Consider the following 115343-nt stretch of genomic DNA (forward strand, 5'->3'; position numbering starts at 1 on the left):
AGTCTGTGTTGAACTAAACGGAACAGCGGTCCTGAGCAGGTTCGATTATAAGCCCCTGTTATACCAAACTGGAAACCAGGATGCGATGATTCCAGGGGATTGACTCCCGGAATCAGACACACAGCCTGCTATGGGTCGCCACCGATGGCCTGTTATGACGGTCAGGCGGTTTTTCAGGACTGTAGTGGCTGATCGGAACAGGCAAGCAGACAAATTTCCAGAAAAGAAAGCGGGGCCGTTCGGGTTCCCTGAAAATCTTGATTGCCGGCTCAAGAAAAAACTGGAGAGCGCCCGGACGGGCTCTGTATAATTCAGCTGCTATGAGAAACGAACACGCAACAACAATTTGTCTGGAACATCAGTCTGCTGAGACACAGGCGACTCCCCATGGGACGGTCTGCCCGCGATGCAAGCAGAGGCTGTATACGAATCCTCCCCAGGGTAATCTAATGAGCTTCTGGGAAAGTCAGCCAGTGGCTTACACGCTGGAGCGGGAACCCTGCTTCGCGTATTCGCTTCTGTGGGAGAACTTTCGCATCCGATCACTGCATCTGCCGGAAGTCTCTACAGTGGACGAGCCCGCATCACAGCTGAAGTCTCACTCCTGAACCTACTATTTATTGCGTGGCCAGTTGTTCGTCTTTCCAGTCAGTGACGAACATGCAGCCGGGACTGTGCGTGATTGCAAATTCCGGCTTCGCTTCCATCAACACCGTTTGCGGCGTCACACCACAGGCCCAGAAGACGGGTAATTCTCCCTCATGGACCGGAACGGGATCGCCAAAATCGGGCTGGCTCAGATCGGTAATTCCCAGCTGATCAGGAAACCCCAGATGCACAGGCTCCCCATGGACAGCCGGGAAACGCCCGGTGATCTGGATCGCGCGGATCGCATCGGCCGGGAGAAAGGGACGCATGGAAACGACCAGCGGACCAGAAAAGATCCCCGCTGATTCACAAGGAACATTCGTGCGATACATGGGGACGTTAACACCCAGTTCGATGTGTCTGACAGGCAGCCCTGCACGAATCATTTCTGCTTCAAAGGTGAACGAGCAACCAATTAGAAATGCCACCAGGTCGTCTTGCCAGAGGTGGGAGATGCTGGTCGGTTCTTCTACCAGTTCACCCGATTCCCAGACACGGTAGCGGGGCAGGTCAGTCCTGAGATCAGCGTCGGGAGTCGACTGCCGCGGGCAGGGATTGCCGGCCTCCGTCACTTCCAGGACAGGGCAGGGTTTCGGGTTTTTCGCACAGAACTCGCGAAAGTGAGCTGCCTCGGCTTCACGAAGAATCACCAGATTCGCCTGGGCGAACCCGGGAGCCAGTCCCGAGGTCTGCCCGGAGAACTGATCGGTGCGGCAGGCTTCACGCACAGCCGCACCGGTTAACAGTGAAGCACGATCAATGCTCATCGCGGTTATTTTTCCTTGGCGATCACTTCGGATCCCGTGATTTTGACTTCATCCAGCGGGCGATCGCCGTGGTCGGTTTCGACATTACCGATTTCGAGTACGACCGCTTCACTCTCTTTGTCGCTGGTTCTACCAAAGACAGTATAGGAGTTGTCCAGGTGAGGTACGCGGCCCAGGCAGATGAAGAATTGAGAACCAGCGGAATTCGGGTCACTGGTGCGGGCCATCGAGAGCACGCCGGTTTCGTGGGGAATATTGTTGAATTCCGCGTCGATCGTGTAACCCGGACCACCGGTGCCTGTTCCCTGGGGGCAGCCGACCTGGATCACGAAATCGGGAATAACACGGTGGAAGATAATCCCGTCATAGAATCCGATTTTTGTCAGTCCGATCAGGTTCTTGCAGTGCCCGGGAGCCACATCGGGATAGAGGTCCATGCGAATGGTTCCCTTGGTGGTTTCAAAGACGACCTGGTAATCAAACTTGTCGAAATCAACATCAGCCAACGCGGCATCAACTTCGGCGCGACGGTTTTGAGACACGGTACTCTTCCTTCTTAGTTTTGTTCTATAAATAGTGAGTGATACGTTTCAATTGGGTATAGCGCTACCTTACCGACTGCAGGGCGAAATCACAAAGCAGAACTCACGAATATTAAATGAGAGGACCCAATTGGCAGAACCTAATTCATGGCTAAAGTGAGCAAACTGTTGTTCACTTCGCTGGTGTGTTGCCGGGTGACCCGTAACCACCGCCACCTGGCGTTTTGATGGTCAGTGTATCGCCCGCATCTACAGAAATGGAGAGTTTCCCTCCCAGCGATTCCTCGGTCGTCGTGCCTGCTTTCTGCAGCAGATTCTCCCCGATCTGTCCCGGTTCTCCACCATCTAAGCCGAAGGGAGCGTAATCGCCCCGTCGTTCAGACAGCAGTGAGATTCGCAGCGGTTTGAGGAATTCGATCCGTCGGACGATGCCGTCTCCTCCCGGGTGTTGACCTGCCCCTCCAGATCCAGTGCGGATCGAGAATTCATGTAGTCTGACCGGGTAGCGACGTTCGATAATCTCGGCATCAGTCAGTCGGGTATTGGTCATATGCGTGTGGACGGCGTCAGTACCAGCGCTGTCTGCGGTCGCGCCACTACCACCGCAGATGGTTTCGTAGTAGCCGAATGTCTCATCGCCGAAAGTGAGATTATTCATCGTTCCCTGGCTGGCAGCTGCTTTGCCCAGCGCTCCGAGCAGGGTATCGACGGTTCGCTGAGAAGTTTCGACGTTGCCTCCCACCATCGCGGCACATTCGGCGGGAGAATCCCGTTCGGGTGGATTCAGGAAGCATTCAGGCAGTATGATTTCGATCGGAGCCAGTACGCCGCTGTTGAGCGGAATGTCTTCCTGAATCAGGCAGCGAAAGACATAGAGCACTGCCGCGTTCACAATGGCGCGATTCGCATTCAGGTTGGTCTCCAGCACCGGTCCAGTACCTGTGAAGTCGACAACAGCACGACTCCCCTGGATCGAGATTTTCACACAGAGCGGCGCCCCATTATCAAGATGATCCGTAAACGAATAGTCGCCGTCTTCAATCGCAGCGAGTGCAAGCTGCATCTTTTCGGTGGCGGCCTGCTGAATGTGTTTCATGTAAGCCTGGACGACCGGCAGGGAATAGCGACGCACCAGATCATTCAGTAATGTGACACCACAATTATTAGCCGCAACCTGCGCGGAGACATCCGACAGGTTATCAGCCACCGAACGCGAAGGATGTTCGCCAGAAAGCAACAGTTCACGGAGTTCCGCTTCACGGGAGGTGCCATGGTCGACCAGTTTGAAGTTTCGAATCAATACACCTTCATCGGCCAGTGTCTTAGAGAAGGGGGGCATACTGCCGGGAACAATTCCACCGATCTCTGCATGATGTGCACGACTGGCGGTAAAAAATACGAGTTCTCCGCTTTCCGGATGATGCACGGGAGTGATTACCGTTACGTCGGGCAGATGGGAACCGCCTCGGTACGGATCGTTGGTCACGAATACATCTCCCGATCCCAAGTCCGGATTATCGGCGATGATCCGCTTTACCGTTTCACTCATGGCTCCCAGGTGAACGGGGATATGTGGCGCATTTACGACGAGGTCTCCCGTTGCGGAGAAGACCGCGCAGCTGAAGTCCAGTCTCTCTTTGACGTTGGTGGAAATCGATGTTTTCTGCAGGGTGATTCCCATCTGCTCGGCAATGGACGCGAACAGGTTGTTGAAGATTTCCAGCATGACCGGATCGGCTTCGGTGCTGATATCGGCATGGCCGCCTGACTGCGGTGAGGTCTCCCGCATCAACGTTTCTCCACGAGACAGAATCTCTGCGGTGAAGCCGGGATCGATAATTACTGTCGAGATCGCTTCACAGATGATCGCGGGGCCTGCGAGCTGATCGCCGGGCTGCAGGTCCTCCCTTAGATAAACGGCGGCCTCCTGAGCCTGTCCCTGAAAGTAGGCTGTTGTCGTTTCAACAGGTTGAGGGGTACGCGAGACCGGCTCCTTTGCGGGTAAATGGGGTTCTTCCATCAGTCCGACTATTTCCGTACGGATTGCAGTAACCTCAATGTCGCGGGCCGTGTGTTTGTAGCCATAGAGTCGCTGATGTTCCTGTTCGAACTGCGTACGCTCATCCAGTCCCTGCTGGCAACGAACCTGTATCGTGGCGTCGGTGCCAAGGTAACGCATCTCAAGGGAATGTTCGGGGGCTTTGATCCGTTCCGGAGGGATGCCTTCCGCGCAGACTTCGTCGTAAACGCTCTGGTCGAGCGTTGCAAAGCGGTTCTGCAGTTCCTGCTGTAATTCGTCTGACCAGATCTCAAGAACCGACTGCTGACCAAAACGGCGTACATCGGCCTGACCGATACCAAAGGCACTGAGAATACCGGAGTATGGATGGATCAGTACTTCATGAATTCCCAGAGAACGGGCGATGGCACACGCATGTTGAGAACCGGCGCCGCCAAAACTGACCAGCACGTAGTCTGCAGGATCGTAACCACGGGCTACGGAAATGTTACGGATCGCACGTACCATGTTGGCATTCGCGATCTGCAGGAAACCCTCAGCCAGTTCGAGGGGAGTGTATGTTTTTCCCATCGGGGAGGCAGCGATTTCCTCGCAGATCGCCGTTAGACGCTGTTCGACAGCACTATGATCGAGAGTAAACGGAAATCGGCTCGGGAGAATCTTTCCGAGGAAAAGGTTCAGGTCAGTCACCGTCAGGGGGCCGCCTCGTCCATAGCAGGCAGGGCCCGGATCTGCGCCTGCACTGGCGGGACCGACGTGCAGCTTGATGCCATCAAATCCGCAGATACTTCCACCACCGGCTGCGACAGTTTCGATACTCAGCATCGGGGCAACAATCCGCACGCCTGCTTTACGGGTTTCGAATTCCCGCTCATAAACGCCATCAAAGCGGGAGACATCGGTGCTGGTGCCTCCCATATCGAAGCCGATCGAACGGGGGAAACCTGCGATTCCAGCGACGCGGGAATAACCAATCACACCTCCAGCGGGGCCCGAGAGGATACTGTCCTTGCCGACGAAATGCGAAGCGTCAACCAGACCACCGGCGGAGGTCATCAGTTTAAGTTCGCAATTTTCCAGGGGAGTGCGGAGCTTCTTGATGTAGTCTTTGAGGATCGGATTCAGGTAGGCGTCCATGACTGTCGTGTCACCGCGGGAGACGATTTTGATCAGTGGCGAAAGTCGGCTGGAAACGCTGATTTCATCAAAGCCTGCTTCTTCTGCGAGTCGGGCGACGAGTTCTTCATGCTCCGGGTTGGCAAAAGAATGCAGCAGGCAGATCGCCAGTGATTCGACACCGGTTGCTTTGAGTTCTGCTAACTGCTGGCGGATGATTTGCGGGTCAGGGGGCTGGAGAACATGCCCCTCTGAGTCGATTCGCTCATTGATTTCGACCGTGCTTTCGAACAGGGGTTCCGGTTTCTGGATCACGAGATCAAACAGCCGGGGGCGATCCTGGTTACCGATCAGGAGCACATCTGCGAAGCCTTTGGTGGTGATGAAAGCGGTGCGGGCACCGTTACGGGTGAGCAGAGCATTGGTGCCGCGTGTCGTGCCGAGTTTCACAATGACATTAGAAATCGGTTCGGATTTCTTGAGGCCGAGGATCCAGCGGATAGCGAGAACCGGTGCTTCTTCACCGGATGAAAGTTCATAACCGGAAGAGACAGAAACAGACTCAGGCAGACCGGGTGTGATTTGCAGGGAATTGGTGGCGGTGTCAAAGGAAGTTACTTGTGCCGAATGCACAGTCTGTCCCGCTTCATTCAGAAATACGATCTGGTATTCCTGCCAGAAGTCTGCCGGATCACCTTGCCGGGAAGGGTCGATAATGATCGTGGGATCAGGGATTTCCTGTATACGACCTTTGGTGATACCCGAACTAAGAGTCTTAAAGGGGATGAACTCATTCTGGGGAGAGCGGGCAATACAGTCTGTGAAGGTGCCGCCTACATCGATCCAGAATTCCCACTTTTTTTCGATCTGATCCATTTTTGTGCCATTCATATCAGCAAAAATTTCGTAGCGATTCCCCGGATTTTGGTGGAATTTTTTGAATTCCCTGACGTAGACTTACGTATGAAATAACAGAACCGGCGGACGGACACAACGAACCCGCCGGGAAGTCGGACCCGGGGATCCGAATGTGGTAAATTATGAAAAATAAAAGAGTTTCTGCTGGTACTTGAATTATGTGCAGTGTGGTTTATAATTGTCCCGCCCGCCTGCCCTTCCTCAAAACCGCAGTGCCGGCGGAACCGATGTTTAAAACGATGACCCATTCCGTGTTCGTCTGGAACATCATTTCTCAATCACATGGAGAATTCAGTCAATGAACAACTACAGTCCTGACTACTATGACCAGGATACGACGGCCGGCCGCGGTATGTTTGCAATCGATGCGATTGCAGAAGAGCGCGCTGCTTTCATCCGCAAAACGTACATGCACCTGACCGGTGCGATCTTTGTGTTTATGGGACTGGAATTTATCATTTTCAGTACTCCCACCTTAAGGAATGGTGTGTTGAGCCTGTTCACCGCCAGTCCCTGGATTATTCTGATTGCCTTCCTGGGTGCCAGCTGGTTAGCCAGTTCACTGGCATCAAGTGCCAAGTCTCTGGGGACACAGTATCTGGGACTGGGGTTATATACCCTGGCGGAAGCGATTATCTTTGTGCCGATCCTGTTTTTTGCCAGTCAGATGTCGAATCAGACCGTGATTCCGATTGCGGCGGTGATTACCCTCTGTATCTTCGGGGGCTTGACTGCTTACGTGCTCGTGACGGGCGCAGACTTCTCCTTCCTGGGCGGAGGACTGACGATTGCCCTGCTGGCAGCAATCGGGATTGCCATCGGTGCCGCGATCTTTGGAGTCTCCCTGGGACTCTGGTTTGCTGCTGCAATGGTAGTGCTGATGAGTGGTTTCATTCTGTATGAAACTTCAAATGTCCTGCATCAGTACTCGACCGATCAGTACGTTTCGGCTTCACTGGCGCTGTTCGCTTCCGTCGCCACTCTGTTCTGGTACGTGCTGCGGATCGTAATGATGTTTGCTTCGGAAGACTAGGCGATACGCTGGTTGAACGAATCAACAATCGAATATACAGACCGGGTAGAATGTTTCTACCCGGTCTTTTTTTGCGCATTTAACCTGATGAATGAAGGCTTCCAGTTCGAAAGCCGGGCTCAAATCAGCCTGTGTAGAGGCCGCCAACATATTCCCCGTAACCATTGTAAATCTTGGTGTCGTAGCGTTTCTCGGTGCCCAGCATCCATTCCGTGCGTTGGCTCCAGCGGGGATGAGGCTGATCCGGATTCACATTGGCGACGAACCCGTATTCCCCCGGATTTACCGTGTTCCAGAAGGTCGCGGGTTGCTCTGCGGTGAGTTTGATCTTCACGATCGATTTACCTGATTTGAATCCATATTTCCAGGGAACGACCAGACGGATCGGCGCTCCATTCTGTTTCAACAGCGGCTTCCCATACAGGCCGGTGGCGATGAAGGCGAGCTCGTTCATCGCTTCCTCAATGGTCAGGCCTTCGGTATAAGGCCAGGGCCAGGTGCCAGCTCCACTTCTCTCCATATAAGGCGCCTCCTGGGGTTTGTTGAACGTTTCAAAGGCGACGTACTTGGCTGAAGGTTTCGGTTCAACCAGCTTGAGCAGACTTGCCAGCGGGAAACCGGTCCAGGGAACACACATGGCCCAGGTTTCGACGCAACGATGGCGGTAGGCCCGCTCTTCGAACTGCATTTCCCTGTAGAGGTCATCGAGGTCAAACGTGCGAGGTTTGGCACATTCCCCTTCGACGGAGACCGCCCAGGGTGTGGTCTGGAATTTTCCGACGTACTTCCAGGCCTCTTTACTGGTGGGGCCGGTGAATTCGTAGAAGTTTGTGAACTCTTCTGCCTCGATTTCTGCTGTTTCAGGGCGGCCGTATTTAAATGCTTCATTCCGCTTAGCCGGATAGACGGATTGCAGGGCTTCCGGCAGAGGTTCCACTGCTCCCGCCTGTTCGATCTCTTCCTTGGTTGCCTGTTCACAGCCAGAGAGTAGATCAGCAAACCCGGCGACACCCAGACCGTAGCCCATCATTTTGAGGAATTCACGGCGATGCGATTTACGATTCTGATAAACGGATTCTGGGGTGTGGGTGTGTTCCGGGACATGCCAGATTTTTCGGAGCAGGTGATTCATCAGAGTTCCTTTGATCTGAGATCAGAGCTTGAAGCAATGTGGGGCGAGACAGACACTTCCGTGGTCTTGATCAGGAGGAGTTTCCCCCCGAAGAGTTTTAAAGTTGAGCTATACAATCAGTATAACCGTCAGTCTGGGCGCAAAATAGCCTGTTTCAGAGATCAGATCAATCTTTCTATCTTTTCCATTCCAACTCATGACCGAAGTTAGAGGTGGTTGTTTACGCTGTAAAGTTTAACCAGGTTTCTCAATTTGACATATGGGGCTGGAAAGCCGTGTCTGAGAAGACTGGTCTGAGTATTGAGAATAGATCCATGAAATTCGACATTGTAATTATCGGAAGCGGTCCCGCTGGTCAGAAGGCGGCGATAGCAGCTTCGAAACTGGGGAAGCGGGTTGCGATCATTGAACGTAACTTTCGCGGCATGGGGGGCGTCTGTCTGCATAAGGGGACGATTCCTTCCAAGACGATGCGCGAAGCAATCTTATATTTAACCGGATATCGGCATCGGGACGTCTACAGCAAATGGTATCGTCGGAAGCGGCGAGTCACGATGCAGGACCTGCGGCTGAAGCTGGCAGACGTAGCAGAGCATGAACTGGAAATCATCCATGATCAGCTTGAGCGAAACGGCGTCGACATCTTTATTGGAGAAGCTCAGTTTGTCAGCCCGCATGAAGTGGCTGTCGACTGTGAGACCGGACGCAAGATTTTGCACGGGGATTACATTCTGGTCGCTACCGGCACCAAGCCTTCGCGGCCGCCTCATATCCCCTTTGATGGCGAAACAATTTTTGATTCCGATGAAATTATCGACCTGAAACAGATTCCCCGTTCGATGATCGTGGTGGGCGGCGGTGTAATTGGCATCGAATACGCGATCATGTTCGCCACTTTGGGTGTTGAAGTTACCGTACTCGATGGTCGGGAGCACCTGCTCGAGTTCTGTGATCGTGAAATTATTGACGCTCTGATTCATCATGCCCGTTCACTGGGAATGGTTTTCCGGATGGGCGAAGAAGTTGTTGGGATTGAGCGGTTTTCCGATTCAATGGCCGCAGTGCAGACCGAGAGTGGCAAACGACTGGTGGCCGATTCGGTATTGTATACCGTGGGACGTGTGGGAGATGCGGACGAACTGAATTTCCAGGCTGCGGGGCTTGAACCGGATGAACGCGGTCGTTTGTGGTGCAACGAAGATCATCAGACCTGGGTACCTCATATTTACGGTGCGGGCGATATTGTAGGTTTTCCTGCTCTGGCCAGTGTGTCTATGGAGCAGGGACGCCGTGTAATCTGTAATGCCTTTAATGAGCCATTTGAAGCGTTTGATCTGATGCCTTACGGGCTGTTTACGATCCCGGAAATTTCGATGGTGGGTAAAACCGAACAGCAGCTGACTGAAGCGCACATTCCTTATGAAGTCGGCGCGGCACGCTATCGTGAAATTGCCCGCGGGCAGATCTCGGGTGACCGGGACGGGATGCTGAAGATTCTGTTTCACCGTGAGACACTCAAGATTCTAGGGATCCACGCGATTGGGGAAGCGGCAACCGAAATCGTACACATCGGACAGACGGTGATGTCGTTTGGCGGCACGATTGAATATTTCCGCAACGCTGTATTCAATTATCCGACAATGGCAGAATGCTATAAAGTCGCGGCTTTCGATGCACTGGAAAAAATGAGTCTGGATCGACTCTTCGAAGCATCTAAGACATCCAAAGCGGCAGCTCCGTTGAATAAAGAGCTGCAGGAGACACAGGACGAAGCGTCCTCAGTGGAAGTCCTCACTCAGACGAAGTGAGGCAGTAAAAAGGAAAAACCGAGAACAGCTTTAGGCGCTCCGTAACCGCTCGAGCGCCTGGTGGAAATCATCAGGCGCTCCCGCGGAGAGCTTCATTTTCAATCCCGTCACCGGATGTGCAAACTCGATCTGTTCAGCGTGTAATGCCTGTCGCGAAATCAGACAGCGATCTGTTTCCAGTCGTTCATCGTTGCCATAGAAAGCGTCGGCGATAATGGGAAAACCAAGATCGGCCAGATGCACGCGGATCTGATGCAGGCGTCCCGTCTGTGGAAAAGCACGGACCAGCGAGTATCCGGTATACCGTTCAAGGACTTCGAAACGCGTGTAAGCGGATTTAGCCTTTTTCGCCTGCGGGTGTGTCGACATACAGACCCCGGCCTGGGTGGGATGCTCACCGATGGCAGCATCGTTCTCAAAGTGATCGCCCGGAGGCTGGTCGCGAATGATTGCCAGATATGCTTTACTGATCCGGTTCTGCTGGAACTGAATCGAGAGACTGCGGTGTCCCAGATGCTCTTTGGCGACAATCAGAATGCCGCTGGTAAACTGGTCGAGCCGATGCACGATTCCTGGACGCAGTAGACTGCGGATTCCCGTCTGCTGATCGAGGTAATGCTGTAACGCGTTAGCCACAGTACCCGAGTGGATATTCCCCGCGGGATGGGCGATCATCGCCGGCGGTTTGTTGACAATAACCAGCCATGCATCCTCGTAGAGGATCTCCAGCGGTAATGCCTCAGGCTGATAGGTTTTGTCCGGCGGTTCAGGCAGGAGAATGCTGATCTGCTGACCGCGGAAGACTCGTTGCAACGGTTCGGCAGGGATGCCATTGACTTTGGCAAACCCTGCCTGAACGATGCGTTGCAGACGGTGCGTCGAATAGTTTCTGAAATGACGGCTGAGAAACCGATCGATGCGGGAACCATCAAGGTAATCCTCGACAATCAGATCGGTTTCGTAGGCTGGTTTCATCAATTCAGGAATCAGGCTTTGGCCAGATCGCGGAGAACTTTGTGCAGAATTCCGCCGTTGCGATAGTATTCGACTTCAACGGGGGTATCGACACGACACTGAACGGTAAACAGGACCTGTGTGCCGTCTTCTTTGGTAGCGGTCACGCGGATCGCCTGACCTGGCTTCAGGTTGTCATCCAGTTCAATGTCATAAGTTTCAGTACCATCGAGGCCCAGTTCTTCGCGGCTTTCACCTTCGCGGAACTGCAGCGGCAGCACACCCATGCCGACCAGGTTGGAACGGTGAATCCGCTCAAAGGAAGTCGCAATGACAGCCTTGACGCCCAGCAGGAAGGTTCCCTTGGCGGCCCAGTCACGAGACGATCCCATTCCGTAGTCACCACCAGCGAGAACAACCAGCGGCGTGCCGGCGTCTTTGTACTGCAGTGAGGCTTCATAGATCGAAGTCTGTTCGCCGGTGGGCAGGTAGGTGGTAACGCCACCACTGGTTCCGGGGGCGAGCAGGTTGCTCAGGCGAATGTTCGCGAAGGTACCGCGGGTCATAACCCGGTCGTTTCCGCGACGGCTACCGTAGCTGTTAAATTCAGCAGGAGTCACTCCATTTTCCTGCAGGTATTTACCCGCAGGGGAATCTGCTTTGATGGCTCCAGCAGGAGAGATGTGGTCGGTGGTGACGGAATCGCCTACAGAGACCAGGACGCGGGCTCCAGTGATGGAGCTGATCGGGGCCGGCTCTGCGGGCATGTCGACGAAGAACGGAGGTTCCTGAACGTAGGTGCTTTTTTCATCCCATTCAAAGATGTCACCGTCGCCACCATCAATGGCCTGCCATTCAGGAGAACCCTGGGTGGCTTTGCCGTACTCGTCACGGAACATTTCCGGGTTGATGGACGATTCGAGAGCCGCGTTGACTTCAGCCTGTGAAGGCCAGATATCTTTCAGGAAGACATCATTCCCGTCTTTGTCCTGACCGAGAGGCTCGGTGCTGAGGTCGATATCGGTGGTACCTGCCAGGGCGTAAGCCACGACCAGCGGCGGGCTGGCGAGGTAGTTTGCCCGAACATCGGGGCTGATACGTCCTTCGAAGTTCCGGTTTCCGGAGAGGACAGCAGCGGCGACGATGTCGTTGTCGTTGATCGCTTTGGAGATTGGTGCGGGCAGTGGGCCACTGTTACCAATACAGGTCGTACAGCCGTAGCCAACCAGGTTGAAACCGAGTTCATCGAGGTAGGGAGTCACGCCGGCTTTTTCAAGGTAGTCGGTTACAACGCGGCTTCCGGGGGCCAGACTTGTTTTTACCCAGGGCTTGCGGGTCAGGCCTTTTTCAGCAGCTTTCTTTGCCAGCAGGCCGGCACCGAGCATAACTGACGGGTTACTGGTGTTGGTACAACTGGTGATCGCGGCGATGACGACTGAACCATCTTTGAGTTCAAAATCCTGACCAGCGTAGTTCACGGGAGCGTGAGTGGGTGAAGGATCCTGTTTGCCGAAGGTGGAGCTGAGATCGCTGTGCCAGTGTGATTTCATGTCGGTCAATGCGATTCGGTCCTGTGGACGTTTGGGACCGGCCAGCGAGACTTCAATCGTGGAAATATCCAGACTCAGCTTGCTGGTGAAGGACGGCTCGGGCGAGCTTTCCGTGCGGAACATACCCTGTTCTTTGTAGTAACGCTCGACCAGATCAACTTCAGCGTCAGTACGTCCGGTGCGACGCATGTAGTTCAGAGTTTCATCGTCGACGGGGAAGAAGCCGATAGTGGCCCCGTATTCGGGAGCCATGTTGGCAATAGTAGCCCGGTCGGCGAGGCTCATGTTGGACAGGCCAGGACCATAGAATTCGACGAACTTGCCAACGACACCGTGTTCGCGGAGCATCTGGACGATGCGGAGTACGAGGTCAGTCGCAGTTGCGCCTTCAGGTAGCTTGCCTTCCAGACGGAAACCGACGACTTCGGGGGTCAGCATGTAAATGGGCTGACCGAGCATCACGGCTTCTGCTTCGATACCACCCACGCCCCAGCCGACGACGCCCAGGCCGTTGATCATGGTGGTGTGACTGTCGGTACCAACGAGACTGTCCGGGTAAGCGACACCGTCTTTGGTCAGAACGGCTTTGGCCAGGTATTCGAGGTTTACCTGGTGCACGATCCCGGTTGCTGGTGGGACAACGCCGAAGTTATCGAATGCCTGCTGTCCCCAGCGGAGAAACTGGTAACGTTCCTGGTTCCGTTCAAATTCTTTTTCGACGTTGTGCTGCAGCGAGAGTTTAGTTGCGAATTCGTCGACCTGCACACTGTGGTCGATGACGAGGTCACAGCGAACCAGTGGATTGATTTTCTGAGGATCGCCGCCCAGTCGAACCATGGCACTTCGCAGCGCTGCCAGGTCAACCACAGCGGGAACGCCGGTAAAGTCCTGCAAGACCACGCGACCGGGTTTGAAAGGGATTTCCACCGGGTTAGGAGATTCTGCACTCCAGTTGGCGAGATTGTGCACGTCGGACTCGTTGACGACGAACCCATCTACGTTACGCAGGCAGGATTCCAGCAGCACACGAATCGAGTAAGGCAGCGACTCAATATTTCCAATGCCATCATCGATGAGTTTCTGTAAACGGTAGTATTTAAACTCACCACCGGCTGCTGTTAATTGACCTTCCGCGCCAAAAGGATTTCCGGAAGCCATTTATCTCTCCTCAGTGCTACATTAAAAATCAGGTAAATTATTAAATACAGGCTGCTTCGGCGAACCTGTCATAGATTGATTGCTGTTCAGATCGGAATATGCTGCATTCTAGGATTTCGCTTCCCGCGCGACAAACGGCAGGGGGGCGAAAAACGCAAAACATCCCCAGAAGCTGGAGTTTAGCGGCAGATTCGGGTCAGAAAGGGCAAAATTTAACGCTGGCGAGGCCTATTTTCCATTGCGGACCTTCTCGACCTGTCGCTGGGCACTCTCGACGATTTTGTCTTCAATTTCGTCGGACCAGCGGTTGGCGGGCATTCCATAGACGGCCATCGATGTGTTGCCTTCGTAGCCCCAGCGGGATGACTTGCGGGGAGGCACGTCTTCTTCCAGAACACGGAGAGAAGGAGTATAGGCCATCACATCGTTACAGTAGCCTGCGATCCAGGTACTGTCGCCAAACATCTTTTTCATTCCCAGGGCGTAGTCGACGACAACCTCACCACCGATGGTGATCCAGAGCTGTCGCTTGCCCATCAGCCAGACCTGAACCGGGAAGGGATAGGAGGTCCGGAACGGTTTACCCGAGTTGAGTTGCTTGAGCAGGCGGGCGCCCCAGCGGTTACGATAGTTATTCTGATTTCCGGCAGCGAGTGTTTCGAGTTCTTCTTTTGTGGGAGCGTCACCCAGTTTGATGTCGACAATTTCGATTTCGGTTTTCAGTATGGGATCGAGTTCGACCATCGGCAGTCGGACGGTATCGGCGACGGCATGAGCCAGCCGGGAACCATAAGACTGAGCCAACTCCATTGTTCGGCGGGGCAGTGGGTTCTGGTCAGCACCACAGCCCATATAGAACATGGCGGTCACACCAGGGAACATGGCTTCGAGGTCGTACTGAGCGAAGCCTGCGTAGTCACCACACCACTGCTGAATTCCCAGAGTGGTGTTGTGACAGGCGTAGCCGAACACGATGGTTTTCAGCTTACCGTTTTTATCTTTCACGGCCAGAATCGGGACGCTGTGATCGATGGGGCCTTTCAGTTTTCCTTCTTTTCGCAGTTTGGGAACATCGGCTTCCATATTGTTGCGGCGGTTCACTGCGAAACTGGTATGGCCTTCGCCGGTCCAGAGGCTTGCGGGCTCCAGATTCTTGATTGCGGTGGTGACGGCATCGACGAGTTTCTGTTCCAACTGCGTGGAATACTTGTTGACCTTTGCGATCTGTTCTTTATTCAAAGGGTAGATGTCATGCAGAGCGCCGCGTAAGACAGGGCCACAGTGGGTGTGGGATGCATTGAGCATGATCTGGCTGCGATCGAGATCGAATTTTTTCTTTAGTGCAGCACAGACATTGTTGTAGATCGACTGGGGGATTCCCAGGGTGTCGGTCGACACGATCACGCCACGATGTCCGTCGTGTGCTTCAATCACCAGTACTTTGAGCCAGAGGTCATGGATCTTTCCATCAGCCGGTTTGGTGCGACCACCATAGCCAGCCATCCAGAGATCTTCCTGCGGGGTGATCACAGCACTGGCAGAACCGGCTTTCCAGAGTGCCTCGTCAGCGTAACTCTTTGGAGTTTGTGAAAGACAGACACAGGAAATCAACAAAAGTAGAATGCCGGCGCGAAACTGCGTTAGATAATGCATGGAGAATCCCTCTTAACTCTGGGAGGTCGAAACAGAAGAAACTAAACCTTCTTTATAAACGGTTTTCCCTCAGAGTAAAGGGGGTGGGGCCACATATCAAGCGATTGGGATGTGTTATCCCTCTTTTAGCAATGTAAATTGTTTCAGGTCGAATACGTGTTAGAATGGTATGAACACATCATAAAACTCTGTTGTGTGGTGAAGAAATCAGTTGAATTGTCGGAGCTGAGATCAGAGGGAGGAAGATTGTCTGTGTCAGGACTTTTGCATATCTGTAAGCCACTTATCGTCTGTTTGACTCTCTGCTGTTCCTGCCTGTGGCTCGGCGGTGGAACACAGCTGGCAGCCCAGGGAACTCAGGTTCGAAGTGGATCGACTACCACAGAGCCCCGCGATTACCGCTCGAAAAATTTCCTGATTCATACCGACCTCTCTCCGGATGAAGCCCAGGATTTACTGGCACGGCTGGAAAAAATGCTCGTGATTATTTCGGCGTACTGGGCCAGTCCGAATCGCAGCGTGATTGAGTGCTATGTAGTGAAAGATCTGGCAAACTGGCCGTCAGGGAGTCTGCACCCGGTCGGATTGCAATCGATTTCAGGAGGTGGAGGTGTCACTATCAGTCATGCGCGCTATCGGGGAGGGCGTCTGGTTCAGTCGAAATCTGTCGTCTATGCCGTCGCTGAACGGGGGACGCCCCAGCACGAGGCCGTGCACGCGTATTGTGCTCAGAACTTTGGGCATACCGGGCCTGTGTGGTACAGCGAGGGAATGGCAGAGATGGGCAATAACTGGAAAGAAGTGCCTAAGAAGGGACAGCCTCTATCGGTGAACTGCGAGCGCTATGTCGTGGATTACATCAAGAACAGTGAGCCCAAAAGTCTGAACGAGATTGTCAATTCGAAAGAGACCACCGGTGATTCCTGGGAGAATTACTGCTGGCGGTGGGCGTTGTGTCATCTGCTGGCCACGAACCCGAATTATGCGAATCGTTTTCGTCCCCTGGGGCTGGGGTTGTTAATGAAGAAGCCGGTTTCATTCAACCAGACCTACGGATCGATGGCACGCGAAATCTCGTTTGAGTATCTGTTTTTCCTGGAGCATTTCGATCAGGGATATCGTTGTGACCTGTGCCAGTGGGACTGGAAAACGAAATTCCGCAAACCCAATTCGGTTCGCCCGCAGACTTCAAAGATCGAAGCCCGACAGGGCTGGCAAGCGTCGCATGTGCTGGTGGAGGAAGGGCAGGAGTATGAAGTCTCAACCGAGGGAGACTGGAAGGTCCGCGAGGAAGACGAACCTGTGACCGCGAAAGGGAATGCAGACGGACGGGGTATGCTGGTCGGAGCCGTGCTGCTGGAAAATGACAGTGATGAATATGAACTCAGTGAAGAATTCGAACTGGGTGAAGCGGGGCGATTTCAGGCCCCGGCCAGTGGCAAGCTGTACCTCCGCTGTCGCGATGCCTGGCATGAACTGGCAGATAACAGCGGTAAGGTCATTGTGAAGATCGGCGAGTGATAGCGGAATAGACTTTAAACTTCAGTCTTCATTCTCCCGTAACTGATTGATGACCCGCTCTTCAAATTCAAGTCCCTTCCGCATTGCTTCTGCAGGATCCGTTGAAAGAGGGAGACCATATCTACGAGCAATGGGCACAAACGTAAATGGGTCGGCAAAGATAAAAGAGGCGATCTGGCCCCCACTTTGCTCAGTGATAAAGCGTTCTGGTCGTCCGGTGGTTTCCAATGCGAAGTTGATCAGCCGCACGATTGCCTCGACATCGTACCAGTCTCCATAATTTTCAGCCCCCGTGCGATAAAGTCGATTCTCCAGCACAAATTGAACTGTATACGGGGCGTCGAAATCCTCTTCATTTTTGCTATGCCAGTACTCAACGGGCCATTGGGGGGTAAATTTTCCTTTAGAAGCATTGGCAAAATCCAGAATCAAACGATCGTGACGACAGGGGATCTTACTGGTTTCGGCGTCGAACATCACCACGATGCCTTCCAGGACTAGAGCAGAGTAGAGTGAGTCTGGATTGGATGGATCGAACAGATCAGTATCCTCGCTTCGGTTTCCAGCTTCATTTATTTTTTTAATCAGTTCATCCGGGCTGGTCTTTATAACGCCAGAGATATGTAATTCTTTGAGCGCTGAGTGCAGGTTTAATCCTTCAAGTTTCCATCTGGCTCTCATGCGGGCCTGATCTGTAAGTTGATCCAGATGTTCCCGGACAAATTGCTCTCCCCGGTTGCCGAATTTGAGGAGACAAAGGCGCAGGACCTCGGTGTCTAAAACATCTTCTGATTTTTGCGTCCATTCCTCGATGATCGGGATGATCTGATCATAATCCTGCTCAGTAGCATAAGTCTGAAGCAGACGCATTGTACTGTATCCGGGGCCTTCCTGTTTGATGTGACTGGTCAATAAGTCCAGTGCCTGATCGGGTTGCAGTCTGGCAAGTGCACCGATTGCATAGGTACGACTGACAGGGTCTTTTGCATTGTTCAGAATCTCTTTCAGTACCGGGATCGCTGCCTTGTTTGCAGATTTTGCCAGGCACTCAACAAGTATCTGGTCATTTCGCTGTTCGGGAAACTGCAGAGTGTAGTCATACAGGGCCTGTTTAACAGGACCCGATATTTCTGGATCAGGATTTTCAATTAACTGTTCGAAAGCGTAACCTGTCCATTGTGAGAATTCCTCTGGCTTGTCCTGAAGCACATGTGGCAACAATGCCTTGACGGCCTGCTGTGTGGTGGCAATTTCGGCCAGTTCCATAGCAACCGGTTCCGGATCTGTCAGTTTCCCGGCTTCCAGAAGAGCGGTCAGCCTGTCTTCTGTTCCTGGAATTTTGCGATAGATACAAAGTTCCGCCGCTGCCAGGATGATCTCCTGGTCTGCGGTATCCAGTTGAGCAAGCAGTATGCTGGTACGTTCTGGAGAAGAAAAATCCAGGTTCAGATTCCATTCACGCAGGCTTTTCAAAGCAGCCAGCCGTAATTCTTTCGAATCCGAATTCAGAGAATTAAACAGGAACTTTTCACCTCTGGTATCCCCCAGAAGGATCAGTTGTTCTGCAGCTTTTGTTCGTCCTTTGGCGGTCAGTGATTCATTATCGAGGAGAGCGCTTAGATCGGCAATCGCCTGTTGTTTGCGTTGTTGCAGGGCAAACTCGTGTTCTGAAAAGATCCATTCACCCTGGGAGATGTTATTAATCGCCTGTCGATAAAGTTCTGCGAGTTCATTCTCGAAGATTTCCCTGCATCGCTGGATTTCATCAGAATCATCCAAGACCACAGGAGTACGACTAACCCGGGCTGGGGCATCGGGAGAGCGGGATTGATAATAGATCAAGTTGTCATCTCTGTTACATCCGCAGAGAGAGGTGACGAGAAGAATTGGGAAAAATACTGAGACCATTTTTGGCTTCATATGCAGGTCCATCCCCACAGAAGTGTTTTTGTACGCAACCAGAATTGAAGATAAAAGTGCCTGCTGGGCAATTGTACCCGACGGGGTTGTTCAAAGGAAACCACTGTAAGGTAGAGGCTGTGTCCTGTCGGAAAAATACCCTGTGGCACGTATTCGGATCGAGTTATGATCTGAGTGTCACTCAGATTGATTCAACCGTCTGGCTGGCCTGCTCTTCTTCGAGTTCAGGCAGTGGCCAGAGCATGACGATGCTGAGCAGCAGGGCGTAACACTGGTAGGAGAGCGCCGTGAGTGATTGCCAGGGTTGGGCGACCATGCCTCCCTGTTCCCAGGGCGTGGCACCGGATCCCGGCGCTGTCTGTTGTTGCGAGATCAACAGTGCCCAGGTAAGACGGGGGCTGATTGCCAGAGCGATGATCAGCAGGTTGACCAGCCAGCGTTTTCCCGAATAAGGGGTATACATGGTGAGCAACAGCCCAATCGGCAGGAGCAGAATGATGAAGTAGTGATGCCAGGTGGTGGGTGTCATCAGCAGCATTGCGACGATTGTAATCCCGAAGGCCTGGTCGTCGAAATTCGCGTTGCGCGTCCTCCAGGCAGCCAGTCCGGCGATGGATGTCACAGCGATCCAGGAAGACCAGACCGCGAATTTCAACAGTGCGGGGGAATCGACAACCGGTAGTACGCTGTCAGACGACTGTTCGAACAGTCGTTCCCAGAATGCCAGCAGCGAAGCATTGCCCCAGTTGTTCGTTACATCAGAGAGAGAAGGCAATACGACCGAGAGATAATCGCGATAGGCGTCGATTCCGATCAGTCCGATGGTGAGAAGAGTAACCAGCCCCAGAGAGAGTGTTCCCCCCAACAGGGCGCGGAAGTCGCGACGGACCAGAAAATAGAGAAACAGGTACGCCGGATAGATTTTGACTGCTGTTGCCAGACCAAGACAGCTGCCGGCCAGGAGTGATTTGCCGCTACGACCGGTTTTCCAGGCACCGACGATGAGCAATCCCAGTAGAAGATTGGGCTGTCCCTGGATCAGGGTCTGCTGCAGGGGATCGGTGGCGAGCAGGAGTGTGAGCAGGGCCAGAGTCGTCCAGAAGGTCATCTGAATCTTCAATCCCTCTACAATCCAGTAGAGCGAGAGAGCAAGCAGACCCAGGGCGGTCAGGTTCCAGGCCAGCTGTGCTTCCTGGTAACTGAGCCAGGCAAAAGGGACCGCGATCAGGTTGGCAGACGGGGGGTGTGTATTGTAGTGGTCAAAAAAGGCACCCGGAGTTGAGAGCTTAAGATTCAGATGTTTTTCCAGTGCCAGTTCCTGATCCAGATAAACGGGCTGACCAGTCAGGCGGTTCTGGACCGACGCCCATTCCTTGAAGAAATCGAAGACCTGGCCATCGGCGGGTCTCAGAGCGGCGATATATCCGGGCGCAAAGACCAACAGGGCACACAGGAAAAGAATGACCCACAATATTTTTCTTGCAGCTGGCCAGTGATTCTGTTGAGCGACGACTGTTTCAGACACGAGGGACTCCACAAACAGGGACATAATACGGTGCGCATCAAGATCCTGTTGTTATGGGGTTTGGCGGGTTCTCAGTCCGGAGACTGACTGCCGGTCATTAAACTATGTGTCGCCCCCTGATGTCCAGTGCAGGTCGGGATTTCGTAGAGATTTCCCGATTGGATGTGAAGTGAAGTAGATGAGTGCCGTGTCCGTATCAGGTCTTAATCCGATTTGACTGCTTCAAGCGGAGAGATCAGGCTGTCATGATCCTGATCGAGACGGTCGAAGGCGGCTGGGGGACCGGTGAATTCACGGCGTGAAACGTCTCCGTCCCGGTTGCGGTCCATCAGGTTGAACCATTCCACATCGGAAGTCGTCGTCTTTCCCAGTTGATCCGGGTAACCCTGGCTGACCACGAATAGTACGACATGCGGGACCAACTGAAGATCAACGTGACTGCCGGTAGTACATCCCGCCGCTTTCAGATTCTGCCAGATGTTCCTCAGTTCGCGAATGGAAAGTCCCGCATCGTGGTTCGTATCCAGCAGTTCAAATAACCCTCCGCCAGAGTAAATGCTGATCAGCAGCTGGCCGTGAATCAGTCGCTGTTGTAGTTGTAGCCATTGATCAATTTCATCCTGCGAGAGCACGCCGTTCCCGTTCCGGTCTCCCAGGGGAGTCAGCCAGGCGCGAGAGGGACGCCGATTTCGTGAGCGTTGTTCTTGTTCGGCTTGTGGTGGATCGGGATCTGCGTTAGCAATTTCCTCACGCAATTGAGAAAAAAGTTCGTTGAGGGGGCCGGGGATGCTCCAGCTTTCAAAACGTATTTTGGGAGTTGTGAAGTTTAGTCGCTGGTCGGAGATGTGGTCGGTCACAGAGAGCTGCCAGACCGAATGATTCTCCGATTTGACTTCAACTTGTGAGTTCTGTCGGCTCAGGGTGAGATCGGATTTACCTGTTGGTGTCAGGGAGACTTCGTGTCCTGCCTTGAGAGCATGTGCGGCCCAGCTGCCGGGATAGGTTGCATTCGGGATCAGTTCACCGACGCCGATGAGCTCATCATCGTTCGTATCAAGTCTGCGGAGAACCGTTTCTGCCCGTTGGAGTTCCACTTCGGAAAGCTGGTGGTCTTGATCTGTGTCGAGAGTCTGAAGCAGGGCCTGCGTCAAAGCTGAGGTATGTGGCAGAGTACCTGTGCCGATCTGAAGTTGCCCCGCACCATGGCGTAGATAATAGTTTCGAAGTTGTGTCTTCGTACATTTCTGAGAAGAATTTTTTACGATTTCACTCAGCGATGTAATCGCGGCGACGGGGGGCGTGAATGCATTTCCCAGTGAAAGACGGACGGCGCGGGCGGAGGGGACCAGTTTGATTTCGTTTTCAGTGAGCACTCCATCCTGGTTGGTGTCAGCAAAATCAAAAATGGCATCGAAGGTTCCGGACCAGTAGACATCGAAAGGTTGTCCATCGATGGTGACTGGAATCTCAATCGTACTAGTATGACCAGCTCCCTGCAATTTCAGAACAGTGGTGGCCTGTCCCGGCTGCGTCTGTCCCGCCTGAAGTTCAATTCCGGCTGACCAGAGAGCGAATGTGAGGATCAATGCGGTTCTCATAGTAATTCCTCAAGGGGAGTGCCATCTGGATCTGCCAGTCGGATCGGGCGTCCGACGTTGGACATATTCTGTTTACGGGGATCGAGACCTACGCCTCGGAAAATGGTGGCCATGAGGTCTGCGGTGCGAGTGGGTTTCGACTTGATTTCAGCGCCATCAGCGCTGGTCTCTCCAATTACCTGACCACCTCGAATGCCGGCGCCGGCCAGCATCATGGCCCAGGAAGCTGGCCAGTGGTCCCGCCCATCCTGTCCGTTGATGCGCGGGGTGCGACCAAATTCACCCTGACAGACAACCAGCGTATCTTTCAAAAGCCCCCGCTCGCGGAGATCGTTGAGGAGTGAGGTACAGCCACGATCCAGTTGTTGCGACAGTTCCTTGACGCGTTCAAAGTTATTCGAATGCGTGTCCCAGCCGTTAAGGGATACTTCCACAAAGCTGACGCCCCGTTCCACGAGCCTGCGCGCCATCAGACAGCCCTGTCCAAATGAGCCGGAGCCGTAGGCTTCACGGACTGACGCCTGTTCTTCTTCCAGGTTGAAGACAGAAGCAGCCTGGGGATTCATGAGTCGCAGGGCTCTGTCGCGGGCAGAGTTGAGTGCATCTGTGACTACGGAAGTGGGCATGGTAGACAGAGACGCCAGTTCGGATTGCAGTTGCAGACGTTCTGCCTGCTGGTCTGGAGAGACCGGGGCGAGGTCCGCAACCTTCAGATCTGCATTGTCGGGGCCTCTGCGGCGACTGCGTCCACCGACGACAAAGGGGGCGAACTGCGGACCAAGAAATCCGCCGCCACTGATGGCCGGTCGTCCTCCAATATGTACGTAAGCGGGAATATCGTTTTCGACATTAAACTCATGAGCCACCAGAGAGCCGAACGCTGGAAACTTGATCGCGCCCTGAGGTGTGTAACCCGTCATCGAGACGAAGCGGGCACGGGAGTGATCCCCTTCACGTGTTGACATGGAACGAATCAGGGAGAAGTCCGCTGCCTGGGCAGCCAGTCCGGGGAGATGCTCACTGATCTGCATTCCGGGAACTTTCGTATCAATTTTCCGGAAGGGGCCGCCGTTCTGGTTTCCGGGTTTGAGGTCCCAGAGGTCGATCGTGGAAGGGCCTCCGTTGAGCCAGATCAGAATTACTGATTTGGGTTTTTTCCCTGTGGCAGACGCGACATCGGCCAGAGCGGGGAGCCAGCTGGAAGTCGACCAGGCGGTGACTCCGAGGGCCATGTTTTTTAAAGCGGTCCGTCGTGAAAATGAATGGTTGACCATAGGAAACTTCGCTTGTCTTAATGGTTGGTGTTGAACTCAGACGAATTAATGAGAGCCCAGAACAGGTTTCCCAGGTGCTGTAAGTGGGAAGTGTCTGGATGAGATTTGAAACTGCGTTGCACAGCCTGCAGTTCGGCTGGTTGTGCATGTCGTCCCAGCACGGCAATAAATACGGTGTCGATCTGCTCAGCAGGAGCCATAAAGGGGGAGCTCGCCAGAGAAGCGAGTACCCGATTCCCCTCGGGAGCAGTCAGTTCGTTGATGAATCCGCCATTCATGAGGGTCAGTGACTGTGCAATCGAACGTTCGGCACTGTGTGCACGTTCGATGTAAAATTGTGTTGAAAATTCTTCTCGCTGACTTCGATCGTTACTGCCTCGAACATCCTTCCTTTCCGGTGCAAGGCCGGCTGCGGTCTGCAGGCTATCGTAGATCTGCTCTCCGGTAAGACCACGTACGGTTGCTTTTGTGATTTGGAAGGTTGCGACGCTGTCTGCTTTGGAGTCGTTGTCCGTGGCGGGATTCTGTTTCTGAGTACTGCCCTTAGCGTCAGTGATACTTTGTGATGAGGATGACAACCGATACGCATTGGAGCCGACGATACCTTCCACCAGCGTCTGCAGATCGTAGCCACTGTCGATGAAGGTCTGAGAGAGTTCATTCAACAGTTGAGCATGGGGGCCTGACTGGAATTCATCACGACTGAGGTCATCCATCGGTTCAATGATGGCTTCACCGAAGAAGTGAGCCCAGAGCCGATTGACGGCATTTTTCGCCAGCAACTGTTCCTGGTTGGTTTTCATCCAGTCAACCAGCACCAGTCTCAGGGAAACGGAGTCGAGCTGCTGAGGCCATTGAATTTTCGTTTTGGAGAGCAGGGCTGGTTTATAGGCGAGTTTGGTATCTGGTATCTGGACTTCAGGGGGCTGTGGCCGATCCCCTTTGCCCATTACCGGTGGCGCGAAGAATGCAGCCGTCTGCCAGAACTGCTCGCGAGTCCAGCGGGAAAAGGGATGGTCGTGACACTGTGCACAGTCCAGATTAATACCCAGGAATGCGCGAGTGGAGCTGGCAGCGAGATTTTCCGGTTTTGAAAGATTGGCATCGTAAAATCCGACGGGAGTGGTGCTCTCGGGGACAATAGCGGCCTGGTCTAAGATCAGGATTTCCGTGACGAGTTCATCATAAGGCGTCTTTTGTTGCAACCGGTGCATGAGCCAGCGTTCAAAATTACCGGTGACGGAATCAAATTCAGGGGTATCAGCCTGAGGCACCCAGGAACGGCGCCAGAAAGTCGCCATGTTACGGTAATAGACGCCCGAGTTCATCAGCCGCGTAATTGCTTCACTGCGACGTGATTCAGAGGTGTTTTCCAGGAAATCATAGACCTCAACAATCGTGGGGATTCGCCCACCCAGATCGAGGGAGACCCGCCGCAGAAACTCAGCATCCGAGGCGAACTGAAGTTGGGTCTGGTTATCGGTTCCCAGGCGTTCGTCGATCAGACGGGAAATTGATCTCGGTGTGATCTCTGTGGCGAAGCCGGTGGGAGCAAACGAGAGCGTGGCGACCAGGAGAAACAGGCTGGTCCCTATTATTCTTTTCACTGAAAACACCGTGCGTGGACACTGAATCCCCGGTGAATGAGTAAGTGGCTTGAATTTAGAAGTCGTCATGTTGAATCAGGTGCCCGTCATCTCGAATGGTGAGGTAAGCGAAGGTGAGTGGATCGAGTTTTTTTCCGATGAGTCGCACGCTGCCGTCGCAAAATAAAACGTTACCGCCTTCTTTGTGAAAACCATAGATCCCCAGCCAGTTGTTGCAGTTAACGCTGCAGTCGGTGCTGTCACCTCGGGGGGGGCGTTGTCCGGTTTCCGGGTTGACTGCACCAAAGGAAATCGATCCCCAGCCGGCCCAGGTGCCGCGAGCATTAGGGCTCATGCCGAACTGTCCATCGCCGGGCTGTTTTTCCCGGTTGTACCAGGCCGCAGGACGTCCCGCCTGTTCGATCAACAGGAGTGTGTTCGAAAGCCCGTCAGTTACTTTTGAAAGGGGAAGATCCTGGTTGTCGGTCATGGGCTGACGCTGGTTGCCGATACGCCCGTCTTTGCCCATCGCGTTGATGCCGTAACCGCTACGGGTCATTTGCACGCCATTCGACGTGATGAAATCGATGGCTGCGGCTTTGCAGGAAAAGACGGTTTCCTTGTTTGGGTTGAGCGACTTGGTTGAAGCCTGTGACTGAATCTGTATGAATCGCTCTGCGGGACTGGCGGGGCAGAGGAAGACCGGGAGTTGCGTTTCAACAATTTGTTTGTTGCGTGGATCAAAGAAATCAAATCGCGTGTCGTAGGCGGTCGCCTGGTCGTCTGTCAAGAGGTGCGGCAAGATGAAACCGCCCCAGCCGCCGTAAGCATTGCCGTCATTGAATCCGGAACGACGGGGAGGCAGACCGCCGTGGACTTTTTCGTACTCGAGGAAAGCCGTTCCCAATTGACGCAGGCTGTCCTGGCAGGATTGTTCCCGTGCGGTATCCCGGGCGACGAGCATGCCGGGCAGTAGAATGACCGTCAGGAGTGCGACACAAAGGGTCGTGATGATGACTTCCAGAGGGGTAAACCACTCTCGCATAGTCGTTCTCTCTTCATTAAAAGGAGCGTAAAAGTCTGTCTCAGAATTCTCCAATGACTTCCCCGCCATTGATCGTGATGAGGGCAAAGAGGATGTTGGCATCAATCGATTCCGAGAGCATGTGAACCGAACCATCTGCAAAAGAAGCCTGTGCGCCGCCTGTATGAAAACTGTAGATTCCCTGACTGTTATTACAGTTGATGGAACAGGTGCCTCCGGGGCCATCGCGGGTAACAGCATCGCTGCCGAACACCTGGACCTGAAACACCTGATAGGACGGCCAGGATCCCCAGCTGGTTGCCTGACTCAAACCAGCGTTCGATGGTTGTTTAATTCCACGAATGTAATAGTCGGGACGGCCCGCCTGTTCGGTAATCAACATGGTATTCGTCGTTCCATCTGTGATATCCCGGAACTTGCGCGTGCGGGGCAGATCGTCCATGGCTGTGATCTGGTTGTTTCCGCTCAAGCTTGAGACTCCATACAGATTGGAGCGAAAGCTGTTTGGACCGAAGTAGTCTCCTGCAATGCCCTCCGATGAAACACCACTGACGAGAACGGTGATTGGTCGCGGTCCGGGAGCAGAAGGGCACATGAAAACTTTGAGGGGGACTTTAATATTATCTGCGTTTTCGGGGTCGTAAAAATTCTTGTTGAAATCATATCGTCCCTGCAGATTTGCCTGATCGAGATAAGGGAGGATTGAAGGACCCCATCCGCGGCGGTTTCCTGATGAAAGAATTCTGCGCGGGGGAAGAACTCTGAATGCGGATTCGTAGTTGTGCGCCGCGAGTGCAATCTGTTTGAGATTATTCTTACAACTCATCCGTCGCGCGGCTTCACGAGCCTGTTGTACGGCTGGAAGTAAAAGTGCGATCAGAATCGCGATGATGGCGATGACAACTAGCAGTTCAATCAGCGTAAAGCCGAAACGCGGTTTTCTGGTGGACAATCGGGCCACGAAATCTGTTCCCCCCTCATTTGAATAGTCATCAGGCAGCTTGAGGGATTTAACTGTTGCAACAGTTGTGCCAAACCAACTTGTTGTTGGTTCTGGTATATTTCGCAGCTTTAAAAGGGCGGGCTGCAGGTGATGTGTCGGTATGGTCGACCTGGGTGGCGATTTATTCGACGGCTGTCAGGAGATGAGGGTGATGACTTCTGGGGCGGTTTCCGTCTTTTTTATTTCCCGTTTCAGCTTACTGGTCAGCCCAGCCAGAGCAATCTGTGCCTGGGTGTGTTCCACCGGATGGGTGATCTCAACTTGTTCCTGATCAGCACGATAGCAGAACTCTCCTGAGAGTTCCCCTGCGTTAATAATATCCGGAAAAAACTGGTACCAGAAATGGTGGTTTGACTGTCGGATCAGAATTGCCTTGAAGTGTGAAATTGTCATCGGTGACCCACTTCAGGAGCAGGTGTGGTGGAACCGGAGCAGGGGGCTGTCATCTCGACGAGCAGAAGGGTGATGTCATCCTGTTGAGCGCCACCTGCCCGAAACTGGGAAAGCGTTGAGCGGATCTGCTCGGCCGTTTCGCTGACTGACAGGTGCTGGCATTCCTGCAGCAAGGCGGTCAAACGTTTGCGACCAAACATTTCCCCTGCGGGGCTGTGGGTTTCGGAGACGCCGTCAGTGAGCATCAGCAGGCGGTCTCCCTGATTCAGTTGGAGACAGATTGTATTCCAGGAAGTCTCCTGCTCAATCCCGACCAGCAGCCCGGTTGTTTCAGACTCGGAAATGTCTCCTGTTGAGCTGAGTATGCAGGCCGGTTCATGCCCTGCACTGGCATATTCAATGGCATGAGTCTCAGGATGGATTGAAATCAACTGCATGGAAACGAATTCGCCCACTGGACTGATGACAGTAAAGCGACGGTTTATGAATTCCATGATTTCTGCCGGGCAACTGGAATGTTCACAGGCCTGGATGAGCAGGGTCTTCAGCACAGCAGCGCTCATGGCGGCTGAGATTCCATGACCGGTAATATCTGCGACACAGAACAGCCAGGCACCATCTTCGAGTTGCAGAACATCATAATAGTCACCGCCAACTTCGTCAGCGGGGTGGTAGATGGTTGCAACATCCAGGCCTGGTACATCGATTTTTCGGGGATGCAGATTCTCCTGAATCATACGGGCTTTGTTCATCTGACGTTGGCGCACTTTCTCGACTGCAGCGAGCGAGGTGCTCATCGCATTGATTTCATGCGTCAGATAATTGAGCTCCATGCTGTGGAAGGTTTCCGACTGTGTTCCGAGTTCGCCCTGTCCAATGAGCTGGACGGTTTGCATTAACTGATCGAGGGGACGGGTGACAATGTAGGTCAGGGCCAGGTTGATCATGATCCCTGTGATGAAGGCGAGCACGATGAAGCCGGTGAGGCGGTTCAGCACTTCCGATAAGACATCACCGTACAGATTGTCTACGGTTTCAGAGACGGAGACCGTGATGCCTCCCTCACGGAATGTTCCGACCACAATCTCGGAATTATGGAAGTGGGTTAGTTTGCCTGGAGAACGGGCTGCCTGACGGATGGCTGTGATCAGTTCCTCTGATTGACCTGCGTCGGAGATGGCAGGGCGTTCCGGTTTTTCAAATGTAATTAAGATGTGATGTTCCGGAGCATGGATCTCCTGCATCTGGCGATGGATGGTATTGATATATTTCTGAATTTCGGTTCGTTCTTCCTGCTGCATTTCCAGAATGGTGGGGAGGATGGTGGCAGCTTCTTCTTCGAGAGCGATGCGTTTGTCATTCAGACGGGCTGCGAGATCGCGCTGGTAGGAGAAGAGTAGAAAAACGACCACAAATATCCCCAGAACCATATTCACGACCAGTAGAAGCTGGAAACGAATTGTTCGTTTTACGGGGGGCATTGGTGGGGGATTCATGTCGATCGCAGGTATTGACCTTGAGGCGGGCTGGGGTGAAGAAGTTATGAAAACCTACTCACTCTTTTAGTGTTGCGAGGAGTAAAACACAACAGTCTGTCTGGTTGAAGGTGCTGCTGTTGAGCTGTGATATAAGGTGGAATGAATATCTGAACAAATTCTCAATTTTATCGATAGTCATCTTTACAGTTCAAATTATTAAGGTATTTTCTTAATGAGATCTTAATATTCAGGCTGCGCTCTGCACCTGCATGGATTCCAAATCATTTCCCCCATTTTCCATGTTCAATGTCAGCATACATTGTTTTCCATCCGGATACGCGTCTGCGCGCTGGAAAGGACTTGTGTAATGCGTCTATCGTTTCTTCTGGTGTTTATGTTACTGATTTCCGTTTCGTCTGGTTGCAGCAGTCACGGTGCCGATATGCCCGAACTGGGGCAGGTGCATGGAAAGGTTACGCTGGATGGTCAGCCACTCTCTGGTGTGGATCTGCTGTTCGAGCCGGAAACGGGGCGCACTTCCCGGGCTACAACGAAAGAGGATGGAAGCTACTCAGCCCAATATCTGATTGATGAAGCCGGTGTCAAAGTGGGGCCCACTTTGGTGCGACTGGAGTGGGGTATTGACGCCAGCGGCCCTAAGATCCCGGCGAAATACGGGACAAAGAGTGAATTAAAACTGGATGTGCAACCGGGAGACAACGTGTTCGATATCGAAATGAAATCAAAGTAATGTTCGCGAAGAGACTGCTGCGTTCTCAATGAGTGGTATGCTTCGTTTCAGTGTTTTGAGATAAAGAGGAGCGTCGTCATGAGTCAGTCTGGAAGCTTGAGAAAACGTGGATTCACATTGATTGAACTGCTGGTGGTGATTGCCATTATAGCAATCCTGATCGCGCTGTTGCTGCCTGCGGTTCAGCAGGCACGTGAGGCAGCACGACGTTCGACCTGCAAAAACAGTATGAAGCAGATCGGACTGGCGATGCAGAACTATCACGATGTGCACAACACTTTTCCTCCGGGATATGTTACTAAAACGCACTGCAGTTCTGCTTCGGTCTGGTCTGGCTGCAATCAGGGAGAACTGGGTGTTTACGGCTGGGGGGCGTTTATACTGCCTTTTATCGATCAGGCTCCCTTGTACAATCTGCTCAATATTGGTGGTGTGACGCTGGATCAGAATCTGGCGAATGCCAGTACTCGACAGGCATTGCAGCAACCATTGGCTATTTTTCTCTGTCCCTCAGATCCGGGGCCGAGTCTTAACGACTACGTTTCCGGTACGAACAATTATAATTTTACGGTCACAGATGGAACGACACCCTATCAGATTGCCCGGTCCGATTACGTGATGGTGGCCAATGCCTGGGACAGTACGACGCCTCCCGTATATTCCGTTTCCTATGGCGCGGCGCATGGAATTGGATACGCGAATTCCCGGGTTCGTTTTCGGGATATCATTGATGGTAGCAGCAACACGATCCTGGTTGGCGAACGAGCTTACATTTATAAGAGTGCTAACAAGGTCGGCGGCGCCAATGTGATTGGCTTTTCCGGTTCGAATAATACTCAGAGCAGCAGTTATGCCCGCAAGGGAAATGGAATGGCGGTGCTGGGGCTGACGTATAACGGAATCAATGCGTTGGCGGGAGCCGAGCATGATGTGCGAGGATTCAGCAGTAATCATGTTGGTGGGGCGCATTTTGTTTTCTGCGATGGATCGGTGCATTTCCTGAGTGAGAACATCGATTACAAGAAGGGATCGGTGTCCACGGCCAATTATCTGCAGAACATCAATTCCACGTTTCAAAGGCTGGCGGTTCGAGATGATGGCCAGGTGGTTGGTGAATTCTAATTTCTGATTGCTCGATTACAGCGTGACTTGTGCTCTATTGAATTGACGGCAGGATCGCCAGGAAAACGACAAGGTAGAGCAGTATTCCTGCGATGATAGACCAGGTGATCTCGAAGTCAGTCAGTTCATCTGGTTTGCGATAGAGTAATCGAAGTATCGCAATTATGGGGAACAGGTAGAGCGAGTAGAAGGCCAGACTCGCAAAGATGAAGAGGTTCAAGTAGTTGGGGGTTGAGGTATTGTCCACATTCCCGAAGCGGATCAGCAGAACCATTGCGAGGGCAATCAGGGCCTGTAACCACAAGATACGCTGTAGAGTCATCACGCCTGTCCTTGACTCGGTGTTGCGAAGGGGAGGGGCGGTATAAACGATATCAAACTTCTGGTTTATACAGGTAATTCCAGGGTACGCGAAAGCCTGATCTGGAATCAGAGAGTGAAGCGGCTCTGGATTCGTGCTTGATAAAACGAAATCACCAGCAGGGGAATGGTTTCCCGCTGCTGGTGAGTGAATTGTGATCGTCTCTGGTTGAGATTAGTTTACCGAACCCTCTTTAGGCTGAGCGGCAACTTTCTTGACCGACTGCCACTGTTTGAACTGAGGGGAAGCAGTAAACTTATCAAAGTTGTCCAGTTCGCTCAGGTCGAGGTCTTCGTAGGCAAAACCGAATTTGCTGTTGAGAACATCAAGGTATTTGATGCTCGCATCGAACTGTCCCTGCATGACCGAAAGATTGATCAGGTGCAGGTAAGGCTGCAGCAGGTCTGGTTCGAGCTCAGACGCTTTACTGGCGTATTTTCCTGCGAGGTTGTGATCTCCCATTTCAATCAGCACTCCGGACCGTACTGAATAGAGGTAAGGATCGGTGGTTTTGATGGCAGCCGTCAGGCGATCGATGCTTTCGAGGGCCTGTTTGTATTGTTTGGTCATTGAGAAATAATCGATGCTGAGCAGTTCTGCAGCCGGGTCCTGTGGGTGATATTTCCGATAGGCGCCCAGTACAGACTGGTATTTTTTGTCGTTCTCAGTTTCGATCGTGTTCTGAGCCAGGAAGAGCAGGACGATTTTCTCGTTTTTGTACTCGTTCGGGAGTTGTGTGTATGTCTGGAATGGATCTGTTTTATCAGTTGCTGCTGTCAGGAAGTCATACCGCTTTTTCTGGTTAATGATCCGGCTCTTTTCCTGATCGCTGAGCTTATCTTTGACGTCCAGATGAGCTTTATAGATTTCGGGCAGGTAAAGTCGCTGCAGGGACTGGGAAATGAGTTCGCCTGTTGACAGGCTGTCGATGTCGACAATTTTCAGCTCACCGGAGGCCTGCTTTTCGATGATCAGGGCCTGGTAGTTCAATGTCCAGTCAGGACGCAGGAAGCGGAAAATGACTTTGAACTGGTTGTCTTCCTTACGCATCGCGAGGAAGCGGTAATCTGCTCCGCTGCCGACTTCGGCCAGAATCTCTGAATCAATCCCCTGATTATTTTCGGAGTAAGCGGTTTCCAGCTGCTTGCGGACCGGCTGAATGGCCTCTTTCACGGCTGGATTCTGTTCGTAGCCCCCCAACACCCGATTGATGAAGGTGGTCCAGTCAAACAGGGCGCGGAATTTGGCAGCGTCCTGCGAATAGGCGGTCTGCTGAATCTCCTTACCGAAAGCCTGCAATTCCTGAGGTGTCATGGGACCTGGGGCTGCTGACAGGTGTTCATGTGAGGCAAGGCTGGTTGCCAGGACGGTGATGGCGACGAGCAGGGACTGGAAAAAGGGGCGATTGATACGATGATCCGTCATGTCAATTCTCGATCTTCCTGATCTTATGGCTGATGTTGATGTATACTGATGTCTTGTCAGGTGTCACAAACAAAAAATATCATTTTTGATATCGTCTGATGTGTGCCCTGTAGCTTGACAGTTGTTTTAAAAATTGCGTAGTATGTGCGATTCCTGTCAGAAAGGTGGGTGGGAGTGATCCCGGTGCGCTCACTGAATGATATAAATGCTGTCAATATGCAGTAAGTTGTTTTACTAATACAGTTTAAGTTAAGTCAGGTGTTTTAAGGCGGTCTGATTCATGGCAGTTCCAAAAAGACGGATGTCAAAATCCAACTCTCGTAAGAGACGCAGTCACAATGGTGTAAAGGCTAGCAAGCCTACCTATTGTCCCCAATGTGGTACCGCGTCCCCTTCTCATGCCATTTGCCCTCACTGTGGTTTCTATCAGGGGCGAACCATCGTTGATACTGAGGACTAAGCACCCATGCGGATTGCACTGGATGCAATGGGGGGAGATTTTGCCCCTGAACCGAACATAAAGGGAGCGATCGACGCATTGCAGGCGGAACCCGCTCTGGAAGTGGTGCTGGTGGGTCCGCAGGATCTTCTTGAATCACAGATTGAGGCTTCCGGTTACAGCGGAGATCGTCTGTCGATCGTGCATGCCAGTCAGGTGGTGGGGATGGAAGAAAAACCCACCGAAGCCATGCGGCAAAAGCCTGACAGCTCTATCTCGGTCTGCTGGAAACTGATGGCGGCGCACGAAGTGGATGCGGTTGTCAGTGCAGGCAATACCGGTGCGGTAGTCGCATCCGGTTTGAAGACGCGGCTCTTTCTCAAAGAAGTCAAGCGTCCCGGGATTGCCGTCACGCTGCCAACTGTTGCTGGTCACGCTGTTCTGATGGACGTTGGGGCAAACCCTTCTGCTCGTCCGGCGCACCTGTATCAGTATGCAGTCATGGGCGAGATCTATGCACGCGAAGTGCTGGGCGTCGCATCACCCAAAGTTGGTCTGATCAATATCGGCAGTGAAGACGTTAAGGGGAACGATCTTTATCGTGATACCTATCGTCTGCTGAACGACAGCCCGCTTAAAGAGAGCTTCGTGGGTAACGTCGAAGGACGGGGCTTGTACCAGGGCGAGGCCGATGTTCTGATCTGTGAAGGTTTTGTCGGAAATGTTGTGCTCAAGGTCAGTGAAGGTATGGCCGAGTTTCTGATGAAGGAAGCGTCGCAGCAGATTCTGGGGAGCCTCGACAAGGAGAAAGGGCAGGCATTGCAGGCGTTTCAGGAGATGGCCAAGCGATTCCGCTATCATGAGACTGGCGGAGCTCCGCTGCTGGGAATTGACGGGATCTGCATTATCTGTCATGGTTCCAGCGACGCCCACTCTATCACGAATGCCTTGAAAGGAAGTATCATGTTCAAGGATCGTGGCATCAATTCCCAGATCGCCGAACACCTGGCTCAAAAGCCGGTAGCTTAATATAGCGGCGTCATAACTAGATCAGCGCAAGTTCAATTTAGAGGGATCGACCCGTGAGCAGAATCGCCTTTTTGTTTCCCGGACAGGGTGCTCAACATGTAGGTATGGGTAAGACCATCGTCGAGAAATATCCGGCGGCGAAAGAGCTGTTTGATCGCGCTGCAGATATTCTTCAGTATGATCTGGCAAAGCTCTGCTTCGAAGGGCCAAGCGAGGAACTGGACTCTACGGTCATCAGTCAGCCTGCTCTGTTTGTGACCAGTCTGGCGGCTCTGGAAATGCTGCGGGCAGATTCTCCCGATAAGGTTCTGGCGTGCGAAATGACAGCCGGATTGAGCCTGGGGGAATATACGGCTCTGGTGTTTGCCGGTGCGATGAGTTTCGAGGATGGCCTGCGGGTCGTTCAGCGTCGCGGTGAAGCCATGCAGGCTGCTGCGGATGCCAACCCTTCCGGTATGGTCAGCATTCTGTTGCTGGACCGGGATAAGGTGGCAGAAATCTGTGAGGCGGCGTCTTCCGCTGGAAGGATCTGGATCGCCAATTACCTGTGTCCGGGTAATATTGTCTTGTCAGGTGAAAACAGCGCCTGCGAGCGGGCGGCGGAACTGGCTGAACAGGAAGGTGGGCGTGCGATTCCCCTGGCGGTGGCTGGTGCGTTTCATACAGAAATCATGAAGCCGGCTGACAGTAAGCTGTCTGAAGCACTGGCAGGGGTCGGGCTGAAAAAGCCGGAAATTCCCGTGATTTCCAACGTGGACGCTAAAACTCATGAAGATCCGGATGAGATTCGCGAATTACTGATTCGTCAGGTTCTCAGTCCTGTGCTTTGGGAGGATTCAATCCGCGCCATGCTGGATGCGGGGTTTGATGAGTTCTATGAAATCGGTCCTGGGAAAGTTCTCAAGGGGCTGATGAAGCGTATTGATCGCAAGATTTCCTGTGAGACGGTTAACGATTCATAGGAAATCCGGGGCGAAAGTGCCTCAGATGCGAAAGTGCATGCAAAAGGGCAGTAGTGAGTTCCGGTTCATCTGTCTGAAAAATTCAGAGCTTGATCTATTCTATCGATCTGTGCTACAACAACTTACGAGGCTCCGACAGGGAAATTCTATCAGAAGGCAAAATCAGCAGTTCTCGGGCTGGTAAAGTTGGTCGAGGCTGATTATGAGAGAACTCTGGTGGAGTAGACAAGACTCATAATTCTTGTCGCATTTTAAGGTTTACATAAATCGGGAAACTGGATATATCATCGCTACAACTGTTGGTGAATCCATACAAGTTGATATGGTAAAGATGTTTCCAGCCATACAAAAAGTAAAAACTATCACTAAGACGGTGAAGGAGAAGAAGCGTGTCAATTGAAGAAAAAGTGGTTGGTATCGTAAGCGAGCAGTTAGGCCATCCTAAAGAAGACATCACTCTGGACAGCAAATTTATCGACGACCTGAAGGCTGATTCGCTCGACATTGTCGAACTGGTAATGGAATTCGAAGATGAATTCGATGTCACCATTCCTGACGATGATTATGACAAAATCAAAACCGTTGGTGATGTGGTTGGCTATATCACTGAAAAAGCCAGCTGATTAAATACGCGTTAATCAGACAAAAACCACAAGCGTTTTGAATCTACAGGGTCCTGTCTTTTCATTGTAGGAAGTGTTCTCGGATGCGCAGGAGAGTCGTCGTTACCGGAGTTTCTGTCGTAACGGCTCTGGGTTTAGATGTCTCAGAGTTTTGGGACAAGTTGTGCGCTGGTAAAAGCGGTATCGGTCCCCTCGAACGTTTTGACTGCTCCGACTACAAAGTCCGTTTTGGCGGCGAAATCAAGGATTTCAACGCAGCCGATTATACGAATCTTTCTTCAAAAGATCTGAAGCGAGTTGATCGCTTCGTCCAGTTTGGTCTGGTTGGGGCGCATATTGCCTACCGCCAGGCACAGCTGGAAGGATTTGAGGGAGATCCTTATCGCAGAGGCGTCCTGATTGGCAGTGGTATCGGCGGTTTGAATGAAATTGAAAACCAGCACGATAAGCTCTACAACCAGGGGCCGGCGCGAGTATCGCCTTTCATGATCCCCAAGCTGATGGTCAACGCTGCCAGCGGGAATATTTCAGTTGCATATGAGCTGAAAGGTCCCAACAGTGCTGTGGCGACTGCTTGTGCTTCGGCGACGAATGCGATCGGCGATGCCTATAAGCTGATTCAAAATGATGTGGCTGATATCATGGTGACTGGCGGCAGCGAAGCGGCAGTTACCCCGATGGGGCTTTCCGGCTTTGCCCGGATGAACGCTCTGTCCACACGGAATGATGATCCCCAGGCAGCCAGTCGTCCTTTCGATCGTGATCGCGACGGGTTCGTGATGGCGGAAGGTGCCGGCATCGTCGTTCTGGAAGAGTATGAACACGCTAAGAAACGGGGTGTACCGATTCTGGCTGAGGTGGTCGGTTATGGTATGTCTGCTGATGGCACGCACATGACGGCTCCCGATCCGGAAGGTCGTGGTGCAGCCCGTGCCATGCTGCATGCAATCAAGGACGCAGGGCTCAACCCGGAGGACATTGATTACATCAATACGCATGGTACAAGTACTCCGCTGGGTGATGTTGCAGAAACCGTGGCCATCAACACCGTTTTCGGTTCGCACGTCAAGTCGATGCCCGTTTCCAGTACGAAGGGGCATCTGGGGCACCTGCTGGGGGCTTCTGGTGGTGTCGAGTTCGTGGTGGGTGTCAAGGCCCTGATGGAGCAGGTTGCACCACCTACGATCAACCTGGACAATCCAGACGAGCAGTGCAATCTCGATTATGTTCCCAATGAGCCGCGCGAAATGAAACTCGAACGGGTCATGAAGAACAGCTTCGGCTTCGGTGGGCACAACGCCTGTCTGATTATGCAGAAAGCCCCATAATTCCGGGGTTTGTTCTGCTGCCGGGTGTGTGCTCGTGTGTATATCTCCCTGGTGCTCGATGGGCATCCTGCTGCTCCCGGGGAGATTTCCCGGATAATTATTGATCTGGCAGTCGCGTCAGGCTTGAAAATCGCGCCTTGATTGTCTTGACTATCTCCTGTTGCCGGTACATTACTGGGTCAGAATAGTGTATGAATGTCTGCTTTCGTGGTTGAGCTGGGTTCAAGTCCAAAGCAGTCGCTCATCAGTTGGTCTCGGCGTCCTGAAAATCAGCAGTATCAATCCCGGTATGAGGGTTTTTAGTGCTGAGGCAGGCAAAAGTCTTGTCTGGACCGGATTATCCTCTACGATGAAGTTACATTATTCACAAGCAGCCGGCATATTCGATTAGCGGGACTTTCAAAAGAGATTCAAATGAATACAGAATCACGACGTCGAATTCTGATTACCGGGATGGGGATTCTCAGCCCGATCGGAATTGGAACAGAAGCGTTTCAGGCCAGCCTGATGTCGGGGACTTCGGGCATTAAAAAATCAGAGCTGTATGAGTTTCTGGCAGCGCCAGACTGCTGCGTGGCTGAAGTCGCCGATTTCAATGACAGTACAATCAAAAAAGAGTATCTGAAGCAGCAGCGCAGAAGCCTCAAAGTGATGTGCCGCGAAATCCAGCTGGGAGTTGCTTCTGCGAATCTGGCGATGGATGATTCAGGGATTGACCTGGAAGCCGTCGACAGTGAACGTTTCGGGATTGAGTTTGGTGCGAACCTGATGCTCAGCCCTCCTGAAGTGCTTTACTCGGCCTGTATGGCCAGCACCGAAGGCACTGAGTTCCAGTACGAAAGATGGGGGTCAGACGGGCTTCCCAAGATGGAGCCGCTCTGGCTGTTGAAATATCTGCCGAACATGCCGGCCTGTCACATCGGAATCGTGATGGATGCCCGCGGTCCCAGTAACTCGATCACACAGGCTGAAGCGTCTGGGAATCTGGTGCTGGGTGAAGCTCAGCGGATCATCGAGCGTGACTGGGCAGATGTCATGGTCGCTGGTGTGACTGGGACCCGGATACATGAAGTCAAATCGATCCACGCGAAGATGTGGGATGAACTGGCTGACTCTCCAGCAGATTTTTCTAAGCGTTCTCGTCCTTTTGATAAGGCACGCAATGGTCAGGTCGTGGGTGAAGCAGCCTGCTCCCTGTTGCTGGAAGAGAAGTCTCATGCTGAGAGGCGTGGGGCCAAGGTCTGGGGTGAACTGCTGGGGACTGGTGCTTCCTGTGTTGTTGGCCGGGATGGTATTCCCGATACCCGGACTTCGATTGCCAATGCCATTAAACTCGCGTTTAAGCGAGCTGGTGTCGAAGCAGGAGATATTGGTCATATCAATGCCCACGGTTTGGGTGATACCAAGCTGGATGTCGAAGAGTACCAGGCGATCTGTGACATCTTTGGTGACAAGGCGACAGAAATTCCGGTTACTGCCCTAAAGAGTTACTTCGGAAATTCCGGTTCTGCTTGTGGAATCGTGGAAGCCAGTGGTTCACTTGTGGGGCTGAAGCAGGGAGTGATTCCAGCGACATTAAACTACGAAACTCAGGATGCAGATTGTCCGTTGAATGTCGTTCGAAATGAACCGCAGCCGACCGACAATAAGCTGTTCCTGAAGATCAGTACCACGACTTTCGGCCAGGCCAGTGCCTCGGTTGTCTGTGGTGTCTGAACTTGAATCAATCATTGAAAAAGCCCCGCCAGGATGATCCTGGCGGGGCTTTTTTTATTGTCTTCTCAGGGGAAATCAGAATTTCTTGAGTGCGTACTGTGCACCGCGGTAGGCGGACAGGTTGCGCATGCCGGTATTCAGTGACTGCTGGAAGTTCTGGGTGGCGGTTGCTGTGTCGCCGGCCAGCAGGGCTTTTTGTCCGATGAAGTAGTGTGCTTCACAGGTTTGTGCTTTAGCGCGTTGCGGGTCCTTCTGGTCAATAGATTTGAGCAGGTCTGCTTCGGTCACGCCGCCCATCAGATATGCGGTGAGCATGTCGACCGAGTCGCGCGCTTCGGGTTTCTCGGCGAGGACTGTCTGGAATTTTGCGTCCGCTTCTGCTTTCTGGTTGTTGCGGACCATGGCCAGGTAGACCCAGGGGTTGAGGACCTTCATCTGATCCTGTGCCAGTTGAGTGGCCTGGTTGAACTGGGTCAGGGCTTCGTTGTAATTCTGGTTGAAGAAGTAGGAGAAGCCCAGGTCGGAGTGCAGGGCGGGGTTCTGTGGGTCGAGTTGCACAGCGCGGGTCTGGTCCTGTATGGCTTCGGCGATTTTCCCTTGCAGCAGGCGGGCTTCCCCACGCATTCCCAGTACAAAAGGCTGTTCAGGGGCGATCGAGAGGGACTTGCTCAGGTCTGCTTCTGCAGTGTCGGGTTTGCCCCCTTCCAGGTAGGCGAAGCCGCGGTTGGTGATGGCGTGGTGATAGTTGGGGTCGAGCTGAATTGCCCGGGAGAAGTCATTGATTGCTTCCTGGAGCTTTCCCTGCTGCTGGTAGAACATCGCCCGGTTATTGTAGACCACGGGGGAATTGGGTTGTTTTTCGATGACCTGATTGAAGCTGGCCAGTGCCTGATCGTTTTCACCTGCCAGGGCGTAAGCGTCGGGCAGCGCGAGCAGGGCGGCGAAATGGTTTGGTGAGAGTTTGATGGTTTCTGAGAAGTCCTGTGCCGCTTCGCGGGGCTTGTTCAGAGGAAGATAAATCATGCCTCGCTGATAATGGAAGTTGGCGCGTTCCTCGGTGCTCAGGTTGGGGCGAGCCAGGACCTGGTTGGCCACATTCAGTGCTGTCTCGGCATGGCTTTTCTTGTTTTCCATGACGGCCAGGTTCATCATGCCGTACAGGTAGGGCAGGTAGTAATTGATGTTCTGGTTCTGGCTGTAGCGAATGGCTTCACGGGCATCACTGACACCTTCCCGGATCGTCTGGGTGTTTCCCTGTTCCCGACCTGATTCCACGCGGGCGCTGGCACGCAGGTAGTAGGCCACATGGTCGTCAGGCTTCTGCTGCAGCACCTGTGAGGCGAGTTGGACGGACTTGTTGTAGTCGCCCTGCTGCTGGGCCTGATCGGCCTGCATTTTCAGTTGAGCGAGTGGGTCGTTGGTGGTGGCGGTTGGTTGGGCTGCCGCGGCGAGGGGAAGCCCCAGGCAGAGGATCAGTGCAGGCAGTAAGCGAGCCATGGATGAGTTGTCCTTATTGAATTTCAGGCTTGATATTCAGATACTACAAACCCGGATCCGCAGAAAAAGGGTCGACGAATCCGGGAGTTCTCCTATGATACTATGATAGTTTGACGTTTTGATGGAGATCAATTTCCGGCCATCCCCGGGATTTCGGAAAAATGGACGTATGACGTCCCTGATCCAGGATTTGGAAATTGTATCTGTGTGGTCTGGCCGATTGAACACTGATTCGCTGACTTTCTGGTAAGCGGAAGCGCTGAAGTTAAGTCGTTGTGAAATAGTTGCCTGCGGTGCTTGACATCTGAACGCGCGAAGATTAATTTCTCAGAGTAGAGCATTAACCATGGTGCTCTATGCGCAATGGTTTTGCATACTGATGTTCAGTAGGCATTGTGTTTGCAAGGGGTGACATGCCAGTTTGGCTGTTTGTTTCTTTGTGATGAATCGGCATTCGTAAACTCGAATGGAGTCCTCTCATATGTAGGCTGGTTGGAACTCGAGCATTTGCTCACCAATCCGATTGTCGCGTTTGCTGCATTGAAAAATGCCAATCGCGGCTATGCCTGACTACCGTTTCTGCGGTGGTACGGGTAGTCATAAAGTGGGCATGTTCCCGCTTTTTTTTGTTAATGGCCTGGCCATAAACCAGTTGAGTCCTCAGGGCTCAGTTGATAACAGATAGAAATATGACCGACAGCGGTCTTGTTTGAGTAGTTTTCGAGTCAGTTGAATTATCAACTGTCGAATGAAGGAAACACATTATGGACGGTAAGGAAGTTCTCCGAATTGTTGATGCGATTCAACGCGATAAGAGCATCGATAAAGAGATCGTGTTCAGCGGGATTGAGCAGGCGATCCTGTCAGCGGCCCGCCGACACTTTGGGGATGATCAGGAATTGACGGTCGACATCGATCGTGAATCAGGCGAGCCAACCGTCTATTGTAATCAGGAACAGCTGGCACAGGACATCCTGGGAGAAATCCTGGGACGTGTGGCAGCCCAGACGGCTAAGCAGGTGATGATTCAGAAGATCCGTGAAGCAGAACGCGATACGGTATTTGATGAATACATGGAGATGCAGTACCAGTCCGTTTCCGGGACAGTGTCCCGGGTGGAAGGTGGCGCGGTACTGATTAACCTGGGGAAAATCGAAGGTATTCTGCCGCGTGGCGAGCAGATTCCCGGCGAATCATTCCGTGTAAATGACCGTGTGCGGGCGATCGTTCTGGATGTCCGTAAGGCGGGCAGCCGGGTGAAAGTGATTCTTTCGCGAACTCATCCTGACATGGTGCGTCGTCTGTTTGAACTGGAAATTCCGGAAGTGGCCGATCGGATTATTGATGTTCGGTCGCTGGCACGCGAAGCGGGTTATCGCTCGAAGGTCGCCGTCTCCTGTATCGACAGCAGCATTGACTGTGTCGGTGCTTGTGTGGGGATGCGTGGTGCCCGGATTAAAAATATTGTTGATGAACTGGCGGGCGAACGAATTGATATCGTCCGCTGGAACGATTCGCTGCAGGTACTGGTGCCTAATTCACTGCAACCTGCAGAGGTAGAAGATGTGATCCTCTGTCCGATGCTGGGCCGGGTGATCGTGCTGGTGCGAGATGATCAGTTGCCTCTGGCTATTGGCCGCAAGGGGCAAAATGTGCGTCTGGCATCGAAGCTGGTTGGCTGGGACATTGAAGTCATGACTCAGACCGAACTGGACGAGCAGCTTGATAAAACCGTGGAAGCCTTTTCCTCGATTCCGGGAGTCTCTGAAGAGCTGGCTGAAAGCCTGGTCTCTCAGGGCTTCTTCAGTTACTACGATCTGTCAGTGATTGAGCCGGATCAGCTGGCCGAACTGGGCGGTCTGACCGCCGAGCAGTGCGAGCAGATTGTCGAGGTTGCCGATCGTGAAAGCGAGCGGGTGGAAGCGGAAGAAGAAGCAATGAAACACGCGCAGCAGAATCAGCCGGCGGCAAAGGCACCGGCTGCACCTGCTCCGGGACTGTCCGATGTGGCAGCTACCTCGGAGTCGGAAGAAGCAGCTGCGCCTGTTGTTGAAGAGAGTGCAGCAGAGACTGAAACTGCTGAGTCTGAAGAAACTGCAACCGAGTCGGAACCAGTAGAGGAGCCGTCGGTTGCAGAAACTCAGACAGAAGAAACGACCGATTCTGAAGATGTGTCGAGTTCCACGGAAGAGCCTTTGCAGGTGGAAAGCGAAGCGGAAGAGTCGACAGAAAAGCAGGAATAAATCGTTTTATTACGAGTAAGTGTCAAGAGGCGCATGCCTCAACTGGCAGGGTGCCGGGGCTGAGAAAGCCTGCAGGCAAGTTGCCGATTTGTTCACGGGAGAAGGGCTGTTGAAGATTCGTATTTTTGCTCTTGCAAAAGAGTTGGGAATGGACAGCAAGGTGCTGATCGATGAATGTAACAAGGCGGGGGTGAAGCTCAAAAACTCCGCTTTGGCCAGCATCACGCCCGAGGAGCGCGATATCGTGATTGATTACCTCCAGAAGCAGGATCAGCCTGCTGAAGGAGCCAGTGATCAGACCGAACAGGCTGCGATGGCCCCCCAAAGGGAGCCTCAGAAGATGCGGACGATCAAAGCGATGACCTCGCGTCCTCAGCCATCCCGATCCTCTCAGAAAGCACGCACCGAAGAAGAGAAGCCGGAACTAGAAGAGGAAGTGTCTTCCGCTGATGTTGAGCAGACGGAAGACGCGACTGAAGCAGCAGTTGCTGAGCAGGCTGCTTCGGAAACAGATATTCCTTCTCAAGAGGTTTCAGAGCCTGTAGCTACCGAAGAACAGGTGGAAGAAGCTCCGAAATCCAAAGACGAAACTAAACCTGAAACCGATCAGGGAATGAGCCGTGATGATTATGTTCCGGCAGGGGGCGCGCCGACCTCCAGTATCCGCGAGATGAAACCGATTGGTTCTCCGCGGTCTTCCAAACCCCAGTCCAAATCGAAGAAAAATACTGCATTACCTTCCGTTGCTGCTCCACCGGCCTACAAACAGCCCGTGATTCCCAAGCAGAAGAAAAAAGAAGAGAAGGCGCAGAAGCCTGAGGTGCGTTTGACAGCAGATATCCTGGAACAAAAAAGTCCTCTGGCAGCACATCTGGCTCAGCATTCAGAGCAGAAGAAACGCGACAAAGATCGCGACGTGCAGGACGATGATTCGAAACAGCGTCGGGGCAGCCTGAGCCTGGTTGAGGCTCGAAAACAGCGTCGCGAGCAGCGTAAAGAAGGTCGCAGAGGTTTTAATACCGAAGGTGGCGAACAGCAGGACGTCGTCGGTCGTCGGCCTCGCCGGTCCAGGCGTAAGCATGATTCTTCCAATATCGTTCACAAGACAGAGGCTGAAGTGGAACTGCCAATGACAGTGCGGAGTCTCTCGGAAGCGATGGGACGTCCGGCAAAAACAATCATGTCGATCATGTTCAAAGAATTCGGTGAGATGGTCACCATCAATCAGATAATCGAAGAGGACACTGCTCTGGCCGTCGCCATGGAACTGGGCGTGGATCTGACATTCAAGAAGCAGAAAGGTGCTCTGGAACTGGTTGAGGAGATCGTGGAGCAGGAAGATGCTGCCGAAGATCTCGTCACACGTCCTCCGATCATCACCGTACTCGGTCACGTGGACCATGGTAAGACGACTCTGGTTGATACCTTGCGTAATTCCAAGGTTGTGGAAGGTGAAGCCGGTGGGATTACCCAGCACATCGCCGCTTACCAGGTTGAATATAATGGCCATAAACTGACGTTTGTTGATACTCCTGGTCACGCGGCATTCAGTGAAATGCGATCCCGTGGGGCTAACGTAACCGATATGGTTGTCCTGGTTGTTGCTGCAGACGACGGTGTGATGCCTCAGACTGCAGAAAGTATCAGTCATGTGAAAGCCTCGGAAGTTCCGATGGTCGTGGCGATGAATAAAATCGACCTGCCTGACATTAACGAACAGAAAGTGCTGCAGGAACTGACAGCACAGAATGTATTGCCCGCAGAGTGGGGTGGTGAAACAGAAGTCGTGCGTGTTTCCGCACTCAAGGGGACCGGCCTGGATAACCTGCTCGAAACCCTGCTATTGACCGCTGAACTGCATGAACTCAAAGCCAATCCCAATCGACCGGCTGTCGGGGTCTGTCTGGAAGGTTTCCGCGACGAAGGTCGTGGTTCAGTCGCCTGGTTGATCGTTCAGAAGGGTACCCTGCGGATCGGCGATGCCGTGATCTGCGGTAAATCCTATGGTTATATCCGTGCGATGTATGATGACCAGGATCAGCAGATTGAAGAGGCTCCACCATCCACTCCAATCAAGGTGACAGGTCTGGATTCAGTGCCTGGTGCTGGTGACCACTTTGTGGTTGTGGGCGATATCGAACAGGCCCGTGAACTGGCTGAAGAGCGTCGCCACGAAGGTCGAACCGATGTTCTGTCGCGTCATAGCGGTGGACCTCGAACGCTGGATGACATTCTGGGGTCGGCCCGTGAAGGTGCGATCCAGGATCTGCCGCTGATTATCAAAGCAGATACGCCTGGTTCACTGGAAGCAATTCGCAGCGAAATCAACAAGTTTGAGCATCCGGAAGTCCGGGTGAAAATCCTGCACGAAGGTATTGGCGGTGTGAACGAGAGTGATGTCTATCTCGCAACCGCTTCCAATGCGATTATCATCGCCTTCCATGTGGTTGCTGAAGACCGGGCGATGAGCCTGGCAACTCAGGAAGATGTCGAGATCCGTCGCTACAGCATCATCTATGAAGTTGTGGATGATATCCGGGCTGCACTGGAAGGCCTGCTGCGACCTGAACTGGTGCAGGAACAGACGGGGCGGGCACTCGTACTGCAGACATTCTCGATCAGCCGCTTTGGAAAGATCGCCGGTTGCCGGATTCTCAATGGAACCATCAACCGCAATGACCGGGTGCATTTGATCCGGGATCAGAAAATTCTGAATCAGTATCCGATTGCGTCGCTGAAGCGTGAGAAAGATGATGTCAAGGAGGTTCGGGAAGGCATGGAGTGCGGTATTCTCTTGTCCGGTTTCAATGACATTAAAGAGGGAGACCTGCTGGAAGCATTCCGGATTAACGAAGTCAAACGAACTCTGGATTCGAGCTCATAAGCAGCTGCGATCAGACAGGGAATGCAGGCGAGAACTGAATGACATCACGTCGACTAGCAAAAATCGCTCAGGCGATAAAAGAAACGGTAAGTACAACGGTCCTGTTTCAGCTGCGCGATCCTCGGATCAGCAATGTGACAGTATTACACGTTGAAGTTGCACCTGATGTGCAGTCAGCCAAGGTCTATATTTCGATCATGGGAGATGAGCGGACAAAAGCACTCTGTATGCATGGACTGGAGTCGGCCCGCGGGTTCATCCAGTCCAAAATTGCAGATCGCATTCAGACCCGCTACACGCCGGTGATCAAGTTTGTCCAGGACACTGCCGTCAAAGATACCATGGATACGCTTCGTATTCTGGATGAGTTACAACACGAGAGAGAACAGGAAGAGGCCACACAGCATCTTTCTTCTGAAGAAGATGGTCCTCTTGAAGAGGCGCCACCGGAAGATTGAGGGACAGCGTTGATGTGAGTAAGCACAGACGCTGTTTTCATATTCATTCCTTTTGAAATAACTCAAATATTACGCAGACAGATATGGTTGCTAAAAAAATATCGACGTCGGATAAACAGGCGATTTGCAAAAAGTTGATGACGCTCCTGAAGAAGCGGTATTCAGCAACATTACCCAAATACGACCGTCCTGTCCTGGAAACGATCCTGCACGGCATCTGTCTTGAGAATACAACGAACGAGCTGGCAGATCAGGTGCTGGAAGATCTGCTCGACGGGTTCCATGATCTGAACGAGATTCGGGTCAGCACCATTTCCGAACTGGAACCGGTCTTTGCTTCTGTGGGTGATGCGGAGTGGCGTTCGTATCGAATCCGCTCGGTACTGCAGTATGTCTTCGATAAGGAATTCTGTTTTGACCTGGAAGGGATGCGTAAGAAGACCCTGGAACAGGCTCAGAAACAGTTGACCCGCATGAAGGCTCTGACGCCATTTGTGCTGAATCATACGTTACAGGTGGTGCTGGGCAGTCACCTGGTCCCGGCAGATGAGAAGATCCTGAATGCCAGCAAATGGCTGGGCCTGCTGCCTGCGGATGAGAGTATTGAGACTGCCAGTGACAGCCTGAAATCAACCGCGCGGAAATCGGATGCTCCTCTGTTGAGTCACCTGCTGCGTTGTCTGGCCACCGATGAAGAACTGCAGGCTGATTTTAATCTGGATAAGAATCCGCTGCCCGAGGATGGCGTGGATCTGATGGATGCTCCCAGTCGGCTGGAAGATCTGTTTGCCAATCCGCTGTCGAAGCAGAAAAAGAAGACAGTGAAGAAAAAGAAGGCTGCTGTCAAAGGCAAGAAGGCGGTCACCAAAGTCAAAAAGAAGGTTCCAGCCAAAAAGACCAAGTCAGTTAAAAAGGCTGTGAAGAAAACGGCTGCCAAGACCTCAGCGACAAAAAAGACCACCAAAAAGAAGGTGCCGAAGAAGTCTTCGTCGACTAAAAAATAGAGCTGCTTTACTCTGACGCTTTTGAGTTTCTGCTGTTTTGTACCGCTACCGCTTCCCCTCTTCACATGGACGGTATGCGTATTCTTTTAGAGTCCCAGCTGAAAAAACGGGATTCCGGCAAAAGCAGGCTTGGAGAAGATAGTGAAAACGCGTTACAATGGATGCACGCATTGATTGTATCTGCTGATGCTGTCACTGTTTTCCACAGCCCGAATCAGGGCTGTCTGTGGCGTTTCCTGTAGCTGATCCGCTCGGGCTGACTGATGTCCGACGAATACCGGTTGGGGAATGCACTCGAGAGTAAATGAAATCTCTGTTTTTAATGGAGTTCAAATTATGAGTCGGTCTATCAAAATGCCAGTCTGTGGCTGGCTGTTCCTGCCCGCCGTTTTGCTTCTTCTCATTCCAGCGGCGCTTACGGCAGAGATGCCCGGGAAGAAGGGAGATGAACCAGCTCAAAAGCAGGCCTCGCCTAAAGTGATCACTCTGGAAGAGGGCATTGCGGATGATGTGACGCTCCCCTTTGTGCCTGCCAAGCCTCGTTCGAAAACCGAGCAGAAAAAGATTGATTCCGCCGCCTGGTATATGACAGGGCGGATGCGCGAAGCACGCAACGATTTCGTCGGAGCGTATGAAGCGTATAAGCTGGCGATGGAAGACAATCCGAATTCACTCGAAATTTACCGGGTACTGATTCGTCTGGCCTCCGGACTGGATAAAACAGACGAAGCCATTCAATATGCCCAGAAAGCCGTCGAGCTCGATCCGGGTGATTATGAGCTGATGCGGAAACTGGGGCTGCATATGGCTGGTCAGGGCCGTTTTGAAGAAGCGGTCAACTTTCTGGAGAAGGCTTCCGAGTCTCCCGCGATCGATAAGAAGTCTGGTGTCTACGTCATAATCAAACACGATCAGGCCAATCTGTATGAACGTCTGGGGAAAAAGGAAGAAGCGGCCCAGTGCTGGGAAGTCGTATTTAAGGCGCTGACCAAGCCGGATGATTATACGTTCGAATTCAATACCCGGGCTCAACTTGAAGCCAAGCAGGGCAAGCTTTTCGAGCGGATTGGTCAGTCATTTCTGGAGACCGATCGTCTGAAACTGGCTGTGGAAGCTTTTAACAAAGCAGCAGAATCACAGAAGGGGCGTCCCGGGATTCTCAAGTATCACCTGGCGCAGGTCTACTATCGTTCGAAACAGTATCAGCAGGCACTCGACTCACTGCAGTCTTATTTCGATGAACAGCTGCAATCGAAAGGACGCAAGGCTTATGAGTTCCTCGGAGAAATTCTGGTGGCTTTGAATCAGTCAGACGAACTGATTCCCCGTCTGGAAAAACTGGCTGAAAAAGACAAGTATAACCGGACCCTGCACTATTACCTGGCTGAGCAGTATGGAGAGGCCGGACGATTCGATGACGCCGAAAAGACTTACAAGGCATCAATCGGAGAATCATCAGACATCGAGGGGCTGGCAGGTCTCTTGAGGCTTTATGAAAAGAATCAGAAATACGAACAACTGATTACAACCCTCTCTGAAATCGTGCAGTCCGGTGAAGGAATCCGCAAAATTCAGCCGGACCTGCAGCGGATGTCTGAGGACAAGAAGCTGGTAAATGCCCTGGTCGCAGAAGCACAAAAACAAAAAAAGAAAGATCCGCCGGGAGTCGATGTCTTTTCGGCATTCATCATTGCCAAACTGGCGGCCGAAGCGGGTGACAACAAGGCTGCTGGAGAATTTTACGAGTACGCCATTGATGCAGCAGGGAAACACGCTAAACCCCAGATCCGTGGTAACTGGACGCTGTTGATTCTGCAGGAGTACAGCACTTTACTGCGCGAGGAAGGGAAGTACGGCGAACTGTCTGACCTGTTGCGGAAAGCGGTTGAGAATCCTTTGCTGGCACCGCAGCGAATTAACCTGATGTCGTTTCTGGCTGACGCACTGGAGCGGAATGGAGAGACTGAAGCGGCCCTCAAAGTCAACGAGGAAGCACGCCAGGCTGCTCCGCGATTTCCGATGCTCGACTATCAGCATGCCTGGATCTACTACCATGCACATGACTGGGATAATGCAATCGAGCAGATTCAGAGCTTCATGAAAAAATATCCTCAGCAGCAAGACCGGATCTATGAGGTCAAGATGATGCTCTCAAACAGTTATGTTCAGAAGGGGGACATCGCCAAAGGTGAGAAAGTGCTTGAGGAGATGCTCGCAGAAGATCCGAGCAGTCCCTCGATCAACAACGATCTGGGATATCTCTATGCAGACCAGGGAAAGAACCTGGAGAAGGCGGAAAAGATGATCCGGATTGCTCTGAAGTCGGAACCAGACAACATGGCTTACCTCGACAGTATGGGCTGGGTGCTGTTCAAGCTGAAGAAGTACGAAGAGGCCGTGGGATATCTGGAAAAGGCCAGCAAACTTCCCGGAGGGGGAGACAGTACGATCCTGGACCATTTGGCAGATTGCTACCATAAGTTGAATAAGAACGAGCAGGCTGCTGAACTCTGGAAAAAAGCTCTGGAAGCAGCCCGGAAAGCAACTCCTCCTGACACCAAACTGATTGATCAGATCCAGCAAAAACTGAGTCAGTGATCGATTTCAATCCCCTGTGAGTTTTTGTACTATTGGCACAAATCCATTCCATGCTGCGTGATTTCCGCGCAGACATCTTCCACCTATATTGAGTTAAGCGAAATACATCCATGGCAGGTCATTCACACTGGGCTAATATCGCCGCCAAGAAAGGGGTGGTAGATAAAAAGCGAGGGAAACTCTTTGGCAAATTAAGTCGCGCTATCATCGTGGCTGCTCAGCATGGGGGTGGGGATCCGGTAATGAACCTGGCCCTGCGTTATGCGATCGATAAAGCCCGCAAGGCCAGTATGCCTAAGGAGAACATCGACCGGGCTGTCAAAAAAGGCTGCGGCGAACTCTCCGGAGAGAATTTTGAAGAACTGGTTTATGAAGGCTATGGTTCAGCCGGTGTCGCCGTGCTGTGTGATATTCTGACTGAAAACCGCAACCGGACGGCAGGGGAAGTTCGAAAAATCTTCGAAGTACACGGCGGTAATCTGGGCAGCACTGGTTGTGTTGCCTGGATGTTTGAGCGGAAGGGACTGTTTCTGGTTCCCTGTGAAAACGTGGAAGAGGATGAGTTGTTCGAAATCGCCCTGGAAGCGGGCGCCGATGACGTTAAAGCAAATGGCGATGTCTACGAGGTGACCTGCAGTGTGGAAGCATTCCAGCAGGTGGCAGATGAATTCGAACAGAAACAGATTCCCACCAATCTGGCAGAAATTTCACGGATTCCCGAGACAACTGTAGACTTGGACGTGGAAGATGGTAAAAAAGTGCTCAAACTGATGGAAGCACTGGAAGACCATGATGATGTGCAGAGCGTCACAGCGAACTTCAACATTCCAGACGAAATCATGGCCGAGGTCATGGCCGAATAGCTAACAACATTGACAACCTGATTTTGAGGGGGACAGCGGCTTGACGATTGAATTTAGTTGCTCACACTGTGACAAAGTTCTCAAAACTTCAGACGACAAAGCCGGCCGCAGAGCAAAATGTCCCCAGTGCGGCGAAGCGGTGACCGTACCGGCGCCGACAGCAGATGTCAGTGCTGACGATGGCTTTGGTGAATTTGACGCCCCCGTCCCGGAGGAGTCCAGCTTTCTGGGAGAGCAGACGGTCAGCGAGGAACAGAGTTTTCTCGCCGGTGGTCAGCAGGTTTGCCCGATGTGTGGTGAATCGGTCCCTGCAGGCGCTGCGAAATGTGACTACTGCGGTGAGACCCTGAAAGCAACGACTGGCTCTGGTCGAGGTGGATGGGAACCCCGGATCTTCAGCATCAATGACACATTCTCCCGTGCCTGGGAGCTTTATAAAGCCAATCTCGGAATGGTCATTGCCATTCCTCTGGTCGCCGGCAGTATTTATTTTGTGGCTTCCATGGTCATCGGAATTTTCATGCAGATCGTCCAGAATGCGGTCCTGCAGGGAGGAGGACGCGGAGAAGGGACCCTGGTGGCAATTGCAGTCCTGGCGCTCATGCAGAATTTCATGACCTACTGTGTCATGTTTTATTTTCAGCTGGGAGGGCAGAGGGTCTTCCTGCAACTGGCCCGCGGAGAGAACCCTGAATTCAATGAACTCTTCAGTGGAGGTCCGTTTCTGGGGCGGATGATTCTTTGCAGTATCATTTACGGACTGGTAGTCACGCTGGGATTCATCGCTTTGATCATTCCCGGAATCATTCTGTTGCTGATGTTCTGGCCTTACTCTTTTATCCTGATCGATCGGGATCTGCCGGGGATTGAGTCATTTAAAAAGGCAAAAGAAGTCATGGCCGGCAACAAGTTGAATTTCCTCGGGCTGTCCATTTTAAGCTTCCTGATCACGGTGGTCGGGGGGATTGTGACTTTGTTCGTCGGTTTGATCTTGATTGTCCCCTTTACTTACATGCTTCAAACGGTTGCCTACGCCGAAATGACTAACCAGTAATTGATGGTTGCTGAAACGCCGCGAAATCATCTGAGAAAGTCCTGATTCGTTGACGATTGAGTTTGAGTGCCCGTTTTGCCAGAAAGTATTGTCTGCTCCTGACGATAAGGCGGGAAGCCTGGCACGATGCCCTCAGTGCACTGAAACAATTTCCGTTCCGCGTCCCGATGACTCTTTGGCTGCTGACGTCTACGACGATTTCTTCGAGGAACCACCCCTCCGGCAGCCTGCCACTGAGACTGTGGAATGCCCCATGTGCGGGGCTGTGAACCTCAAATCCGATGACGCGTGTACCGATTGTGGAGAGATCCTTAGCCGGAAATCAGTAACAACAGACGAGTATCAGTCAATCAAAGTCGGGCAGGTCCTGGACCGTTCCTGGCAGCTGTTCTGGGAATACCCGGGGCTTTGTCTACTCGGTCCGCTGCTGGCCAATATTCTGTTTGCCTGCTTCGCAGGACTACTGTTGGGTGGCTTTATTCTGTTCTGCATGGGGCTGGATTCGGTGATGCCGGAAGGTCCTCTGATGGTATTGAGTGTGGCATTTCTGGGGCTGATCCTGGTCATTGTGACGCTCTATGGTGCCGCTTACTGTGAGCTGGGAAAAGTGCTCCTGTTTCTGAAAGTGGCGCGAGACCATCAGCCCGTCATGGGGGACTTGTTCGCGGGCAGACCTTTTATAGGCCGGATGGTTCTCTGCACAATCCTGTTTCAGGGACTCATCTTCTTTGCCAATCTGATTTTTGCGTTGCTGGGATATGTACTGGCCCTGATGTTCTGGCCTTATCCCTATCTGCTGGTAGACCGAAACCTGCCCGGGGTCGATGCTTTCGGCAAGTCGGTTGATGTCACCAAGGGAAATCTGCTGACATTGTTTCTGATATTTCTTTCGCTGTTTGGGCTGGTTCTGCTGGGAGTCGCAGCATTATTTGGGATCTCGTTTCTGCTGGTGTATTCTCTGGAACTACCATTTGAGGCAGTGCTGGGAGGAGCCATTCTGCTGAGCCTTCCGGCGACGGTCTTCTTTTACTCTTATGTATTACTGGTCAAAGCGGTAGCCTACGCGCAGATTACGCACTCACCGTGAACTTTTTCGACTTTCGAGCTGTCAGAATTCTCCAGAGCCTGCCTGTCTGGGTTTTACGTCAGGGGAGTCTGTCTGCTATGATACCAGCCGATTCGCAGAGGCCGTGGGGTCTCCGGGTGATATACATAAGGTCCTGGTCGAAACTATGGTTCGTGAGCCTGTAATTAGAGGGGAAGACGAGCCGGAAGATGATTTTTCCGGTGGTGGCGGGGGCTGGAATTCCGGCTATCTGGCTGATGATCCTGAATACGATGACGAACTCAGGCCCCAACGCTTAAGTGAAGTGGTCGGTCAGCGACAGGTCGTGGAACGTCTGGAGGTCTTCCTGGATGCGACCCGAAAGCGGAATGAGCCGCTGGGGCACCTGCTGCTGGATGGTCCGCCTGGTCTGGGAAAGACGACCCTGGCGTCCGTATTGCCTCGCGAACTGGGAACCGAACTGCAGATCACGTCTGGTCCTGCACTCAGTGCCCCAAAAGACCTGCTGCCTTACCTGACCAATGCCAGCCACGGCTCGTTCCTGTTTATTGATGAAATTCACCGAATGCCGGCGACCGTGGAAGAATTTATTTATCCGGCCATGGAAGATTTTCGAGTCGATATCACCCTGGGTGAAGGATTGAATGCCCGGACGGTGAATATGAAACTGCAGAAATTCACCGTTATTGGTGCGACGACACGCAGCGGGATGCTGACCGCGCCGCTGCGGGATCGCTTTGTTCGTCGCGAGCACCTCGATTTTTATGAAGACCAGGATCTGATCGAAATTGTGCGGCGGAATGCCCGCAAACTCAGAACACCGATCACTGACGATGCTGCTTTTGAAATTGCCCGCCGCAGCCGAGGCACCCCACGTAAGGCAAATAACCTGTTACGCTGGGCGCGGGACTTTGCGACGAGCAAGGCAGATGGTAATATTACCGATGAAGTCGTCAAGCGGGCATTTGACATGCTGGAAATCGATCAGATTGGTCTGGAACGCCAGGACCGCCGGTACCTGGAGACTCTGATCAAGACATTTTCCGGCGGGCCTGCAGGAGTCCAGGCGCTGGGACACAGTCTGAATATCCCGGCTGATACGCTGGAAGATGAAGTCGAGCCGTTTCTACTGCGTTCCGGTTTCATTCAGCGTTCTCCCCGCGGGCGAATCGTCACGATGGCGGCATTGGAGCATTTGAAGCTCAATCCCCCCGATGCGGGTCCCCTGTTTCGATAAGTTAGCACGCCAGGCGTCTCTGAACTGCAAAGAAGAACCATGAGTTACTCTGTCACGTATGATTATGATGTCGTTGTTGTCGGTGCCGGCCACGCCGGTTGCGAAGCCGCTCTGGCTGCGGCCCGGTTGGGAGCGAAAACGGCCCTGTTAACCATGAACTGCGACACCGTCGGTCAGATGAGCTGCAATCCCGCCATTGGTGGAGTCGCCAAGGGGCAGATCGTGCGTGAGATCGATGCGCTGGGGGGCGAAATGGGTCGGGTGATTGACGAGACCGGGATCCAGTTTCGGATGCTGAATCGTTCCAAAGGGCCGGCGATGCACAGTCCCCGGGCCCAGGCAGACAAAAAAGCGTACCAGTTCTGCATGAAGTGGAAAGTCGAGCAGCAGGACAATCTGGCGCTACGCCAGGAGATGGTCAAAAGTCTGATTGTGGAGCAGGATCAGGTCACTGGAGTGCTGGTACACGGCGATGCCTGTTATCGAGCGCAAGCCGTAATCCTGACGACGGGAACCTTTCTGCAGGCGATTATGCATACCGGTGAAGCTAAAACCAAAGGGGGCCGCGCCGGAGAAGGGACCACGGGAACCCTGTCTGACAGCCTGGCCCAGCTTGGCTTTGAACTGCAGCGATTCAAAACAGGAACTCCCGCCCGTCTGAATGGAAGGACCATTGATTTCTCTGTACTGGAAGAACAGCCCGGTGATGAAGCACCGCAGCCGTTCTCTTATCTGACAGAGAAGCTGACACAGCCGCAGATGCCCTGCTATCTGACAGAAACCAACGACTATGTGCATCAGTTGATCAACGAGAATCTGCACCGCGCACCCATGTATTCGGGGCAGATTAATTCGACTGGTCCGCGTTATTGTCCGTCGATCGAAGATAAGGTCGTCCGGTTCGCGGAACGGAATTCTCATCAGATCTTTCTGGAGCCGGAAGGACGTTACACCAACGAATATTACTGTAATGGGATCTCCACCAGTCTGCCTCGTGATGTGCAGGATAAGATGATTCATTCGATTCGGGGACTGGAGCAGACCGAGATTATGCGGTACGGCTACGCAGTCGAATATGACTTCGCAACCCCGACGCAGCTCAAGCCGACGCTGGAGACGAAACGGGTTTCCGGTCTCTACTTCGCTGGTCAGTTGAATGGAACGACGGGCTATGAAGAGGCAGCCGGGCAGGGGCTGCTGGCCGGTTTGAATGCAGCTTTGAAGCTGGCTGGTAAAGAAGACCTGATTCTGGATCGGAATCAGGCCTACCTGGGGGTGCTGATTGATGATCTGGTGACGAAAGGCGTCGATGAGCCTTACAGAATGTTTACTTCACGGGCCGAGTTTCGACTGCTGCTCCGACAGGATAACGCAGACCGCCGGATGACACCGCTGGGGCGTAAAGTAGGCTCGGTCGATGATGAACGCTGGCAGAAGTACCAGGCGTATGAAGCCGAGATTGACCAGGTCAAACAGTTCATTCAGGGAACCCGTTACCAGGGGAACACGCTGGAAGAATGGTTGCGTCGACAGGACACAGGCTGGGAAGAAATCTGTGAAATTGCTCCGGCCCTCAAGGAGATGCCGCTTTCGGAGAGAGCCATCGAACAGACGCTGATTGAGGTCCAATACGCTGGTTATATCCGTCGTCAGACTGCAGAGATCGAAAAGCAGAAGAACGTAGAGACACTGCACATACCTGACCATATTGACTATCAGCTGGTCCCCAATCTGAGAAATGAAGCCAAAGAGAAGCTCGGACGTGTCAAACCACGCAACATTGGACAGGCAGGAAGGATCAGTGGAGTGACTCCCGCAGATCTGACCGTCCTGGTGCTGTATCTCAATAGCAGCAGCCGCATGGCGACCTGAAATTTTCCGTTCTGGAAGAATTTTTCTCATAACTCATTGTGAATGTGTCAGTTCTGTGCTGCGCGCTGCGTAACTGTCTGACTTACTCTTCGTTAAAATAGTACGATTTCAGCCTGCTCGACTTTCTCTAAGTTCATGTTTTGTACATGTTTATTTCAATAAATTGGTCAACCGCGCGAATGCGTGTTGACCAAATCGTCAGAATAGATACAATCGGAATTATTGATAATACTGGTAAAGTCAAGCGGTATTGAAAGTTTTGGCGTTTGGATCCATGTGGGATACCTGTGACGTCTGGCCAATCAGTAGCGTTTGGCAAGTGACGGGCCACAGAACTGCACCTTGGAGGATGCGGTTTTTTATCGCTTTACCTGAATTCAATTGACTGGATTCAAGTGAATAGATAAGAGGCTGATTATGGAGATGTCAGTTTCAGGCAGGTTGATCAGTGAACGGGTCACTGGGGCACCTGCGCAGGGGCTCGGTTATTGCATGTCGTAATAACCTTACAGCGCTTGGTCTTTCCCGCTCAACAGGGTCGGGTCTTCAAAGGATGGATGAGCAATATGAAAACGGTCTTTACCACAGGCGAAGCCGCAAAGATTTGCAAAGTGAGTCAACAAACGATTATTCGCTGTTTTGATTCTGGCCAATTAAAGGGATTTCGGGTACCCGGTTCTCGTTTTCGACGTATTCCGCGCGATGTTCTGTTCAAGTTCATGAAGGACAACGGAATTCCCACTGATGCCCTGGAAAGTGGGAAGCGCAAAGCTTTAATTGTGGACGACGACGAAGAGTTGGTAGAGTTGATTCGCGACGTTCTGGAAGCCGATTCACGCTTCGAAATTCGTGTTGCGAACAACGGCTTCGATGCAGGGATGATGGTCAAAGAATATCATCCGGACATCATTATTCTGGACGTGATGCTGCCTGATATTAACGGTAAAGAAGTCTGTCAGCGGGTCCGCAGTGATTCATCCATGGACGATGTGAAAATCATCTGTATCAGTGGTATGGTCGAGGCAGACAAAATTGATGATCTGAAAGCAGCCGGCGCGAACGACTTTATGCAGAAGCCGTTTGAAGTTGAGCAACTGGCAGATCGGGTCTGCACACTGTTGAACCTGGAGTCTGTTCACACTGCCTGAACCAGGGCAGTCATCGGTTTCATGACGATCGGAAAACGTCCGGTCGTCGTGGAGACTGCTGCAGGGAGTGTCAGATGTCGAGCGAGACCGGTAGCGTAGAGACTCACTTACCGGCTGTCATCTATCGACGTCTCTGGTCATTGATCCCCACGCGCTCACTGGGATCGACCATTTGTGAACTCGCTTCAGTCTGGTGTGAAGTAACAGGTTCTGCTGCCGTTTATCTGGGGGTTCTGAAATCAGAGCCTTCTCAGTTTTCGGCTGCTATGCTGTATGCTTCGGAGCAGGAAGCCTCTTCTGTGCATCGTGAGATTGTTCCCGAACTTCCCGGGACTTCCCGCGAAGAACGGCTGCACGCCTTAATGAATGAGGCTCATTCTTTTGCCGAAATATCGGATCAACCTGCACGCGCTTATTATCAGGCCTGTCATCGGGAAACGATGCTGGGCCTGTTTCTATTTACTCCCAGTGTGAGAGACGGGTTTGATCTTCTGGTTTCTGAATTGCTGGATGTGAGTCAGCGTGTATTGAATCAAGCCTTGCTACAGGCAGAATCGGGGTCAGGGCAGGTGGCATCCACAGCGGAATGGATTATCCCTGATGTCGATAAGCTGGAAGCGATGGCGGAATTTGCCGCCGGGGCCGGACATGAAATCAATAACCCCGTAGCGACCATCGTCGGGCGGGTGCAGATGCTGCTCAAATCAGAGACTGACCCCGAACGTCGGCAGGCCCTGTCGACAATTGGCGGACAGGCTTACCGGGTCAGGGATATGATCGGTGATGCGATGTTGTTCGCCCGCCCGCCTGCTCCCCGACCTGAAACATTGTCGCTCTCACAAACCATTGATGACGTGCTCGTAAGCTTACAGGAAGAAATCAATCAAGGGAAAGTACAGCTAGAGGTCAACATTGCTGAGTCGCTGTCCCTGTACGCAGATGAAACACAGTGGAAAGTCGTGTTGAGTAATCTGCTGTTGAACAGTCTGCAGGCGATGGAAGCAGGTGGCCAGATTAAGATCAGCGCCTCCCCGCTTGAGACGGAGTCAGGGCCTTTCATTCACCTTAGGGTCATTGATGAGGGGGTGGGTCTGACAGAGGAAGAGCGCATCCACCTGTTTGATCCGTTTTACTCGGCACGACAGGCGGGACGAGGGCTCGGATTTGGTTTGTCCAAGTGCTGGCGGATTGCCACGCAGCACGGTGCTACGATTGCTGCAGAAACTAACTCCGATCGCGGGGTCACCTTCCATCTTTACTGGCCCGCTGAGAAGCCAGATAACTCGGTAGCTTAGCCAGTTTCACATCTGTCGGCGGTGATTGCGCAGCGAACATGTGTTTCTGGAAATCATCGCTTGCGGTTCGGATCATGATCCGTTTCAATATGTTTGCACGAGAAATGGAACGTCTGATCTGACGCGGACAGGCTCTGTCCCAATCCTAGAATCACTCAGCAGCCTGAGGGACGATGGCGGCGACTCATTCACTTCTGATTATTATCACCAGCCTGCTGGGGCAGACCGCGCCGATTGCGGAGGTGCCACTCAAACAGGAGCCGGCACGCTACCAGATTGAAGCGCCCAATGTGGCTGTGATCGATATTCCCGTGAGTCAGGTCACAATCCGGGCGCTTAATCTGGATGGTAGCCTGGATACCGATTTTTCTGAGCATCCTCAAAAAGTTGTCGGTCTTGAGCTCTGGGTCCATGAAGTCGACACGGCACTGCCGCCTTTTAAAAATGGAGTGCTGGAGCTTAAAACGGATCTCGCGGAGAATCGAAAGGTCTACATTACCAGCGATGTCATCCGTGTGGATCCTGACCAGCGTCGGTCAGGCGCTGTGGAAGTTTATCGAATTTCCAAATGGCTGAGCCTGTTACCTCCTTTGATTGCGGTGATACTGGCGATCTGGTTTCGGAATATTATCCTCGCTTTGCTGGTCAGTATCTGGGTGGGGGCTGTCATCTTATCGCATGGAAACCTGTTTCTGGGATTCGTGCATACGCTGGATACGTTCGTGATCCATGAGATTGTCGAACCAGGCAGTACCAGTTATTCCCACATGATGATCATCATGTTTACGATGTTCCTGGGAGCGATGGTCGGTGTGATGTCCGCAGGGGGAGGTACGGCTGCTCTGGTCAATCGTCTCTCCCGCTATGCATCAAAGCGAGAGCACAGCCAGGTCATGACCTGGTTTCTGGGGTTGATTATCTTTTTTGATGACTACGCGAATTCGTTGCTGGTCGGCAGTTCAATGCGACCATTTACCGATCGGATGAAAGTCTCGCGGGAAAAGCTCGCTTTCCTGGTCGACTCAACCGCGGCCCCCGTTTCGGGAATTGCGATTATTTCCACCTGGGTTGGTGTCGAGATCGGATATATCGCGGATACCTACGCAAGTCTGGGGATGACCGGGGACTACTATACGACCTTCTTATACAGTCTGCCTTACCGGTTCTATCCGTTACAGTTGCTGGCGTTTGTCTGGCTGGTGGCTTACATCGGAAATGATTTTGGACCGATGTTAAAAGCAGAGACACGGGCCATCGCTTATGGGCAACTGGTTCGTCCCGGGCGGTTTAATGTGACGGAAGTAGAGGGGCATGCCGAAAGTGGTGAGCTCGCGCGACGCCAGTTGTTGCGGAATGCACTGGTCCCCCTGGTGGTATTACTGGGGCTGGCTATGATCGGACTCTGGTGGACGGGGACGATCGAGATTAACCGACTCAATCTGGAACGGGAACAGATGGGGCAAGCAGAACTCAAAGTCAATTTTCAAAATGTGCTTGAGCATTCTTCTCCCAACCGTGTGCTGTTGATTACCTCTTTTCTGGCTTCCATTGCAGCGGTCGTGAGTTGCAGCCTTTCCAAATCGCTTCCGTTGAGTGAATGCGTAGAGGCATGGGCAAACGGGGCCAAGAGTATGTTCCTGGCGATCCTGATTCTGGTACTGGCCTGGGCGGTGGCAACCGTCTGTGATCAGGAGCACTTGAATACCGCCGGTGTGCTGGTGGAACTGCTTTCTGAAAAACTGTCCCCTAACTGGATGCCTACGATTACGTTTCTGCTGGCAGCCGTCGTCAGTTTTGCAACCGGCAGTTCCTGGTCGACCATGGGCCTGTTAATGCCCTTGTCGATCTCACTAACGTACAGTCTGCTGGTGCCACTGAATGAAGCCGATCCGAATCATCACTTGATGCTGGGAACCATCGGTGGTGTGCTGGCTGGCGCTATTTTTGGCGATCACTGTTCTCCCATCTCCGATACGACGGTTCTGTCGTCGGCTGCATCAGGTTCTGACCATCTGGATCACGTGCTGACCCAGATCCCTTACGCCTTGACAGTCGCGGGAGTCTCGGTGCTCTTCGGGTATCTGCCGGTGGGCTTCGGATTTCAGCCTTATATTCTGTTACCGGTCGGTCTGGTGGTGCTGTTCCTGATTCTGTTCTTCTATGGCCGATCCGCGGAGACCGAGGCGAAGGCCCTGCTGGAAGCGGGGGTGACGGCTGAGGAGTTTAACAGCAGGGATAACGGATCTGAGGAAGAAACGGAGAGCGCAGGTGAATCGGATCAGACGGATTCCGATTCTGAGGACCCCTCCGAGTCGCCGGAAGAGTCACGAGAAGAGGTCTGAATCCGTGTCCCCGGGCTGATTTATATGTTATACTTCACCTAAATTCTTCAAACTCCCAGTCCTGTTTGATTTTCAGTATAGGTGTCCCCCAACATGCAGTCCGAGACCAAGCTCCGTGGTATCTTCACTCCCAACCTGGTTCCCTACGATTCTCGTGGCGAGATTAATGAGCCGGAATTACGTCGTTATATTGACTGGCTGATCGAAAAGGGAGTTCATGGGCTGTATCCCAACGGTTCTACGGGGGAATTCACTCGTTTTACTCCTGAAGAACGCAAACGAATTGTAGCCATCATTGCGGATCAGACACGCGGTCGTGTGCCGATTCTGGCCGGTGCTGCGGAAGCCAATGTGCGGGAGACAATCAAGGCCTGCGAGTACTACTACGAACTAGGTATTCGGGCAGTCGCCATTGTGGCTCCTTTTTATTACAAGTTGAGCCCGGCTTCTGTTTATGCCTATTTTAAGGAAATTGGGGATAATACTCCCATCGATGTGACACTGTATAACATTCCGATGTTTGCGAGTCCGATCGATGTGCCAACGATCCAGCGTCTTTCAGAAGAATGTGAAAAGATCGTGGCGATCAAAGATTCCTCGGGCGATCTGCCCAACATGATTCGTATGATTCAGGCCGTGCGGCCCAACCGTCCGGAATTCTCATTTCTGACAGGCTGGGATGCGGCACTCATGCCGTTGATGCTGATTGGTGCAGACGGGGGAACCAATGCGAGTTCTGGTGTCGTGCCGGAGCTGACACGCAAGCTGTATGACCTGACCACTTCCGGTCAGCTCGATGAAGCCCGTCGTGTGCAATACGATCTGCTGACACTGTTCGATACGATGATCTATTCCGCTGAGTTTCCGGAAGGGTTCCGGGCCGCGGTGGAACTGCGTGGATTCAATATGGGGCAGGGACGTCAGCCGATTACCTCGGAGCAGAAAACGGACATCGTGACTTTAAGACGTACTCTGCAGTGCATGCTGTCTGAGCATGGCTTCACCAATGAGCCCATTGGTGGCTGTGCGACAGGAGTCAGCGAGGATCTCAGCGCCAGCGACGTGTCGCAGATTGTGCAACATGTCGTCGCTGAGCTGAATCGTCGTAAGCTGCTCTAGGCGTTCAACGCGTCAAAGTTAACCTTCGAGCTGACTGCGGTAGTAGTCTGCGCCGGTTTTCAGAGCGGCGTCGAGCTGTTCCGGATCCTTACCGCCGGCTTCGGCCATATCGGGACGACCACCGCCGCCTCCGCCGACCACTTTGGCAGCCGCTTTCACGCAGTCACCGGCTTTGAGTCCCTGTTTTACCAGTTCCTGGTTAACGGCGGCCATCAAAGCGACTTTGCCGTCAATCTCGGTACCCAGAATAAGTGCGACCTGTTTGCCTTTCTTCCGCAGGTGATCTGCCAGTTCTCGCAACTGATCGCGTGAGACATCTTTCGCATGGTAGGCCACGATTTTGACATCATTCACGACAGGGGCTTCATCCAGCAGTTCATCGGCGGTTCCCGCCAGGGATTTACTGGAGAACTTAAGCAGCTGTTTTTTCATTTCCCGGATTTCGTCCTGCAGATGGGCGATCTTCTGGGGAAGTTCATCGAGTCGCGGCGCTTTGAGCTGACCGGCGATTTCCTGCAGCAGCTTTTCGCTGTTGCGCGTCTTTTCCAGGGCTTTCGGGCCGGTTAAAGCGTGGATACGACGAACGCCTTTGGCAACCGGTTCTTCATTGACGATCTTGCAGAGCCCGACCTGTCCCGTGTTGGTGAGGTGGGTTCCCCCGCAGAGTTCAATACTGAAGTCACCCATCTGGACCACGCGGACATTGTCAGGATATTTCTCACCGAAGAGAGCCATGGCTCCCAGGTTGCGGGCATCCTGCAGTTTCATCAACTGGGTGGTGACAGAGGCGCCTTCGGAAATCCGCTGGTTGATGATGTCTTCGACCTGGCTGATTTCTTCGGGTGTGAGTGCCTTGCTGTGTGAGAAGTCAAAGCGAAGTGTGTCCTGTTCGACTTTCGACCCCCGCTGCATGGCGCTGTCGCCGATGACGGTGTGCAGGGCGTGATGGAGCAGGTGAGTGGCGGAGTGAGCACGCTGGATGCCGGACCGGCGCGGTTCGATTACTGTTGCTTTGAGGGTTTGTCCCTGTTCCAGTTTGCCTTCCAGCAGATGGCCGATGTGCAGAATCAATCCGCCGTTACGCTGGGTATTCACGACTTCAAATTTCAGGCCTTCTCCTTCGAGGTAACCCGTGTCTCCCACCTGACCACCGGCTTCGGCGTAGAAGGGGGTCTGATCGAGTACGACTACGACGGGATGGGCATGGCCCTTTTCCACGACGGATTCCACCAGGCGATCTTCAGCGATAATGCCGACGACAGTGCCTTCATCAACGGTGGTTTCATAGCCTTTGAATTGCGTGTCGCTGGTGGTTTTGTGCAGAGCTGTCAGCGGACCTTCTGACATAACCGAATCGAGGAATGCCCCACTGCCGCTGCCTTCCTTGTGCTGCTGCATCAGGTTGTTGAATTCCGTGCGATTCACGCTGATATTGTTTTTAGCAGCGAGAGCTTCGGTGAGTTCGATCAGGAAGCCGTCTGTCTGGTGCAGGTCGAAAGCGTCTTCACCGGCGATTTCCGATTTGCCTTCCTGTTCGGCTTTTTTCAGGAAGCCTTCGAAGCGAGTGAGACCTTTTTCGATGACGCCCAGGAACTGTTCTTCCTCTTCCTTGATGGTGTGCTGTACGTGTTCGACAGTCTTGGCGATTTCCGGGTAGGGAGTCTGCATGATGTCGACGACAGCCGGCACCAGTTGATACAGGAACGGTTCCTGTTTGCCGAGCAGATAGCCTTCGAGCAGGGCGCGACGGAGGAGCTGCCGAACGACGTAGCTTTCCTTATCGCGACCGGGGTTAACTCCTTCGTGGATACTGAAGGTGATGGCGCGAACGTGATCGGAGATACGGCGGAGCGGACGGCCCGTTGGTTTGTCGAATCCATAGCCGGTGCCGACAACATCGCCGGCTGCCAGACAGAGTTGCTTCAGCGTATCGATTTCGAAGTTGCTGCGTACGCCCTGCAGAACGGAGGCGGTACGTTCCAGCCCCATGCCAGTGTCGATGTTTTTCTTAGGCAGCGGTTTGAGATTGTTGGGCGGATCGCCAACGCGGTTGAACTGGGTGAAGACCAGGTTCCAGATTTCAACGTTGTCTTTACCGCCGTTGGGGTGGTAGAAGATTTCGCTACAGGGGCCGCAGACTCCATCGGGGCCATCCGAAGGAGCACCGGCGGGCCAGAAGTTTTCGTGTTCGTTTTCGCGGCTGATGCGGTTGGCGGGAAGCTTGATTTCATCGTGCCAGATGTTGTAGGCCTCATCGTCATCCAGGTAGACGGTGACGGAGAGCAGGTTGGGATCGAGGCCCAGGTATTTCTTCGAGGTCAGGTATTCCCAGGCCCAGTGAATGGCTTCGCGTTTGAAGTAATCGCCGAAGGAGAAATTCCCCAGCATTTCAAAGAAGGTATGGTGGTAAGCGGTGACGCCGACGTTCTGAATATCGCCGGTGCGGAGGCACATCTGACAGGTGGTGGCTTTCGTGAACTCCAGCTTGCCTACGCCCAGAAACTGATCTTTGAACTGGTTCATCCCGGCGGGAGTAAACAGAACCGTAGGGTCATCCCGGGGGACCAGAACGTCGGATGGTCTTCTGACACAGCCTTTTTCTTCAAAGAAGGAAAGATAACTCTCGCGAAGTTCGTCTGTTTTCATTGTTTCTTATTGCTTACTGTTTGGAAGAACGACCTTGCGGTCATCCAGAAGTTGTAATGTTACCGGTGAAGTGCTGGCCCGTTGTGCTTCCTGATAGAACGCGTCAGGGGTTTGTACCGGCTGATCATTGACCAGGCGGATGAACGTTCCTTCTGTCAGCCCGGCCTGTTGTGCGGGACTGTCGGGAGCGACATGTGTCACAACCACAGCGGGCGGGTAAGTGAACGGACTAAACGTATATTTTGCACGGGCAGTGGGATAATCGACTCTTAAACCGCGCCAGAGGGGATGCCGATAGCGGGTTTGTACAATCCCTTCATCATCCGCCACGGGCCATTTTCCCAGTTTCACTGTCAGAGTCAACTCACGCGGATTTTTTCCTCTCAAGATTTGCAGCTTTGCCTCGGTCCCCGCGCCTGCTTTCCCTACTTCACGCATCAGGTCAAGTTCGTTACGTAGCGGCTTACCGTTGATTGAAAGGATCAGATCGCCGGTGCGCAATCCTGCCTGTTGGGCCGGTGAATGCTGTTTGACGCCGCTTGTCTGAACGTAGCTCGACTCTGTAAGATTGACAGCACCGGCGAGATTTCGGTTCGCTTCACTGCGATCAAGGGTGCCGGGGGTGATCCCCAGAAAACCGTATTCCGGTTCGAGCCCGTTTGCCAGGCTGTCGATGATCCGCCGCGTATCCGGGTCGATGGGAATCGCGTAGCCTGCCGATTTTTCATAACCTTCCAGAGCGGCCAGGGACGTTGTGACTCCGATCAGATTACCATCCAGATCGAGAAGAGCCCCGCCACTGGTTCCCAGGTCGAGGTGTGTGTCCACCTGTAACAGGGTTCCGAAGTGGTGGATGGTTTCTTTCTTGGACAGCTCCTGATTCAGGAAGTTTTTAAATATGGGGACGGGGTAGCGGTGGAAGTTACTTACAATGCCCCAGCTGGCACTCGGTGAACCATCACGGGCAATGGCGTAAGGGTTCCCCAGTGCGATCACAAACTGTCCCTTACGGACTGATTCCGTGTTTCCATACTGGACCGGTTTGAGAGGGCGGGAAGCATCTGTCGCAACTCGTCCTGCGGGAACCAGAACCGCGAGATCACTTCTCGGATCGGCAGCGAGGAGCGTGGCATAGAATCCGCGGCGGTCCTCAGTGTGGACGTACAGGCGGTACTCGGGAACTTTTTTCTGCCCCGTGATCGGCCCTCCCTGAGTGAGGTGGAAATTCGTCAGCACCAATACCCTTTGCTGATTGGTGGGATCCGGAATGATCACACCTGAACCGAATTCGGTGGGAATAAAATTCAGATCCTGCGGGTCATGGCTCAGATTCAGATCCTGATTGGGATCGAGTCCGAACGGAGCGGGGATGCGCGACTGGAACTGCTGTTTGCGGGTTTTGATTTTGGAGATCGCGACGACGGAGTGTTCTGCTTTCTCAATTGCCTTGACCAGCTGCTGCTGGACAGCAAAGGCGACAGCGCGGGCATCGGGCGATTGAGCGTGCAGATGTCGCGACGGCAAAGAGAACCAGCAGACACTGATGGTAATGAGGCAAATCAGCGTGTGATGAAAGCGAATCAGATTTTTCAGAGCTGCAGACATACTTTGCCTCAGAGTAGAGCGTCGGGAACAGAAATCATGCGGAAAGCGAAATCGCTGATATTCGAATAGTCCTTATTTTACAGTGTTTTCGTACAGAACCCAATGCAAAACGACCTTGAATACCCATAGGGCATCAAGGTCGTTTCATCATTAGCAGGTGTTTTTATCTGGCTGTGCCAGCCGAGAGGATCAGGCCTCGACAGCTTCTGGTTCTGTTTCCGGTTCCAGTTCTTCTTCAGTGGAGGCAACCAGTCCCTGGGCTTCCAGGACCTTCTGTTTAATCTCCAGGCAGAGTTCGGGGTTTTCCTCGAGCACTGCCTTGGAACGGTCCCGTCCCTGGCCCAGTCGCGTTTCACCATAGCTGAACCAGCTGCCGCTCTTCTTGACGATTTTGTTTTCCACGGCAAGGTCCAGCAGGTCGAGTTCGAAATTGATGCCTCCGGTGGAGAGCATGTCAAACTCAGCAATACGGAAGGGAGGTGCAATTTTGTTCTTGACGATCTTGGCTTTCATGCGAATGCCTGTCACGGTGTCACCGTCTTTGAGCGTCGCGATACGACGGACGTCAACGCGGACCGAACTGTAGAACTTGAGTGCGCGACCGCCGGGAGTCGTTTCGGGGCTGCCGAACATGACGCCGATCTTTTCACGGATCTGGTTAATGAAGATCACAGTCGTTTTGGATTTGGAAATGGCACCAGTCAGTTTTCGCATGGCCTGGCTCATCATACGTGCCTGCAGGCCGACGTGTGAGTCACCGATTTCGCCATCCAGTTCCGCTTTGGGGACCAGGGCGGCGACCGAGTCGACAACGATGACATCGACCGAATTGGATTTGATCAGCATTTCAGCAATCTGCAGGCCTTCTTCGCCGTAGGTCGGCTGACTGACCAGCAGTTCGGAGATGTTGACGCCCAGTTTTTTGGCCCAGACGGGATCGAGAGCATGCTCGGCGTCGATAAACGCGGCGATGCCGCCCTCTTTCTGGGCGTTAGCGATGACGTGCAGGGCCAGGGTAGTTTTACCGCTGGATTCCGGTCCGTAGAGTTCGATAATACGACCACGGGGAAATCCATGGCCTCCGAGGGCCAGGTCAAGGGACAGGGCACCACTGGCGATCGAGGGGACTGCGCGGGCGTTTTCCCCGGTGAGTTTCATGATGGAGCCTTTACCGAACGCCTGTTCGATTTGTCCCAAGGCGTTTTTGAGCATCCCTTCGGAATCTTTGGTTCCGTTGTTGCTGGGAGCGGGAGGGGTAGTAGCCCGTTTTGATCTTGCTTTAGCGGCCATTGAGGTCTTCCTTCAATAATATGCAATTGCCCCGCAAGTGAGTTCGAGTCGTCAGGCGAAGCAAGTGCCTAATTTATCGAGAATTGCGGGGACGCCTATTATTGAACGCCGTCTCGACCCATGGTTTTCAAAGAAGTGCCTGTTGTGGACAAAGATATATTATCTTGAATTAACTCCTGTCACAACGGCAAACATGAGACATTTATAGCTGTCGGCAATTATTTCAGATTTTCCGCAGTCTGAAAAGTACTAATTGGCCGGAAAACGATGAAAAAATGGAGAAGACCGCTTCCGTTCAGGAGTCCTCAGCCTGTTGCATCAACATTCCCAGGTATGAGGTGCGGATGGGGGATGAGAGCCCCAGTTGTTCTGCCAGCTGGATGACTGCAGCTTCGGCCTGTTCCAGTTCCGCTTCTTCTGCCAGAGTTTCTACCTCGGCAAAGGTGCCGAGCCCTTCGACTTCGTCAATGGTGATCTCGAAGTGCCGCTGCTCATGATGAAAAGAGTAGGGGGTCCGCTGTTTTTTTACGTTTCGCACGGGCTGGAAGCCGAGGAGTTCGAGCATCTCTTTCAACTGGGCCAGAGCCTCGGGACCCGTTTCGAACGCCAGTTCGATCTCTTTGCGGATCTTGCTGACCGTGGCACGCTTCGGGCCTTTGTAGGTAATGTGATTCTCTGTGCCAATCCGGCGGATGCGGAGAGCTTCATCGGTTTCGACAAAGTTCCGACTGGGATGAGCGAAGTAGTAATCTTCCTGATCCAGCGTCGCACCCTGCTCAGCGCCAATCTGTTCGAGTTGCGCAAGCAGCTGCGATTGATCGGGGATTCGAAATTTCTGTTCGATTTCCAGCATGGGGGAACGTCTCTAATGAAAGTAGAAGTCTGTAGTGTTGGGCAACTGGTACCGAATTAATCCCGCCAGGGGTGTTTGATCTTTTCCCAGTAAGAATCGAATTCAAACTTGGGGCTGTTATCCAGATCGTGACACTGATAACAGGTCGTTTTCTTTGCTTCGGCAAGCGTAACCCGCATGACCTTTTTGGCCTCTTCGACTTTGTCCATATCGATGAGTTCAATGTGTCCGCTTCCCGGGCCATGACAGTTTTCACATTGCTGTCCGAGCAGATGCGGTGACTGTTGTTTGTTGACGAAGCCGCTTTTGTAGCGGATGACTTCCTGTGGATGCCAGCCGGTGACGTGGCAGGAGAGACACTCGGGATCATAGATGCGGGAGATGATTTTATCTCCCCGTTCGATCTGGTCTTTTCGGCCGTTGATCAGGCTCTCGTAGGCATGGGCGTGGGCGGTCGTTAACCATTTTTCATAGGCTTTGGTGTGACATTCACCACACTTTTCCGCTCCGACGAAGGTCGCACCGCGGGGGTGGTCAATCGGCAGTTCTTTGGCGGCAAGATCTTCCTGCTTGAGGCGATCCTGATAGAACTGCATGTGTTCGGCCATTTTCGGTGTTTCTTTAAACCGCTGTCGGTCGAGAGAGATGACCGTGAAGCGGAAACGTTTCCTGGGATCGCCTTTGGCATCGGCATCGGGATAGTAACCGACCACGCCAGCACTTTTCCCTTTGTGTCCCACATCGACCATCATCGTTTTGCCAATATACTCGGGATCTCCCAGTGGGTCTTCGACTCCGCCGGCGGTGAGCAGAATGTCGAAGTCGGGGAACTGTTTTGCGAGTTCCTTGGATTCATCCTTGCTGGATTGCGACAGCAGTAACATCAGGTCTGGTTTGGTGGCCTGCATTTCTTTGATGACTTCGGGCAAAACTTTGGCGGGTTCCTGCCAGGTAATGTCCGGAAACTGTCCTTTGCGACTTTTCCCCAGAATGGATGTGACGGCGATCTTCACGCCATTCGTCTCAACAACTTTGAATTTGGTTTTGCCCAGTTCGGGTGTCTCCAGGACCAGGAGATTTGCCGCGAGGAAGGTTGGTGTGGTATCAGGCTGTGGGGGATCCGGATTGTGCAACTGCAGAAAGATGTCGGCTCCAAAACGAAGTTCTTCCGGTCCGAGGGCCACTCCGCCATACTTCATGTCTTTCATGGCAGCCAGAATGGTTTCGTATTTGATCTGACTCTGTCGACGGTTGCGTTTGACCAGACCGCCCAGATCAAAGGCAGTGACGGGCCACTTACGGTCTTCAATCTGCTTGAAGAGATTAGCGAGGAGCGAGACGCCGCCTGTCTGGTTTTGTGTGCAACCACAGGGTTCAAGGTATCCATGGCGTTCGCCGGTCAGGACGATAGCCAGTTTAGGAGTGGGCCAGCCTTCGAATATTGGTTTGGGCGGAGGTGTATCAGATGATTTCGGGGGTGTTTTATCCGATTTGGCGGGCGTGTGACCCGCAGCGACTGGAGTCTGTTTTTCCTCAGATTTAACGGTTGGCTGCTTGGGACTGGTTGTTTCCGCCGGGGTTTTCTCTGCTGACGGTTCTGGTTCTGTCTGAGCAGTGCTCTGCGGAGTCGTGTCGGTGGCTGTTTCCGTGGTGGCGGGCGGTGTTGATTGCCCTTCGCATCCCAGCAGTAGAGTCAGTAAGAGTGCCAGCAGGCAGGTGAAAGAGGATTGTGGCAGGTAAGACATTCAGTGCGGCCTTCCATGGAATTGATTGAGTAACATAACGATGCAGAAGGAACTCCGCATGGTTTATCTTAGTTCAAAACATGGTTTTGCGTCAAAGTCGATCTGCCTCTGGCCCGGGAGGTTGATCTGACAATTCAGATCCATCCCAGACAGGTGAACGCCTGGGTGTTCTGAATTGGTAACGTATTGAAATTTATACTGCTTACAGTGAAATGAACTGAACCTTGAACTCGATGTTTTTGGCGCGGGGGTGGTTGGTACTTAATTTCACCTTTGCCAGATTCCCACGGCCGAATGAGACAGGAGGTTGCCCTTCAGGAATGATAAATTTCAGTAAGTAGCGCTGTTTGTTTTTGGAATCAAAGGATTCGTCTTTTTCAATTTCAAATTTCAGGGAGCCGGGCTCGATCTGCTGGTCGAGGATTTTCAGCGGTTCGTCAAGCCCTTCCACAAACATGGAGAGGACCGCTGTTTTGCCTTTTTCTGCTGAAAACTCACCCAGATTCAGGTGCATACTGGCCGGATCCCAGCGGACGCCGAAGGTGGGGACGATGCGGATGGGGCCGGTGTGATTTCCCGAAACCTGGATGATGAAATCTCTCGTTCCCGGATCAGCGTCATGTTTATGATCATGTCCTTCGCCCTCCGGGTGGTCGTGTGGCTCGTTCGGGATGTCGGTTTTGAGCAGCATGCGTTCGTTGAAACCACCCAGGGGGAATTTATCTGGATCTGCGGTGACTTCGACCGCGTAGCCGGTCTTGGCATCCACTTCTTTGAGTTCCTGTTTGGTGAGCGGTCGGAAGGTGGAAGTGAGGCCGGGATGATCGGCTTCGATTTCCAGAATTTTGAATTCATCCAGATATTTCGTATGAATCTTTCCGGTGTATTTAACCGGTTCCGTGCTGCTCATGACGGGTAAGGCCCAGTTGGCAGAGCCCTGATAATCGCCGGTAAAGGAGATCAGGCTGTTTGCGGCTCCTTCGATCTGGAGTTTGATTTCTTTTTTCTCTGGATCATTGGTGTAAATCGTCGCGGTCTGACCGAAGCGTTCCTGAGCTGCTTTGGGGGTCCAGGTGAGTTCGACTTCAATGTATTTACCGGGCGGGACCAGATTGTCCTGCATCTCACTCAGAGTACATTTACAGGTGGTGGCCCCTTTCTGGACTTCGAGTGGAACTTCGCCTTCATTTTTGATAACAAATTTGTGGGACATGGACTGCCCGACTGCCATACTGCCGAAGAAGTAGATCGGCTGTGGTACGACTGCTTTGGGATACGGTCCGTTAGGTGCGATTTTAGGACGCTTCTCATCCGGCTCGGTGGCAGGTTTGACGGGGGCAACTGTCTTGAGTTCACTATTGGTCCGGCCCAGCCAGACGGTTCCCGCGAGAGCGATAAACAGAACAACCACAGTTGTAACAGTTCGAAAATTCATTGTGACACCAACGAAGAAAGAATTAAAATACCAGCAATAAAAACAAGTCTGTAATCAAACCTTATGTCATTATGAGCCCAAGCATGGTTGAGTTCAATTCTGATTCGTTTGTCTCTCGTTAATTATTTGTTTCATGCGACTTACCGTTTCGTCTGTCAGATATTTGTCCACGTGTTGTGCACTGCGGTTGGCCTGATCGAGCTTGAGTGCCTGTTCGGCCTGTTCCCGGCTTTCGCTGATTTGTCCCGCTGCGTGGAAGACCTCCGCCAGCAGAGCGCGGTAGCGGGCATTATGCGGGTAACCGGAGACGGCCCGATTGAGATTTTCGATCGCGTCGGTCAGATCCTCCTGCTGATGTGATGCTTCGAACTGTTCATAGTACCGACGTCCCAGCTCAAAATAGTTGAGCGGACTCAATGGATTTCGCTGAATGGCTGCCTGTTTAAAGGAAACAGCCTCCTCGAAAGCCTGTCGATTCTGGACTCCCTCTCTGAATTTCAGCTCAGCCAGGGCCTGCCAGGGTTCGGGGGAGAACGGGTCCGCCTGACCGGCCTGACTGAATAGCTGTTGCGCAATCCGAGCCGACTGCCCACGCATGAGCGTCTGCTCTGCCCTCTTTACGAGCGATTGACGCTGAAATGTTGGCGCAAAGTCGCTCATCACGAATAAAATCAGTAACAGACTACATAAAGCGAGAGCCAGGGTTTTCTTATGTACACTTTGGGGAGGACGCTGTTGTGCTTGATCTGCGTCGACCTGTTCTGAATTTTCGGGAGACGGAGCGGGTGTAACCGGGAAAGCCAGTGCGAGCAGGAGCAGCCAGGTTTGGGTGATGGCGGGCATCGCGATGCCTCCGGCCACCAGTAGATGCACAGAGAGAGCGACAAAGCCGGCAGCCAATGAGAGCGGGATTAATGATGTAGGAGACAGATCCAGTGCAGCTTGGGCGGCGGTCTGTTTCCTTCCGCCTCGCAGCAGGACATAAATGACAACCCAGCAGGGAAGAAACAGCCACAACACAGATTCATCAATGCCCGACAGAAAGAGCTGTAGAATCCAGAGCAGGGGAAATGTGAAAGCGAAACCCAGAACCAGCGCCATTCGCAGGAAGGAATCAGCTTCATCATTCACGAGGGATCTTGAGTCTGCCGGCTGCTTTTGGAGCAGCGGCTTCAGGAACCACTGATAGCCTGCCAGCGCAATGATTAATAAAAGACCGCCCAGGGCAATCAAGCCGGCATTCGCCCAGACGTCGAGAAACAGATTGTGTGGATCGGCGATTTCCTCACTCGAACCGGGGAGCTTATATTTCAGATAGTGTTCGCGAAAATTGCCCGGACCGGTGCCCCACATCAGGTTTTCTTTAATGACGTCCCAGGTACCGGTCCAGTATTCGATGCGGTACTGGAGTGACTTGGGGGCTTCGGAAAGAACGGCGCGGTCGAAGCCGCCGCTGAGTGTGGCGAGCAGGAAAAATCCGACCAGCACACAGACAACCAGGGTGACGCCTGTGATCAGTTGTTTGCGGGAAAGCCGCTGCGTGGTCTGACGGAGGCGTTGACGTTGCAGCAGTTTCAGCAGACCCAGGCAGACCAGGCCCGCCAGAGCCCCGCCCCAGGCACTGCGACTTTTCGTCAGAATCAGGCAGTAGCTTATGAGCATGGTCGAGATCAGGTAGACCGCGATCTGGAGCCTGTTACGATCCACTGGCGGACTACCTTCGGTTCTGGGAGGCAGGAGACTGTGGACACTCAGTCCTACGGCGATCAGGAACCCGACAGCGAGCAGGCCGGCAAAGGTGTTGGCCAGGGCAAACATGCCCAGCGGTTCGCTGCTGTCCAAGAGGCGCGCTTCGAACTGCTTTCGGCTGCTGCCACTGAGGGCATTCGCGGGGACCCCCATCGAGATGAGTTCGTGTTGGAATTTTGCCTGCGTTTCTGGAGTGACGGCGGCATCGTACTGCTGCCTCACCGACTGATATTCCCGGGCGAGCTGCTTGTACATCCAGTGATGTTGCCAGATTCCGTAGAGGGAGAGCAGGACGATGGTGGCCATGAAACAATGCAGAAAGGTCATCCGTTGAGAGGGGAACCTTACGATGCGTCGGAATAGAGAAAATGTCAATCCGAGGGCCATCCACTCCCAGAGCATGTGGAGCGCCGCCCGTTGTTGACCTTCGTAGAAGAGGATCATTACCAGGACTGACAGTGCCTGTCCCAGTACCAGCAACCAGACAGCTGCGTCAAACCGGTCGAGTCGGAGCGAACGGGCGCAGTCGGTAAATTGAGACGTGAAGAACAGGATTACGACCAGAAACCAGGCCAGCACGAGCGGGAGTGTCTCTCCCTGGGGGGCCGATTCCGCCGGCAGGAAATAGCGGGCAGTGATCAGTAATCCGGTCAGGAAGAGTAGCTTGGCGTCACAGAAAAGTCCCAGCGAAATCGGTGCTGCATCCGGTAGTGCAGGGCTGGACGCCTCTGGTTGTGATCGGTTTTGTTTTCGGCGTTTACTCATTCCGATTTTTCCGACCTACGTTCTCCAGAATCGTAACGATGGACAGCACGCAGAGAATCATCAGGATAATCAGCAGTGCCGCGTTCCAGGAGGAAACCTCATACAGGATCAGGCCTCCGACACCGGTGGTGAGTGTCGCCAGGTGGATGGTCAGCACGGTGTCCCGTTTGCTGAGTCCCAGTTCAACCAGACGATGTGAAAAGTGACTTTTATCTGCATGGAACGGGCTGCGTCCTTCCTTCAGGCGAATGATCATCACCGTACAGAAATCATACAGGGGAATCGCCAGAATACAAAGGGGGGCCAGAATCACGTGGCGGGCACCTTCGGACGCACCTGCAGAAGAGTTCCCCGAATAGAAGGTTCCCAGAACCGTCATGGTGGAGAGCAGTAACCCGATGAAATAGCTGCCGGAGTCTCCCATAAAGATTTTTGCCGGGGGCCAGTTGTGACAGAGGAAGCCAGCGATTGCTCCCGCCAGAACGAGCAGGACACCTGCTACCAGCCAGCGTGGTTCTCCGGTGTAACGCAGCATGATCCAGGCGAAGAGTACTGCAGCGATCAGGCCGATGCCCGAAGTGAGTCCGTCCATGTTGTCCAGGAAGTTCAGAGAGTTGACGAGGACGATAATCCAGGCCACGGTGAGTACCATACCCACCCAGGGTTGTTCGACAAACAGGGTTCCCCGTACGCCGCCCAGCACCAGGCCGATGGCGACGAGCAGTTGAATGATCAACCGTGGTTTCCACGAAATATTAAGTTTGTCATCGAGCAGTCCCATGACAGCGAGGATGGTGCCTCCGCCCAGAACCATCCAGAGTTGCTGGGAGCGATAGAGGACTCCCTCCAGATGCGGAGCCAGTTCGCGGGGAATCCACGCGGGGGTGCTGCCTGACTTCAAAATGATCCAGGCAATCAGTTGAGCAGAAGCGATGGGAATGATCACCCCCATCCAGATGCCGACTCCCCCTCCGAGCGGGGTGGGGGTGACATGAACTTTCCGCTGGGCAGGTTGATCGATGAGTCCCCAGCGTGGGGCCAGTTTGCGCATGAGTGCCGTTGCCAGAAAGGAAATGACAAAGGCCGGAACCAGGCAGGCAAATACGAAAAATAACATGTCTATTGGATTATCAGCTTGGGTAAGAGAGTTCTTGCGAAGTTACGTTCAGAGTGCTTTATCAGGCCGGGAACGACACACTGAATCAAGTGATCCACATGCCAACCGGCATGCGTTCGCTATCGATTACCAGTCCCTTCCAGGTTGATGGACCCCTAGTTTGGCTGAATCCACGCGGTAGTGGTAGCGAAAAATGCATTTCTACTCCGTTTTCGATTGATATATCTGGTGCAGGAATTACAGTTGAACTGACTCCTATAATCCGAGAACTCACTCAGCATTTCAAAGTGTTCAGACCAGATAAATGAATCCACTATTCGAGGAAGAATTTCGATTTAATCAAGCCAGCCGTCCCAGCTGGGAGTCGAGCCAGCAGCATCGAAATACCGTAACCCGTTACCTGAAACAACTGTCCTCTGTACAGGGGGATCGGCTGTGTGTGCTGGGGGCGGGGAACTGCAATGATCTCGATCTTAACCAGTTGTTGCAGGTCTACGACGAAATTCATCTGGTCGACCTGGATCAGAGTGCACTGGAGTATGCACTGGAAGCCCAGAACCTCTCAGAAGAGTCAGCGGTTTTCTGTCATACAGGTGATCTGACCGGAGTCGGTGAGCAACTTGCGGAATTGTCCCGGAAAGAGGACACGTCACAATCTCTGCTGGATGAAGTCCTGAAAGAACTGTCGGGATCGAATCCGCTGGAATTGCCCGGTCCGTTTGATGTGGTCTGTTCCACCTGCATTTTGAGCCAACTGGTGCTGCAGGTCATTCATGCGGTCGGGGAGACCGATCCCCGGTTCGAGGAATTAATGCAGGCTGTCCGCGCACAGCATTATCGCACGATAGTGGATCTGATTACTCCGGGGGGCAGCGGCTTGATCGTGAGTGATTTTGTTTCATCAGAGTCGGCTGCTGATCTGAAACAGGTTCCCGACTTTCAGTTTACGCAGTACCTTTCGCAGCTGCTTTCGTCGCGTAATTTTTTCCACGGTGTGCATCCCGGAATCCTGCTCGCACAATTGCAGGGTAAGTCGCCCCTGGCGAGACAGGTCTGCAACCTGGAAATGTTGCCACCCTGGCGCTGGGATCTGGGCATGCGACAATACGCGGTGGCCGGGATCCGCTTTGAGCGGATTCCCTAAGCCTGACCGCTGTTGGGGTAATGCCGCTTACTGCTTCTGCTTCTTCGGTGCCCGTTTCTTCTGAGGCGTGCCGCTGTTCCGCGGTTTCTGATACAGAGACGGGGGATCCTTCTGGACCGAACCGGTGTCATCGGGAACCTGATACTGCTGCTGGAGACTTTTGAGTTCAGCTTTCAGCTCTTTAACAATGGGGGCATAGGCGGGATCATCGTAAACGCTGTGCATTTCCTGGGGATCCTTTTCCAGGTCATAGAGTTCCCATTCACCCAGGTTATAGAAGTGAATCAGCTTGTAGCGTTTTGTACGGACCCCGTTGTGCCGACGAACCATGTGGGCGGAACGGCGGTCGTTGTAGAACTCGTAGTAGTGGTAATACAGGCTTTTGCGCCATGCAGTTTCTTCGCCTTTGAAGAGGGGGACCAGACTGACTCCCTGCATGTCGGAGGGGATGGGGGCTCCGGCGATATTCAGGAAGGTTTCTGCAAAGTCGAGGTTGGAGACGAGGTCTGTGTTGACACTACCCGGTTTGATGACGCCCGGCCAGCGGGCCAGTAATGGCATACGGTAGGATTCTTCATACATGAACCGCTTGTCGAACCAGCCGTGATCGCCGAGATAGAACCCCTGGTCTGAGGAATACATGACGACGGTGTTTTCAGCCAGTCCGGACTTTTCCAGATAGTCGAGCATGCGGCCCACGTTATCATCGACGGAGGCGACGCAGCGAAGATAGTCTTTCATATAACGCTGATATTTCCAGCGGACCAGATCTTTGCCTTTAAGTCTGGCTTTGCGAAAGGCCTCGTTTTTCGGTTCATAAGCGGCGTTCCAGACCTTCAGTTGTTCTGGGGTCAGATTTTTGGGAGGGGTGAGTTTCAGGTCGAAATCGGTCATCGTCTTAGCGATGGTCATGTCCTGTTGTCTGGCTGCGGTACCGCGACCTTCGTAGTTGTCAAACAGATTTTCCGGTTCGGGAATGGTGACGTCGTCGTACATGTGCAGGTGTTTGGGACCGGGCTGCCAGTTGCGGTGCGGAGCCTTGTGCTGGAACATCAGCATGAAAGGCTTGTTGGGATCTCGCTGGTTCTTGAGGTAGTCGAGTGCCAGGTCCGTGATGATGTCAGTGGTGTAGCCTTCGTGTTTAACACGCTCCCCATTGCGAATCATGGGAGGATTGTAGTAGGGCCCCTGGCCGATCAGGATCTCGGAGTAATCGAAGCCGGTGGGATCGGAGGCGAGGTGCCATTTCCCGACGATGGCGGTCTGGTAACCCTGCTTGCGGAGCAGCTTCGGGAAGGTCTGTTGCGAACCGTCGAATTTGTTGCCGTTCTGTTTGAACCCGTTGAGATGGCTATGTTTTCCGGTGAGGATCACAGCACGGCTGGGACCACAGATACTGTTGGTGCAGAAGCAGTTATCAAACCGCATGCCTTCGCGGGCAATCCGGTCGAGGTTGGGAGTGTCGTTGACCTTGGAGCCGTAGCAGCTCATCGCGTGTGAGGCGTGATCGTCAGTAAAAATGAACAGAATGTTGGGGCGCTGTTTGGAAGCTGCAGCGAGTTTCTGCAGACCGTGCCCCGTGAGCAGTAACTGGCTCAAACAGAAAGCGGCGAGCAGAGTGAATGAGAAACGGAAAGGGTGTTCTAAGCTCGGCTGCATCGGGTTCGTCCTCAAGCTGGTGTAGGAATGATTGTGCATGCAAATCGTATCTGAGTTTCTGGATTGATTTCTATCATGCAGTTTAGGGAGAGGAAGTGCAAGTTTTCACATCTTCTGAGGGAGCATCGAATACGAGATATCAATTTCTGATGATGTATAAATTACAGTGTTTTTCAGAGTAGAAAGTGCAGAAACATCGGTCCTTCGTATACGAAGTGAAAAATCTTCAGCCTGAAAACTGTTGTCTGAGCGGGAGATAGGAGAATTGCAATCCTAAGGGATCGTCTTTGGTATGGGGCTTGCATTTGAACTTTCTCATCGTGATTTGTGTCTCAGAGGATTGAGGCCTGTTAAGAAACTGACTGCAGCCGGGCAATGGATTGCTTGCCCCACCGGTTAAAAAAGGAATTGATCATGTTAGAAAACGTTTCTCCCAAAGTTGTACACAAACTGATGGCCGCTGAAGGATACCTGGAACTGGGAATGCCGATTCAGGCTCTGGAAGCACTCTCGACGGTTGAAGAGGCCGGCCCCCTGGAAGCGATGCGACTGTTTCTGATTGGCGAATCGTATCTGCGTCAGGAACGCTACCACGAAGCGATCGAGCCACTGCATCAGGCTGCCCGCCTGTTTCCCGTAATGGAAAGTCGAAAGGCCTGGAGTTCCCTGAGTGAATGCTTTCGACTGGGGGGCTATCACGAGCTGGCGGAAGTCGCACTGCTGACTGCTGAGGCGGTCGAGGAAATCGAATCCTCGTGCGAAGTCCTGCGGGCTCCGCGCGAAGAATTTCCGCGTTGGGAATGGATGCAGGTCTCTTCCCGGATGAGCGGATCGGTGGGGAGTAACTGGCGTGATCTGCCCCGAATTCCCCGCTGATTTGCTGAGAAAAACTCAGAAAATATTTCTGAGTGTCAGATTTAGAATCTTTGTAAGTGATTGTGTTAGAATGAATTATGTGATTTGAACGAATTGCAGAATCATATTTGAGTTTCGCGATGTGTCAGCTATACTGCCGCTCCCAGGCGGGTTTCTTAATCACTCTCAATTAAGGTCGCCCGCTGACTGATACCGGGCTTTTGGTCGGTTCTACAACCGATGGGCTCTGTATCTCCTCCTGGTCTTGATTCCGTCCTGGAATTGGCCTGCATTTCCCACATTACAATTTAGTATACCTGACTTTGTTTTTTCATGTGCGCATGAAGGAACAGAGATTGCGTACTGATGTGCCTTTCACACAGTCTTCCGGGCTACTGTCTCTCGGTGTTGACCGAACTGCCAGTGGAAACCGTGTGGATCTACTCTGTGCTGAACTCACGATCGCTGAAACTCATGTTTGATAAAATTCGGTTCTTCAACAACAGGATTTCGATCTGGTTGCTGGTGCTGCTGCTCCCGTGTTTATGTGGGTGCGGTAAGATGATCAGCAACAGCGCGACCGAACAGCTGCTGACATCTGATGCAGTTGATCAGACGATTTCACATCTCGACTTCAGCACGCTTTCGAACAAAAAAGTCTTCTTTGATACCTCTTATATCAAGAATATCAAAGGGGTTGGGTTCGTGAATGGCGACTATATCATCAGCTCTCTCAGACAGCAGATTGTGGCTGCGAACTGTCTGATTCAGGAAAAGAAGGAAGACGCGGATTACATTATTGAAGCCCGCGTGGGAACCCTGGCCACGAACGGCCATGAAGTGAATTATGGGATTCCAGCCAGTAACATGCTTTCCTCAGCTGCTTCTCTGGTCCCGACGGCTCCTGCGATTCCGACGATACCGGAAATCTCGCTGGCAAAAAAGAACAATCAGATCGCGGCTGCGAAAATCAGTGTGTTTGCCTATAACCAGAAGACGAAGGAGCGTGTCTGGCAGTCTGGTGTGCTGCAGGCGAAGAGCACGGCCCGTGATACCTGGATTCTGGGAGCAGGACCATTCCAACGAGGATCGATCTATAAAGATGGAGCTCAGTTTGCGGGGGCCAGGATTGAAATCCCCATTGGCTCGGGTGATGAGTTCAGTAATGATAGCACGGTGGATTATCTGGAGCCTGCGAAGTTCGTTGAGACTTCAGAAACCGCTAACGAAATTCCTGCTGAAATCAAGGACCGTAAAGTAAAGACGCTGGCCGAGTGGATCCAGGAAGAGTCGACGGAAAAAAACAAGCCGAAAGAAAAGCCACAGAGCAAACAGGACGCGACAGCCAAGCCGAAGCAAGAGGCCCCTGCAGAGGCAGAGAAACAGGGCGGGAAGCAGGTCACCAAGGCTGAGCCTGCACCAACGGTCAGTGAGAAACAACAAGTCGCGCTGGAGCCGGAAAAGTTTAAAACCGTGCTCTTCCTGAAACCAGAAGAAGCAAACGGCCATAAAGACTGGTTGCAGGGCGACACCTCACGCCTCTCCACTGTCTGGCCGAACAGCCCTCAGGCAGAGTCCGATGCTGCCTCTCCGAAAACGGAAGCTGAAGAAAAACAGGATTTAGAACAAATGTTTCGGAAAATTCCTGCTGAATAGTTATCCGTTTTTACGTAGTAGGTACATAAGCCTGGCAAAGGGCAGCAGAGGGGACTGATTTCGATTCCCATCCCGGAAGTGAACCGGTTTCGTTTCTCGCTTGTCTTAAGAAAAGCCTTGTGGTTGTGCAGTTTTGATTCGATCTGCCACCAGATTGATACCTGAGCGACCGCCAAATTGGCACTGTCCATGCCGATTGCAAGGCTGCCATGTTGTGTTAAGTGACAGTTATTTATGAGTTTAGGGATTGCTTTTGTTGCAGGGAGGCAGATTTGGCACATTCTATGCAATAAAATTAAACCAACAGACTCGTCGAGACGTTTCAAAATGATGGGAGACGGTAAGCGGGTCGAGAGGTTTTAATTTCCCCTGAAATTCAACCAGCGTCTTCACCTGCTGATGGTGATATGGGAGGTAATGATGATGATTCCTCGAATTCCTCAAAAAACAGTTCGCAGACTGATTGCTGCAGAGGGGTACCTGGAACTGGGCATGCCCCATCAGGCACTCAGAGAATTGGATAAAGTGACTGATCCAGGATCCCTGACGGCGTCCTTCTCTTTCCTGCGAGGGGAATCTTTAAAACGGATCGGTCGTTTCTCGGAGGCGATCAAACCGTTACAGTACGCGGCAGATTTGCTGCCGATCCCGCACAGTCAACTTCCCTGGAAATCACTGGGAGCCTGTTATCGGGAAAGTGGCCAGAGTGATCTGGCGGAAACAGCCGAGCAGACGGCGGATGAAATCGCCTCGGAAGCGAATATCCATCTGCGTTTTGAACCACTGGGATCGCAATACAATCCCGTCGTCCACCATGAAGTGCATCTCACCATCAACTTTGAACCGATGCCTGACGAAGAACAGGCCCAGTCAGACGAAGATATTCTGCTCGAAAATGAAGAGACTGAAGACTTCGGAATTGACCCTGAAATCGAATGAAGCTGATTTACTAACCTTTGTTTATGAAATGACTTGCTGAGAATCTTCTCCGTAGAATTACCACCTCAAGATTGTGAAGTCCGACCTGTTGTAGTACCGTAGAGTCTGCGGTCTGGTGACAGGTCGTTTTTTATTGATCCTGCAATCTTTCTCAACGAGGTGACGTGCCCGATGCATGTTCTGATACGTTCTCGAAACGGGCTGCTCTGCCTGTTTACATTCTGTCAGCTCTCCCTGCTGTGTGTCTCTGTTTCCCCGGCTGCTGAGACGCGTCCGAATATCGTGATGATCCTGGCAGACGATGTCTCCTGGAATGATCTGGGCTGTTATGGTCATCCCTCGATCCGTACTCCTAATCTAGATCGGCTGGCCAAAGAAGGTCTGCGTTTTGATAACGCTTATCTCACCATCAGCAGTTGCAGCCCCAGTCGCTGCAGTGTGATCACCAGTCGTTATCCACATAATACAGGTGCCCCGGAACTGCATACGCCACTGCCGGAAGGACAGGTATTATTTCCCCAGTTACTGCGCGATGCCGGCTATTACACGGTGATCTCCGGCAAACAGCATATGGGCCCGTACGCGTTGACCTCCTTTGATCATGTCTCCAAGGGAAAAGGACCGGGACGCGAAGAAGACTGGGTACCGATTCTCAAAAAACGGCCTAAGGATCAGCCCTTCTTCTGCTGGTTCTCTTCCACCGATGCACACCGTGCCTGGCAGAAATCCAAACAGACTCAGCCGCATCAGCCTGAGGATGTAGTTGTGCCTCCGTATCTGATTGACAGTCCGGAAACGCGGAAAGACCTCGCCCAGTATTACGATGAGATCAGCCGTTTGGATTACTTCACCGGTCAGATTCTGGATGAACTGGATGCCCAGGGAATCGCGGACAATACGCTGGTGTTGTTCTTCGCTGATAACGGACGTCCCTTTCCCCGTTGTAAAACCAGACTCTACGATAGTGGTATCAAAACGCCGATGATGGTTCGCTGGCCCAAAGTCATTTCGCCGGGAACCGTGACGAACAGCCTGGTCAGTACAATTGACCTCGGGCCGACTTTTCTGCAGGTTGCGGGCGTCAAAGCGGATCCACGGATGCAGGGTGTCAGCTTTGAGAATCTGTTTACCGATCCGAAGGCGAAGGTCCGTGACTACGCATTTGCCGAACACAACTGGCACGTTTTCAAAGCCCACGAACGTATGGTTCGTACCGGCGACTGGCTCTATATCAGAAACGCGTTGCCGGGGCAGCGCAATCTGTGCGTGGAATCAATCGACTTCCCCTCGGGCGAAGCATTATGGGAACGTTATGAAGCTGGCAAGTTGAACAAACATCAGAAGGATGTGTTTCTCAAGCCTCGTCCACGGGAAGAGTTATACAAGGTCAGCAAAGACCCTCACCAGTTTGAGAATCTGGCAGACAAGCCTGAATATGCGAGCGAACTGGCTCGTCTCCGCACAGTGCTGGATCAGTGGGCTGAGCAGACCGGGGATACGATTCCCGACAATCCGACTCCAGACCGGAACCAGCGCCCCGGGGAACCGAAGCCGGGTGAGTTTGAACATCGTGAGATGCCCGGCGATGCCCGTGACGCGCAAAAGGTCAATCAGCCCGGTCCTGTATTGGCAGACTGATCTCAGACGCGATGATGATTTCAATCCTGTCGGCACGGCTGGTGCCGACGATTAAATAACCCGCTATTAATCAATTGACAACTTTGAGACTTTATTTTGGAGAGAAAGTATGAAACGCAATCAAGTATGGGGCTTAACCCTGGCGTTCCTGGCAAGCCTCTGTCTGGCAGGTTCTGTGCAGGCTGGAGAAACTGGCTGGGTCGAGCTGTTCAACGGCAAGAATCTCGAAGGCTGGACACAGCATAACGGAACGGCGACCTATAAGGTTGAAGATGGGACGATCGTAGGAACGACCTCTGAAGGCAGCCCCAACTCGTTCATGTGCACCAAAAAGAACTACGGCGATTTCGAACTGGAGTTCGAAGTCAAGGTGGCAGATGAACTGAACTCGGGTTGTCAGATTCGCAGCCAGCAGAAGGACGGTGATGGTCGCGTGAATGGTCCCCAGGTTGAGATCGAAGCCAGCGGTAAGAACGGAGCCGAAGCCGGTTATGTGTATGGTGAAGCTACCGGTCGGGGCTGGTTAACTCCCGAGGATCGTCTGAAGCCACATAAAAACATGAAAGATGGCGAGTGGAACAAGTTTCGGATCGTTGCCAAAGGTCCTCGGATCCAGACCTGGATCAATGGTAAGCAGATCGAAGATCTGACGGACGAAGCGATCTATAAGACGCATCCCACAGGCTTCATCGGCCTGCAGGTACACGGCATCAAGAAGGGGACCGGTCCTTATTCGGTTGCCTGGAAAAACATTCGGATCAAAGAACTCGACTAGTTCTGAAGACCGAAACTGAAATAAAAACAGGCCGGCAGGATAGATCTCCTGTCGGCCTGTTTTGTTTTGCGAGTACTGAATTCGTTCTATTCAGGTACGTTTGCGGCTTTATATTCTTCCGCTTTGCGGGCAGCGAGAGCATCCAGAATGGGGGTGATGCCCGCATCGAGGGCGATCATTTCTGCATCATCTGCGGTCCGCCATTTGGTTTCGATTTCGCCGTTCTTGAGTCCCTTGCCGCCGATGACGACGCGATAAGGAATCCCAATCAGGTCGGCGTCATTGAATTTGACACCTGGCCGGGCGTTACGGTCGTCAAAGAGGACGTCGACGCCGGCTGCTTTGAGCTCTTCATAGTAGCGCTCCGCGGTCTGCATGACTTCGTCATCCTTGATATTCAACGGAATGACAAGCACCTCGTAGGGAGCAATTGAAAGCGGCCAGATCAGGCCTTTGTCATCATGCTTTGTCTCAGCGAGGCCGGCGATGATGCGGTTTATCCCGATGCCGTAGCAACCCATAATAATCGGATGCCGTTTCTCTTTCTCATCCAGAAAGTCGGCGTCGAGGGCTTCCGTGTATTTGGTGCCCAGTTTGAAGACGTGACCGACTTCGATGCCATGCACGATCGCCAGAGGTTCCCCACTTTTGGGGCAGGGATCGCCGGCGGCAGCGTTACGCAGGTCGTAGGTGGTTTCCAGTTCGTAATCCCGGCCCACGTTCACATTCACCAAATGGGCGTCGGCTTCGTTCGCACCAGTGATGGCATTCGCGATCAGGGGGATGTCATGGTCGGCGATGATCTTGCATTTGATTCCCACAGGACCGGCGAAACCGGTGGGGGCACCTGTGACTTCCCGGATGGTCTTGTCATCAGCCAGTTCGACAGTGGTCGCACCCAGGGCACGGCGAATCTTGCCTTCGTTGGCTTCATGGTCGCCGCGAATCAGGACAGCCACTGGTTCGTCATCAGCCTGGTAGATCAGCGTTTTGATCATCTGTGAGGGTTCACAGCTCAGCATCTGGCTGACCTGCTCAATGCTGGTTGCCCCAGGAGTGGCCTGTTTTTCCATAGTCCCGGCATCAGCGGAGGTTTTGATTTCAGGGGTGGGACGACCGGTGTCGGCCCGTTCCATGTTGGCTGCGTATCCAGAGGCTTCGCAGTAAACGATCGAGTCCTCGCCGTTTTCGGCGGGGATCATGAATTCGTGCGAGGCATCGCCGCCGATGGGGCCACTTTCTGCTTCTACGGGCAGATACTTCAGACCACAGCGGGCAAAGATGCGGCAGTAAGCGCGGTACATGCGGTCGTAGATTTCATCCAGCTGCTCTACGGAAGAGCTGAAGCTGTAGGCGTCTTTCATCAGGAACTCACTGGTTCGCAGCACGCCGAAGCGGGGGCGTTCTTCGTTGCGGAACTTGGTTTGAATCTGATAAACGGTCAGCGGCAGCTGTTTGTAACTGCTGATACAGTGGCTGATCAGGTCGGTGACGACCTCTTCGTGTGTGGGCCCAAGTGCCATGGGGATCTGACGGTTTCCACGAGGGACGTTGAACTGGATCAGTACGGAGCCAAATGCGTCTTTCCGCTGAGTGCGTTCAAACAGACCCAGGGGTTGCAGAGCGGGCATGTGGAGTTCTGCCGCGCCGGCGGCGTCCATCTCTTCTCGCACAATCTGAGCTGCTTTCTGGATCGATTTCCAGCCCAGGGGGAGGTAGGTATAAGCGCCTGCCATCAACTGTCGGATCAGTCCGGCGCGAAGCATCAGCTGATGGCTGGGAATTTCCGCATCGGAGGGGACTTCTTTAATCGTGGGGATCAGCGTATTTGACCAGCGCACTTGAATTCCTTAAGTGATTGAGGAGTAGGTGTTTATGTTACTAGTGGATCGGCCGGAAGGAGTCTCGCTTTTTCAGCCGACTGATGGCCGCGTATTCTAGCAGAACGGGTTCAACTCCAAAAGGTTCGCCTTGGTGGGGGACAAAAATATTCGGGTGAGATAAATGCCTGTCGGACAATGGCTTGTCGAAACAGGGAATTCAGATCGGGCTGACTGGGGCTGTTCTTAACAATCGGAGAGCAAATAGGAGAGAGTTTCAGATCAGACAGGTGTCGGACTTGTTGAGCAGGATGGATCGGCTTAAGATCGTTCTATTGTGTTTCTTAGCGAAACTGAAGATCGACCGCTGCGTTTGAATTGAGATTCTGAAAGCCGATTCGAGATGTCTCGACAAAATATAAATCAACTGAAGGACGGGGATACTGTAAACGAGGTTTATCTGTTAGTTGACAAGCAGTTACGAGCGAATCGGAATGCAAGTCTGTTTCTGTCTGCTGATCTGAGAGATGCGTCGGGTGTCGTCAATGCGCGGATGTGGAATGTAGTCGAAGATCGGATGCTGCATTTTCAATCGGGCAACTACGTTCAGGTGAAAGGCAAAGTGCATCTCTTTCAGGGCGCATTGCAGATCATTCTGACCTACATCGAACCGGTCTCCGCGGAGAATCTGGACCCGGCTGAGTTTCAACCCCAGGCGTCACATGATGTGCAGGCACTGCTGGCGCGGTTACGTGAGATGCTGCTGGGAATTGAAAATAACGAGGTCCGCACTCTGATGGAGTGCTTCCTGGTTGATGAATCGCTGATGGAAGAGTTCTGTCGGGCTCCGGCCGGTGTGAAGACGCATCATGCCTACCATGGCGGGTTGATCGAGCATGTGGTCAACCTGATGGAGACCGCGCATCGGATCGCGGATCTGTATCCCAAAGCGGATATGAGTCTACTGCTGGCTGGTGTGTTCCTGCACGATATCGGCAAGGTCCGCGAACTGGGCTACGAGAACGAATTTATCTATACCGACGAAGGCCAACTGCTGGGGCACCTGATTATTGGCGTAGAAATGCTGACAGAGAAGATTCGCGCTTACCAGGAAATGACGGGAGAATCCTTCCCCAAGGAAGCGGAATTACGGCTGAAACACATGATTGTAAGCCATCATGGCACGTATGAATTTGGCAGCCCCCGCCTGCCGATGACTCCGGAAGCAGTCGCCCTGCATCATCTGGATAACCTGGATGCGAAAGTCAATGAGTTCGCGCGGTTCATTGACGATGATCTTAATTCGACATCCAGCTGGACTCCCTATTCGCCTCGCCTGCAGCGAAAGCTGTTTAAGGGAATGACTGAGGACTGAGTGAATGCCCGATTTTGAGAAGAAGATTCTCGAGTACGTAGCCCGCCCCGGTTACACACCGATTCGGGAAAAAGCGCTGCTGAAAAAAGTGGGAGGCTCCAAGTCAACTTCTTCTGAATTCGAGCAGGCCATGCAGAGTCTCCAGTCCCGCAAAGAGATTCTCGTGTCCGATTCGGGGCTGATTCGCCCCGTGAAAAAAGAGGGTTGGATTGCCGGGATTATCAAGAAAATCAATTCCGGGGCCGGGTATCTGATTCCCCATCACAAGCCGGATGACATTGCCCACGACCAGCGTCATGCCGGCGATCTGTATATTTCCGAGCGGGATATGGGGGATGCCCAGACCGGCGATGAAGTTTATGCCACCGTGATCAATCGCCGCCGCAGCGGAGGCCAGATCTGCGGTCGCGTCGTGGAGATCATCGAGCGGGCTTCGACGACATTTGTCGGCACTTACTTCGAAACACAGGGTGAAGGTTATGTGCATGTGGACGGCAAGATATTCAACTCGCCGATTCATGTGGGCGATCCGGGGGCGAAAGGTGTCGAACCCGAAGATAAGGTCGTCATCGACATTCTGCATTTCCCTTCAAAGAGCTACCTGGGACAGGGAGTGATTTCCAAAGTCCTGGGGCCACACGGGAAGCCAGGCGTTGATCTGCTGTCCATAGTCTACGAGTTCGGTATCCCGATGGACTTTCCGGAGGAGGTCCTGGAAGCAGCTCGAGAGCAGGCGAGCCTGTTTGATGAGACAAAACTGGGGAATCGCCGCGACCTGACCAACGAGACGATCGTGACGATTGACCCTGCGGATGCCCGGGACTTCGATGATGCAATTTCGCTGACTCAGAACGAGCGCGGGCACTGGGTGCTGGGCGTGCATATTGCCGATGTGGCGCACTTTGTTAAAGAGGGTTCTGTACTGGACCGTGAGGCCCGACGGCGGGGGACCAGTGTGTATCTGCCCGGCCAGGTGATTCCGATGCTGCCTGAGATCATTTCAAATGGTCTGGCCAGTCTGCAGCAGGATCAGGTGCGTTTCACCAAATCTGCGTTTATCGAATTTACGTCGGATGGCGTGCCGGTCCATACCGAGTTCGTCAATTCCGCGATTCGGGTCAAGAAGCGGTTCGCCTACGAGCAGGTGCTGCCCATCATTCAGGAACGTGACGAGGAAGGGGACCGGATACCCCGGGACGTCCGCGAGCTGCTGAAAAACATGCATCATCTGGCAATGATGCTGCGAAAACGTCGCTTTGCTGCCGGTGCACTGGAGTTGCACCTCTCCGAAGTGCGGCTCACCTTTGACGACAAACATCGTGTGAGTGGTGCCGTTGAACGCGAGCATGACGAAAGCCACCAGATCATCGAAGAATTCATGCTGGCAGCGAATATTGCGGTCGCGGAAGGACTCAATGACCGGGGACTGCGGTTTCTGCGTCGCGTGCATCCGTCGCCTGACTACCAGCGGCAAGTGGAATTCGCCGAGTTTGTCAGCGCACTGGGTTATACGCTCAAAAAGGCCCAGAGTCGTAAGGATCTGCAGCGTCTGATCGAGCAGGTGCATGGAACCGCTGTCGAACAGGCCATCAATTATTCCATGTTACGCAGTCTCAAGCAGGCAGAATATACGGATGAAGAGCTTGGGCACTACGCTCTGGCCGTTGAGCATTACTGCCACTTCACCAGCCCGATTCGGCGGTACCCTGACCTGACAATTCATCGCATGATCGATGAAATTCTGGAGCGTCCCGACAAAGGGAAAGGGCAGAGCCCCCAGGGGCTGCGTCAACTGGGCCACGACCTCTCCTTACGTGAGCGTCGTGCCGAGTCGGCAGAACGGGAGCTGACTAAAGTCAAACTGCTGACCTGGATGGTTGAAAATAAAATCAACACGCTGAAAACCATGATCACGGGAGTGGAATCGTTCGGGTTGTTCTGCCGGGGTGTGGATGTGCCTGTGGAAGGACTGTTACACATCAGCCGACTGGGCAAAAACGATTACTTTCACCAGGATCCAGCCAAATTCAGTATCGTCGGGGAGCGGACAGGTCAGGAGTTCCGTATTGGTGATTTCCTGGAGGTGGAAGTCGAAAAGATCGATCTGGATCGTCGAGAGCTGGATTTTCGAATGCCCCGAGCGGAGAAGTCAGGTAAATCGAAGTCAAAATCAGATAATGGTAATTCGAAGCAGTCAGGTAAAAAGCCGACTCGGGCCTCTTCCAAGGGGAAGGGGGCTGTGAAAAAGAAGAAGAACCGGCCGGGGAAGTCACCGCGGAGCAAAAAGAAGAAACGCAAGTAAGCTGAGTGCCTTTGGGAAGTGTCTGCAGGGTACGGATGTTTTACTTGAAACCGGGTAAGCTGGAGCTAAAAACAATTATGCAGAGCGGAAATTTGCAAAAGGACTTCAGTTTATAATTCTGTGAAGATTGATGTACGAAGGCGAAGAAATATAATAACTTAAGCTCTATAACGAATATGCATCTTTCAGCATCGGCAGATTCAATCAGGTCAGACTGAGTGACCGCCACGCTGGCTGCTTTGTTTATAGATTTCACTATCACAATATTATTCACGGGATCTCAAGCAGATCACCGGGTGAGTGCTTGATTATGGTGACGAAATTGGCTGAGAAACAGCAATCCTCTCCGTCAGCAGGCGGAAAATCAGCGACGAAGTGGATTATGACCCTGCTTTCCTCTTCCATTGGCCAGAAGTTCGTGATGGGCATCACGGGCCTTCTCTTGTGCGGCTTCCTGGTTGTGCATCTGGCGGGGAACCTGCTCGTGTATGTCGGCGCAGACGCCTACAACAACTACGCAAAAGAGCTGCACAGCATGATGCTGCTGCCTGTAGCGGAGACGGGACTGTTCCTGCTGCTGTTCGCTCACATTGCACTGGCATTCAAGCTGACCAGCGATAACCGCAAGGCACGCCAGATCACTTATCATGAGAAGCAGAGCAAGATTCAGGAGCCACCTTCCATTTTCGGACGTACTCCGATGGGGCGGACCAGTTCCTGGATGTTCATTTCGGGATCCATAATTCTGATCTTCCTGATCATGCATATGATCGACATGAAACTGCATCTGAACCCAACGGTCGACTACAAAGACCAGTCACCCTTTGGCATCATCGTGCAGGTTCTGGGCAGTGGTTTGAGTGCCCCGATTTACATTGTGGGAACGCTTGTCCTCGGATTTCACCTGTCCCATGGTTTCTGGAGTGCGTTCCAGTCCCTGGGACTGAATCATCCCAAATACACGCCCCTGATCAAGAAACTGGCAATTCTATTTGCGATCGTCATTGCAGCTGGTTTTGTCAGTCTGCCACTCTGGGGCTTTTTTATCCGCTAACCTTCCGCCAGTCATTTGCGTCGGTTTAGCACCATCCTATAGATAGTTTCACACGTTCCGTTTTGAAGGTAGATATCATGGCCGAGTCGGCTACGACGGTTTTGAATTCTCGAGTTCCTGAAGGTCCCATGGCCGAAAAATGGGATCGTTGTAAACAGGAGATGAAGCTGGTTAACCCGGCGAATAAACGGAAGAAAAAGATCATTGTGGTGGGAACCGGTCTGGCAGGGGCCTCTGCTGCTGCCTCGCTGGCTGAACTGGGCTACCAGGTACAATCCTTCTGTTTTCAGGACTCTCCCCGTCGGGCTCACAGTATTGCCGCCCAGGGGGGGATTAACGCTGCCAAGAACTATCCGAATGACGGCGACAGCGTCTGGCGTCTGTTCTACGATACCGTGAAGGGGGGCGACTTCCGGAGCCGTGAAGCGAACGTGCATCGTCTGGCCCAGGTTAGTAACAACATTATCGACCAGTGTGCTGCCCAGGGCGTGCCTTTCGCCCGTGATTACGGCGGGTTGCTGGCCAACCGGTCCTTCGGTGGGGCCCAGGTATCCCGTACTTTTTATGCCCGCGGGCAGACCGGACAGCAGTTGCTGCTGGGGGCTTACAGCGCTTTGATGCGGCAGGTGGGGACCGGACGTGTCAAGCTGTTCCCGCGGCGTGAAATGCTGGACCTGGTTGTGGTCGACGGCGTGGCCCGGGGGATTATCGTTCGTAATCTGATTACCGGTGAGTTCGAAACCTATTCCGCCGATTGTGTGCTGCTGGCAACCGGCGGTTACGGAAATGCCTTCTACCTTTCGACCAACGCGAAGGGGTCGAATGTGACCGCCGCCTGGCGGTGTCATAAACGGGGAGCGTTCTTTGCGAATCCCTGTTACACACAGATCCACCCGACATGTATCCCCGTGAGTGGCGATTACCAGTCTAAGCTGACTTTGATGAGTGAAAGTCTGCGAAACGACGGCCGGGTCTGGGTTCCCAAATCAGCCGATGATAAACGTCGCGGTAATGAAATTCCTGATGAAGAACGGGACTATTACCTGGAACGACGTTATCCCGCCTTCGGTAACCTGGTGCCTCGTGACGTGGCATCTCGTGCGGCTAAGGAACGCTGCGATGCCGGTTACGGTGTCGGTTCGACCGGTCAGGCAGTCTTCCTGGATTTCCGGGATGCGATTATCCGCGATGGAAGACACGTCATCGAAACGAAGTACGGCAACCTGTTCCATATGTATCAGAAGATTACCGGCGAAAACCCTTACGAAGTGCCGATGCGGATTTATCCCGCTGTGCACTATACGATGGGGGGGCTGTGGGTGGACTATCATCTGCAGAGTACGATTCCCGGTCTGTTCGTGCTGGGCGAAGCAAACTTCTCGGACCATGGTGCCAACCGGCTGGGGGCGTCCGCTTTGATGCAGGGACTGGCAGACGGTTACTTCGTCGCTCCTTACACAACGGGTCACTTCCTGGCTTCGAACAGTCTGCCTGAGGTTTCAACCGAGGATGAGGCGTTCAAGGCTGCATTGGCCAATGCCCAGGACAGAAACTCAAAGATTCTGGGAGTCAACGGAACGCGTTCGTCCGACAGCATCCATCGCGAACTGGGGCACATCCTCTGGGAATACTGTGGTATGTCCCGCGAACGCCAGGGGCTGGAAACAGCCATGGGCAAGATTCGCGATCTGCGGGATGAGTTCTGGTCGAGCGTGAAAGTGCTGGGCGAAGGCGAGCAGTTGAATCAGAACCTGGAACACGCTGGTCGTCTGGCAGACTTCCTGGAATTTGGTGAGTTGATGGTGCGAGATGCCCTCGTGCGGGAAGAATCCTGCGGTGGTCACTTCCGCGAAGAACATCAGACTCCCGAAAACGAAGCGTTACGTGACGATGAGAATTTCTGTCACGTGGCTGCCTGGGAATTCACCGGGGTCGGCAATGAGCCGGTCGAACACCGAGAACAATTAGAATTTACTGAAGTACCTCTGGCTACGAGGAGTTATAAATAATGAGCGAGACTCTGGATCTGACGCTCAGAATCTGGCGCCAGCCTGGCCCCGATGCCGTCGGGCGTTACGTCGATTACAAACTTACCGACATCTCCACGCATATGTCCTTCCTGGAAATGCTGGACGTGTTGAATGAGCAATTGCTGCAGCAGGGCGAAGAGATGGTTGCCTTTGACCATGACTGTCGCGAAGGGATCTGCGGGATGTGTAGCCTGATGATCAACGGACAGGCACATGGTCCGGATTCAGGCACAACTACCTGTCAGTTGCATATGCGGCGGTTCAAGAATGGCGACACGATCGTGATTGAACCCTGGCGATCGCAGGCGTTTCCTGTGATTCGCGACCTGGTCGTCGATCGCAGTGCTTTTGACCGGATCATCGAAAAGGGGGGCTTTATCTCGGTCAATACCGGGAATGCTCCCGATGCGAACAATATTCCCGTTCCCCTGCCGGTCCAGGAGACAGCCATGGATGCGGCAGCCTGTATTGGCTGTGGTGCCTGTGTGGCCGCCTGTAAGAATGCTTCAGCCATGCTGTTTGTTTCTGCGAAGGTGTCACATCTGTCGACACTGCCTCAGGGGGCTCCCGAGCGTGCGAGTCGTGTGCAGAACATGGTCGCCCAGATGGACGAAGAAGGCTTTGGAAACTGTACGAATACGGAAGAGTGTTCGGCTGCGTGTCCCGCAGAGATTTCGGTCTCTAACATTGCCCGTCTGAACCGCGAATACCTGCGTGCAAAGCTGTGTGCGAAAGACTAAGCACACGACGTAATGATCTTTTACAGAGCGAGGGGACCTGCGGGACCCTCGCTTTTTTTATAGGGGTTCGGCAGTTGGTTTTGATTAAATTAGGATTTTTAAGATTCGCGGAGTCTGTTGATTGCGAGATAGTCCGGGAAGTTCCACAATAGTCGACAGCGCCTGAATTCCCCTTTATCAGTCCTCATTTTAAAGTCAGAAGAGAGAGCTGTGTCTGAATCTTTACTCACTACTGCCTGCCACCAGTGGCACGTTGATCATGGCGGCCGAATGGTCGATTTCGCCGGCTGGGAAATGCCTCTGCTGTATACGAATATCACCGATGAGCATCACGCGGTACGCCAGGCGGCAGGTTTGTTTGACATCGCCCACATGGGGCGGCTCTTTTTCAGTGGTCCGGATGCATGCCGCTTCCTGGATCATCTGCTGACGAATAACGTCGAATCACTCAAGCCGGGACAGATCCGCTACTCACTGGTGACTAATGAATCCGGGGGGATCCTGGATGACGTACTGGTCTATCGATTTTCCGATTTCTATCTGCTGGTGGTGAATGCATCCAATCGCCTGAAAATCGTTGACTGGATCGAACAGCAGCGGGAAGGCTTCGATGTGCAGATCGATGACATGACCTGCGAGAAGTTCATGCTGGCCCTGCAGGGACCTGCTTCACTGGGAATTCTGAATCCACTGGCTGAGGCAGAGCTGAGCGAAATCAAATATTATTACGGCGTGGAAACCAAAGTGCTGGGCGTGGATGCTCTCGTGAGTCGGACCGGATATACCGGGGAAGACGGCTTCGAGGTCGTCGTTGATCAGGCTGAAGGTCTGGCACTCTGGGAGCGACTGATGGCCGACGGTCAGAGTGCAGGACTGGTTCCTGCCGGGCTGGGATGCCGCGATACGCTCCGTCTGGAAGCCGCTATGCCCCTGTATGGGCACGAACTGGACGAAGAGACCGATCCCTTTACAGCGGGACTCAACTTCGCTGTGAAGCTGCAGGCGGCTGATTTCGTAGGTAAAGAGGCATTGATCGCCGCCAAGGCTCGTGAAGATCGTAAAGTACGCATTGGTTTCACCCTGGAGGGGAAACGGGCGGCACGCGAAGGTGCAGAGCTGTACGATGGCGATCAGAAGGTGGGCGTCGTGACGTCTGGGTCCTTCTCACCGACGCTGGATCTGCCGCTGGGCATGGCATATGTCGAAGCCGCTTATGCAGAGCCGGGGCAGGTGCTGGAAGCGGATATTCGCGGTAAGCGATTTCCGGTAAAAGTGACCGCTTTGCCATTCTACAAACGCGACACTTAGAGAATCACAGGTCACGCGTAGCCGGCAAGTGGTAGCGGCTACGCTTAAAGCTGGGGCTTCCCTTCGAGCTTCTGCACGGCGATTTATATCGTCGACAACAGAGAAGGAGCGTAAGACAGTGAGCGTTTCAGGCAAGCTTAAGAACCGGAAGCGTTGGTCTTCTGTTCTTTTTTGGAAACATAGTCGGTGTCTGCCAGAACTTCCTGAGCAACGTCGCCGACGAAGTTGTCGATCTGTTTCTTTTCCTTGCCTGGCGCTGGTGCTCCCGCATTCATACCGACACCCGGTTGTTTGAAGAAGGAGGGGGCCATGTCGATGATGGCGCTCCAGTAGGTCGTGAAGACCGGGTATTTGACATCGGGGTTCTGTTCTTTGTAGTCATCCATTTTCTGCAGGAGCAGGTTGTGGGCGATTTTCGGATGGCGATGATGCGGTCCGTGTACAAAGATGTCAAAGTTGAAGTAGGTGCAGAGCTTCGTGATGATATTATTTCCCACGACCGTACGGGTTCCCAGCATGGGATCGTAACTGCTCATTCCGAGATGTTCTGTGAACTTACGAGTGTTCTGGTAGATCCCTGCGAGATAGTGGGGCAGAACCCATACACGCAGCAGACCGATGAGTGCACCGTAGTAGCCGCAGAGAGCGATCACGGAACCCCAGAAGATTACAATCGCCGCATATTCGTAGCGAATGGTTCTACGGAGTTTAGGGTCGGTCAGGGGAGAATCTTTGTGCCAGAAGATGCGACCGTAAATGAACGGGGCCATGAACAGACCCAGAGCCAGGTCGAACCAGACAAACACTCTGCGAAAGCGGAGTGATGTGTTCGGGTCAGAATAGGGCCAGAGTTCCCAGTCGCTGGGTTTATTCAGGTAGGCGTGGTGGCGAATATGGCTCTCACGGTAAACCGTGTAGGGTACAAACATCGCCGTTCCCAGGATTCGCCCCAGCCAGATGCTCGCATTCTTGGAGCCGGAGAGCGTATGGTGAGAACATTCGTGGAAGCAACTGGTCCAGCAGAACAGACAGTAAGAAATAAACAGTGTCAGAAAGATCTGCCAACTGATGGCATCAGTGGGCCAGTAAACGGCAAGACACCAGATTGCGACCAATCCGACAGGCAGGAACAAAAAACGAGGGATGGTCGTTTTTTCTTCTAGTGCTTTTAATTCCTGTTCGGTGAATTGTGTTACGGACACGTTGAGCTCCGGTCTAATAAACTACCAGCACGTTTCTAATATTTTATTTAACCAGTTGTGAGTAACGGCGCTGCGTTACAATGAAATCAAGTTAAACCAGTTAAAATGTTACTCACAGCAAAACTGTGAGTCAACTTATCAGAAATTTCGGCCATTCTCTTTATTTACTACATCATGTCTTGTGATCTCGCGCTCATGATGCAATTATTTTTTTTAAGTCGGACTATTCGGGAGTAATATTTATAATGGGAGTGTTAAGACAGTTAGGTTGATTTTGGGGAAATGCGGGTTCTACCGCAAATCTCTCGCCCCTAATGTCGGAAATTCATTATTATAACTGGTTTATGGAACTTGCACTTGAAAAAAGTGCGGAAATCCCAATTTTTCAAAACCTGCAGGCTGAGTAGAAATTGTAGTCAGACCTGCGATAATTCAAACCGATATAAGTCTTCAATCACCCCGCCCGGGACAGGGGCCCTTCCCGTTTTGCGTTAATTTATTTGGGAAAAAGATCTCAGGAGTTAAGTCTTTCCGATGCCAGAATATTCAAATTATCAAAAGGATGTGATCAAACGTTACTATGACAATCGGGAATCGATTGATCAGCAACGATTGTCTGAGCTCTGTACCAATCTGTTTTTGACGGAAGGTAAAAAGAAACAGAAGCTGTGGGAGAAAGCTCAGGAGATCATGGAACGCCTGAATGTCCCGCCGACCCGCATTGATCATGTTCTGAAGTCCGCTGATCCGGCCATCCTGGCAGAAGTCGTCAAGGATCTGGAATCCGGGGCGATTCGCTAACGAACTCCGGCAGGAGCTCAATCGCCGGAATCGTCCATTACGGTGCAGAGTTCCTGCTTCGGCGCGGGGACGGCGCTGTCCTTGCTGATGCTGTGATTCGTCGTCAGCGTGTAGACCAGGGCCGTACACGTCATGACTGAGGCAGACGTGTAGAACATGGGGTAGAAGCCCCAGTTATCGATGATGCCCCCCAGGATAGGAGCGAAGATAATTGCACCTGCGTCGAAAAAGCCCAGCACAATCGTCGTTCCTGTCCCACGATACTGAGGCGGAAACGATTCAGTTCCGAGGGAGACCACGGCCGGGAAGAGCAGGGCGTGTCCGAAGCCACAAAGGATCGCGGGGCCAATCAGCATCCATTCCTGAGTGATGGAGGGCAGGATCGTATGCCCGATCGCGTGCCCCATCAGGCCCATGGTGATCATTTTGGTCCGACCTACCGTCGTTCCCCAGCGGCGGGTGTAGATGCGAATGAAGAAGGCTGAAATCGCATATCCCAGGAAGAATGTCCCGATCCCGCCCAGGCCACGTTGAGAGACGAAGCGGGTTAAAAAGACGCTGATCACGGTAAAACTGAGGCCCATCATGATTGCGACCACCATGACCTGGCCCGGCCAGTAGCGGAACAGGAGCTGGTGTGCAGCAGGGGTGACCTGTGGTCTGCGGTGGACATCGTTATGGGTGACGTACAGGACGATCAGGAAGTAGCTGAAGCCCAGGATTGCAGGGATACCGAACAGGGCGTAAAACTGGGCATTGCCGGCGGGAAGCCAGCGCATCATGAGGTCACTGACCTGGGTTCCCAGGATCATACCGACGAATCCGCTGCTACCCAGGCTGCCAATGACTTCGGTCCGCCTGTGATGTGGGACTTTCTGCTGGATATGTACGACGGAGCAGGTAAACATGCCTGCGATACCGGTCGCAAAGCACATTCGCAAGGCGAAGATTTCCCAGCCCAGACTACGACAAAGTGTCATGCCGCCGGTTCCGACGACGAAAATTGCTGCAGACAGGGCCCAGAGTTTTCTCACACCATAGCGGTCGATACCCTGACCGAGGAAGAAGCGGCCGATTAAGGCGACGAAGACGCCGCAACTGACAATATCACCGACAAGCTCTTCGGTTCCGCCCAGGTAGGTAACCAGATCCGCGAAGCGGAAGGTGATTGCATTTGCGGTCACCAGCAGCACATTGGCCAGGTAACAGAACCAGAACAGCCGGTTGTATATAGGTTCCTCTTCATCTGAGGGAATTACAGGTGTGATAGACATTCGTTTTAATTCAGGTTAGGACAGATTGCCGGACGTTGTACCAGTCTTTCGTTCGGAAACAGAAACAGTTTCCGCTCACAATTCAGGATCAGCATGTCTGATTCGGCGGGATCAGTCCGAGTCCTGCAAGCGTCTTGTGAGGCTCTCTGGCGGGTTCACAACGGGGAGACACAGCGGGGTGTCTTCGAGTTCGTGATTTCGAGGGATGTCGCGACTCACTTTCTGGCGAGGTGTCGCAGATGTCGGAAGTACACCACATCCATGCCAGTATTCTAGCAGAGTGAGGCCGATCCGTCTAAGGGGGAAATGTTAAAGTTTCGCTCAGACGGCGTGGAAACTGGTGATTCCATAGTGCAGAACAGGGCTGCGGGGTGGGTTCAGGGCGTCACTCGGGGCGGTGATTGCTGAGTTTAACCACCGAAGGCACTGTAACGGCGGATGCCCCGCTGGAAGGCGATCCGATTCAGAGAAAACAGCACGACAATCCAGACCACTTCAATGGACAATTCGATGATCAGTTCCTGATGGGTATATTTCCCCAGAATGACAGTTCCGGGAAAGTAAGCCAGGTATTTGAATGGCAGCAGCTGCATCCACTGACTCAGCGGTTCCGGAAATAGGTCCAAGGGGATCATGTGGCCTGAAAGGAAGTAGTTGAGCATCATATAGATAAAGATCAACGAGCTGACTTCCAGGAACCAGAACGCAATCAGGCCGATCAGTGATTCAATCAGGAAACCGACGAGAAAGGCCATCAGCAGGGAGAGGATCCAGGCGAAAATCGTAAAGGCATCCGGCCAGCCCGAGAAGTAATCCCGACAGAGGTAGAAGAGCAGGATAAACGGACCGAGGGCGACCATGTAGTACACCAGCTTGTGAGCCATGCGGGCCCAGAAGAGATAGCCCAGCATATCGATCGGCTGAATCAGATATTTTTTAATCGTGCCGTCCCGCACATCGTTGGCGATGCCATTGGCCAGACCGGGCATGCTGGAAAAGGCACGTCCGATCATTACCAGCAGGTAATAGGCGACCATTTCCTTGTAGTTGTAGCCTTTAATATTGCTGATCGGCTTAGACGTGTGGATACCGTAAATGGCGCCCCACAGGAAGATCTGAGTGACGATCGGCAGGAAGCGGACGAAGGTTGCGAAGACGAAATCTCCCCGGTACACCAGTCGTTCTTCGATTGATGTTTTGAGGATGATCCAGTTGGTCCGCAGGCTGGCGATCATGGTTCTTTATGTAAATGCTTAGAATACGTTTACTGGTGGCAGACGGAGTTACTTGGTTGTTGTCGGCTCCAGGCTCTGGGCCTGCTGGTAGTCCGACGTCTCTTTGTGTTCGGTAAAGACTTCTGCGATGACCTCTTCGAGGGGGCGTTCCTGGACGCCGACATCGAGTATCCGGTATTTCGCGAGCAGGCTGGAGAGGATCTCCGGAATTTTATTCCGGGGGACTTTGAGTTTCACGCGTGGCGCTTCATTTTCGAGGACTTCTCCCCATTGGGAGAAGTCGCGGGGCATGTCATCACCGTCAAACTGGACGTCCATGATTTTATAATTGCTGAAGCGGTCGAGAATGTCGCTTAAGGGGCCGTCATGCTTGATGCTTCCCTGGTTGATGATGATGGCCCGTTTACAGAGGGCTTCCACATCTTTCATATAATGACTGGTGAGTACGACCGTCGTCTTCTGCTCGTTCTGGTAGTATTTCAGAAATTCCTGCACGCGGCGTTGAGAAACGACGTCCAGGCCGATCGTGGGTTCGTCGAGCAGCAGAACATCAGGGCGGTGCAGCAGGGCGGCGATGAGTTCCATGCGCATCCGCTCCCCGAGGGAAAGTTCGCGGACCGGCTGGCCAATCAGATGTTTGACTTCGAGCAGGCTGGTGAGTTCATCGATCCGGCGATCATACTGCTGTGGGTCGATGCGGTAGATCTCTTTGTGCAGCCGGAAAGATTCCTGTGCCGGAAGGTCCCACCAGAGCTGATTCTTCTGTCCCATGACCAGCGAAAAGCGACGACGGTATTCGTTCTCGCGTTTCCAGGGAACATGTCCCAACACGGTTGCTTCGCCTGCTGAGGGGAAAATCAGGCCTGAAAGGAGTTTCAGGGTTGTGGTTTTGCCTGCGCCATTCGGACCGAGGAAAGCGACGATTTCCCCCTGTTCAATGGTGAAACTGACATCGGTCACCGCGTGAACGGTTTTATGATCGCGCTTCCAGAGGCCTTTCAAAGAGGCAAAAACCCCTTCGTTTTTCTGGTAGACTTTGTACGTTTTCTCGAGATTTCGGACGACAATGGCATTCATGCCATCATCTTACGGTACCTGCTGCGATGGGTCGAGCGACAAAACCAGCGATTCAGAAAAAACAGACAGGCGGGGGCCTTTGCTCTAACCCGGGGCTCTCAAGACGCTTTTTGTGCGAGTTCTGTACGGATCTGCCGGGCAATCAGCGGGTCGATCATGGCCGCCGTCGCCAGATGGGTGGCCTGGGCACCGGCGTTCAGGAACTCTCTCACATCCTCTGCTGTACTGATGCCGCCACAGGAGACCAGCTCCGGACGCTTTACATTTTGAGGTAAATCTGCGATCAGCCGGGCAAAGCATTTTAACTGATGCAGAGAGGCTTCACGGGTCGCGACACCGCAGATTCCCCGCTGCTCCCCGTTGAATAAGGGAGTGCCCCGGGCATCGGTGACTGTCGTGGCGACACTGTTGGTCATCACGATTGCTGTTGCAAAGGGAGCGACCGCCTGCAGGAATTCACGGGCGGTCTCTTCCTGATTTAGATGTCCAATTTTGATCAGGTAAGGAGTGTCGCCGATCGCCTCTCGGACGTGGCTGGCGACCAGAGTGGCAGCCTCTGGTTGCTGGTATAACTGTCCGTCACGGGTGCAGACATTGGGGCAGGAGAAGTTCGTTTCAATACAGTCGGCACCGCTCTCACAGGCCCAGCGAGCACAGAGCGCGTAATCCTCGGCGAGGTCTTCCAGGGACCAGCCGGGCTGCAGGCTGCCGACCACGGAAACGGACAGGATTTTTTCTTTAGCTAGTAACTCGCGGGTGCGGGTGACATCGTCGCGCCAGATTTCCGGAGCAGCGGAAGGCATACCGAAAGAGACGGCCCAGCTTCCCTGCATCTGATCGGTGAGGGTGACCTGCGATTCCTGTCCAGTCATGGAGGAGGCAGTCACCGGCTGCAGGTTGGGAAGCGGGTAGCATTCCCGTGCGGACGAGCGAACTGTTTTGTAGGTCAACACATCGAAGCCCAGACTGGCGTAATACAGGACCCATTTTCCATTGAGCAGCGGACCGGCGGGGATGCCTAGTGGGGAAGGGACCGGGAGACCGCAGAAGCTCCAGTTGCCCGGAACAGCTGGGATATCAAGTTCGCACGGTTCGGGCGCATGCTCGTAGTTCCACTGGTAAGTCTGCAGGCGATCGTAGCGGGGCAGGGAGGCAGGGTACTGCATCTGGTATCCTGAAGAAATCTAGCAGCGAATGAAAAAAGCTCCGACCCTCAATTGAGAGTCGGAGCTACCGGGGGGAATCATATCCAGTGAGACTAGCGTTGGACTGTGTTCATGTTTTTGAGCACGTTCATGTAGTCGACAGTGATATTCAGAATCTCATCGTTGTAGTGATCCTTCTTGAAGATATCTTTGTCGGCTGCTTCGTCCTTCTTCTCGTCTTCTTTTTTCTTTTCCTCTTTGTCGTTCGACAGTTCTTTACGCCGTTCAGCTTCGACCAGAGAAATGGTTTTCTGATTTTTCTTTTTCAGATACTTGTTGATTTCATCCTGGGTTTCTTTGAAATCTTTGTCAGCCACAACACGTTTGGTGCTGGCCTGCTTCAGATAATCCAGGATTTTTGGACTGACCATTCCCAGCGATTCGTGTGGAGCGATTTCGGTTTTGTCGAACTCCATCGCATCATCCAGGAAGGATTCACCCAGGTCCATATTGTCGATCAGCGAAGGCAGAACGATGTCGGAACGGACGCCCCGGTTCTGAGTACTGTCGCCGTTGACGCGGTAGAACTGGTTGATGGTCAGTTTCAGAGCACCCAGGTCCTGGCCTTTGAGGAAGGAGAACATCTGGTTGCTGACCGGCATTACGTTCTGTACCGTTCCTTTACCGTGAGTGGTGGTATCACCGATGATGATGCCACGCTTGTAGTCTTTGATGACGCCGGCAAAGATCTCGGAAGCAGAAGCGGAGAGGCGGTTGCAGACCACAACCAGCGGACCGGTGTAAACTGCACCCGGTTCAACGTCGCTGTGGATTTTGCGTTCGCCGTCCATCTGCTTGACCTGCACGACAGGACCTTCGTCAACAAACAGACCGGAGACTTCGATGGCTTCGCTGAGTGCACCACCGCCGTTGAATCGCAGATCGATGACAACACTATCGACGCCACCCTGGTCACGGAAGTCGTAGAGCACCTGGCGGACATCGCGGGCGGTACTCTTGAAGTTCTCATCACCCCGCTGTGCTCCACGGAAATCCCGATAGAACGAAGGGATGCTGATCACGCCGATGCGTCCGGTCTTACCGGGGAGACGTTCTCCGGTATCGATGATTTTTCCTTTGACTTCGGAAGTGCTCAGTTCGATCTTCTTGCGGGTCAGTTTGTAAACTTCCATGGCATTGTTTTTCTCTTTTTTGACCCGCAGTTGAACTACGGTGCCCCGTTTGCCACGGATGTAACGCACAACTTTACTGAGTTTCATTTCGACAACGTCGACGAACTCGCCGTCTTCCTGGGCGACGCCAACGATTTTGTCACCTGCTTTAAGGCGACCGTCTGCATCGGCTGCACCACCGGGGACGATTTCAGCAACGACGGTGTAACCTTCTTCGGAACGCAGAGCAGCACCGATACCATCGAGACTGAGTTCCATGCTGATCCGGAAATCTTCCAGTGTCTGGGGAGACATGTAGCTGGAGTGGGGATCGAAGCAGTGAGTCAGGGCGCTGAGGTACATCTCCAGTTTCTCAGGCTTTTCAGTCTGAGCCATGGTGCGGAGATTGTTGCGATAACGTTTGTGTAACTGCTCGCGGGCTTTTGCGAGTTCGGTGTCATCCAGAATCAGGTTGAGCAGATCGTATTTGACCCGTTTTCTCCAGCGTTCGTTCATCTCGTTCTGATCTTTGGCAAAATCGAGATCTTTGGCATCGACGATGATCGATTCATCGACGGTGAAGTCATGATCGACATCGACGAGCTGCTGTGCATAGTCCATCCGCTCCTGCAGACGCTGGAGGTAGAGGTCAAAAGCATTGTACGCAAAGCTGACATCGCCAACGGCCAGTTTATCGTCCAGCTGGTCTTTTTCCGCCTCAAATTGCTCGATGTCGGATTTGTAGAAGTAGAGCTTCTGTGGATCGAGCTGCTTGATGAAACGTTTCATCAGTTTCGCCGAGATCTCGTCATTGATGGGTTTGCCGCTGATATGGAACCGACTGACCATGGCACAGACGCGTTTGGCTGTGACAGAGTCATTGGAAGAGTCAGAGACAGAGGCCTGCTGAGCGAAGATTGCGGTTCCCAGCAGGAGAACCATGCAGAGACTGAGAGCAGAGGCTGCTTTTGAGGGAGGATTTAACTTCATAAGTTTCGTCCGTTATCTGAATTTCATGTGAAAGAGAAAGCATCAGTGAAGCCGACGTGACACCGGGAATTCACTTATGTAAGCCATTCGATATTATAGGATCTCGGAAAAGAGGACAAGATGACATTTTCCAGTTAGGCGTCTCCGATCTGCCTGACAGCGGCGGATTTAATGAATTGCTGCTGTCAGAACGAAGGTCCTTTTCAGGCAGCAGTCCCGTAGGCCTTCTTACGCATTTGGGTGAAGATCTGTTGGTCAAACCTGAGGAAATTCTATCGCTCTGTGTTCTCAGATGGCGCAGCAGGTTTTCTCCGGTTCCGGTCGGCTCGATCTGATGAGATATTTAAGGCCGCGCAATATTCCTAAGTGTATTAAAGGAAACAGATTGCGTTATTGTTTGTCGTCGGGTGGCTGTGGTTGAAACAGCTTTCCGAAGATTGACAGGCAGTTCTTCCAGTGTTCCTGAAATTCTGGGGAATCAACCGGGTGTCCGGAAATCAGCTGCGCCAGCTGGGGCAGCGTGGCTGGAAAAAAGACCAGGGCAGTAAAAATCAACATCAGGCAGACCGGATCGAACTCGTCAGAGACGATGCCCGCTTCCTGCGATTTTTTTAGACGGTTGATGTGATTCTGGTAGTATTCGCGTCGCCAGGGCTCATCGATCAGGGGAGCCCCCGCATTCTGCTGGGCTTCATTGAGTAGAACGCGAACATAGTTCTGATCGCGTAGATTCTCTTCAAAGTAGTACTGCAGAATCTCGGTGATATCGATGGGGATCTTTTCGACAGTGTCGCTGCGTTCCTGGAGTTTGTTTTGCAGGGCGGCTTCAAAGAGGCCCTGTTTATCAGTGAAATAGCGATAGATTAGCGATTTGTTGAAGTTGGCCTGTCGGGCGACCGCTTCGATTCGGGCTCCGTCGACCCCCCGTTCGGCGAACTCTTCAATCGCCGCCTTCAGGATGGCTTCCTGGGAAGAGACTTCTTTTTTGGGGGAGATTGCACTGGTATCAGTTGACGACATATTCGCTCCATTCCTGGCGGTTTGAAAGAGTATACCTGTCACGCCTGTGGTTGTGAAGATTCCCAGAAGGGGGGAACGGATCAGCGGTTGGTTCCATCGAGAAATTCCTGAAGAATTATATTGAAATCGAAAAACCGAGTCGCTAGCATGTGTATTGTAACGGTAACGTTACCGGTGATCTATTGGTTTTTTAGACAAAATCAGTCGAATTTTCGTTCACATTTAGGGTGAACACGAGGTTAATCACTTTAGAGAACGTCACGTCTAATACCTGATACAGGTCTGTATCAGACTTAAATAGCTGAGATGCGTAGCGGCTTCCCGAAAGGGGAGATCTGCTGCAGCCACTACTTCAATTCTGTTTGAAAAGAATGTTCCGAGAGCACGCGACTTTGTAGCCCCCAGTCTGTTTGAGCGACGTGGGCGTCGACAAGGTTTGCACTCTCATACTGTGTTCGCGTCATGTAATTACCAGAACCGGTTCTGAGAATCGGTGTTCGATAATTTGATCAGGCACTTTTCATACTTTTACGGAACTACGAGGAGTAACGCTATGGTATGTCGTCAACGTCTGAAGCGAGGCTTCACTCTCATCGAGTTGCTGGTCGTGATTGCCATCATTGCAATTCTGATCGCACTGTTACTCCCTGCAGTTCAACAGGCCCGGGAAGCGGCCCGTCGCACGCAGTGTAAGAACAACATGAAACAGTTCGGTCTGGCGATGCACAACTATCACGAAGCGCACAGCACGTTTCCGCTGGGGACAAGCGTCAATTTCAGCACTTCTTCCGGGGGAGGGAACTTTATCTCCAACGGGATCGTGATGATGCTACCCTATTTTGATCAGACCAACCTTTCGAATCTCTACAATCAGACGATTGCCTGGGAAAACCAGTCAGCCGCTGCAGCCCGGACCGTGGTGCCTACGTTTGTCTGTCCTTCAAATGTCGGACAGAACCCGATTACTGACTCTGCTTTGGGAGCCTTGAGCCTGCCTGTGGGCAATACATTTGGTATCACCACGTATGCGCTCTGTCGCGGATCAAATATCGGCTGGTGCAGTTCGAGCAATCATCCCAGTACCGTCAGAGGGATGTTTGACCTGAACCGCGGTGCCAAGATGCGGGATATCATCGACGGTTCCAGCAATACGATCGCGATGGGAGAAGCCGGGACCGGCCCCCAGTTCAAGTTATGCGAAGGACAGGGTTGTACCACAGCGGCTTCACCGGTGGTTGAAGCTTCTCAAGCCTGGATTGTCGCACAGCCACCCAATACTGACTTCAAACCTGTGCTCGGGGCCCGTGCCAGTATTTTCGGGAGTACGGCAGATCGCATCAATAAGAATGCTACTACAGAGACACTGATTGATCTGGCAAGTTATTCCACCTGTTCCTTGAGCGGTGTGGATGCGACCAGTAACTTCCGCAGTCAGCACATTGGTGGCTGTCATTTCCTGTATGCCGATGGTTCCGTGCATTTCATCAGTGAAAACGTTGACCTGGGAACCTACCAGGCGCTGTCTACGATTGGCGGAGGCGAAGTCGTCGAGACTCCGTAAGTCACAGGAATGGTTTGAGAAAAATGAATCGGTCACTGATACCCAGCGCTCTGTCAGGGAGATTATGATTCAGCAACAACCACACGTCTCTGACGAAGCAGCGCCCGCGGTTGCGCAGGCGCTGCAGGATCTGACGACAGACGATTCCCCACGCTCGCTCCCGCTGGAGGAGCGGATACGTTTGACGCGTGAATGCCTCTCCTGCCTGTCAACGGTAGCACAGGAGTGGGTGGAACTGTCCTGTCAGGCCAAACGGATTCCTGCGGGGAGCCCGGTTCGTGCAGAGGAAGTGCTGGCGGGACCGGTTTCAGTAGCCCGCTACCTGCAGGTCCTGCTCTTGAGTTTCGAGTCCATCGCACGCACGGGAGCACCACCACTGCCGGGAACGCCGGTAGAGTCGTCGACGGGGCTGACTCGTGTCCCGGTGTTTCCAGCATCCGGCATTTATGATTCACTGGTCTTTTACGGATTGAAAGCAGAAGCCTGGTTAAATCGTTCTGGCGGTAAAAATGGGCTGTTCGATCTGTCTGTTTTGGAGAATCATACTCTGCCTTTAACTCTGGTGCTGGGGGCGGGTAATGTTTCCGCGATTCCTGCGACGGATGTGTTGACGAAGATCCTGCAGGATGGAGAACGGGTTCTGTTGAAAATGAATCCGGTCAATGAGTATTTACAGCCAGTGTTTGAGCAGGCCTTTCAGCCGTTGATCGCTGCGGGCCTCTTGCGGATTGTCTGTGGTGACAGCAGCATCGGCGCGTCACTGGTCGAGCAGCCGGTGTTCGAGCGAATTCATATTACCGGCTCAACGCAGACACATGATGCGATCGTCTGGGGCGCGACTGCTGACGAACGCAGTACGCGGAAGGAAGAGAATCAGCCGCGTCTCCAGGTGCCGATCAGCAGTGAACTGGGAAATGTCTCACCGTGGATTGTGGTTCCCGGCGAGTATTCTGAAAAGCAACTGCGGTTCCAGGCGGAAAACGTGGTTGCCTCGATTGTGAATAATGCTTCGTTCAACTGCCTGGCCACCAAGCTGATCGTCACCGCGGTTCACTGGAAACAACGCGACCGTTTTCTATCACTAGTTGAAGAACGACTGTCGCAGATACCGCTCCGCTATGCATATTATCCGGGAGCGGCAGACCGCTGGGCTCGCTTTGCCGGTGAGTTGCCTCCCGATGAAGATTATCTGCCCTGGAAACTGATGCGGGATGCGGATCCCCGTGAATCGCCTCACCTGTTTCAGGAAGAGTCGTTTGTCTGCGTCTGTGCGGAGACGGCTCTCGAGGGGGATTCGGCGGTTGAGTTTCTGGAACGCGCTGTCACGTTTGTGAATGAGGATGTCTGGGGGACGCTCTGTGCCACGATTACGGTACCGGATCGGTTTCGCAAACAGCAGGCAGATCAACTGGAGCAGGCAATTGCCCGGTTGAATTACGGCGCGGTTGCGATCAACCACTGGCCGGCATTGAATTATGCATTTATGACAACACCCTGGGGTGGGGCTCCTGAGGCCGATCTGCGGGATGTCGCCAGCGGGATCGGAAATGTGCACAATACCTACTTCCTGGCCGGTGTGGAGAAAACGGTTCTGTTCGGGCCGCTGACTTTGATTCCGCATCCGGTCTGGTTTGCTTCGCATCCCCATCCGGAAGCGGTGGGCTGGCGATTGTTTGATTTATATACCCGACCTTCGCTGGGTGGTTTGATGAAGGTCGGGCTCTCTGTGGTGAAGCCTTAGTTCTATTTTTCTCTTCGATGCAGGTTGATTTCCATGAATATGCTTTCTCGCCCGGGAACTCGAGTTCACTCCGTTTTGTTGTTGTGTCTGTGGACCGGTCTGGTCTGCCTGACCACTGTCTCTTTCACACATGCGGCCGCGCCGAGAGAGCTGAAGCCGGCCACATACACTTTCAGTCCGGGGCCTGAGTTTCAGTTTGAATTCCAGGAACGCCTGATCGAAGCGGTGCCGGGAGATATCCTGGAGCTGAAAGCGGGGACCTACCATCTGCATTCGGGGCTGAACCTGGTGACGGATAATGTCACGATCCGGGGGGCGGGCCAGGATAAGACGATTCTCTCATTCAAAAACCAGCGGGACGGGAGTTTTGGTCTGCTGGCCAGTGGCGATAACCTGGTGCTGGAAAATTTTGCCGTCGAAGATACGAGCCATAATGCGATCAAAGTCCTGGGGGCGGAGAACGTGACCTTTCGCGGGGTGCGTACCGAGTGGACCGACGGACCGAAAACAACCAATGGTGCGTATGGCCTCTACCCGGTTCAGTGCAGGAACGTGTTAATTGAGAACTGCATCGCGATTGGAGCCGCGGATGCGGGGATCTATGTGGGGCAGTCGACCGATGTGGTCGTACGCGGTTCCCGCGCGGAAGCGAATGTGGCGGGGATTGAGATCGAGAATACGATTAACGCCGACGTATATGACAATGTAGTCACGAACAATACCGGTGGCCTGCTGGTGTTCGATCTACCGGGACTGCCTCAGAAGAACGGACGTCATGTGCGGGTGTTTCGGAATCATATTTTCAAGAATAATCTGGCCAACTTCGCCCCGAAAGGGAACATGGTGGCTTCCGTGCCCGCGGGGTCGGGGGTGCTCATCATGGCGACCGACGAGGTCGAAGTGTTTGAGAATCGCATTGAAGACAATCGCTCCTTCAGTGTGTCGGTCGTCAGTTTTCTGATCTATGGCAAGAAGCTGAAAGATCCGCATTACGATCCGTTTCCGGAGCAGGTTTATATTTACGACAACACGATTAAAGGGGGAGGCACCGATCCGGACGGCGAACTGGGACTGCTGCTGAAATCGATCGTGGGGACGCCACTGCCCGCGATTGTCTATGACGGCGTGACAGCTCCCTCTCAACAGAAGGGGGAGCAGGCAACGAAAACAAGAAGCCTGACACTGGCTAACAACGGGGATGTTGGATTTCTGAATATCGATTTCAGTAATCTGACGCCTGCGAATATTGCGACAGGCAAATACCGTCCGAGTGGGGATCTGGCACCGTTTGAAGGCACGCAAGAGTCATTGCAGCCTGTCAAACTCAAGCCACATGGGGCTCCCAATCTTTCGCAGAACACCACCTTGAACGTGTATTATGATGCACCCCGTAAGCTCTCGGAGTTAAAACTGTTTAAAGGCAATGGAGCTGATCAACAGCCGGCTGCTGGTGTGATTCCTTATGACTTAATCACGACTTTGTTTACTGATTATACTTCCAAACACCGGTTTATTCGACTCCCGCCGGGGAAGCAGATCAGTTATCAGCAGGCGGGGGTACTTGAGTTTCCAGTGGGCACGATGCTGATCAAGACGTTTGCCTATCCCAAAGACATGCGTGATTCGCAGGCGGGAGAACGACTGCTGGAAACGAGAGTCGAGTTTCTGGAGCCGACGGGCTGGTATGGTTACTCCTATATCTGGAATGAGGCACAGACGGATGCCGAGTTAAGTCTGGGAGGGGGCGAGGTCGAAGTTGACTGGATTCATGCAGACGGCCAGCCCCGTTCGACGCGGCATCTGGTGCCGAATGCGAATCAGTGTCTGAGTTGTCACAGTCACCACGATAAGTACGTCCCCATCGGACCGACGGCTGCGAATCTGAACCGGATGTTCGACTATGCCCACGGGGCAGAGAATCAGCTGGCCTACCTGAAACGGAATGATCTGATCAAGGATTGCCCGGAGCCCGATGCGATTGAGCGGTTGCCGGCTTTTGCAGATGCCCACTCGGGTAATGTCAACGAGCGGGTGCGGGCGTATCTCTCAGTGAATTGCGGACACTGTCACAGTCCCGGTGGAAATGCACGGACCACGGGGCTCGATCTGCGATACCTGCAACAGGATCCTGCGAAGATCGGTGTCTGGAAAACACCTGTGGCGGCAGGACGGGGTTCCGGTGGACGGAGCTACGACATCGTTCCCGGTGCGCCGGAGAAATCGATTCTGATGCATCGTCTGCAGTCAAACGATCTGGCCGCACGCATGCCCAACATTGGAAACCGGATTGTGCATCAGGAAGCGGTTGAGCTGATTCGGCAGTGGATCAGTGAAATGGAAGCGACAAACGACGAAGCTGCGCAGTAGCGAAGTGAATCACATGGCCCGCTTGTGTTCGTACGAGTGACTGTCCTGAATGATCAGCTGGTTGCGCCCCTGTTTCTGAGATTGAGTCAGAGCATGGGCGCCCCGTTCGAGGGCCAGTTCCGCTGAATCGCCGGGTACGCAGGTAATGTAAGCCAGGCTGGCAGTGACCACGACTTCCGGGCTGCTGGTTTCCAGGCGGAAGTGGTGATGGCGAATGGCATCGCGGATGAGTTCGGAACAGGCCTGTCCTTCTGAGACTGTCAGTCCCGGAAAGAGGATCGCCAGGGTATCTGATTTCCAGACACAGATCACATCCTCGTCCCGGATTTTATGCAGGACCAGACGAGAGAGTGTCTTCATGAACTTGGCAGGCGCCATCAGGCCGAAGCGGTCTTTGAGCTGTTCGTGTTGATTCATCTGTACCAGCAGCAGGCCGCTGTTTTGTTCGGCTTCCGTTCCTGCGAGCAGCATCATTTCCAGGTTCGCTTCAAAGGCAGACGCGTCCGGGAGCTTGATGTGAGTCTGTTCGGGCTGGAGTGCCCATTGCATCGCAGGAAAATCCTGCAGTTTTTTCTTGTCTGTTTTGGGAGACGCTGATTCTGCTGCCGGATCGGGTGTTTTGCGTTCGACGAGGCGACCGACCAGGTCGAGCAGTCTGGAACGTTTCTGATTGAGTTCGGCAGACTGTTCGCGAGTCAGGATGGGACCTGGATATTTCTCAAGCAGGGCACAGGCTGCGTAGGCGGTTTCCAAAGATTTTTGTACGTGCTGGTAGCAGTTCTGAAGATGTTTTTTCGCACGGCGGAAGTCGCGATCGGTGCTCCCTTTGCCCAGTAGATAGCCGGCGACGAAGCCCAGACTGACGGCAATCAATAGACCGACGCCGAAGCAAATCAGGATATCTGACGACAGAGAGAACAGGCTGGCTAAAGGGATCGCGGTCATGCTTCGCTTCTCGATCAGGAAGGAAAACAGAGTTTCAAAGGATGAGAATCAACGTACTCACACGTGCGGCGAACCGGCCCGGTTGATCGTCGTACACCTGAAGCTTACCGCGCAGAATGGAGGGATGTTGCCGACAAAGCTTACCCGATCCGAAATCCCGCGGTAGGGTGGCGCGGGTTGTGCCGGTTATTGTGCGATTCGTGCAGCGGGAGCTGGAATAACGACGCTCCCGTTCTCCGCGATCCTATTTGAGTTCGCTGTTCTCTTCAGCGGGGCCTGCCTGTCGGGGGGCCGCCTGGGGATCGAGGAACTGGAGGCTCAGAACGATATCCGCGTCCCGGTCTTTGAGTTCTCCCAGCAGTTTCTGATCGACGGTGAAGACGAACGAGATCTGACGTCCCGAGGGATCTGCACAGAGGTAATAGATCCAGTGCACGGGGACGTTATTGGCTTTGCCGGCGACCGTGACACGATGAATGTAGCGACCGTCGTCGGTCTTCAGATTTTCTGCTTTAAGGATTTCGATCAGTTTATCGCCCAGCGAAGTGCGGATGTCCTGATGGAACTGTTGCTCTGAAGTATGTTCGCCTGCTTTGACGGACGGGATCTTGGAGATGTTGGCCTGTGCGATCAGGCTGCCTTTGTCGAGCAGTCGCAGGACGGCGACCTGTCCTGTCTGGTGAAACACATACCAGTCGCGGGGGAGCAGCAGTCGTACGTTCCAGGGCGTTTCAAAGCTCAGGTATTTGGATTCGGGACTGGTTTCAAGAGGAATCGAGGCTACGACTTCTTCGGTGAGTTCTCCCGGGCTGGCCGCCAGGCTGCGGTCCCAGTTGACGTTCGCGGTCACTTTCATTCCCGGGCTGACGGAACCGACCGAGCGTTTTTCCGTCTGTTCCAGTTCCAGGTGACTTATGAAATTTTCGTCAGTGCGGAACTGAAATTTTCCTTTCACGTCGATTTCCGTCTGGGCACCTACGGTGGCGCCTTCGATCTTGCCTTTGAAGGTGATCGTGGCGATATCGTCGGCGACGGAATCGAGCTGGCAGGTGAGTTCTGATTTCAAGACGGCTTCGAGTCCGGTCAGTGACTGGAGAACCCAGCGATCGGGAGTCCAGACTTCGCCGACTTCCACTTCTGACTGGGGCAGCAGGGCGAGGACGGGCAGGGAGTCGCCTGGTGAATTGAGCAGTTCCACTTCCGAGGGGAGCAGATTGCTGTTCGGCGAATGCAGGGAGAGGCCTTCGGTTTGTCCTTCTGCGACAATCAGGCGATGCCGATCACTGCCGCGGGCGAAGGTTTTCTGTCCCTGGACGTCGATGGTGGCTGTCGCAGTTTCGTAGAAGCGAACCGAGCGGAAGGCTTCGGCATCGCGACCGGTGCCGGGTAGACGCTGTTCGAGGTATTCGAGCTTTCCATCCACATCCAGTTCGAGCGAACGGGCCTTGGCAGCGTTGACTGCGGTTTCCAGCTGACCTTTGACTTTGATTGTGGATTTGACTTTGAAAGTCCGCGGGGACTGGGCTGACTCCTGGAGCTCATAGGTTTCCGCTGAGACCGTCTGGGCCGAGAACAGCAGGCAGGCTGTTGTCAGACCGAGGCAGAAGAACTTCACGATGGATGAGGGCAGGGCTGCATTCAATGACGACATGCGGAAGGCTCCGTAAATCAAGCGTCCATACTGATTGGAGAAGGAAAGCCGATTTGTTTACTCGTTGATCAATAATCTGGACTGCTGAGCCATCTCACGCGCTGCGGCAGAAATACCTGCCACATCCAGTCCCAAATCGGCCAGGAGTTCCCCACGATGACCGTGTTCGATAAATCGATCGGGAATACCCAGACGTCTGAGGTGCTGCGTGTTGATGCCGGCTTCGTTAGCCGATTCCAGCACAGCGGATCCAAAACCGCCACAGAGTGTACCTTCTTCAACGGTAATCACAAAGCCCGATTCCTGCAGGGCCTGATGGATGACCTCGGTATCCAGGGGTTTGGCGAAGCGGGCGTTGATCACGCCGACATCGAGCCCCTCTTCCCGCAACTGCTCAGCGGCTCGGACACAGTCGGTAAACAGGGATCCGAAGGCGACGAGCATGCCATCTTTGCCCCAGACATAGACTTCGGACTTGCCCAGTTCGACAGGGGCAACCTGACGTTCAACCGCATCGGCGGCTGCTTTGGGATAGCGAATGGCTGTCGGGCCATCGAAGGTCAGCGAGAATTCCAGCATGCGTTCGACGTCCTGGGCATCGCCGGGGGACATCAGCACAATGTTGGGGAAGCACCGCATGTAAGTATTATCAAAGGCACCATGGTGGGTTGGACCATCTTCGCCGGCAATCCCGGCGCGGTCCAGACAGAAGGTGACGGGCAGATTCTGCAGGGCCACTTCCTGGAAGATGTGGTCGAAGCTCCGCTGCAGGAAGGTGCTGTAGATATCGACGATCGGTCGCAGACCGGCTTTGGCCATCCCGCCGGCGAATGCGACCGCGTGAGCTTCACAAATGCCGGTATCGAAGAAGCGATCGGGGAAGGCGTCACGAATTTTGCCCAGTTTATTACCGGCACACATGGCTGCGGTGAGCACAACAACGCGTTCGTTGTCGGTCATGGCCTGGAGGATCGAATTGCTGACGACGTCGGTATAAGCCTTGGATTTAGCGGCCCCCGGCTTTTCGATAGGAACGATTTCGTTGTCTTCGTTCCGCTGAAACGGAGCCGGTGCGTGGAAAGAGACCGGATCGTTGGTGGCCGGCTCAAAGCCATGCCCTTTTTCCGTCAGTACGTGCAGCAGAACCGGGCCTTTGATGTTCTTGATCATCTGCAGATAACCGGACAGTGATTCAATATCGTGTCCGTCTACCGGGCCGATGTAGCGGAAGCCCATTTCCTCGAAGAGCATGCCGCCATGCAGGAAGCCTTTGACGGCTTCTTTGAAGCTGCCCAGTGTGCTTTCCATCGACTCGCCGACGACGGGCAGCTTATTCAGCAGCCAGGAGACATCGCGTTTGAGTCCGTTATAGAAGGGGGCGACACGTGCTTTATCCAGGTACTTTGCAAGTCCGCCGACACGGGGGCAGATTCCCATTTTATTGTCGTTCAGGATGACGAGGACATCCTGGTTGAGGCCGGCGGCGTTGTTCATCGCTTCGAAGACCACGCCCGAAGGGAGTGCGCCGTCACCGATGACGGCCACCGATTTGCGTCCCGGTTCGCCGGCGAGATCGTCGCCCGCTTTGAGGCCCATGACGGTCGAGACACTGGCGCCGGCATGCCCGGTCATGAAGAGGTCGTAGTCACTCTCTTCCGGGTTGGGGTAGCCCATCAGGCCCCCTTTGCGGCGGATACTGGAGATCTCTTCGTAGCGGCCGGTGATCAGTTTGTGTGGGTAGATCTGATGCCCGGTATCCCAGATGAGACGATCCTTGCGGAAATCGTACGCGAGGTGCAGGGCAATACAGAGTTCGACAACTCCCAGGTTACTGGCAAAGTGAGCCGACCGGTCTTCCACCACGGTACACAAAACTTCACGTATTTCGTCTGCCAGTGTTTCGAGTTCAGACCCGGAAAGCGTTCTCAAATCCACGGGGGATTTGATCCGGGGAAGAATTTCGATTTTCATCAGTGATCTCGTTCTAATATAAAGTGGGCCAGTTCTTCCAATCTTTGGCCGTGGCTCCCAAGTGGGGCGATCGAGAGGCACGCTTCCTCAACTAAATTTTGGGCGCGTTGGCGACTATCTTCAACGCCAATCAGCGAGGGGTAAGTTAATTTACCGTGATCGGCGTCTTTTCGCACGCCTTTTCCCATTTTTTCTTCATCACCTGTTAAATCAAGCAGGTCGTCAGTTATTTGGAATGCCAATCCTATGCAGGTTCCGTATCTCTCCAGGTTTCGCAGTATTTCGGGGTCGGCGCCTCCGATGCGGGCCCCCATGGTGAGGGCACTGCAGATCAGTCGACCGGTTTTGCGACGGTGGATGGCTTCCAGCTGCTCGAGTGTGGCTTCTGTCAGGTGTTCGGACTCGAGATCCGCGACCTGTCCACCGACCATGCCGACGGCTCCAGCGGCGTTGGCCAGGTCGACACAACAGTCTGCTGCAATTGATTTTACTTCGATTTCGCTGGCCAGCAGTTCAAACGCCCGCGTGAGCAGGGCATCGCCGGCGAGAATTGCGTTGGCTTCCCCGAACTTAATGTGACTGGTGGGCATGCCCCGACGGAGGGCATCATCATCCATAGCGGGGAGGTCGTCATGGATCAGCGAATAGGTGTGCACCATTTCGATCGCGCAAGCAGCGGGGAGGGCGGATTGCGGGTCTCCGCCACAGGCTTCACAGCTGAGCAGTACGAGGATGGGACGGAGCCGTTTTCCCCCGGCAGAGAGGCTGTAAGACATTGCCTCTTTGAGAATGGGTGGGCAGTCGGTTGAGGAATCCAGGGCCGCGTCCAGACGCTGGTTGACCTGTTCCTGCAGACTGCTCCACATGGCTTTGAAGGACGGGGGCTGACTCATACCGTTACGTTCTTTGTGTTGAAGAGAGGGCGTGTTTATGTATCTGATTCGGCTGCTGTCGCGAGATCCAGGCCGATCTGGCAGGCTTTGAGATATTCATCGATCATCAGCGTCTCGCTGGTGGTATGAATATCCTGCTGGCCACAACCGAGGGTGACGGTGGGGAATCCGTGGGCGGTCATCCAGTTGGCATCCAGTCCGCCATTTCCAATGGTGAGGTCGGGAGTCCCGCCCCGTTTCCGGATCGCCTGGCTGGCGGTCTGGACGGCGGGTTCATCCTTGGAGAGTCGGAAGGAGTCGTATTTTAAGTAGGACTCAAACGAAACACGGCCTTTTTGTCCGGCACTGTTTTTCGTGGATTTGGCTGCTTTTTCAAAGGCTTTTTTGAATTCCTTGAGGATGCGTTCGCGGAAGCGGGGGTTATGGCTGCGGGCTTCTGCTTTAATCGTAAGTTCCGGCATGACGACGTTGGTGGCTGCTCCGCCGGACAGGACGCCGATATTGCTGGAGCCTGAGTCTTTGCCTTTGACAACCAGTCCGTGCCAGCCGTTGGTAGCGAGATCGTCAATGGCTCTGCCCGCGATGACGGCGGCACTGACGCCGAGTTCGGGGTGGGCACCCGCGTGGCTGGCGAGTCCATTGATGTGAATCAGCATGCCTGAATCACCGGTGGCACCGATGCAGACCATGTCGGCCAGTTTGCCGTCCCAGTTGAAGCAC

83 protein-coding genes (1 of these 83 running past the window's edge) are annotated in these 115343 nt (G+C 53.1%); 42 read left to right on the plus strand and 41 right to left on the minus strand.

Features of this window, described 5'->3' with window-relative positions; genetic code table 11:
- The first annotated feature begins 449 nt into the window (after positions 1–449).
- The gene (locus tag HG66A1_RS31860) at positions 450–608 is read left to right on the plus strand and encodes a hypothetical protein (protein ID WP_197996995.1); all 159 of its coding nucleotides are present in this window, start codon (positions 450–452) and stop codon (positions 606–608) included.
- Between the two features lie 9 nt (positions 609–617).
- Here the strand turns inward: HG66A1_RS31860 and HG66A1_RS05715 are convergent, their stop codons facing one another.
- The 3 genes from HG66A1_RS05715 to HG66A1_RS05725 form a co-directional block, all read right to left on the minus strand.
- Entirely contained in the window at positions 618–1415 is a 798-nt protein-coding gene (locus tag HG66A1_RS05715; RefSeq protein ID WP_145181254.1) for a putative hydro-lyase, read from the minus strand.
- Positions 1416–1420: 5 nt separating this feature from the next.
- Positions 1421–1957 (minus strand): peptidylprolyl isomerase, encoded by a 537-nt coding sequence (locus HG66A1_RS05720; RefSeq protein ID WP_145037435.1) that lies wholly within the window; start codon positions 1955–1957, stop codon positions 1421–1423.
- Between the two features lie 172 nt (positions 1958–2129).
- Entirely contained in the window at positions 2130–5969 is a 3840-nt protein-coding gene (locus HG66A1_RS05725; protein WP_232106760.1) for a hydantoinase B/oxoprolinase family protein, read from the minus strand.
- Positions 5970–6309: 340 nt separating this feature from the next.
- On the opposite strand from HG66A1_RS05725, the gene HG66A1_RS05730 reads away from it, so the two are divergent.
- Positions 6310–7044, plus strand: coding sequence for a Bax inhibitor-1 family protein (locus HG66A1_RS05730; protein WP_145181256.1), 735 nt, complete (start codon positions 6310–6312; stop codon positions 7042–7044).
- Positions 7045–7168: 124 nt separating this feature from the next.
- Here HG66A1_RS05730 and msrP read toward each other — a convergent pair whose 3' ends face one another.
- Complete coding sequence (msrP, locus tag HG66A1_RS05735; RefSeq protein ID WP_145181257.1) at positions 7169–8176, minus strand: protein-methionine-sulfoxide reductase catalytic subunit MsrP; 1008 nt, start codon at positions 8174–8176, stop codon at positions 7169–7171.
- Between the two features lie 314 nt (positions 8177–8490).
- On the opposite strand from msrP, the gene sthA reads away from it, so the two are divergent.
- Positions 8491–9984 (plus strand): Si-specific NAD(P)(+) transhydrogenase, encoded by a 1494-nt coding sequence (gene sthA, locus HG66A1_RS05740; RefSeq protein WP_232106761.1) that lies wholly within the window; start codon positions 8491–8493, stop codon positions 9982–9984.
- A 30-nt stretch (positions 9985–10014) separates the two neighbouring features.
- On the opposite strand, the gene HG66A1_RS05745 is transcribed toward sthA, so the two are convergent.
- The 3 genes from HG66A1_RS05745 to HG66A1_RS05755 all read right to left on the minus strand — a co-directional run bounded on the left by HG66A1_RS05745 (position 10015) and on the right by HG66A1_RS05755 (position 15299).
- Complete coding sequence (locus HG66A1_RS05745; RefSeq protein ID WP_145181258.1) at positions 10015–10959, minus strand: RluA family pseudouridine synthase; 945 nt, start codon at positions 10957–10959, stop codon at positions 10015–10017.
- Positions 10960–10970: 11 nt separating this feature from the next.
- Positions 10971–13646, minus strand: coding sequence for an aconitate hydratase AcnA (gene acnA, locus HG66A1_RS05750; RefSeq protein ID WP_145181259.1), 2676 nt, complete (start codon positions 13644–13646; stop codon positions 10971–10973).
- 228 nt (positions 13647–13874) lie between these two features.
- Positions 13875–15299: a neutral/alkaline non-lysosomal ceramidase N-terminal domain-containing protein gene (locus HG66A1_RS05755; RefSeq protein WP_145181260.1), complete on the minus strand. Its 1425-nt coding sequence runs from the start codon at positions 15297–15299 to the stop codon at positions 13875–13877.
- A gap of 252 nt (positions 15300–15551) precedes the next feature.
- Here HG66A1_RS05755 and HG66A1_RS05760 point away from each other — a divergent pair, with 252 nt between their 5' ends.
- Entirely contained in the window at positions 15552–16820 is a 1269-nt protein-coding gene (locus HG66A1_RS05760) for a hypothetical protein (protein ID WP_197996996.1), read from the plus strand.
- 21 nt (positions 16821–16841) lie between these two features.
- Here HG66A1_RS05760 and HG66A1_RS05765 read toward each other — a convergent pair whose 3' ends face one another.
- The 9 genes from HG66A1_RS05765 to HG66A1_RS05805 all read right to left on the minus strand — a co-directional run bounded on the left by HG66A1_RS05765 (position 16842) and on the right by HG66A1_RS05805 (position 28645).
- A complete protein-coding gene (locus tag HG66A1_RS05765; protein WP_145181261.1) occupies positions 16842–18662 on the minus strand; it encodes a HEAT repeat domain-containing protein in 1821 nt (606 codons plus the stop codon).
- Between the two features lie 259 nt (positions 18663–18921).
- Positions 18922–20265: a glycosyltransferase family 87 protein gene (locus tag HG66A1_RS05770; protein WP_197996997.1), complete on the minus strand. Its 1344-nt coding sequence runs from the start codon at positions 20263–20265 to the stop codon at positions 18922–18924.
- Positions 20266–20468: 203 nt separating this feature from the next.
- Positions 20469–21863 (minus strand): EF-hand domain-containing protein, encoded by a 1395-nt coding sequence (locus HG66A1_RS05775; RefSeq protein WP_145181263.1) that lies wholly within the window; start codon positions 21861–21863, stop codon positions 20469–20471.
- The gene (locus tag HG66A1_RS05780; protein WP_145181264.1) at positions 21860–23137 is read right to left on the minus strand and encodes a DUF1501 domain-containing protein; all 1278 of its coding nucleotides are present in this window, start codon (positions 23135–23137) and stop codon (positions 21860–21862) included. The genes HG66A1_RS05775 and HG66A1_RS05780 overlap by 4 nt, the downstream gene beginning before the upstream one ends.
- Positions 23138–23154: 17 nt before the next feature.
- Complete coding sequence (locus tag HG66A1_RS05785; RefSeq protein ID WP_197996998.1) at positions 23155–24744, minus strand: DUF1549 domain-containing protein; 1590 nt, start codon at positions 24742–24744, stop codon at positions 23155–23157.
- A 55-nt stretch (positions 24745–24799) separates the two neighbouring features.
- Positions 24800–25768 carry a DUF1559 domain-containing protein gene (locus tag HG66A1_RS05790; protein ID WP_197996999.1) on the minus strand — a complete coding sequence of 323 codons (969 nt, stop codon included), beginning with the start codon at positions 25766–25768 and terminating at the stop codon, positions 24800–24802.
- Between the two features lie 40 nt (positions 25769–25808).
- Positions 25809–26729: a DUF1559 domain-containing protein gene (locus HG66A1_RS05795; RefSeq protein WP_145181267.1), complete on the minus strand. Its 921-nt coding sequence runs from the start codon at positions 26727–26729 to the stop codon at positions 25809–25811.
- A 177-nt stretch (positions 26730–26906) separates the two neighbouring features.
- Positions 26907–27164, minus strand: coding sequence for a hypothetical protein (locus tag HG66A1_RS05800; protein ID WP_145181268.1), 258 nt, complete (start codon positions 27162–27164; stop codon positions 26907–26909).
- Complete coding sequence (locus HG66A1_RS05805; RefSeq protein ID WP_232106762.1) at positions 27161–28645, minus strand: PP2C family protein-serine/threonine phosphatase; 1485 nt, start codon at positions 28643–28645, stop codon at positions 27161–27163. The genes HG66A1_RS05800 and HG66A1_RS05805 overlap by 4 nt, the downstream gene beginning before the upstream one ends.
- Before the next feature lie 364 nt (positions 28646–29009).
- On the opposite strand from HG66A1_RS05805, the gene HG66A1_RS05810 reads away from it, so the two are divergent.
- The gene (locus HG66A1_RS05810) at positions 29010–29393 is read left to right on the plus strand and encodes a carboxypeptidase-like regulatory domain-containing protein (protein ID WP_145181270.1); all 384 of its coding nucleotides are present in this window, start codon (positions 29010–29012) and stop codon (positions 29391–29393) included.
- A 78-nt stretch (positions 29394–29471) separates the two neighbouring features.
- Positions 29472–30515, plus strand: a complete 1044-nt coding sequence (locus HG66A1_RS05815; RefSeq protein ID WP_145181271.1) for a DUF1559 domain-containing protein — start codon at positions 29472–29474, stop codon at positions 30513–30515.
- Positions 30516–30549: 34 nt separating this feature from the next.
- On the opposite strand, the gene HG66A1_RS05820 is transcribed toward HG66A1_RS05815, so the two are convergent.
- Positions 30550–30837, minus strand: a complete 288-nt coding sequence (locus tag HG66A1_RS05820) for a hypothetical protein (protein ID WP_145181272.1) — start codon at positions 30835–30837, stop codon at positions 30550–30552.
- Positions 30838–31050: 213 nt separating this feature from the next.
- The gene (locus HG66A1_RS05825; protein ID WP_145181273.1) at positions 31051–32301 is read right to left on the minus strand and encodes a hypothetical protein; all 1251 of its coding nucleotides are present in this window, start codon (positions 32299–32301) and stop codon (positions 31051–31053) included.
- 280 nt (positions 32302–32581) lie between these two features.
- Here HG66A1_RS05825 and rpmF point away from each other — a divergent pair, with 280 nt between their 5' ends.
- The 6 genes from rpmF to HG66A1_RS05855 all read left to right on the plus strand — a co-directional run bounded on the left by rpmF (position 32582) and on the right by HG66A1_RS05855 (position 38398).
- Positions 32582–32761, plus strand: coding sequence for a 50S ribosomal protein L32 (rpmF, locus tag HG66A1_RS05830; protein ID WP_145037464.1), 180 nt, complete (start codon positions 32582–32584; stop codon positions 32759–32761).
- Positions 32762–32767: 6 nt separating this feature from the next.
- Positions 32768–33769 (plus strand): phosphate acyltransferase PlsX, encoded by a 1002-nt coding sequence (gene plsX / locus HG66A1_RS05835; protein WP_145181274.1) that lies wholly within the window; start codon positions 32768–32770, stop codon positions 33767–33769.
- 53 nt (positions 33770–33822) lie between these two features.
- Positions 33823–34731 (plus strand): ACP S-malonyltransferase, encoded by a 909-nt coding sequence (gene fabD / locus HG66A1_RS05840; RefSeq protein ID WP_145181275.1) that lies wholly within the window; start codon positions 33823–33825, stop codon positions 34729–34731.
- A 389-nt stretch (positions 34732–35120) separates the two neighbouring features.
- The gene (gene acpP, locus HG66A1_RS05845; RefSeq protein ID WP_002649181.1) at positions 35121–35354 is read left to right on the plus strand and encodes an acyl carrier protein; all 234 of its coding nucleotides are present in this window, start codon (positions 35121–35123) and stop codon (positions 35352–35354) included.
- 83 nt (positions 35355–35437) lie between these two features.
- Entirely contained in the window at positions 35438–36682 is a 1245-nt protein-coding gene (gene fabF / locus HG66A1_RS05850; RefSeq protein ID WP_145037469.1) for a beta-ketoacyl-ACP synthase II, read from the plus strand.
- 414 nt (positions 36683–37096) lie between these two features.
- Positions 37097–38398, plus strand: a complete 1302-nt coding sequence (locus tag HG66A1_RS05855) for a beta-ketoacyl-[acyl-carrier-protein] synthase family protein (RefSeq protein ID WP_145181276.1) — start codon at positions 37097–37099, stop codon at positions 38396–38398.
- Between the two features lie 75 nt (positions 38399–38473).
- Here the strand turns inward: HG66A1_RS05855 and HG66A1_RS05860 are convergent, their stop codons facing one another.
- On the minus strand, positions 38474–39895 hold the full coding sequence (locus HG66A1_RS05860) for a tetratricopeptide repeat protein (RefSeq protein ID WP_145181277.1): 1422 nt from the start codon (positions 39893–39895) through the stop codon (positions 38474–38476).
- 764 nt (positions 39896–40659) lie between these two features.
- Here HG66A1_RS05860 and nusA point away from each other — a divergent pair.
- The 14 genes from nusA to HG66A1_RS05930 all read left to right on the plus strand — a co-directional run bounded on the left by nusA (position 40660) and on the right by HG66A1_RS05930 (position 61078).
- A complete protein-coding gene (gene nusA / locus HG66A1_RS05865) occupies positions 40660–42138 on the plus strand; it encodes a transcription termination factor NusA (protein ID WP_145181278.1) in 1479 nt (492 codons plus the stop codon).
- Positions 42139–42247: 109 nt separating this feature from the next.
- Complete coding sequence (infB, locus tag HG66A1_RS05870) at positions 42248–45022, plus strand: translation initiation factor IF-2 (RefSeq protein WP_145181279.1); 2775 nt, start codon at positions 42248–42250, stop codon at positions 45020–45022.
- 38 nt (positions 45023–45060) lie between these two features.
- Positions 45061–45480, plus strand: a complete 420-nt coding sequence (rbfA, locus tag HG66A1_RS05875) for a 30S ribosome-binding factor RbfA (protein ID WP_145037480.1) — start codon at positions 45061–45063, stop codon at positions 45478–45480.
- Positions 45481–45617: 137 nt separating this feature from the next.
- Positions 45618–46484, plus strand: a complete 867-nt coding sequence (locus HG66A1_RS05880) for a hypothetical protein (protein ID WP_145181280.1) — start codon at positions 45618–45620, stop codon at positions 46482–46484.
- Between the two features lie 336 nt (positions 46485–46820).
- The gene (locus tag HG66A1_RS05885) at positions 46821–49082 is read left to right on the plus strand and encodes a tetratricopeptide repeat protein (protein ID WP_197997000.1); all 2262 of its coding nucleotides are present in this window, start codon (positions 46821–46823) and stop codon (positions 49080–49082) included.
- 110 nt (positions 49083–49192) lie between these two features.
- Positions 49193–49945: a YebC/PmpR family DNA-binding transcriptional regulator gene (locus HG66A1_RS05890; protein ID WP_145037486.1), complete on the plus strand. Its 753-nt coding sequence runs from the start codon at positions 49193–49195 to the stop codon at positions 49943–49945.
- A 40-nt stretch (positions 49946–49985) separates the two neighbouring features.
- Positions 49986–50999, plus strand: coding sequence for a zinc ribbon domain-containing protein (locus tag HG66A1_RS05895; protein WP_145181282.1), 1014 nt, complete (start codon positions 49986–49988; stop codon positions 50997–50999).
- Between the two features lie 49 nt (positions 51000–51048).
- Positions 51049–52086: a hypothetical protein gene (locus tag HG66A1_RS05900; protein ID WP_145181283.1), complete on the plus strand. Its 1038-nt coding sequence runs from the start codon at positions 51049–51051 to the stop codon at positions 52084–52086.
- Between the two features lie 145 nt (positions 52087–52231).
- Entirely contained in the window at positions 52232–53302 is a 1071-nt protein-coding gene (gene ruvB, locus HG66A1_RS05905) for a Holliday junction branch migration DNA helicase RuvB (RefSeq protein WP_145181284.1), read from the plus strand.
- 39 nt (positions 53303–53341) lie between these two features.
- Positions 53342–55174 carry a tRNA uridine-5-carboxymethylaminomethyl(34) synthesis enzyme MnmG gene (mnmG, locus tag HG66A1_RS05910; protein WP_145181285.1) on the plus strand — a complete coding sequence of 611 codons (1833 nt, stop codon included), beginning with the start codon at positions 53342–53344 and terminating at the stop codon, positions 55172–55174.
- Between the two features lie 566 nt (positions 55175–55740).
- Positions 55741–56322 carry a response regulator gene (locus tag HG66A1_RS05915; RefSeq protein ID WP_145037498.1) on the plus strand — a complete coding sequence of 194 codons (582 nt, stop codon included), beginning with the start codon at positions 55741–55743 and terminating at the stop codon, positions 56320–56322.
- 74 nt (positions 56323–56396) lie between these two features.
- Complete coding sequence (locus HG66A1_RS05920) at positions 56397–57617, plus strand: ATP-binding protein (protein WP_145181286.1); 1221 nt, start codon at positions 56397–56399, stop codon at positions 57615–57617.
- Positions 57618–57790: 173 nt separating this feature from the next.
- Entirely contained in the window at positions 57791–59959 is a 2169-nt protein-coding gene (locus HG66A1_RS05925) for a Na+/H+ antiporter NhaC family protein (protein WP_145181287.1), read from the plus strand.
- Positions 59960–60052: 93 nt separating this feature from the next.
- On the plus strand, positions 60053–61078 hold the full coding sequence (locus tag HG66A1_RS05930; RefSeq protein WP_145037504.1) for a dihydrodipicolinate synthase family protein: 1026 nt from the start codon (positions 60053–60055) through the stop codon (positions 61076–61078).
- 18 nt (positions 61079–61096) lie between these two features.
- On the opposite strand, the gene alaS is transcribed toward HG66A1_RS05930, so the two are convergent.
- The 8 genes from alaS to HG66A1_RS05970 form a co-directional block, all read right to left on the minus strand.
- Positions 61097–63724, minus strand: coding sequence for an alanine--tRNA ligase (alaS, locus tag HG66A1_RS05935; protein WP_145181288.1), 2628 nt, complete (start codon positions 63722–63724; stop codon positions 61097–61099).
- 6 nt (positions 63725–63730) lie between these two features.
- Complete coding sequence (locus HG66A1_RS05940; protein WP_145181289.1) at positions 63731–65329, minus strand: trypsin-like peptidase domain-containing protein; 1599 nt, start codon at positions 65327–65329, stop codon at positions 63731–63733.
- Positions 65330–65518: 189 nt separating this feature from the next.
- Entirely contained in the window at positions 65519–66619 is a 1101-nt protein-coding gene (gene recA, locus HG66A1_RS05945; RefSeq protein ID WP_145181290.1) for a recombinase RecA, read from the minus strand.
- Positions 66620–66914: 295 nt separating this feature from the next.
- Positions 66915–67472, minus strand: coding sequence for a class IV adenylate cyclase (gene cyaB, locus HG66A1_RS05950; protein WP_145181291.1), 558 nt, complete (start codon positions 67470–67472; stop codon positions 66915–66917).
- 56 nt (positions 67473–67528) lie between these two features.
- The gene (locus tag HG66A1_RS05955; protein WP_145181292.1) at positions 67529–69217 is read right to left on the minus strand and encodes a multiheme c-type cytochrome; all 1689 of its coding nucleotides are present in this window, start codon (positions 69215–69217) and stop codon (positions 67529–67531) included.
- Positions 69218–69419: 202 nt separating this feature from the next.
- Positions 69420–70652, minus strand: a complete 1233-nt coding sequence (locus HG66A1_RS05960; RefSeq protein WP_145181293.1) for a DUF1573 domain-containing protein — start codon at positions 70650–70652, stop codon at positions 69420–69422.
- A 93-nt stretch (positions 70653–70745) separates the two neighbouring features.
- On the minus strand, positions 70746–73166 hold the full coding sequence (locus HG66A1_RS05965) for an O-antigen ligase family protein (protein ID WP_145181294.1): 2421 nt from the start codon (positions 73164–73166) through the stop codon (positions 70746–70748).
- A complete protein-coding gene (locus HG66A1_RS05970; protein WP_145181295.1) occupies positions 73159–74283 on the minus strand; it encodes an MraY family glycosyltransferase in 1125 nt (374 codons plus the stop codon). Before HG66A1_RS05970 ends, HG66A1_RS05965 begins: the two co-directional genes overlap by 8 nt.
- 304 nt (positions 74284–74587) lie before the next feature.
- On the opposite strand from HG66A1_RS05970, the gene HG66A1_RS05975 reads away from it, so the two are divergent.
- Complete coding sequence (locus tag HG66A1_RS05975) at positions 74588–75427, plus strand: hypothetical protein (protein WP_145181296.1); 840 nt, start codon at positions 74588–74590, stop codon at positions 75425–75427.
- A gap of 27 nt (positions 75428–75454) precedes the next feature.
- Here the strand turns inward: HG66A1_RS05975 and HG66A1_RS05980 are convergent, their stop codons facing one another.
- Positions 75455–77086: a sulfatase gene (locus HG66A1_RS05980; protein ID WP_145181297.1), complete on the minus strand. Its 1632-nt coding sequence runs from the start codon at positions 77084–77086 to the stop codon at positions 75455–75457.
- Between the two features lie 414 nt (positions 77087–77500).
- Here HG66A1_RS05980 and HG66A1_RS05985 point away from each other — a divergent pair, with 414 nt between their 5' ends.
- From HG66A1_RS05985 to HG66A1_RS06005, 5 genes are all read left to right on the plus strand, one after another.
- Complete coding sequence (locus tag HG66A1_RS05985) at positions 77501–77962, plus strand: tetratricopeptide repeat protein (protein ID WP_145181298.1); 462 nt, start codon at positions 77501–77503, stop codon at positions 77960–77962.
- A 453-nt stretch (positions 77963–78415) separates the two neighbouring features.
- Positions 78416–79597 (plus strand): DUF6655 family protein, encoded by a 1182-nt coding sequence (locus HG66A1_RS05990; RefSeq protein ID WP_315851632.1) that lies wholly within the window; start codon positions 78416–78418, stop codon positions 79595–79597.
- A gap of 417 nt (positions 79598–80014) precedes the next feature.
- Positions 80015–80536 carry a hypothetical protein gene (locus HG66A1_RS05995; protein ID WP_145181300.1) on the plus strand — a complete coding sequence of 174 codons (522 nt, stop codon included), beginning with the start codon at positions 80015–80017 and terminating at the stop codon, positions 80534–80536.
- 171 nt (positions 80537–80707) lie between these two features.
- Positions 80708–82174, plus strand: a complete 1467-nt coding sequence (locus tag HG66A1_RS06000) for a sulfatase (RefSeq protein ID WP_145181301.1) — start codon at positions 80708–80710, stop codon at positions 82172–82174.
- Positions 82175–82283: 109 nt separating this feature from the next.
- The gene (locus HG66A1_RS06005; RefSeq protein ID WP_145181302.1) at positions 82284–82949 is read left to right on the plus strand and encodes a DUF1080 domain-containing protein; all 666 of its coding nucleotides are present in this window, start codon (positions 82284–82286) and stop codon (positions 82947–82949) included.
- Positions 82950–83035: 86 nt separating this feature from the next.
- Here the strand turns inward: HG66A1_RS06005 and HG66A1_RS06010 are convergent, their stop codons facing one another.
- Complete coding sequence (locus HG66A1_RS06010) at positions 83036–84790, minus strand: proline--tRNA ligase (RefSeq protein WP_145181303.1); 1755 nt, start codon at positions 84788–84790, stop codon at positions 83036–83038.
- Between the two features lie 382 nt (positions 84791–85172).
- Here HG66A1_RS06010 and HG66A1_RS06015 point away from each other — a divergent pair, with 382 nt between their 5' ends.
- The 6 genes from HG66A1_RS06015 to gcvT all read left to right on the plus strand — a co-directional run bounded on the left by HG66A1_RS06015 (position 85173) and on the right by gcvT (position 93578).
- Positions 85173–86144 (plus strand): 3'-5' exoribonuclease YhaM family protein, encoded by a 972-nt coding sequence (locus HG66A1_RS06015; RefSeq protein WP_145181304.1) that lies wholly within the window; start codon positions 85173–85175, stop codon positions 86142–86144.
- A 4-nt stretch (positions 86145–86148) separates the two neighbouring features.
- Positions 86149–88446, plus strand: a complete 2298-nt coding sequence (rnr, locus tag HG66A1_RS06020; RefSeq protein WP_145181305.1) for a ribonuclease R — start codon at positions 86149–86151, stop codon at positions 88444–88446.
- Positions 88447–88756: 310 nt separating this feature from the next.
- Positions 88757–89500 (plus strand): succinate dehydrogenase cytochrome b subunit, encoded by a 744-nt coding sequence (locus tag HG66A1_RS06025; protein WP_145181306.1) that lies wholly within the window; start codon positions 88757–88759, stop codon positions 89498–89500.
- A gap of 77 nt (positions 89501–89577) precedes the next feature.
- A complete protein-coding gene (locus HG66A1_RS06030) occupies positions 89578–91509 on the plus strand; it encodes a fumarate reductase/succinate dehydrogenase flavoprotein subunit (RefSeq protein WP_145181307.1) in 1932 nt (643 codons plus the stop codon).
- A complete protein-coding gene (locus HG66A1_RS06035) occupies positions 91509–92270 on the plus strand; it encodes a succinate dehydrogenase/fumarate reductase iron-sulfur subunit (RefSeq protein WP_145181308.1) in 762 nt (253 codons plus the stop codon). The genes HG66A1_RS06030 and HG66A1_RS06035 overlap by 1 nt, the downstream gene beginning before the upstream one ends.
- A 210-nt stretch (positions 92271–92480) precedes the next feature.
- On the plus strand, positions 92481–93578 hold the full coding sequence (gene gcvT / locus HG66A1_RS06040) for a glycine cleavage system aminomethyltransferase GcvT (RefSeq protein WP_145181309.1): 1098 nt from the start codon (positions 92481–92483) through the stop codon (positions 93576–93578).
- Between the two features lie 137 nt (positions 93579–93715).
- Here gcvT and HG66A1_RS06045 read toward each other — a convergent pair whose 3' ends face one another.
- Positions 93716–94780: a fatty acid desaturase family protein gene (locus HG66A1_RS06045; protein WP_145181310.1), complete on the minus strand. Its 1065-nt coding sequence runs from the start codon at positions 94778–94780 to the stop codon at positions 93716–93718.
- Positions 94781–95314: 534 nt separating this feature from the next.
- On the opposite strand from HG66A1_RS06045, the gene HG66A1_RS06050 reads away from it, so the two are divergent.
- On the plus strand, positions 95315–95581 hold the full coding sequence (locus HG66A1_RS06050; protein ID WP_145037552.1) for a hypothetical protein: 267 nt from the start codon (positions 95315–95317) through the stop codon (positions 95579–95581).
- Between the two features lie 17 nt (positions 95582–95598).
- Here HG66A1_RS06050 and HG66A1_RS06055 read toward each other — a convergent pair whose 3' ends face one another.
- The 6 genes from HG66A1_RS06055 to HG66A1_RS06080 all read right to left on the minus strand — a co-directional run bounded on the left by HG66A1_RS06055 (position 95599) and on the right by HG66A1_RS06080 (position 103494).
- A complete protein-coding gene (locus HG66A1_RS06055) occupies positions 95599–96855 on the minus strand; it encodes an MFS transporter (protein WP_145181311.1) in 1257 nt (418 codons plus the stop codon).
- Positions 96856–97265: 410 nt separating this feature from the next.
- A complete protein-coding gene (locus HG66A1_RS06060) occupies positions 97266–98090 on the minus strand; it encodes an ABC transporter permease (RefSeq protein ID WP_145181312.1) in 825 nt (274 codons plus the stop codon).
- Positions 98091–98138: 48 nt separating this feature from the next.
- Positions 98139–99167 carry an ATP-binding cassette domain-containing protein gene (locus tag HG66A1_RS06065; RefSeq protein ID WP_145181313.1) on the minus strand — a complete coding sequence of 343 codons (1029 nt, stop codon included), beginning with the start codon at positions 99165–99167 and terminating at the stop codon, positions 98139–98141.
- A gap of 98 nt (positions 99168–99265) precedes the next feature.
- Complete coding sequence (locus HG66A1_RS06070) at positions 99266–100333, minus strand: hypothetical protein (protein WP_145181314.1); 1068 nt, start codon at positions 100331–100333, stop codon at positions 99266–99268.
- Between the two features lie 92 nt (positions 100334–100425).
- Positions 100426–102474: a carboxy terminal-processing peptidase gene (locus tag HG66A1_RS06075; RefSeq protein ID WP_232102149.1), complete on the minus strand. Its 2049-nt coding sequence runs from the start codon at positions 102472–102474 to the stop codon at positions 100426–100428.
- A gap of 390 nt (positions 102475–102864) precedes the next feature.
- Positions 102865–103494, minus strand: a complete 630-nt coding sequence (locus HG66A1_RS06080) for a TetR/AcrR family transcriptional regulator (RefSeq protein ID WP_145181315.1) — start codon at positions 103492–103494, stop codon at positions 102865–102867.
- Positions 103495–104047: 553 nt separating this feature from the next.
- Between HG66A1_RS06080 and HG66A1_RS06085 the strand changes: the two genes are divergently transcribed.
- The 3 genes from HG66A1_RS06085 to HG66A1_RS06095 all read left to right on the plus strand — a co-directional run bounded on the left by HG66A1_RS06085 (position 104048) and on the right by HG66A1_RS06095 (position 109163).
- Positions 104048–105055 carry a DUF1559 domain-containing protein gene (locus tag HG66A1_RS06085; protein ID WP_145193709.1) on the plus strand — a complete coding sequence of 336 codons (1008 nt, stop codon included), beginning with the start codon at positions 104048–104050 and terminating at the stop codon, positions 105053–105055.
- A gap of 64 nt (positions 105056–105119) precedes the next feature.
- Positions 105120–106796, plus strand: a complete 1677-nt coding sequence (locus HG66A1_RS06090; RefSeq protein WP_197997001.1) for an aldehyde dehydrogenase family protein — start codon at positions 105120–105122, stop codon at positions 106794–106796.
- Positions 106797–106829: 33 nt separating this feature from the next.
- Entirely contained in the window at positions 106830–109163 is a 2334-nt protein-coding gene (locus HG66A1_RS06095; RefSeq protein ID WP_232106764.1) for a parallel beta-helix domain-containing protein, read from the plus strand.
- 9 nt (positions 109164–109172) lie between these two features.
- Here HG66A1_RS06095 and HG66A1_RS06100 read toward each other — a convergent pair whose 3' ends face one another.
- The 5 genes from HG66A1_RS06100 to HG66A1_RS06120 form a co-directional block, all read right to left on the minus strand.
- A complete protein-coding gene (locus HG66A1_RS06100) occupies positions 109173–110108 on the minus strand; it encodes a diguanylate cyclase domain-containing protein (RefSeq protein WP_145181317.1) in 936 nt (311 codons plus the stop codon).
- A gap of 244 nt (positions 110109–110352) precedes the next feature.
- Positions 110353–111759 (minus strand): hypothetical protein, encoded by a 1407-nt coding sequence (locus HG66A1_RS06105; protein ID WP_145181318.1) that lies wholly within the window; start codon positions 111757–111759, stop codon positions 110353–110355.
- 57 nt (positions 111760–111816) lie between these two features.
- Positions 111817–113730, minus strand: coding sequence for a 1-deoxy-D-xylulose-5-phosphate synthase (dxs, locus tag HG66A1_RS06110; protein ID WP_145181319.1), 1914 nt, complete (start codon positions 113728–113730; stop codon positions 111817–111819).
- Positions 113730–114623, minus strand: coding sequence for a polyprenyl synthetase family protein (locus tag HG66A1_RS06115; protein WP_145181320.1), 894 nt, complete (start codon positions 114621–114623; stop codon positions 113730–113732). Before HG66A1_RS06115 ends, dxs begins: the two co-directional genes overlap by 1 nt.
- Before the next feature lie 35 nt (positions 114624–114658).
- On the minus strand, positions 114659–115343 hold the 3' portion of the coding sequence (locus HG66A1_RS06120) for a M20/M25/M40 family metallo-hydrolase (RefSeq protein WP_145181321.1). 521 nt of this gene lie beyond the right edge of the window; 685 of the gene's 1206 nt are visible here — the last part of the coding sequence; the start codon falls outside the window, past its right edge; the stop codon is at positions 114659–114661.

This window comes from Gimesia chilikensis (assembly GCF_007744075.1).
Lineage (GTDB): Bacteria > Planctomycetota > Planctomycetia > Planctomycetales > Planctomycetaceae > Gimesia > Gimesia chilikensis_A.

What these genes read in the sequence shown, in the direction of transcription:
- HG66A1_RS31860 (WP_197996995.1), top strand. Translation starts at nt 450, where the DNA reads ATGAGCTTCTGGGAAAGTCAGCCAGTGGCTTACACGCTGGAGCGGGAA.
- HG66A1_RS05715 (WP_145181254.1), bottom strand. Translation starts at nt 1,415, where the DNA reads ATGAGCATTGATCGTGCTTCACTGTTAACCGGTGCGGCTGTGCGTGAA.
- HG66A1_RS05725 (WP_232106760.1), bottom strand. Translation starts at nt 5,969, where the DNA reads ATGGATCAGATCGAAAAAAAGTGGGAATTCTGGATCGATGTAGGCGGC.
- HG66A1_RS05730 (WP_145181256.1), top strand. Translation starts at nt 6,310, where the DNA reads ATGAACAACTACAGTCCTGACTACTATGACCAGGATACGACGGCCGGC.
- msrP (WP_145181257.1), bottom strand. Translation starts at nt 8,176, where the DNA reads ATGAATCACCTGCTCCGAAAAATCTGGCATGTCCCGGAACACACCCAC.
- sthA (WP_232106761.1), top strand. Translation starts at nt 8,491, where the DNA reads ATGAAATTCGACATTGTAATTATCGGAAGCGGTCCCGCTGGTCAGAAG.
- HG66A1_RS05745 (WP_145181258.1), bottom strand. Translation starts at nt 10,959, where the DNA reads ATGAAACCAGCCTACGAAACCGATCTGATTGTCGAGGATTACCTTGAT.
- acnA (WP_145181259.1), bottom strand. Translation starts at nt 13,646, where the DNA reads ATGGCTTCCGGAAATCCTTTTGGCGCGGAAGGTCAATTAACAGCAGCC.
- HG66A1_RS05755 (WP_145181260.1), bottom strand. Translation starts at nt 15,299, where the DNA reads ATGCATTATCTAACGCAGTTTCGCGCCGGCATTCTACTTTTGTTGATT.
- HG66A1_RS05775 (WP_145181263.1), bottom strand. Translation starts at nt 21,863, where the DNA reads ATGAGAACCGCATTGATCCTCACATTCGCTCTCTGGTCAGCCGGAATT.
- HG66A1_RS05780 (WP_145181264.1), bottom strand. Translation starts at nt 23,137, where the DNA reads ATGGTCAACCATTCATTTTCACGACGGACCGCTTTAAAAAACATGGCC.
- HG66A1_RS05790 (WP_197996999.1), bottom strand. Translation starts at nt 25,768, where the DNA reads ATGCGAGAGTGGTTTACCCCTCTGGAAGTCATCATCACGACCCTTTGT.
- HG66A1_RS05800 (WP_145181268.1), bottom strand. Translation starts at nt 27,164, where the DNA reads ATGACAATTTCACACTTCAAGGCAATTCTGATCCGACAGTCAAACCAC.
- HG66A1_RS05805 (WP_232106762.1), bottom strand. Translation starts at nt 28,645, where the DNA reads ATGCCCCCCGTAAAACGAACAATTCGTTTCCAGCTTCTACTGGTCGTG.
- HG66A1_RS05810 (WP_145181270.1), top strand. Translation starts at nt 29,010, where the DNA reads ATGCGTCTATCGTTTCTTCTGGTGTTTATGTTACTGATTTCCGTTTCG.
- HG66A1_RS05815 (WP_145181271.1), top strand. Translation starts at nt 29,472, where the DNA reads ATGAGTCAGTCTGGAAGCTTGAGAAAACGTGGATTCACATTGATTGAA.
- HG66A1_RS05820 (WP_145181272.1), bottom strand. Translation starts at nt 30,837, where the DNA reads ATGACTCTACAGCGTATCTTGTGGTTACAGGCCCTGATTGCCCTCGCA.
- HG66A1_RS05825 (WP_145181273.1), bottom strand. Translation starts at nt 32,301, where the DNA reads ATGACGGATCATCGTATCAATCGCCCCTTTTTCCAGTCCCTGCTCGTC.
- rpmF (WP_145037464.1), top strand. Translation starts at nt 32,582, where the DNA reads ATGGCAGTTCCAAAAAGACGGATGTCAAAATCCAACTCTCGTAAGAGA.
- plsX (WP_145181274.1), top strand. Translation starts at nt 32,768, where the DNA reads ATGCGGATTGCACTGGATGCAATGGGGGGAGATTTTGCCCCTGAACCG.
- fabF (WP_145037469.1), top strand. Translation starts at nt 35,438, where the DNA reads ATGCGCAGGAGAGTCGTCGTTACCGGAGTTTCTGTCGTAACGGCTCTG.
- HG66A1_RS05855 (WP_145181276.1), top strand. Translation starts at nt 37,097, where the DNA reads ATGAATACAGAATCACGACGTCGAATTCTGATTACCGGGATGGGGATT.
- HG66A1_RS05860 (WP_145181277.1), bottom strand. Translation starts at nt 39,895, where the DNA reads ATGGCTCGCTTACTGCCTGCACTGATCCTCTGCCTGGGGCTTCCCCTC.
- nusA (WP_145181278.1), top strand. Translation starts at nt 40,660, where the DNA reads ATGGACGGTAAGGAAGTTCTCCGAATTGTTGATGCGATTCAACGCGAT.
- rbfA (WP_145037480.1), top strand. Translation starts at nt 45,061, where the DNA reads ATGACATCACGTCGACTAGCAAAAATCGCTCAGGCGATAAAAGAAACG.
- HG66A1_RS05880 (WP_145181280.1), top strand. Translation starts at nt 45,618, where the DNA reads ATGACGCTCCTGAAGAAGCGGTATTCAGCAACATTACCCAAATACGAC.
- HG66A1_RS05885 (WP_197997000.1), top strand. Translation starts at nt 46,821, where the DNA reads ATGAGTCGGTCTATCAAAATGCCAGTCTGTGGCTGGCTGTTCCTGCCC.
- HG66A1_RS05890 (WP_145037486.1), top strand. Translation starts at nt 49,193, where the DNA reads ATGGCAGGTCATTCACACTGGGCTAATATCGCCGCCAAGAAAGGGGTG.
- ruvB (WP_145181284.1), top strand. Translation starts at nt 52,232, where the DNA reads ATGGTTCGTGAGCCTGTAATTAGAGGGGAAGACGAGCCGGAAGATGAT.
- mnmG (WP_145181285.1), top strand. Translation starts at nt 53,342, where the DNA reads ATGAGTTACTCTGTCACGTATGATTATGATGTCGTTGTTGTCGGTGCC.
- HG66A1_RS05915 (WP_145037498.1), top strand. Translation starts at nt 55,741, where the DNA reads ATGAAAACGGTCTTTACCACAGGCGAAGCCGCAAAGATTTGCAAAGTG.
- HG66A1_RS05920 (WP_145181286.1), top strand. Translation starts at nt 56,397, where the DNA reads ATGTCGAGCGAGACCGGTAGCGTAGAGACTCACTTACCGGCTGTCATC.
- HG66A1_RS05925 (WP_145181287.1), top strand. Translation starts at nt 57,791, where the DNA reads ATGGCGGCGACTCATTCACTTCTGATTATTATCACCAGCCTGCTGGGG.
- HG66A1_RS05930 (WP_145037504.1), top strand. Translation starts at nt 60,053, where the DNA reads ATGCAGTCCGAGACCAAGCTCCGTGGTATCTTCACTCCCAACCTGGTT.
- alaS (WP_145181288.1), bottom strand. Translation starts at nt 63,724, where the DNA reads ATGAAAACAGACGAACTTCGCGAGAGTTATCTTTCCTTCTTTGAAGAA.
- HG66A1_RS05940 (WP_145181289.1), bottom strand. Translation starts at nt 65,329, where the DNA reads ATGTCTGCAGCTCTGAAAAATCTGATTCGCTTTCATCACACGCTGATT.
- recA (WP_145181290.1), bottom strand. Translation starts at nt 66,619, where the DNA reads ATGGCCGCTAAAGCAAGATCAAAACGGGCTACTACCCCTCCCGCTCCC.
- cyaB (WP_145181291.1), bottom strand. Translation starts at nt 67,472, where the DNA reads ATGCTGGAAATCGAACAGAAATTTCGAATCCCCGATCAATCGCAGCTG.
- HG66A1_RS05955 (WP_145181292.1), bottom strand. Translation starts at nt 69,217, where the DNA reads ATGTCTTACCTGCCACAATCCTCTTTCACCTGCCTGCTGGCACTCTTA.
- HG66A1_RS05960 (WP_145181293.1), bottom strand. Translation starts at nt 70,652, where the DNA reads ATGAATTTTCGAACTGTTACAACTGTGGTTGTTCTGTTTATCGCTCTC.
- HG66A1_RS05965 (WP_145181294.1), bottom strand. Translation starts at nt 73,166, where the DNA reads ATGAGTAAACGCCGAAAACAAAACCGATCACAACCAGAGGCGTCCAGC.
- HG66A1_RS05970 (WP_145181295.1), bottom strand. Translation starts at nt 74,283, where the DNA reads ATGTTATTTTTCGTATTTGCCTGCCTGGTTCCGGCCTTTGTCATTTCC.
- HG66A1_RS05975 (WP_145181296.1), top strand. Translation starts at nt 74,588, where the DNA reads ATGAATCCACTATTCGAGGAAGAATTTCGATTTAATCAAGCCAGCCGT.
- HG66A1_RS05980 (WP_145181297.1), bottom strand. Translation starts at nt 77,086, where the DNA reads ATGCAGCCGAGCTTAGAACACCCTTTCCGTTTCTCATTCACTCTGCTC.
- HG66A1_RS05985 (WP_145181298.1), top strand. Translation starts at nt 77,501, where the DNA reads ATGTTAGAAAACGTTTCTCCCAAAGTTGTACACAAACTGATGGCCGCT.
- HG66A1_RS05990 (WP_315851632.1), top strand. Translation starts at nt 78,416, where the DNA reads ATGTTTGATAAAATTCGGTTCTTCAACAACAGGATTTCGATCTGGTTG.
- HG66A1_RS05995 (WP_145181300.1), top strand. Translation starts at nt 80,015, where the DNA reads ATGATGATGATTCCTCGAATTCCTCAAAAAACAGTTCGCAGACTGATT.
- HG66A1_RS06000 (WP_145181301.1), top strand. Translation starts at nt 80,708, where the DNA reads ATGCATGTTCTGATACGTTCTCGAAACGGGCTGCTCTGCCTGTTTACA.
- HG66A1_RS06005 (WP_145181302.1), top strand. Translation starts at nt 82,284, where the DNA reads ATGAAACGCAATCAAGTATGGGGCTTAACCCTGGCGTTCCTGGCAAGC.
- HG66A1_RS06015 (WP_145181304.1), top strand. Translation starts at nt 85,173, where the DNA reads ATGTCTCGACAAAATATAAATCAACTGAAGGACGGGGATACTGTAAAC.
- rnr (WP_145181305.1), top strand. Translation starts at nt 86,149, where the DNA reads ATGCCCGATTTTGAGAAGAAGATTCTCGAGTACGTAGCCCGCCCCGGT.
- HG66A1_RS06025 (WP_145181306.1), top strand. Translation starts at nt 88,757, where the DNA reads ATGGTGACGAAATTGGCTGAGAAACAGCAATCCTCTCCGTCAGCAGGC.
- HG66A1_RS06030 (WP_145181307.1), top strand. Translation starts at nt 89,578, where the DNA reads ATGGCCGAGTCGGCTACGACGGTTTTGAATTCTCGAGTTCCTGAAGGT.
- HG66A1_RS06035 (WP_145181308.1), top strand. Translation starts at nt 91,509, where the DNA reads ATGAGCGAGACTCTGGATCTGACGCTCAGAATCTGGCGCCAGCCTGGC.
- HG66A1_RS06050 (WP_145037552.1), top strand. Translation starts at nt 95,315, where the DNA reads ATGCCAGAATATTCAAATTATCAAAAGGATGTGATCAAACGTTACTAT.
- HG66A1_RS06055 (WP_145181311.1), bottom strand. Translation starts at nt 96,855, where the DNA reads ATGTCTATCACACCTGTAATTCCCTCAGATGAAGAGGAACCTATATAC.
- HG66A1_RS06060 (WP_145181312.1), bottom strand. Translation starts at nt 98,090, where the DNA reads ATGATCGCCAGCCTGCGGACCAACTGGATCATCCTCAAAACATCAATC.
- HG66A1_RS06065 (WP_145181313.1), bottom strand. Translation starts at nt 99,167, where the DNA reads ATGAATGCCATTGTCGTCCGAAATCTCGAGAAAACGTACAAAGTCTAC.
- HG66A1_RS06070 (WP_145181314.1), bottom strand. Translation starts at nt 100,333, where the DNA reads ATGCAGTACCCTGCCTCCCTGCCCCGCTACGATCGCCTGCAGACTTAC.
- HG66A1_RS06075 (WP_232102149.1), bottom strand. Translation starts at nt 102,474, where the DNA reads ATGAAGTTAAATCCTCCCTCAAAAGCAGCCTCTGCTCTCAGTCTCTGC.
- HG66A1_RS06080 (WP_145181315.1), bottom strand. Translation starts at nt 103,494, where the DNA reads ATGTCGTCAACTGATACCAGTGCAATCTCCCCCAAAAAAGAAGTCTCT.
- HG66A1_RS06085 (WP_145193709.1), top strand. Translation starts at nt 104,048, where the DNA reads ATGGTATGTCGTCAACGTCTGAAGCGAGGCTTCACTCTCATCGAGTTG.
- HG66A1_RS06090 (WP_197997001.1), top strand. Translation starts at nt 105,120, where the DNA reads ATGATTCAGCAACAACCACACGTCTCTGACGAAGCAGCGCCCGCGGTT.
- HG66A1_RS06095 (WP_232106764.1), top strand. Translation starts at nt 106,830, where the DNA reads ATGAATATGCTTTCTCGCCCGGGAACTCGAGTTCACTCCGTTTTGTTG.
- HG66A1_RS06100 (WP_145181317.1), bottom strand. Translation starts at nt 110,108, where the DNA reads ATGACCGCGATCCCTTTAGCCAGCCTGTTCTCTCTGTCGTCAGATATC.
- HG66A1_RS06105 (WP_145181318.1), bottom strand. Translation starts at nt 111,759, where the DNA reads ATGTCGTCATTGAATGCAGCCCTGCCCTCATCCATCGTGAAGTTCTTC.
- dxs (WP_145181319.1), bottom strand. Translation starts at nt 113,730, where the DNA reads ATGAAAATCGAAATTCTTCCCCGGATCAAATCCCCCGTGGATTTGAGA.
- HG66A1_RS06115 (WP_145181320.1), bottom strand. Translation starts at nt 114,623, where the DNA reads ATGAGTCAGCCCCCGTCCTTCAAAGCCATGTGGAGCAGTCTGCAGGAA.